Origin of the sequence: Phragmitibacter flavus, from assembly GCF_005780165.1 — a bacterium.
Taxonomy (GTDB): Bacteria; Verrucomicrobiota; Verrucomicrobiia; order Verrucomicrobiales; family Verrucomicrobiaceae; genus Phragmitibacter; species Phragmitibacter flavus.
Genome location: NZ_VAUV01000004.1, coordinates 173,014 through 288,356 on the forward strand (window position 1 = coordinate 173,014; position 115,343 = coordinate 288,356).

Consider the following 115,343-nt stretch of genomic DNA (forward strand, 5'->3'; position numbering starts at 1 on the left):
GAACGAAGGGGGAGCTCCTCGAATCGTTAGCGGCATTTCTATCGAATGATGCAGATACCGAGCTTCCTCCACACCTTCGGTTTATCAGCCTGAACCACCGATCGCTTGTTGGAGGGCGCACTGGTGACGGGCAGTGCGAATCGGATTTCATCAATGACTTGATAACTTCTCTTATCGGGGGCGATCAGGCAAAGGCAATATGGAATCCTTGTCTATCGTGCACAGCCTGGGATCGCTGCACCGCAGGACCGATGGCACACTCGCTGATGGACGGGAGCTCAGCACGAGGCTCTCGGATTCGGGAGCGCATCCACGAGGCACTCCAAGCAGTTCATCAGCGCGGGAATGTCCACATTACGGCACGCGAGCTTCGAGGAACGCTTAGCTACATTCTATTTGGAGTTCATTCGTGCGTTGAGCTACATGCGAATTTCCACACGAAGGATGGAAATGGAGCTTCAATTACCCGAATCGGTGACATGGCGTTCAATCCGGATTCTCCTTTTCGACAGGGGGATCTGCTCCGGGAATTGTCTGAGCTAGATCCCTCACTGGAGGCTCATAGCAACCTTGACCGACACCTCCTTGCGAAGACCCCGTTCCCTCACGGAGCGAAAAATGATGCAGCTCGTTCACACCTTGCGTCATTGCGGAGGTCAGCATTTTTCGAGGCAACAACCGACGATTTGGAAAAACTTGGTGGCAGCGCTGACGCCCTTGGTCTTGCCGGAGGGCGTTATCTTTCGGATTTTCGAAAAGCCAGCGACGGATCTTCCGCAGAGAATTCCATTCTCTGCGAAAAAATTGTTAGGGGGATTTCTCATCTAGAAGACCTGCCACTGTTAGCGCTCAGGAGGATCGGCAAGGTGGCGTTGCGCCTCCCCACCAGAACACCCACGGAAACCAAATTCTGGACACAACTGGATTTGGAACATTTTCGTCTGGAGCCGGAACTTCCTGCGAATTTAGACAAAGCGGTGCCACGACTGGCACGTCAAATCCGACTAATCTTTACCCGTCCCGACAACGCCGAAGGTGAGTCTCTGCTGATGGGCTACCAGTTGTTCTCGGTTCTTCTCCAGTTAGAGTCGGGAGAGCAATTAGCAGACGTTCGAAGCGACGATCTATTCGCCAATCTCCAAATTTTCACCCAACGTCTTGCTCAGGAAAGCAGTCGTGCTCTCTTCGCTTGGAATCCCAAAGAGGATGAAAAAATATTCTCACTTCAACTCGAAGCGCGGGAAGACTATCATGCACTCGCGATTACCTCCGACTCCACAATTTCATAAATATGAGCCAGCGACAAGCATTCATAGACGCCCTCGGGAAGGATATGGCAAATCTTCTTTGGACGGCTAATACGCTTCAGGTGTATCCCGCCACATTGCAGAATTTCTCTGTAGGTTCACTACTTCCTGCGGTCATCTATATGTTCCGTCGTGGCTTTCGTCGCGGGCAGGGAAGTTTTTCACAGGCATTTTCCTTTGGGGCAAACGTGCGTCCGACCATATGGTCTGTATCAGGTAAGCTCAGCGAACTTGGACAATTTGAGGGATTCGATTCCAATACCTCCAAAGATATACTTGGAGATTTGCTTCTTGCAGGTGCGTTGGAGAACAAGGGTGGCGCAGAGGGCCACACCAGCGAAGTGCAACGGGCGTTTCCCGCCCATTACTACTCGTCCTGGCTAGACCTGCCACAAGCTGTCGCTAACCTCAGATTTGTTCCTGAAATGTTGGTCGCGTTGCTCGCCAATCAGAAAGATGTCGAGAACGTTGGCATCTCAGATGCCGAAGACTTCACTGTCGGCAGGAATCCGGAACGAAACCCTCTTTTAAGAGTTTTTGAGAAGGGCGTAATATACGGAAACAATGCCGCGATATTGGCTGGCGGTGAGGCCGATAAAGTTGACGGATTGGCGGATTTCAGTTTAGAAGAATGGCTCATGATTCAGTTGGGCCGCACTTGTGGTCAAGCCCCTGAGAAGCTTCGGGCGTCTCCTTCAATCTCTGCGAATCAACCCATTGCAACCGGGTCGGCGGGAATTTTCAGACAGGACATGGAGTTTCTGCTTAGACATTATGGACTTACCATCCCACGACGGGGCCTAAGTCCGATGCTAGAGTGCCTGATAGGCATTGGTTTGTGGCAAACTTTTCTATCCTCACTTGGCGCTGTCATCTATTGGGAGCGCCACCACAAGCTGCCGGACCTGGAACATTGCCATTCATTTCATATGTTCGCAGACGCTTCGAGTGGTTCGGATCCCCGACTGAGGGATCTAGCAGAGGCTTCGGGCTTCGAACTGATCCGATTCATTCATGAAGCAACCAACGCATTGGCTGTTGTGAGAGTTTCAGATGCAGCAGCACGCGATAACCTAGACCTCGTAGACCACGTTCCGAATGTTCGCGGCTTAGCCGATTGGTTAAATTTGCTCGGACTGGTAAGAAGTGGGGGGCATTCTGCTTCAGCATTTTTCCGTCAAGATGTATTCGCAAAATGCAATCGTCTGCGCAACGGGTTAATTCAGCAGAATGAAGCTTCCGAAGCTGCTGAACTTTTGGCATCTCCTTTTGCCAGACTAAACCCCACTCGGGCTTTGGCTGAAGCATTAACATTGTCCATGGGAAGCAAAATGCTGCAAACAAAATATTTCATGTTTTTAGATTCCGCAGGCATGGTAAATGAACCTCACGGACTCCTCAAAAAGCGAAAAGTTTCAAGGAGGTTGGAATCAGGTAGAACACAGCGGGGTGACGCTCGATCAGTGATCCTCACAAACGCATTGCTGGACACGCTTGTGCATACGCAACTGGCGAAAATTGGCGGCAGCGTATCTTTCGAAGCCTTCCTTCATGCTCTTAAAGAAGACTATGGAATTCTGGTCGATGAAGCACCCAACGGTGTGGCGGCGGATCGTGAGGACTTGCTACGAAACCGCAGCATCCTAGAAAAACGACTGAGAGATCTAGGCCTACTTGTAGGAGTTAACGACGCTGAATCAATGAAACGCTTGCGAGCCCGCTACCGCACATCAGAAAATCAACCCACGTCATGACCGAACATTTGCTAATAGCTCTGACTGCACTGCTCGGTGCTCCCCAACAGGGGACTGTCGCCTATACTCGCTGTCTATCCGGGGATGAAATCGATGTCCTTCTCAAAAAAATAGAAGGTCATCTGAATGGTTGGCAAATTGTAGGAGTAGGAACCCGCCTGGATGCAGGATGGATCACGGGGGACAAGGCCGTGGAAATCAGGGAAGACAAGGGTGGAGCCTGCTGCATGTTGGTGTTGCCCTCCGAAGCGGGCGCTGGTATGGATGGAATTTACAATGCCGCACGTGAAATTTCCGAGCGCGCTTTGTTCACCCAAGCGGTTCAGAATGCCCGCAAAGGACTCGATAAGGACACTGCAGCCTTTAGTTCCGAAGCTATTAAGCGTGCGCAGCGAGTCGGTAGCAAGCGGCGTAAGATTACAGGGCGGCAGCAACTGGCTTTCTATGGGCAGCTAACATCATATGATGAACCCGGTGCTGCCCTTCCGGTCCTTGGTCTCTGGCCCGTGGCTGGCAGCGCTAACGAAGCTGGGCAGAAGCTGGCACACTCATCGGTCATGGTGGATCGACTATTCCAACCGGGGAACGTAGCGGAAACACCTGGTATGCGGGTTGCATCACTTTCATTGGGAGAAGAATGCGTGGATGAAACCAAACGTTTGGAAGAATCCCTGAGGCGTTGTGTCGGCAAATCTCTAGAAGAAGCTGTCAAAGAGGTTTCTGCAGATCAATCCTTGTGGCTAGGCAATCTGAAACCTGCTTTCCTCGAAGGTAAACTTGAAAAGTTGGACTTGGTGTCCTGGCGAAGCGCCGGAAATGGTAAACTGCAGAAATGGTCTGGCCTGACGCTCGGTTCTGGGGAAGGCGATGAGGAAAGTCTCCCGCAGTTCCGTATCAATGAGGAATGCAAGCTCACAGTAAAATGGAGGGTTTCTCCAGACACGCTGCCCCCCGGTGCCGCGACGTATGAGATCCAGATGTTAGTGGGTGAGGAGATCATCACGTCGGAAACCGTGGTTCACCGGGGGAAGGCGGAATTGAAGGTGGTTTTTGATAAGGATCACTTCGAGGAAGTGGAGGAGGGAACCCGACAGGAAGTGAAACTCAGAATATCCACACCCGGTGTGGAAGGGATCGCACAACTGGAGACCGAAGACTTCCTTCTCTGCCATGGCGAAGGTGAAACGTCGGATAGGACTTCCAGCGGTGAAGTCTTTCGCTGCGTCGCAGATGGGATGGTGCAGTCGGATTCTCGCGAAGCTGTCGAAGCTTTTCTTGAGGAGCGCCAGAAAGGCAGGCAGGGCATGCCAGACAAGCAAGCAAAGCCAAAGCCTGGAGCGGCCGCGTCTGGTCAAATGTTAGCTTTCCGCCCGCATGGCAACAAGCGGGGGTTTCGAGTCGAGCGTCCAGGGCTTTTGCGGGAAGTCGAAGAAGATTGGTCGCGCAAAGAAAGCTGTGTTGGCCGTTGGAGAATCCGATGTCGACCGGATGGTAACAGAGCAGGCGCTCTGGAGTTTGTTCCCTGTGGTGAATCGGGAGACCTCGAAATGACTAAACTCCTTGAGGCGACGCGGAAGTTTCGAGAGGACTGCCTCAAAAGTGGAGGTGTGATGTCGCGCCTGCACCTCCACAATCACTCGTCCTCTATCCCGGCTCAAAACTATTTGAAAGCTTGGATCGCCGCTCTCGAAAAATCTTCACCAGCACTGGCGTTGGCGTTCACCCTTGAGGTCACCACAATGTCTGGCAAGACGCTCGGGTTGGTTGTGTTGCCGCACCATCCGTTGCGAATGGCCTGGCAGTGTGGTTATGATTGTCTCGCACTTCAACTAAGTTTCGAAGAGAAGATCAAGGCTCAACGGATTAAAAAAAGCCTTGATTGGTTGGATAGCGCTAACGTTCCGTTTCTTCTGCCCGGCCTTCGAGAAGGATGGAGTTTCGTGTTCGCCGACACCTTGGGCTTCGCAGGAGTTCTGATGGTGCCAGAAAATGATCCAGAACCAAAGGCCACGGCCGCCCTGATGACCGCTTGTTACGCTGGCGACACTACGCGGCTTTCGCCATCTCTTTCTTTAGGGGCTGGCGATGCCATAGCCAGGGAAATTTCACACTATCTGGACACCCACCCCCATTGTGGCGTTCTGAATGTTCACGCCCTCAAGCCGGGAGATGGTTCCACTGTGGTGAAAGCTATCGGAAACGCACTTACCGCTCCATCGGACGAACCCCCATCTGCTGAGTCAGATCAGAGATACCGCCCCGTGGCAGTTCGCTTGGATATTCATCCATCGGAGGAGCAGTTAGCAGTGGCAGGTCGCTACTTGGCACGGCTCACTGAACGCCGCCGTAAGCGCGCCGCGGCACCTCCAGATGAAGACGCATGGTGCCTTGAGTCGATTCCACTGTCAGGAAACAGGAGTGTCCCCCGCTTACGTTGGGCGCGAAGAATTCCTGGCTCGCTGAACGAGCCAGCTCATCTTTCCATTGCGTTCGACATCCACCGAAGCAGCATCCAAGCTAGTCAGACGAACGAGAGCAAATTCCCGCTCCTTGCTTACGGGTTGGTAGCGCATCTGGTCCGCGATTTCTGTTTTGAGAACGGTCAACCCAGATGGCGGCTCAGTTTGCCAGAAGAACACGATGGTCTAAAGTTGACCGACCGCGTCATCACCGACCGTTTACTGAACCTCCAGCAGTTAGTTCTCCGTCAAACGGCCACAAACGCTGGCTTTCCAGGGAAATGGCCGGAGCTTTGCACTTCACCTCAGGTCAGCGATGTCGAATTGCTCGGAAAGCTCCATGAACTTTCCGACTGGGTTATCACCATGGATCGGAATGCCGGAATCGAATTTTACGACTCTCCACGCGAATCTGAATCCATATTCGATGCCTATGTGATTGATGCGGTTCCTGAGCGGGATGATCTTGGCTGCCATCAGGTCATCACCTCTACGCAAAAATTCGAAGAAGTTCGTGGCCTCTTGCACCATACGCTTAGTGCACTCGGGCTCAGTGGCTCTGCAAGAAATTGCGAGGTTCTCTTGGGGCATCTTAAGGGCCTAAGCGGAAGGTTGGCGATGCGTCTTGCTGCAGGTGCGCGCGATGCGGATCCAACGAGGATTAGCGCTGAACTTGTCGCCCTTGCGCTGGTTCGCGCGAAGTGCCACGCAGCACAACCCGATGACAGAAATTGGAATCCACTGACTCAGGGATTTTTTGTGCCTCTCGACGATGTTCGAGATCTGGTTCCGGAGAAAGACGAGTCTTCGGATGACGAGTATCCCGAAGAGAGTCGGCGAAGAGCGGATCTCGTTTATGTTGGCATACCAAAAAAGGGTAGGTTGAGTTTCACTTTTATCGAGGTCAAATACAGGCGTTATTTGTCTCAGGCGCGATCCACTCAGCTATTTGAACGTATCGAGGAACAAACTGCGGCAAACAGGGACCGATGGGAGACTGCATTCTTTTCGCAACGCTCATCGGCCATTGAACGCAATTTGCAAGGAACGCGGTTGGGAAGAGTGCTTAGATTCTATGCTGAGAAAGCTCGTCGTCATCACCTGTCAGAATCCGTGTATACACGGGCGATTGATGAGTTGACTTCTCTACTCAGGAATCCCGCAGATTACCAGCCCGCAGGCTTTTCATGCGGAAGTTATATTTTCTGTCCTGATTTTTCAGCTAACCAACCGGAACTACAATCCTGGGATGGAGATTGCGCGATTAAATTGTTCGGTCCTGATTCACTGCCTGACCAGACTAATCCTGTGCTGAGTGCTCCCGATAAGCTGTCCGAGTTGCCAAGAAGCGAGCTTGAAACTGGCAACGCACCAGAATTTGAAGACGGAGCTGAAACCGACCAAGAGTTTAGAATTCTAGACGTTGATTCAACGTCTGAGCTTCCCATCGACGCGCCGGAATGGGAAGGCGTCTGTCTTGGAGAAGCACCGTCCGGCGATTCCGTGTTTTGGAAAACAGCAATCAATACAAACCCGCACCTGATGATTGTTGGGCTGCCGGGCATGGGGAAAACGCACAGCCTAATCAACATCTGCGCACAATTGCAACGGCAGGGTATTTCTCCAATTGTGTTTTCCTATCACGACGACATCGACGAAAGCCTTGCGGCTGCCGTGCCCAAAGTCGTCGTGCATGATTGTTTGGCGCTCGGCTTCAACCCGATGGCCATCGCCCAGCCGAACGCTGTGGCTCACGTCGAAAGTGCCGGTCAACTCAGGGACATCTTTTACGCCGTATTCCCTGACCTCGGCGAATTGCAGCGCGAAAAGCTGCGAGAGTCCATAAAGAAAGGTTACGAAGAATGTGGCTGGGTAAATGGCAGTGCTGGTGACACACCGGACTTCCGCCGGTTCCTTGAAATCTTGAGAGATGGGGGGCACGCAGATAAATCCACGCAGACTCTGCTAATGCGATTAAACGAATTGGATGATTTTAACTTCTTCAGCCCTCCTGGCGAATCAAAATCGCTACTCGACGAAAATGAATCGCAGATCATTCGGATTCACTCAGTAGCCAATGAAGCAATGCAGCGTGCGAGTGCCGGATTCATTTTTTACCGGATATATCAAGACATGTTCCGCCGCGGACGAGCTTCGAAGCTGACGCATGCTGTGGTGTTTGATGAAGCACATCGTGCCGGTAAATTGAAATTGCTTCCAACGTTTGCAAAAGAATGCCGAAAATATGGGCTGGCTCTAATTGTAGCTTCTCAAGAAGCCAAGGATTTTGATCCTGGCCTATTCGCTGCAACTGGCAGCTATCTCGTTCTGAGAGTCACTGATCAAGACGCGAAAGTGATGGCAAAAAACGCCGCAGGTTCAGATCAGGAGCGCGCTTTGGCTGATCGCCTCAAGTTGATGCCCAAGTATGAGGCAATGTTCTTTTCGGAGTCATTGCGGAGACCCTCGCGAGTTAAACTATCTTCGTGATACGAGGAGATGGGAACATCAAAAGCAACGGCGTCGGACCGCAAAGCCACCTCCAAAGATGAAGCAAGCCTTGAGCGCCGAACTCGCAAAAGGCAAATTGCAGATTGCCCCGCGAAGCCTAGGACTGGCACACCTCCGATTTCGGCCGCGGCGACATGAGAGAAGCCACCATTGAATCTGAAAAAGTGCACGGAGGCGGAAAGCGACCTGCCCGTGCCACCCCAAAAGGATCCCGAGGCCAAAGCCGTCTTTCGCGTAACCCAGGCTGATCAATTGGGTATTGGCAATTCCCGCCAGAAGTTCGGTGCGCTCTGGGCGTGTGACGAAATGCGTTATGGCGTTCATACCGTCACGCACACGAATTAACCCTTCCGATATCGAAACTATTGCAAAAAGGACCTATAAAGCATTCTTGGCCAATCCAGATCAGTAATCTTCAGTAACCTTCCGAGACGCCCTAAGTTTGGGCGGATCTGAAAAGCCTAGAAACGCTTCGCCGGGCTTCCATTCACTCATCGCATAGGTGCGCTTGTCCCGCAGACCACCGATCCCTTCCGACCATGCGTTAAGCAGATGCTTGCCGAGTTCTCTGAATCCGGGGTGCTCATCCATGGCCTGCCGCACTAGGGGAGCAGTGTCGGAAATGGCATCGCTAATTTTCTCGACCAGCGTCGCCTGCTCTTTCGCGGAAATTCCAAACGTGCCCGTGAGAAATTTGCTGAGGTTTTTACCCGGTTGCCAGGTCTTCTTGCCCATGAATGAGATCCCCGGAGGACTGTTCTTGTGCTCAGCATAAATACTGGTGGTCAGCATGTCGTAGACAGGCGCGATTCTTACGTCTTCCCGGGAAGTGTAGAGCAAGGCGATGTTTTTCGAATGACAATCGGCATTCCGCAGCGCGTAGGTGAGCAGAATAGTAGCGGCCAGGTGGCGGAAAGTTTCGTGCTGGCGCGGCCCCGGGACATGATCTCGAACGGCCTTGCCGATCCGTTCCCAAGTAGTCTCGTATTTAGCCGACGGCCTCATGCCCAACAACGCACAGAAATCCTCCAACGCATATTTGGGCAAACCCTCCTCATCGACGTCAAAGCGATGGACCACGAGAGCCTGCCCATCTTGGGAAACCTCTGTGGGTGCAGAGGGGACGACTTTGGCGGCCACTTGCATACAAAGGTGCTCGTTCAATGCGATGTAAGGCAGGTGTTGGGATGAGCCTTTAACGATGTGCTTGCGCGTGAGGAGGGTGGCTTTGTTGTATTGTGAGAATCGAGGTTCTTGCTGAGCATCCAGGAATTTTGGCACGACTCCTGACACACCACTGGCCGCATACTTTCGCACCAGTGCCGAAAACGCCCGTTCAGAATTGTCGCCTTTCAACAACACGGCTACGTCCAATGGGGTCACCGACTCGTTCAAGTTGGCTCCGGGAGCTGCCACCTGCACGCGACCGATCATGTTTCGTCCTACAATCGACAACAAAGTGCTGGGACTCGCTCCGATATGGGGTCCGAATTTTTCTTCCAAAACATGCAGCAGATAGCCCTCAGGCAAATTCATGCGGAAGATCGGATGCAGCGGATCATCCCACACCCATGACTCCGTTCGCACCGGCATCGTCAAGGACACCAAATGGTCTGGATGAGCGCCGGCTTCGTAGGTCAATACACTTTTGAAATCTCCCACGCTCTCCAGCGTAGCAACCTGCGTGCCCAGGACGAAAACGCCGAGTTTCACAATCCGCGCTCCTTCCTTAGTTCATCCAGCGAACCAGACATTCCCTTTTCTGAAAACCGCAGTTCCATCCCCAAGACTGCTAGCACTGACAACAATTTGCGCGCGCCGAACTCGGTGAGCTTCCCTCGCTCAAAACGTGAGAGCGTCTCCGCCGTAATGCCTGTTTGCGTGGCAACCATCGCCTGCCGATACTTAAGCTCCTTCCGCCGCTGAGCTACCGCTTCACCAAGTTCCTGGAGTGTTTCCATATTGAAGTATATATCAATAAAATTTAAAAAATCCATACAAATTGATTTATTTATCAATCATTCGTATGCCATCTATGAACTGAGTAGGCTGCAGGTAAGTCTGGTAGCGAAGAGAGGAAGGCATGAATCTAAGCTAAGCGCCCCGGGTGTCGAAGCTGCTCCAGCACAAAAAGCAAGTGCTTTCCTGACTGGTTTGACGGTCTGTCCGACAGGGCGAGTTCGGGAGCTCGAGTGCGCATTCGATTGAACGACCATGTGCTCACGAGCAAACGCATTTTAGCCGTATGCGCGATTTGATTCTTTTGATTGAAGGCTGCGTGTTGGGCAGTAAGAAGGCAACCCTGGGAGATCTGGCCACTCCTCCGGAGGCTATCGTTCGGCACGTCACTGAATCCTGCCGAAATTTCCACGGTTCAGATGGAAATTCCATAAAGCCGCCAAGGTGCGACGGTAAGAGGAGAGCTCTTGGGAGAGGCAGGAACAAAGGGGGTATCCGAATGATCTGCTCTACACTGTGTCTCTTCTTCATGTCTCTTGCGTTTCATTTGAGCCGATCAAATCCCACTTCTCCATGTCCGATTATCGGGGGAGAATCATCTGCAACTTGATTCTGGTCTGTCTATGCTATTGTGAAGTGTGAATCGCAGATCAATCGTCTCCAAGGAATTGCCAGAACAGTTGAAGGTGGCAAAGCGTCTCACCTTGGATGACTACCAACGTCTCTCTGAGAAGACGGACATTACGAACCTGAGCGGCAAAGCGGGGGCCGAATACATATTTGGGACTTTTTGGCGAAGTTGGGAGTCTTTTGAGTGCGCTCAAGAAGAAGCAGCGAGATAAGGATGCATATCCCGATTATGAACGTGCAAAGAGAGAAGAGCTAGGGGCACTCTTGAAGATCAAGCGCAAGAGTAAAGCGCGTATTGATGAGGCAGAAGACGGTCAACGCGCTGGTTTTCTAGAAGAGGGCATCTCTGCACTAATCTTCCAGCACGCACAGGGGCTGAGGAATCTTGAGGGTTTAGAACGAGTGGACTATTCGCTACTCAAGCTAATTCCTGATCTCGTGAGAGGCTACGAGGTTGAAAAATGCGCATTATGGGAGTGGGAAGATGCCATCATCCAAGGGTTCAAGGTTTTCAGAAAGATGTTGGAAGTCAGACGCGGGCTTGTGGTTGCCGATCTTGAAGCGCGGACAATTAGTTTTGAGGAACTGAATCGCGAAGAATTTCCGGACTATGCCTCCGACGATGTAATTTGAGGCTTCAACGAGATTCAAGGTGCAACAATTTTTTGTCGCTGGCCGAGGTTACTGATAACGGATTGCTTTAAGGATTAGTTGCAAGGCGAGTGCCAAAGCTCCGTCATGCCCGTCATCTCTGCCGTGAAAGCATTACCTTCAAAGACACGCACTCGGGCACCGCCGCCAGATCAGCAGCAACAAATCACGGGCTAGCAGGGCGTTGCGCTGAGTTGGCAAACAGAGCGTGAGCCCTGTCCCAATCTTGATCGCTGGTTCAGGGCTTGACTGAAAAATTACGTATGGTAAGGTATTGTTACCGATCCTCAACTCATGAGCAGACTAAGCCGCCCCCAAATCGAACTCGCCCTTCAGGAATGCCTGAAGCACATCGCACGGGACACCTACCCCTCAGAGTGGAAACCGAGCGACAATGTCATCCGTAGCTGCGGATTGGACTCTCAGCACGGCATCGAACTGGCCTGCGATCTTGAATCGAGGCTGGGAATTGAGATTCCCCTGAAGGAGAACCCGCTGGTTCTCGACGATGACGGCGAAGGCCGGAAGCGTGCTCGGACCTTCGGAGAGGTTGTCGAATATCTCACTGCACTTGCCAGCTAGAACTCAATTAGAAATATGATCGACACGGAAGACACGATTTACCAACGCCTGCGGCTAGCAAGGGAGCAAGCGGGACTCTCTCAGGGTCAAATTGCCAAGCTGATAAACTATCATCGTCCAACCATCTCGGAAATCGAAGCTGGGCGAAGAAAAGTAACGTCTGAGGAGCTGGCTCTGTTTGCGAAGCACTACGGAGTTACGGCTGCATGGCTCCTCAATGAGTCAGAAAGCGATGATGATCCAGCCGTCGAACTGGCAGCTCGGGAACTGTCGAGTCTGAACAAGGAAGATCTCGACAAAATACTGCGGTTGCTCCGCTCCCTGAAAAAATCTTCGCCTTCAAAGGAATGACACGTCAAGAACTTGCTAGGACAGCACTTCGTGCTGCTATCGAATTGCGGAGGAAAGCCAAGGTTCTCTTGGAAGATCCGATTTGCGTCTATGATTTTGCGGACACTCTAGAGGTTGAAGTGAGGTTCGTGGGAGGCTCTAGCTTTGCCGGCATGTTCGCAAAGGGAATGGATGCACTGTTTGTTCCGTCCGAGCGACCAGCAGGACGCCGCGCGTTCACCTGTGCCCACGAATTGGCGCACTGGCGCTTTGGTCATGGTGAGAGAGTGGAAACCTTGGATTTTGATCGTGATGACCGTGATGTGCCCGAGGAGATTCTTGCCAATCACTTTGCGGGATTCTTGCTGATGCCAAATCGGGCGCTAATGGCTGAAGCAGGTGCTCGCGGATTTGATTTCAGATCTCTCACCGCTCATGAGGCATACCGACTGGCCAGCCAGCTTGGAGTGGGTTACGACACACTTATTAAGCACCTGCGTTGGTCGGAGCGTTTGATTGATCAGGAGCGCATGGATCAACTTCAACTGCGAACGCCAAAAGACCTTCGTCGTGAACTGCTCGGCCATGATGCGCGAGGGCATCTTGTAATTGCAGACGCGCAATGGAGGAAGGTCGCCATCGACCTTGAGGTAGGCGACCATGCGATTGTTCCTCATGGAGCCGCCATTAACGGAAATTCCGCCAGAATTGTCCGCGAAAGCCAACATGGCATGGTGATCGAAGCGGTCCGCCCAGGGATCAGCCAAGCATTGGGGAGCGGCGAATGGGCGCACATGGTCCGCGTGAGCCGCAAACAGTTCGTAGGCCGGGCAGCATTTAGACACTTGGAGGATGATGATGACGACACCACACTTGATAACTGAATCGAATCTCTCAACCGCATGGGCGCGTGCCTTTCTTCATGCTCATGATGGAGCAGAAGATGCTCTAGTCGTTGCCATTCGCGGTTTTGAGCAGGACATGCCCAATGAGGATGACGTGATTGCAAATGAACTTGATGCTCAATTGTCATGCCACGACATCCCTCGGATTGACCAAACAGCGCTGACCATCGTGCCATATGAGAAGTGGCTTCGGGAAGGCAAAATTAGCATTGAACAGCTAACGGAATGGTATCTGCAATCTATGCTGCCAAGACTCAAGGCTAGATGCAGCAAGAACAGTCATGGAACCTATTTCGAGCGATTCGTTGCTTTCTCAGGGACAAGACTCAACAAAAAGCGTTTAGAATACCGAACGATTAACCAGCTCAAATACGTCACTGATTTTTGGCGAAAAAAGGTTGCTGGTAAGAACCGTTCCCGACCACGTCAGTCTGCTCTACAGTTAGCATGTTTTGATCCGGCGAAAGATGATACCGGCTCAGCTCTCTGCGGTTTCCCATGCCTTCAACAAGTTAGCTTCACCTACCATGAGGCAGGTTCCTTGGAGGTGACTGCATATTACCCAACCCAGTATCTATTTGATCGTGCATACGGAAACTATTTGGGACTCTGTCAGCTTGGGCATGTAGTAGCGCACTCTCTTGGTGGGAAACTCACGCGGTTTACATGCTTCACTGCACGACCCGAAGTGGGAAAGAAGAAACCAGACCGGGCATTCATCAACATGCTCCGCAAGTATGTAGCCGAAAACTCTTTGGAGGCTGCACCATGACGCTAACAACCAAAGGCCAACTCTTTGTATTCGAAGGCGTTGATGCCGCAGGCAAGTCCTCGATTAGCGCTCGATTTGTTGATTGGCTTCGCAGCCAAGGCAAGACAGCTGAACCCTTTTCGTTTCCGGGCAATTTTCCCGGCACAATTGGTGACCTTGTATATCGGATTCATCACGATCGCGCAGCCTTTGGACTGGATCCCCTCACTGAGTCGAGTCTGCAGACGCTTCACATTGCCGCTCATCTTGATGCAATCGAGGCACGAATCATTCCAAGCCTAGAAGCTGGCAAAACTGTGATTCTAGACCGTTACTGGTGGTCAACAAGGGTCTATGGCGTGGTGGGAGGAGCGCGGGCGGAGGTGCTCGATAAACTCATTGAGGCAGAGCAAATCGCATGGGGGGATTGGCTTCCAACCGCGTTGTTTTGTATCGGAAGATCCACCCCATTGAGAGATGAACCTCTGGATCGCTGGTCTCGATGGAAGGACGGCTACGACGCGATGATTCGGAAAGAATCAGGCCGTTACCCGATCCATTCAATCCAGAACGAGAGCAGCATAGAAGAGTGCCTCTCTGAGATCACTAGCTGTTGCCCAATCTAGGCATGAAACGAAAACAGCAAGACAAAGCGTTTGATCAGCAGGAAATGCTGATCCTTCCGCCATCTCCGATTATCCCCACCCTAGAAGCGGGTGATTTTGGATTTTTGCGCCCCCTGAAGGTGTCCCGTGTATTCAGCTCCTACTGGCGCTTTGCAGCGGAGAGGCAACGGGTGTTCCTCCGGCGCATTCGTGGCGCGAGTCCCCCATGGAGTGATGATCCGGTTCTTCAGATTCACAAATTCACCAACGCTTACCGCGCTTCGGACAGAGTTAGCCAATACCTCATCCGCCGAGTTATTTACGATAAAGAGCACAATCTGCGAGATACTTTTTTCAGAATCCTCTTGTTTAAAATCTTCAACAGGATCGACACTTGGGAACTGTTGGAAGGTGAGTTCGGCAAAGTGTCACTCGATAATTATTCGTTCAAAAGTTATGATCGCGTGCTCTCGGAAGCGATGGCAAAAGGCGAGCGGCTATATTCTCCGGCCTATATTATGCCCTCTGGCGGCCGATCCTCCGAGTATGCCCGCAAGCATCAGATGCATCTTCGCCTACTGGAGCGTATGATTGAAGATGAGCTTCCAGAGCAGCTATCAGAAGCACCGACAATGGCCCGCAGCTTCGAATTGATCCGTGAATATCCATCGATTGGAGACTTCTTGGCATATCAATATGTAACGGATATCAACTACAGTCAGATTACGGATTTCCGAGAAACTGAATTCGTTGTTCCTGGGCCAGGGGCCCGTGACGGAATTAAGAAATGTTTCACTGACTTCGGTGGATTAACAGAACCCGAGATCATTAAGTTCATCGCGAAACGACAAGACGAGTGCTTCTCTGCCGTTGGTGTATCATTCCCGACACTCTGGGGGCGACGGCTTCAACTCATTGATTGCCAGAACTTGTTTTGTGAAGTGGACAAGTATGCCCGAGTTGCTCATCCCGAGATCTTAGGGATATCAGGCCGCACTCGGATCAAGCAAAAGCTGAAACCGACGTCTGAGCCACTCCAACTTTTTTATCCTCCAAAGTGGGGAATTAATAACCTACTAAACGCGGATCCTGAATATGTTCCAAACCCTAGAAGCTAGAACAGCAAACGATTTATGGAAGCAGGCCGCGGAATGGTTTCGGCAAGACGATAAATCCGTGAGGCAAGCCAGTCGCAATGGCCCGACACAAGAGGTGATGAATGTCGCACTCTCACTTCAATACCCTCGCCAGCGATGGATTGCGGCGCGAGTTCCGGCGATGAATCCTGCTTTTGCTATCGCCGAAGTGGTCTGGATTGTGTCCGGTCGAAACGATTCGGCGATGCTCAACTATTTCAATGCCGTCTTGCCTCGATACGCCGGTGAAGGAACAACTTACCATGGAGCTTATGGCCATCGGATACGCTCCAGTTTCGGAGTCGATCAGTTAGAGCGGGCATACCATGCGCTTTCAGCCAAATCGGATTCAAGGCAGGTGGTGCTTCAAATCTGGGATTCGCGGATAGACCTGCCAAGTGAGAACGGCTCCGAAGCAAGCAAAGATGTTCCGTGTAATGTTTGCTCGCTGCTCAAAGTTCGCGACGGGAAACTGGAATGGACTCAGATCATGCGAAGTAACGATCTTTTTCGTGGGTTCCCACATAATGTTATTCAATTTAGTTCGCTTCAGGAAATACTCGCCGGATGGCTGAAAGTGGAGGTTGGTGCCTATCATCATTATAGCGACAGTCTTCACCTGTATGATCAAGATGGGGATGTGGCGTCTCATTTCGAAGACATCAGCAGTCCCGACAATGAAGACACTTTGAGCTTGGTGAAGTCAGAATCAGACGCTGCTTTTCTCATGCTTGGACAGCTTTGTGACTTTTGTGCGAATACTGAGCGATCCTCTGATGAGGTATTTAATCATGTTTCCAACCTGCACCTACCAGCAGGACACGCAAATCTGGCACGAGTATTGGCTGCCGATGCTTTGAGACGCAGGAATGCATTTGGCCAAGCTCAAGAGGTCATGCAACAATGCACCAATCCGTGCCTGCGTTTTATGACGCAACGCTGGTTCTCCAAGCCGCGATGATTGCTCACACCAGTATGGACTCCTTAAATCTGATGGCACTTACTCTAATGCATATTCCAGGATTTAACCACGGAACCAAGTCGATATTTTTCCATCCGGTTCCAACGGTGGAAGCAGCGCACGCTTGAAGCCGCACTCGCAGTGGACCAAGACAGCTGTGTGTTTTGGCAAGTTGCACAGGATGTGCGGCTTAATTTTGTGCTCCTCCAATTCGGAAAGATTGGTCGATTGCCGCCCGCCCGAGCCGAGATCGAGATCGGCGTAGCCCAACGACAATGCCTTGCGAGACGCATCGCCACCCAAGCAGAGGTTCAACACGAGCAGCAAAGCTGGGCAGCCTTACGAAACAGCCGGCACTACGGCACCGACTGGCGCTTCACCACCAAGGACGCACGCATCAAACTCAAACGACTCTACCCATCATCTCTGCTGGATTGAACCAATAGATCGGGAGTCGTTAATCGCTGGGTCTCTTGACGAAGGCATCAATCGCGCCTTGGACGCGAGCGAATATCTGGTGGATTGCGTCTCCGTGAGCATTCCCGGCTCGCGATGGGTTACAGAGGAGATTGAACACTTTCTCAGCAAGGAAAACCGACCGCTCGAGCGGGTGTTGATCTGCCGGGGGGGTGCTAGCGCGGACAATGATCCAGAGGGGGACGAGCGGGCCTCCGTCTGGATCGCCGCAATAAACAAGCGTTTGGGCCGAAAACCGCGTGAGCATTTGACGCCGGATTTGCGTGAGGAGTTCGTTGAGGATGCCACTGCCTCCGCGCTCAGCTTGCTGGCTCCCTTGGTTGGAATGGCGGACAAAGATACGCTGCTTGACCGCCGTGCCAGGTTTCTCGCCCGTTCGTGGAGGATCGCGGCATGGTTAGTGGTTATGTTAGTGGCGTCTGGTGGCCTGTGGATCATGGTAAAGTTGATACACCATTGCTCCCAGTGTCCCAGGGGACATTCTAGGGAAGGATAAGAGCCGTGTATCCACACCGTGATTAACGAGCTCTTTTATATATTGACCACGCATTGTGGACTTGCCTGCCGCATCAACGCCCTCAAATACAATAAGTCGTGGAACCTCCATGGGGCATTCTAACTCGAACGCTAGCTTCGTATGAATACGCCAGGACCGGAGGAAAATGCTCCGGATTCTCATTTGCCAATATCAACTTTACTGTTCCAATACACAAAACCTTGCATTTTTTCGAGAAAAGCCTAGGAAGTATAGTCATGTCCACCGAATCGACCCGGCGTCATGTCTTTATAAGTCATCATCACAAGGATGATGCGACGGTAGACAAGATGACAAAGTTGCTTGAAAAGCATGGTTCCGACACTCGGAACAGTTCAATTCGGGCGAAGCCAGCGAACCAGGAACGACTTGATCGAGGGCTCGTTAAAGCGGCCACAATTCAGCGCCTCCTTCGCATGAAGATGTCTTGGGCGGGAGCAGTGGTTGTCATCATCGGTAAGGAGACGCACTTACGCCCATGGGTGAATTGGGAGATTCAAGAGGCAGAACGGCAGGGAAAGCGCATTGTCGGGGTATGGGAAGAGGGTGGCAAGGATTACCAACTCCCGACAAATTTGGATGCATACGCTGATGCGATCGTTGGATGGCAAGCCGATCAAATTATGGGAGCGATTGACGGGAAAATCAACAACTGGCGGAAGCCAGATGGCAGTTCGCCTCCTCCTAGGTCAATCAAACGGATAACTTGTCAATAGTGCTTTTCTTAATCATGAAATTATTTTCTTACGTAGTGGCACGAGACTTTGGCTTCGCTCCTAATCCTTTTTTTGGATTCTGCACGTTGGCCTGTTGCAAACCTGATATTCGGAGGACTGCAGAAGTCGGCGATTGGGTTGCAGGAATTGGCTCAATGAAAAAGGGCCTCGGCTACCAGCTTGTTTATGCAATGAAGATCTCTGAGATCATAACCTTTAATGATTATTGGCGCGATTCGCGCTTCTTTCTTAAGCGACCCAAGTTCGACAGCTCCATTAAGCATTCTTACGGCGACAATATCTACCACAAAGATGCCCGAACAAATCGATGGATTCAGGAGGACTCTCATCACAGTCTTGAACGAGGAGAAACAAATGAAGCTAACCTTGATCGAGATACCGGTAGCACCGACAAGGTGATTATTTCAAAAAGGTTCGCCTATTGGGGACGGTTTGGTCCAGTTGTTCCACCCCAGCTCGAGAATCTTGACGGTCAGTCGATCTTCATTCGAACCTCTGCACACAAGTGCAAATTCACTGATGAATTTGTGCGCTCCTTTGTCGATTGGTTCGAGTCTTTTGGAGACCAAGGAGCCTGCGCCCCTCCAGGTGATTGGCGTTTCAACCCCAAATAGTGGTGTCTGCTAAGACGTTCTTTTTTTCACAACCTTCATCGTTTCGACTTTAGATTCCAACACACATCATTTTTCTCCCACGGAAAAAGCGGTTCTAGAGTCACAAGTGCATAATCATCAAACGCGAATGCCCGTATTCATTTCTCACAGAACAATCGACGACGCCGAAGCCAAAAAAGTGTATGATCGCCTGTTGATCTGGAAGATTGGCTTGTCCAACCGGGCTGCGCAGCCCACTAAGATCATCCTCACCGTAGAGCCCCCGCCGTGAACACTTCTGAGCCAACGCCACAGCGCCGGTTCGCGGCGTTCATTTCCTACCGGCACCTCGACAACACCGACGAGGGTCGCCGATGGGCAGAGTGGCTGCACCATTGGATCGAAAGCTATCGTTTGCCACGCCGCTTATCGGCACCCTAGGCGAGTTCGGGGTGATCCCGCCGCGCGTGGCACCTGTATTTCGCGACGAATGGGAGCTGCGGGGCGGCGGCGATTTGAAAGCGCTGACTGAAGAAGGATTACGCGGCAGTGAATGCCTCATCGTGCAAATCGCATTATTCCCGTGTTGATTGAAGGCGAACCGGGCGCTGCCGAGGCCGCCCCCAGTGATCCGGTGCGCCGTGCGCGTGAATACTTGCCCGAGACTCTGCGGCTAGGCATTCGTGCAGCGGGTCCGCCCACTCCAGACGTTCTGCATCCTATCGATGAAACAGCGCCCTTTTGCGCTGACACCCTGCGACTTTCGCCCAAAGGGCACGCATGACATGGGTTATACCAATGCCGCTGCGTATCGGGAATAGCTGGAACGTTCAGGACTGTCTAAATCCCGGCTGCGCGACCTCGAAGAACGTTACGCCGATCGCCTCCGACTCGAAAGGTTGCGCATCATGTCGGGGCTGCTGGGCGTGAACCTCGACGAACTGAACCAACGCGATGCGGCGGAGTGCGCACGGCACTGGCGAAAGCTTTTCTTTCTCAGCGCCGCGGTAGTGGCGGTGATCGCGCTCCTTGGTGCAGCAACGTGGATGCAAAGTGATAGACGGCAGCATCTCCTCACCACCGCAAGCGAGCGCGATCACGCTGCGGCGGAGCAGGCGCTGGTGGAGGATGATTGGCCGCTGGCTGTCGCCTACCTGGATCGATCTTTGATCTATTGGCCCCAAAATCAGGATGCGGTCAGCCTGCTTTGGAGCTTACTGCGCTACAGACCGGCAGCGGACTCACTGGTGTCAAGGCAGCGCCATGAGTTGAATCAGCCAGTGCAAGGGCTGGCGTGGAGTCCGGATTCACAGCAATTGTTGGTGCGGCTTGCGGAAGGCGAATTGCGTGTGCTCAATGTAGCGGCGGGACAGTTCGTCGAGCCCGCGATCAACGTGGGGTAAACGCCGCAAATCTATGAGTGGACGCGCGATGGAAGCGCGCTGCATTTCATCACCACGGAAGGGGCTGGTGGCGCGCCAGTCCGACGGGGAGTATCACCAGTTCATATGGCCGCCGCCACGGCGCGAACCTAGGCCGGGGAGCCTTTTAGTCCTGATAGAAAGCAGATCATCGCGCGGGCGAATGACGGAGCGATCTTCATTCTAGACGCGGTCACTGGCGAACCGGTCGTCGCTCTCGCGATCCCGTCGGGACTCGATTCAAATGCCATTCCGCGTGCAGCTTGGCGACCAGATGGTCGAGCTGTGCTCATCGAAACGCCTGTCGATTTTAGCGGACGCATGGGCTTGTTCTTTTCTTCGTTTGAAGATGCGACCGCCGCCTTGATGATTTCAGGCCGACGGCCAATCTCGCCCAATCTGGATTGCGAAGTCATCAATGGCCCGCGCGGGATCATTGCGAAGGGAGCACGTCGCGGCCTTGCCATTCTTGCTGACGTTGTTGCGAGTGTAGTAGAGGTAAGGATTGAGGTCCCGGTCCTTCTTGCCGCCCGGTTTAGGTGTGAGGCGATGAACGCATTCTCCGCAGCGGATGATGCCCTTGAGCAGAGACCGATGGGTGTTGCGGTCTAGCAATGCCTGCTTGTGCTTCTGCCCTTTGCCGCTCAGCGCGTCATTGGCTTCCTGCCAGAGCTTTTCACTCACCAGCGCCTCATGCTCGCCGGAATAGTCCTCTCCGTTGTGGTAAACGACTCCCTTGTACAGAGGATTGGTGACGATGACCTTGATTTTGTTCGGGATGGACCGCTTGCCCCCTACAACCATTTCATTGCCCCGGCGACTCTTCACCGACCGTTCAGGGGTACGCAGCCCTTCTCGCTAAAAAGCTGGGACATCACGGACAGCCTTCATCCTTCATAATCGCCTCAACGACATGGTTTGAAGTCATAAGCTCCTCCACGATCGCAGAGTCGGGAAAGAGGCAATTGCGGAAACTGCATCTTTTGAACCAATCACTTCGAATCAACCCCCGAAAACGGCATGACTCGAACACGACGTTATCAAACATAACCTCGTTTTCTGGGCTTCGGAAATTCATCGTCCCAGAAGGCGAGGGATCAGTACAATGAGAGATTACTGAGTTTGAGAACGAGCACACTTCACCGCCTACCACGACGGCGGAACTAGGATTTGATTTACGAGAAGCAAATCTGACGGCCCCAAAATTTTTAATCTGCATCACTCCACCGTCGAATGTGCAATTGGTAAAATCGCAGTCGATCATGTTGGTGTCCAGAAATCCTCCGCCGGAGAAAGAACAATTCAAAAACTTCGCTGAGGAAACGGCCATGTTTGGTGCGCTTCCCCAGATGACATTGCCAAAATAAACGCGCTGGAATTCTACAGAATTCACCGAGCCAGACGCAAACGTCGTGTCCGACAAGGCATCATTCTGATAGACGCCCCCTTCCCATTTGCAGGACTTGAGAAACCATCGGCTTTTCCCGGGAACAGTGGATGCAGCAAGGATTTTGGCATTCAGCCTAACGTGCGTGTCCAATGCTTCGTTTTCGGCGTCCACGAGCAATTTACCCCTGAGTCTCTCGTCGCCCCTGAACTCTGTGCTTTTGGTGTGGAAAAATTCTTGGCCAAGCACTTTGCGCGCATTGCCTATGGTATTGAGGGTATTTTTCCGCGCCACCTCCCGAACAAATTCTGAAGTGAATGCCAGCAATCCTGAGGCAGCCAAGAGAAATCCACCAAACCCGGCACTCGCCGTTAGCCACTTTTTGCGAACAATTCGCCTACGCAGGACACGAAGTCGTTTATCGAGTGCGGCGTGGATTACGACTTCTCCCGCAACTTCCGGTACTTCGACGTATTGAGCTGCCGCGATCATGCCTGACAACGGCTCGGGAAGTGCGACTGGGCCGCCTTCATCCTTAAAGCGGATTGGAATGACCGGTCGTCCCGCCGAGTGCGCCAAGTAATATTCGGCATGGCACCAGGAGCTATGGGCGTATCCAGGCGTAATGAGAGCAACGACGAGATCGCATTTCCGAAGTGCCTCCATGATGACAGTTTTAAATTCTTCACCAGCCAATGTTTCCTCAGTATCCTGGAAAACGGTAAACCGTTCCCTCGATAGCTCGGACCTAAGTTGAGCGGCAACCCCGCAGCCGTCTGCGCGCGCATAGCTAAGAAATACCTTTGCCTTCATTTGCCGGTGGATGACGCGAATTATTTGTCTGGAGTGACTGGCAAATCGAGTCGGCTCAGTCCTAGCAGAACGATCTCGATGATCCGGCCCTGATCAATGGTTTCAAACAACTCAGTGTGTTCCTCTGTCGTAAGCAGCGGATTGATTCCCGACAGTCCTTTATCACGAATGAGGGCGACGATTTCTGGATAATCCAGCCATGGAACTCCGTGCTTTTGGTAAAGCGCTTTCATCTCGTCGGCGAAGGGGGCTCGCTTCTGATAGTCCCAGGTGGCTTCCTCCCTGTTTTCGCCCCGTAGCAGATCGATGACTAGCTTTGCGACTCCGCCAAACGCGCCGATCAGGAACACTGGCTGGCCCACTTGCACGGAAAGCACGATCTCCTCCAGAACGCCTGGGATGCGGCTCGCATACCATTGCTCCTTGCGTGTGCCATCTTCCAAGACCTTGACCGTAGGTCCAAAGGTGCCACCGACGACGATGCGAGCCACGACGCCACTTTGTGTGCGATCGGCCTGAAAGGCTCGCATCTCGGTCATGCCCCGAGCCCAGGCAAAACGATGCTCCGCCGATTTATCACCTGGGAAGAATTTTGGCTCTCGGGTAAAGTCGGAGTGTAAAGTTTCTTCCACTTCTGCTGGACGCGGCAGCTCCACGGTTTTCGACACTCGGTTGAGCGCAGAGAGATCTTTGACTGAAAGGCGCGGCAGCGGCCAGCCGCGGTGATTCACGATGCGTTCGAATGGCTGGACGCCCTCGACGCTATTATGCGTACGAACGAGCTCGAAGAGTTTCTGAGTGTAGCCTTCCGCGCCCAGGTGCCCGCCATAGGCGAGCGTCGCGCCTTTGATCAGCAAGTAGCGCGAGAGATCGAGCATACAGCTTTCGAGGTGCATAGCATCAAGACCGCATTCCGCGATGTCGGTGCTCTCGGACATGGAAAGCGAGACTGGCTGGCCGCGCAGCGACGGCGTGATAGCGAGCCGCTGAAAGGGCGTGGAGACCTTGATGCCAGCCTTTGCGAGCCGTTTCGCTTCGCTGACACCCACAGGCGGATCTGGATAGAGGATTTCAAGCTTCGGATCCCTTCCCACTAGTGTCGCAAGCTCCGGCGGACGAGCGAAGATAAAATCACCTGGCTGCTTGAATTGTCCAAGGCGCACAAGATCATACAGTTGCCGGAGAGTTTCTTTGAGCAGAAGGTCGATGCCCTTTTGTGGGTCGCCGTCCCAGCGCAGACGGGGCACATTGCCTAGGTATGGGAAGCTGCGCACCTCATGGCCCGACAGCGCATCGACTACTACCACGGGTCGTTGGTGCTCTTTGGCAAGCAAGACTTCCTCGCGACACCATTCGCGTGTGGCATAGGTGTCGGTGAGCACGGCAAGCAGGGAGGACCGCTGGACGCCCCGCTCGATGGACTCGGCAAATCTCGACCCGCTAGCGATGTCCCCCGAATCCACCCAAGCCTCGACCGGCTGATCAGCTTTCAGTGCGTCGATGAAGCATCGCGTTGCTTTAGGATCGCGGTCAATGTCTGCTTTTGCATGGCTGAGGAAAAGAGTGACCGGCACCTCGAACTCGCTGTTTTCCACCGCCTCCAGATTCGACAAGTAGCGGCACAGCTCGACCACAATCCGGCGCACGACGAAAGCGTCGCAGGCTTTTTTATCAGGTTGCAAGTGGGCTTTCGCGAAACTCAGGTCATTCAACCGCGGATCGAGGGGCCACGCGTCATGGGAAAGCTGGATGGGCACGAAACGCCAGGCGGGAGGCTGCGCCTGCGTGCACACGTCTGCCATGAACTGACACCATTCGTCGTCGATATTCAGTTGGTCATCCGCGAGCACGACCAGGAAATTGCGCTCCGCAAAATCGAGGTGCAATGACGGCGGGGGACGATTCCCTTTTTTGGTTGGACAAAAGACGGTCGGCACACGGAGTCCAGGGACAAGAATGTCGCCGTTTAGTTGCTGATGAATGTGGCAAGCCAGTTCGCAGGCGGATGTGGACTTGGGATGAAAGAGGAGATGGACGAGTAAGGGCTGGCGTTTCATGAGGGTTGTCTCCGAATCGATAATTTTTGTGGTTCAGTTCGATTACCTGGGCGCAGCCTGTCTATTCCTCACAATCCACCAGGCTGCGGTGTCGTGTCATGTTTCGGCAGCGGATATTGTTCTAGAATCATCTGGGCAGGCTTCTGTGCGGGGATGAGGTCTGTTTGACGGGATGGCGTCGCGGGTGGAGCAGGGGGGCCGACTTTCCAAATGAGCAGGCGCTCTGGCTTGTCTTCGGAGTTTACTTCGAAGGAAGCCGCAAGCCAGTGGCCGGCGTCGTCGGTATAGACGTGGTCAAGACGGGAGTCGGGGGCTGCTGCTGCCGGTGGCAATTCCACGCCGATTCGGAACACAGGTTTCGCTTTCCTGATGAGCACGACTTCGTAATCTGTGGCCGCCGCCAGAGTGAAGACGTCGTTCTGCGGAACCGGCGCTAAACTGGCCGCACGAACCCCACGCAATACGCCTACCGGAGGGCGGGCTGTAACGACGAAATCTGGGAAAAGGAGCGCCCGCAAATCGCCGCCATCCACACGATAGTATGCTTCGAAAGGTTGGTGAGCTGGAAGCGGCCACACCTTGGCAATCATAGACTCCATCAAAAGCGGCGGGCGGTAGCTCGCAGTATCGAGAGCCAGCCAGAATTCCCGGCCGGACCGCCTGGGCGTGCCGCCGAAAAAGTTAAACGTCGTGATTCTCAGGAAGATTTGTGCATCTCCGGGCGAGAGTTCGAAAGTTTCCAACTCAGGACTCGTCACCGGCCCGATTTCTGTCATGGGCAACTCAAACTGCCGCGCTGCTGGTTTGGGTTGGAGATTAAGTCCCCAAGTCACCACTCCGACTTTGTATTCGGTGAACCGGCGCCATACGGCGACGGCGAGAGTATCATCTCTGGTGCTGAGCCGGAAAATCGCCTCGCCAAAACGGTCGGTACCATCTGGCTCGGTTTCGGGTGTTGGCAGATCGACTGGCAGTTTCAACTCCGTGCGTGATTCGATATTCAGCGTCACGGGATCGAGTAGGAAAACTTGCGGCGGACGCTCCACCCCAGCAAGCACGCAGAGTCGTCCGGCCTTCCAGGCCATCTCCACCTGTGGCGGAAAACTTGCCAGTTGATAAGAGGTCAACTTCAAATCCACTTCACGGCGCGGCTCTCCATTGTGGGGGATGCGAGTGATTTTTCCCGCTGCGTGAACATAGATCGCGTCCGGGTGGAAAAGCACCCTCGGATTGAAATCGTCACCTGTAGGAACCGTCTTGCGCCAGCCGTGCTGATCAATGAGTGCAACAAGTCCGTTACTGGCCTCCGAATCATGCATACGATAGCCGACTACTCGCCATTCGCCCCCGGAAGAGCCCACCGCGTGCGTGCGCCAACCAGGCGGCAGCTTGATGTCCGCCGCTGGAGTGAGAAGCCGCTGATTTCTGGCCTGCTGCCACTTCGAGCGTAGCTCCTCCTTCCCCCAAGGCGCCAGCCTGGCCGCCTCCTGCCAAAGTTCTTCTGCCTCCATGAAACGCAAACTGGTTTCAGCTGATCGTGCGTTGCCTGCGATCGTAAGCCGTCGCTGCGCCACATCATGCGCCCACCAAGCCCCAATGCATGAGGTCAACAACAGGCAGCAAGCGGTGATGCCGGTCTGAATCATTCGCGTGCGCTGCCGCACCGCACTGAAGGCAGATCGGATTTCATCTACCGCATGCAGGCGATTGGGATTTCCCTCAACAGAGGCCAAAGCTTCGGTCCAAATCTGACTTGCCCGATATGACTCACGGCCAGTGATCGCTTCCAAAACATGAATCGAAGGACTGCCGGCCAGTTCTGCGCCGGGGAGTTCGAAAACGCCTTTGTGCTGGGCCAGCCGTTTCAGACGATTGGGCAAATTATTTGGTGTATTCGGTAGAAAGAAGATCGTTTGAATGCGTGGTTCCCGGCGGCGAGCAAAATGCCAATCGACTTCATCAAAGATCCACGGCGCTTCACGCTCGTTCACGGCCTTTGGAGTGATCACAACCAGATGCAGTTGGCAGCGACGAATTTCGCGCTGGATGCGCGCGCGAAATGCCTGGCCACCTTGGATGCTGGTGTGATCGAGAAAAACCAGGTACTTGTTTTCTAGTGCTCGGCAGAGTTCGTGGGCATAAGCTTCCCCGTCACGTCTTGTGTAGGTGATGAAGATATCGTAGCCGAACAGCCTCTGCCAGGCGGCTTCCAGAATTCTTCGAGCAACCCCAATGCCAATCATATCGCTGCACCACATAATTCTCCAGTCTATGTCTGTCAACCTGGCTGCGACGTATCGACCGTCAGTCGACGTCCGTTCTGCTGGAACTAGTCTAAGAGCCTGTTGAAAACAGAGCCGGGATCCGAACTGGCCGGAATATTGGTCCGCTAACTGGTAATACTTCGCTCTAGGGGATAGAGCGGGGCATAGCGGATTTTTCCGGCCCGCGCTGTCAGGCACGCTGGACAGCAGGTCGGCCAGGGCCTTGAAGCATAAACCAAAGAAAGGCCGCCGCCTGGCGCGGGGTGCCCACTCCCGTCGGTTTGCGCATGATCAGGCTGAGGTTGAACGCGCGAATTCCGCAGAGATACCGTTTGTTGATGTTGGCCTGTCCCCGGAGGGTGGTCCCCTCAGGCCCCCGCAGTCGAGGACATGAGCGAAGCTGCGCTCGATGTGCATGCCCCGTTTTTTGAGAAGGGCTTTTCCGGTTTTGCTCCGCGCCGCGCGGGCGGCATGGTGCACGGCTTTGCGGGCTTAAGGGGCCTAGGTTTTCAGGATTGCGCCGGGCGGCGCTTATTTTCGAGAGCACAGGAGGATGCACTCCGTGAATTAAGAGAATTGTGGATGACAGATACCAATATAAACTGGAATAGTAGCCTCACGCTCCAAGGTCCCAAAATCTGTTTTCAATTTTTGAATTTCCGGCAGTGCAATGGATGTAGAAATCATCGATTCAATATGATTACGGTCACTTCACCTAGCGGTAAAGTAGACGACTCGTCGAAGCGCTAAAATCATCACCCAGCGCTCTCAAGCGCTACGCGCCTCCCCACAAGTGACGTAGTCTCCTGACCGCATTTGCCCCATGAAACTCGCCACCCTCCGACTCACCAACTTCCAATGCTTCGGCCCCGAAACCCAGGAAATCTCCTTTGAAGACTCGACCACAATGATCATAGGGCCGAATGGATCGGGGAAAACCGCAATCCTTCAAGCACTCAGCCGCATGTTCGACGCGAACCCGGGACGACGAAGCGTTAAAGCTGATGATTTCCATGTGGGGATCGATGAAGAGGAGCCACCAGAAGAACGCAGCTTCACAATCGAAGCCGACTTCCTTCTGCCGGAGGCAGGAACCGACAGCGGCGCGAATGCGATTCCTCCATGCTTCAATCACATGAGGCTGGATGAGGCAGGAGAGGTTCTCAAAGTTCGCTTTCGATTGGCGGCGACGATGGGACCCAACGGAGACATCGCCGATTCTCTTTCTTACGTTGTCGGCAAGGAAGGCAATGGCGAGGACAAGATAAGGGGCGTCCCTCGTACTGACCGGAACAACATCGCGGTCTATTATCTGCCAGCTCGGCGCGATCCAAATGATCACATCCGCTCAAGCACCACTTCACTTCTGGGGCGCATCGTCCGGGCCGTAGATTGGCAGAAAGAGGCTGAGGATTACAAGGAATCCGTTTCCGAACTTCAGGCACTCATTGAGGCCAACCCTGCCGTGAAAGCCACCAGCAAAAGTATCTCGAAGAGCTGGGCGGCGCTTCACAAGGGAAGCCATTTCAAGGATGCCGCAATTACGTTCGGAGCGGACAGCCTCGAAAAGCTAATTCAGAACTTCTCCGTCCAGTTCAATCCGGCCCACGCTTCGAAGACCATCGACTATTCCCTCCTAAGCGACGGCCAGAAATCCTTGCTGTATCTGTCTCTCGTCTCGGCCTACATTGAGATTGGCCGCAAGGCTATGGCTCAGGAAACCGGTGAGGAACTGGGTATTGATCTGGACAAACTGAACCCCCCGGTTTTCTCGATCATTGCGGTTGAAGAGCCCGAGAACAGCTTGTCGCCCCACTACCTCGGGAGGATCAACAAGTTGCTCGCGAAAACCTGTTCGGCTACCGATGCCCAGGCTATCGTCACGACCCATGCTCCATCGATGCTCCGTAGAATAGAGCCGGAGCACATTCGCTTCGCCAGGCTCGGCACCGAGCGAACGGCTTCAGTGAAGCAGATTGAACTGCCTCCGGAGACTGAGATGGACGCCCACAAATTCGTCCGTGAGGGCCTCCTTTCCAACCCCGAAATCTACTTCGCCCGGATGGTGATTCTTGGCGAGGGAGCGAGCGAGGACATTGTGCTCCCCAAGCTCTTCGAAGCACGCAAGCTGCCGTTGGATGAAAACGGTATCGTGCTGGCTCAATTGGGCGGTCGCCACGTGAACTATCTCTGGAAAATTCTCTCGGATCTCAGAATTCCCCATGCGACGTTACTTGACCTAGACTTGGCCCGCTATCACGGAGGCTGGGGGCGCATCAAATACGCAAAGGATCAGTTGGCGAAGGTCGGAGTGGATGTCGGGAAGGCTACTTTGCCGAAATGGAATGCTTCAAGTCCACTTGGAAAAGATTCCGACTATGGACTGAAATGGTTGGGGTTCCTCGGAGATAAGGGGGTTTTCTTCTCACAGCCGCTAGACCTCGACTTTAGCATGAGTCAGGCATTCCCCGAATCATATGGACTGGACACCAGAGATCAAGAGCAACCGGATGACGTGACCATCAAGTCAGTTCTCGGGAACAGCCACGCCGACGATACTTGGTATTCCAAAACTCTAAAAAAGGGCTTCGATGATTATCACCGGCTGTTCAAGGTAGGCAGCAAACCGACAGCTCACATTGAGGCACTCTCAAACCTCGACCTTGATGAGATTGATGCGGATCTTCCCGAACAGTATCGCGAACTGATCGCCTATGTGTCAGAGAAACTGAAGGAGGTCTTTGAGTGATTCCTCCAGACTCATGGCGGCCCTCCAGTGGTCTGACGCTTGAGCCCAATGCACGCAGGGCAGTGATCTCCCAGGCGGGCTGCATTGCCCTTCTTGCTGGCCCCGGAGCTGGAAAGACCGAAACCTTGGCCCAGCGTGCCGACTTTCTGCTGCGGACAGGCGTTTGCCCTTACCCCAAGCGAATCCTTGCTATTTCATTCAAGAAGGACGCGAGCGAGAACCTCAAAGAGAGGGCAGCAAAGCGCTGCGGAAGGGAACTTGCTGCCCGTTTTGATAGCTACACTTTCCACGCTTTCGGGAAGCGGTTGATCGACATTTTCAGAACTGCGCTCAAGGGTCCGGATCAGTTGGATGAAGACTACACGGTGGGAGACCATCGGTTACCCCGAAGCCAGATCACATTCAAGGAAATGGTTCCGCTGGCAAATGAGGTATTGGACCAATGTGCTGCGGCCCGTAATGCGATCCGGTCAACCTACAGCGATGTGTTCCTCGATGAATTCCAAGATTGCACCGACGCCCAATACACTCTGGTATTGAATGCATTCCAAGGGAGCGGGGCAAGGATCATCGCTGTAGGCGACACCAAGCAGAAAATCATGGGCTGGGCGGGGGCGCTCGAAGGGATCTTTCTCAAATTCGAAGAGGACTTTCGGGCGACCCCACTCAATCTCTACCAGAACTTCCGTTCCCTTCACAGGATCCGGAGGGTTCACAACCGGATGGTTCGCGACATTGATCCGGAAGCGGCTGTCCCCGATGATCAGATCGCCCTCGACGAAGGCGAGGTTGCGTGGGAGTCATTCGACGACGACGAAGCGGAAGCGGAATGGGCTGCGGACTCGATCCTGCTGTGGAATGAGCAAGGTGTTCCTTTTTCCCAAATTGCGTTTCTATGTAACAACCAGCCTCATCTCTACGCCCTCAAGATCATGAGCGTGTTGAGTGAACACGGGATTCCATTCCGCAACGAGCAGGAGATTCAGGATCTTAGTGCGGAGCCTCTTTTTTGCCTCATTGTGGATTTTCTTCTCGTCCTCCTCGGGGATGCCGAGCCTGATGCCTGGGAAAGGCTGCAGGGGATTCTCGGCGATGAATCGGGGGAGGGCTCTTCAAAGTTGAGAGATTGGGACCGCTTTCTTCGCAGTGGAAGAAGTGAAATTCGGAAGACTCGTACATTTCGGAAGGGGTGGACTTTGATTGAGGCCATGCTCATGAAACTCGGGACTGAGGCTATCAGAAGTCTTTCGCATGACTATGAGAACGAGGCACGCAGGACTGAGATCCTCGGAAATATCAAAGCTCACATCGAGACAGGCTTCGACAACAATGCCGATCCCTTGGAATCCCTTAAATCCATCGGCGGGGTTGACGCGGTCAGAATTCTCACGATCCACAAGTGCAAGGGGTTGGAGTTTCATACGGTCATTGTGCAAGGGGTTGAAACACAGACTTTCTGGGGTGAGGAGGAGGCAGCAGGATGCGCGTTTTTTGTGGCCATTTCGAGAGCCAGAAAGCGTCTCGTGACGACGACCTCTGAGTTCCGGGAAAAGCTTCCGGGAGCCAACCGCTATTGGAGTCAACAGCGGACTCCGCACCAACGGTTCTTGGGATACGTGGAATCGGAGGCCGGAGGAACTCTTTGAATCAGCACGCCAGCAGGTTAAACTAGTTGCTAAATTTCTCTTTACTGCTCTACAACGGAATAAATAACCTTCCAAGTTTATGATAGAAGTCGGCAACTAGTCATGAGTGATCCAGCGCTGATATATACCGATATCTCGCAGCCTGCAGACAAGGCAGGGACCCATGTGCTCATCATCGGAGTGGGGGACTACCTATTCGGCAAGGGCAAGGCGGAAGTCACGTCGGTGGGTGATGATCTCCAGCAACTGAGTTCACCGCCCATCTCCGCGCGCGCCATGGCGGACTGGTTCATCAAACACTATCGCAACACCGCCAAGCCTCTAGCCAGCGTGGCGATGCTGCTGTCTGAGAGTCCGGATGCAGATTATCAAGTTCCCGGGCAGAGTGACTCCGGGCAGAGTGACTCTGCCCCCCCCGGCCTCGTGCGCGTGCCCCGGGCCAATCTGGCAAACGTGGTCGAGGCCACCAAGGCGTGGGTGGAGCAGCTGAAGAGTAACAGGGATCACATGGCCGTCTTCTATTTCTGCGGGCATGGTTTTTCCGCAGGGGATCACGCCTCACTGCTGCTGGAGGATTTCGGCAAGACAGGCGGCGAGTTGGAGGCTGCCATCGACCTCACCAAGTTGTGCGCCGTTATGAAAAACTCTCCGGCGATCCAGCAGGTTTTCCTTCTGGATTGCTGCCGAAGCGACGTCGACCGTAAGTATGAAGGCAATGTCCCCATCGGCTCGGGCATGGTGAGCATCCTCAAATTTGAGCGTGGTCACTCCTCCGCACCTCAACAGTTTGTACTGTTTCCGACAATCGATGGGGCGGAAGCTTTCGGAGTCAAAAACAAGGTCAGTGTCTTTAGCAAGTCGATACTGGACGCACTGAGCTTCGCCGCCGCCGATGCCAAGACAGGACCCTGGAAGACGACGACTGGCAATCTGCTGACTGAAGTGACCCGCTTGGTAAATTTGCGCCTGCCGCCTCAGTTTCTCGATCGAGGCAAGCCGAATGCGTTGGACGCCTCCTCTTTTGAGTTCAACGAGATCGACATTCCTATCGTGACCCGCTCCTTCGTCACACTGTCAGACCTCGGCGCGTGGAAAGCTGCCGAACTGCAATGCGCGCACGGAAAAGGCACCGAGCCTACCCAGAGCCAGCGTGGCTCGGACAGCGGTGTGGAGAACTGCTGCAAGTTCGATCTTTCCTCCGATACATGGCTGTTCAGCGGTACTCTGCCTCCAGATCAATCCCTAACTATTTCACCCCAGACGCGGTACCTGACTCCGCCGGTGGCCTATGTGACCTTGAAAGTGCAATGAAAACCCGCCTCGACATCCAAGTGCGGCAGCCCTTTGCCGAAGGCAGCATTCAGACGGCCGCCGTGGCGAAGGTCCGTCGATTGACCACTGAGAAAAGCAAGCCGGTCAAGCGCTGGTGGCAGAAGGAAAAACCGGTTGGTATCGAGGGCGGGGATTCGCAGGACGAGCGGTGGACAAGCTTTGACTTGCCCGGTGGCGGTTATTACCGCGTAACAATCATTCTACCCCGAGGTGAGGGGATTGAGCGGGAGTTTCTCGTTAAGAAGGGAAATATCCATCATGAGTCGATCAAGATGGATGTTTCACCGCACGAATACCTTGGTTGGCAACAGTTCGCTGGAATCGTGCGGGCCAAGCCGCATACGTCTCGCGTAGTAGCCGGCAGTATGGGTTTAGAGTCCACGCATGAGTCCACCTTGCTGGAAAAGGGAATGTTGCGCATGGCGCATCACCGCGAGAATATACCTCAAGGGCCTCCCTCCGTGTCTGGTGTATTCTTGTGGGAAGGCATAAATGCTTGGAGAGCCTGGGATAACTTGGGCCCTTATTTCCCGATGCATACTTTGGATTGGGCTGCGCAAAGCGATTCTGAGTACGTGACGTGGTCTCCTGACATGCCGACATATGAGCTGGGCGCGCATCTTGTGGATAACTTGCGTCATTGGCATTATCACCACCATTTGCCTAGGTCTTTTCATTTCCCACGCTGGGTGCTGTTTGAGATTGGCGGACAACGGACCTTGGCTTCGGTCCCTTGGGCGTGGTGGGGGAACAACCCGCGTGATAAAACCGAATCAATTCGGTTCGTGTATGACCGAACAAGACAGAGCCCCTTGGGCGAGGAACGGCCCGGTCACCTTACACTCAGTGTCCAGGATAAGCAATGGTTTGGACTGCTTGAGTTCCTGGGTTCAGGGCGCCTGAATCAGGCGGACGGGATGATCGACAAAGTTCTGAGTCGAGAGAACCCGGAATATGCTCTTTATGGCAAGGTCAAAGGTCCCCTAGTCGCAGTCGCGGGAGGCATTATTTCGATTGCCCGTTGTCAGAGTACCCAGCAGCAGACTTGGGACCCTTGGTTAGACAATCTGGCAAACTGGTTCCCCCGCATCCCCGATGGTCCCATCTTACTGGGGTGCCGCCGTGCGGCGAAGGCGCAGAATCTTGAGCAGTTGCAGGATGCCTTCCGACGAGTTGAGGAAGGCGTTTACCGCGGTATCCCCTTCTTTTCCGCTAGTATCGCCATGACGAACCGCGCCTTGGCCCAGATGAGTGACGTGATCCCTGAAGCCGAAAAACTGCGGCGTTTCATCGCACCTGTCACCGCCCGTATTGATCCTGGGCAACCCTTCACCGTGATTAGTCTCTCTTAGAACTCAACTCCGACTCCATGACTTTCCGACTGACCATGCTGCCTGCCAAAGATGGTGATTGTCTCCTGCTGACCTGGGGGCGGAGCACTGAATTGCACCATCTTATCGTCGACCTCGGCCGTGAGGGAACCTACCGTGCGGTAAAGGATCGATTGGTGGGACTGTCAAACATTGAGCTCTTTGTCATGTCGCATATTGACGCCGATCACATCGCAGGAGCTGTTCCGCTGGTGAAGGAAGCCGCTGCTCCCTTTGCTCCAGCCCGAGTGTGGTACAATGCGCGACCCCAGTTGCAGGCGGCTCATCACCGTCAGTCGGTCTTGGAGGCGTTTGGTGCCCGCCAGGGAGAGAAGCTCGCACGCGGCATTGTGAATTTTGGCTGGCCGTGGAATGCGGAGTTTGCCAGCGAAATCGTATCTGTTGACAGCCCTGAAGCCCAGGAACCCATCTCTTTGCCGGGCGGACTCACAATCCGCCTACTATCACCTCGCGATGAGGATTTGGTTGCCCTCATTCCGGTGTGGGATGGGGAGCTGGAGAAGGAGGGGCTCCGCAGTTTTGATCCGGACAGGGATGACGATCCGCTCAGTGATGAGTTCGAACCATTCGGAGGCGCTCCTGAAGTCGAGTCGCTGGCAGAGGCGTCTTATCAACGGGACAAGACTAAGCCCAACGGCACCTCTATTGCCTTCATCGCTGAGTTTGAGGGCAAGCGTGTTCTGCTGGCAGCAGATGCCCATTCGGAAGTGCTGGAGGCGGCACTCAGGCCGCTCGCGGAAGCAGAGGGCGGGACCTATCGAGTGGATTTGCTCAAAGTTAGTCATCACGGATCAAAGGCCAACACCTCCAAAGACTTTCCGCGGTTGATCGACTGCATCCGGTTTGCGATCTCGACCGATGGCTCACGCCACCATCATCCCGACGCTGCATTGATCTCGCGTTTCCTCGCCGCGGATCCTGCCCGCCCGAAGAAGTTCTACTTCAACTATCGGCAGGATAGCACCGACATCTGGGACAGCGCTGCCTTGAGAGGAGTATGGAACTACGAAGTGGAGTATCCGAGCGACGACGAAGACCATGCAATGAATGGAACGCTGACTATCGACTTATTCTCCTGAATATGCGTGCACCGCTTGGTTTATGAAGAAGGCCCGCAAAGACATGGACGTATTCATATAGCGTCGCGCAAAGGTTTCTCCAGTGGAGGTCAGGGCTGCAAAACTTTACCTCTCAAACGCAGACACTGAAAGTTCCTGCAACCGTCCGCGAATGCGTTGACAAATGCCTGATCGCTTCCCAAAAGGCTGAGGCATCCATGCGACGTTGCCATGACTTCCCGCCTCCCCTGAAAGCACAGTAGACTCGGGAGCAAATCGCTTGATACCTCAGGGGTTCGTTTCCAGATTTTTTCTATCGTGAATCTGCCGCCTTAGGAACTCCAGTACTGTATGGGAAAGACTTCCCAATTCCATCGTTCCACCAATCCCTGAGACGCATGAAACACACGTGCGGGACGGAGGGACCGGAGTTTCCGCCCAATGTCCCTAGTCTGCACCGCCCGACGCGGAACGATTCATTTCAACTGCTCAACCCATGCCGCTCGCAGTCCGCCCGCATCCGTTGGAACGCTTCCGCCCGTTCGGAGGCAGGAGACTGGGCGACGTCCATCAACTGGCGGACGCTGAAAGCCATGATGATTGCGGGGGCGGTGAGATCCGCGAGGTAGTCCTGTGCGTCCTTGGGCAGATGTAGTAGGTAGAACATCTGCGTCATTCGCGCCTTGCTAAGTCCCTCTTTTTCACCAATTTGCACTTTGGTCAGCACCTTATCTTCGTCCAGACGCCGCTGCCAGTCGAACACTCTCCGGATGGGATGCCGCGCCACTTCGTCATTCTCCTGCGCGGTGTCGTCCGAAGGCTAGCCCCGCGCCGTGGATTTGAGAGAACTTGATCGGGTCTACCACGAAAGGATGCAGATGGTGCCGATAGTAGGGGAGGCCCAAAACTAGCTGACCCAGAAGGAAGTTCGTAAAGTGTGCTCGCCCGCACCGCTGTTTGTTCCCAAATGGGAGCAAGTATTTAATTGAGTTGAATGACTCACCCGAGCCCGATTATCCTCCCCGTGGCTTCGTCCGTCAGATTGGCGTCGACTCAAATGGCTGATGAGCCGACAGGGTGTCAATCATCCCTAGGCACGTCTGTCGGTCCAGAAGAAGCCAAGGTTCTCAAAATCCATGATCATCTGGCGCACCTCTGCACCGACCATCTTGATACATCCGCAATCGCGATAACTGCCTTCGCATTTACTACAGGTGCTCTCCTTGATGATCGTGGACCTCGCTACTACCAGACCCTTTTCCTCAAGCAAAAGGATAGCCCGCTCAATCGAAGGGCAGCTTTCAGAATCCGAAATATCGTAATCACTCGATTCGAGGAATTTGCGGTCGATAGTCAGGAGGCCCGACAGCTTGATCATGTTCTCCATGGGTGGGACATCGGTGGCGTCAGGAAACTCAACGGCCAGCCAATTGCCAGCGGCGTCAGCCCACGTCCCCACAGCATCCAGCATCCACACTCTCCGGAAGCCGAGCGCATTTCGACTGCAGCCAAGCTTTCCCGCACATGAAGTTTGAATGTAAGGTCCGTATTTGCACAAGCTACTGTGGTTTTGCAGAAGCATCTGTTTGTGCGCTGCCAGAGCGACTGCAGCACTGGCGGACGAGGATGATGTCTGGTTCACAGCATTGGTGATTCGTGCAGTGAAAAAGCGATGACCAACCTGTAGGAGTAAAATTCATCTTCTAAATCATGGCGCGACGACTTCCGCTGCAGAGCTCTACCGGGAACCGCCGGTGCGGAGTTGGGTGACTCAGACAATACCGCGTTTGGAAGGTGCGAGGGATGCGTTTTTTTGCAAAAAAAGTTGTTCTCCATAAGGTTTAGGTGCTTTATGAGCTTATCATTATACATTGGTTTTGAGGTCACCAATTCAAACTCCGGCGATGTGACCTTAGCCGACCCCAACGATTTCGGTTTGCCATTGGATATACCCGTATTGGTATAACATTTCCTAGATCGTATCGAGGGATTTTCTCGTTCGCCATTCGCTTGCACCTTATACCTTGATGCGAATACCATCGTTAAAAAACCTATCAACGATCTGTTTTCTCTATTAAACAGATTTGACTTTGTTGCAGCCGCCGGTCCAGTTACTCAGGCTCCAATAGGGGAAAAAGATCCTATTCGAATGATTCCTTCGTGTTTTCCAGAATTCAACGCAGGTGTTTTATTATTTAAAAAGAATCAAAGAGTAGATCATCTGCTAAGGAGTTGGTATGAGTGCTATCTAAATAATAAAGATTCGTTATTTCGTCCCCATCTTAAAGGGGGGGATCAGGTTTCTCTAAGATACCTGTTGTGGTGCATGAAAGACCTCATTTTCGGCACTTTTTGTCATAAAAGCACCCCGAATCTTTATAACTTCAGATGCAATCCTCAGAGGACGTTTCATTTTGATGAAGAAATTGTCATCCAACACGGCCGATTCAATCAAAATAGTAAAAACAAATTTGAGGAATTAAATATTTCCACGGATCAATGTTTTCCAATTCATACAGGATTCGGCAGACGCATTATGAGAGAAGTGCGCTCGGTTATTAACAAGGACGTCAATTGGATGGACTATGGATCATGGAATCGTTCGCTTTGGGGCTACGGAATTCCTGAAAGTGCTCTTAAACATGTTAATAGCATTATTGGGCAATCTGTTATATACACGGATCTATTTTGTTTGCTTTCATTGAATCTAAGCTCCGTGCGGTATCTTGAAATTGGTGTGTCAGCAGGGAAAAATTTACTGACAATGTTGAATTTTCTTGGTTCGGCAAAAATTGTCGGTTTAGATGTAGAGGAAATGAGTGGCCGGTTGAGGGCTTTGTGTGAAGGAAGTTCCCTAGGCGTCCCTGAAGGGGAAGCTACGTCATTCAGAGATTGGAGAGGAAATGAGAACTCCATTTCATCGGGAAGAGAAGATTTCGCCACTGATTCTCGGGGGAATGAATTTTCCTATGTCAGAGGAGACAAACTCAAGCCAGGAACTTGGAACTTACTTGGGGGAATGAAATTTTCGCTAATTTTCTCAGATGCGTTGCATGTTCCCAAATCGATCATATCAGAGTTGGATTTTATAATTAAGAATGAAATGCTCTCTAATGAGCTAATTTATGTATGGGATGACGTGTCTATAGGGCAACTGGCCCCTTTAAGAAAATCGGCTGCTAAATTATTTGATCTCTACAAAGGGATGGACCCAGTATTGGTGTTCACTAACATTAGGGGCACGTATGGACCACCAAGAAGAATCGCAATTTTCTGTTCGGACAGGGCGTTGATGCCGACGCGGTTACAACTATAGATCTCGAGTAAAATGGATTTTCGGAACTGTGCACAATGTTTCCCGACAAGCTTAGTTCAACGAGAAAAGAATGCTTGTCCATTTCCCTTGTCCCTAAACCACTTGGTTATTACCGTCTTTTTCCCCGATACAATCTTGGTTCCCTCATGAATAGAGTAGGGATTCACTGATCCGTCTGATCGCAAGTTGTTCCAAGCGATCGCTGTTCCGACATCACATGGAATATTGATGTCTAATGCTGAAAAATAGGTGAATCCACCAGCGTTGGGTTTCGACAGGTAGATCATAAACGTCCATGTTCGTTGACCTTTCTCATTAGCATGCTGCTTAAACTCCTCTGTGCGGGGTTCAAAATAGTCCGTGTGCAGTTTAAATTGCTGTCCTTCTGAATACATTTGCCCTTGAATTGGCTCTGAGTAGTCCGAGTTTATTCCGAGGGAATGGGCAATCATGGCATCGACTTCACCTACTTGTTTGTCATCTGAAGAAGCCAGATGGCATGTCATGCTTGTGCGAAAATCTTTGTCAGACTCGGGCACTGTTAATGTAGATTGCTGACTCGCCGAAGAGATTTTCTCGGTTAGCAATTCACAACTTTCGTGTGAGAGGAAGTGAACTCCCAAGAACAATTGAAAATTGCCATTTCCCATGCGGACAAAATCTTCGACGCCTTCAGGGCGTGTAATTTTAGGAATTATCTGCGACGAATGGAAATAATCGTATGCTGCTTGGCTGGGGTGCAAGAGATACTGGTTGTTTGGTGGGTATGTGGTCGGCAACTTCAGACACATTGGACCGCTCGTGCGAATCGTGTGGCAAATATCTTTTAGATCACAACCCCGTTCAAGGTTTTCACGAGCCCATTGTAACCATTCAGCAGAATTTTGCGAATTTGCAAAGACCCGTTTCATAAAAACAAAATATTGAAATTTGACATTTTTTCAACCGGCCGCGCATATAGCCAATGAAATTTCTAGGAAGTTCGATTTGCTGTCAAGAATTTGGACTCAAGAATCTGACTTATTTTTTAATCGCATAGTCCTGAAGACTACTTTATTGACCACTGTAGCTCGTTCCAATTATATGATGTTTTTTACTGCAAATCTTCAGATCTCACGCGCTTCATGAGAACTTCAGTCGTCTCCAGTTTCCAACCTCTTTCCATAATGATTTCTAGTCGTTGCGAAGACGCCATCTCATTCAATGGGAGAATCAGCACTATGGCTGATGTCAGGATGGCGATCAAGCAGACCATTGAAGACATCAGACCCGCTGGCCATTCATTGTTCGACGTTTGGATCCACGAAGGCGAATCGCACACAGCTGGATCACAAAACACTTGGGATACGTGCATGAACAAAGCCCGGCAGGCCGATGTTTTTCTGGTCTTATACAATGGCAATGCCGGATGGTCTGGCTCATCAAAGATGCTAGGCGATCATGTCGGCATCTGTCACGCCGAGTTCGCTGAGGCCTTCAACACTGCTCATGGCAAAGTGCGCAGCATTCAGTTCCCGGCCATCCTGCCGCACCGAATTCTCCAGACGGAAAATTTCAGAGCTATTTCGCGAGTCAGAATGTGCCCGGATCCCAAGTGACCACAGGAGATAAAGCGGTGCAGGAAGCATCCAAATTGGCCGTTGCTACGTTGCTCGATCTTGCACGAGCGGGGGTGGGGGTTAGCTCTCTCGGCAGCTATTTTTCTGGGGAAGCTTTGCAGTGGACTCGTCTTGACTTCCAGCGTCGGCGGGAGGTCACGCGTCATGCGGTGGCAAAATTCCTGCGTGCGAGGTCTGGAGGTTATTCCGCCGAAGATACCTCCACGACAGTCATCCATTCCGTGTTCGAGCAGAAGATTGCCTTTGTTTGCGACTGTATTCCCGCCACCCTCAGCACCGCAGGAGCGAGGGAGTTGGTCGGTCAACCTTTTCTTCGTGATCACCTCATGGTGAAAGGTTTACCTGACGAAGTGGGTGGCCCTGTCCATGTGATTGCCTGCCAAAAGGGGGTTACCGAAAGCCAAGCCATTCGCCAACTCGGATTTCCTGATGCCGCCGTTGTCTCCGCTCCTTTTGGCGTTTATGTCGCCGACAGTGTGCAAAAAATTCAGATGGTGTTTCTGGCCAATTGCCGGGATGAAACCACTACGCGTCAACGAGTGCAGCGGTTCCTTCAATGGCTTGATGAACAAGGCGAGGACAAGCTATTGGCCGGTCGGGCAAGATCGAGAAGAAAGATCGCCGATCTGATTTCCAAGGAGGCCGACCTAGAGCTTGTAGACGCGACATTTTATGCGAGGTGAAACATTTGACCAAAAATCGGAAGCGTTCTTTTTGATTCGTTTGGAGACAATAACGTTCTACAAAAAGACCTTGGGCGAAGTCACCGCAACCTCGGCTCGCTACTGAGTAATATCTTCAAGTGTATTGGCCGGTAGGAAAGACACGCCGCGCGGAGCGCCTGTATTGCCTAGCGTTGCAGGCGGACATGGGGACCTTTGGGCCCGAGAGCATCCCGAGGTGGCCGGGGAGCATTACAATCTCTCCGAACTGCTTCACCCTCGCGGGAGACTCGAAGAGGCGGATTGAAGCTTCGGCGAAGCGGCCCGGTTCGCTGTGGTATCTGAGAATTCTTGTGTCGAACGCATCCTCCTTAAACTGCGGACCAAGAGGCACCGACCTTCGCGCCAGCTTTAGGCGGCGGTTATGCTGGGCCTTCTCTTGAATCTGAATGGGAGAGCGAAAACACTTCTTCAGGGGCCTCAGCCAAGAAGACATCCGTTTTTTTTCTGCTCCCGGATTTGGCTGACAAGGCTGCTTGGCTGACGTATCCTGCAATAGCTCGTCAAAAAATTCAATTTGCGCCCATGTTTGCCGCTTATCAGATAAAAGGTCTTGAAGACTTCAAAGAAGAAAATTTAAAGGGGTTAGCCGAAATCGGCGGGCACTCCGAGACATTGGCAAATGCTGCCGTCAGCAAGTCCATCGATCGGTTTGTCAAGCCAGACGGCTCCGTCGATGCCGCAGCTATGATGGACGATTGGTTTCCAAGCATACGAGCCGATGTTTTTATCTCACACTCCCGTGCGGATAGGGACTTGGCTCTCGTCCTGTCAGGTTGGCTCAAAAATGCGATTGGACTGAATCCGTTTATTGACTCTTGTGTATGGTCTCACGCCGATGGTCTCTTGAAAAAGATGGACAACACGTGGTGCTATCAGTGTGATTCCAATACCTATTCATACGAAAGACGGAATGTTTCGACTTCTCATGTCCACATGATGCTGGCCACAGCGCTTACCAAGATGATGGACAAGTGTGAATGTGTTTTCTTCCTGAATACGGAAAATTCGGTCAGTTCCACGAGTCCTGAGGAGATGATCAGTGGTGGAGAAAACGTCACCCGCTCGCCTTGGCTGTTTCACGAAATCTCCATGCTCAAGCTGTTGCGGCGAAGGCGGCTAGAAGAATATCGTGCCGAGATTGCTAATTTTTCCGAAGGCACAATACAAAAAAATGCAAATCTCGGGCTCCCAGTGTTCCAGTATCCTGCTGATCTTGAGGGGATTCCTATTGTGAATTGGGCGGACATGAAGAAGTGGTCCTTCAGAAAATTGATTGTCGAGGAGCTAAAAGATGAGTCGCACCCTCTCGACCTACTCTACGAATTCAAACCTCCCCATCCTTGAAACGACATCCGCTCATGAAGTTGTCTTCCTCCATACGGCCGGGCTACACAGCCTTTCTCAGCCACAGCCATAAGGACAGGGAGCAGGTCAAATGGCTTGCGGGCGTGCTGGAGGGATACTGGGTGCCGGGCAATTCGAGACGGAGGATTTTTCTTGATCGGAAGTCGTTGATCGCCGGGTCTCTGGACGTAGGCATCAAGCGTGCCTTGGACGCGAGCGAATATCTGGTGATTTGCGTCTCTGGGAGCGTTCCCGGATCGCGATGGGTTACGGATGAGATTGAACACTTTCTCGGCAAGGAAAACCGACCGCCGGAGCGGGTGTTGATTTGCCGGGTGGGTGGCCGCGCGGACAAGGATCCAGAGGGGGACGAGCGAGCTTCTGGCTGGATCGCCGCACTGGAAAAGCGACTGGACCGTAAACCGCTTGAGCATTTGACGCCGGATTTGCGTGAGGAGTCTGTGGAGGATGCCACTGCATCGGCGCTCAGCTTGCTGGCTCCCATGGTGGGAATGGCGGACAAAGATGCCCTGCTCGACCGTCGGGCTCGGTTTCTCGCCCGTTCGTGGAGGATCGCGTCATGGCTAGTGGTGGTGCTTTTTGCGTCGGGAGCGGGCGTCTGGTGGTGGTTGCGCACCCCAGATGGGGCGATGTGGCGTCACCAGCGCGCCTTGATCACGAAGGCTCCGGGACTCAAATTCGACCACACCGAATGGGTGGGTCCGGCGGTCCTGGCTTTGGCGCGCGCGGACGAACCCAAATCGGCCCGCGGTCTCGCCGCGATGGTGAAAGGGAGGTTCTTTTACGCGACGATGATGCTTGCCATAGAGGCCGGTGTTTCCGTTCCCGATCAGGAAAAGGTCCGCATGTTGGTGAAGGAAGCTGGAAGTGATTTGGGAGCCGGATTTCCACGAGCTGGCCTGCTGGGGGCACGCGTAGCGGGTGGGGAGGAGGAGCGGCAACAGGCCTGGAGCGCCATGCAAGGGAAGATCGGCGAGGAGGCGTGGATGCGTGCGCTTGCCGCCTCCGGCTGGTGGAGCGAAGCGATGGAGGCTTGGGAGCGTTGGCGACGGAGCCATCCCCAGGACGCCTCGGAGCATTTTCCGCTCTGGCTGGAACTACACCTGCTTGCAGAGAAGCCCCTAGATGCCAGCGTCGAGCGTGGGCTCCGTCAGGAGTGGTTGCAGCGACTGGAAGAGGATCGTTCGCTGTATCACATCCAGATCGTGCTCGTTGACGCGGCATTGCGGAGACGAGTGCGCGAGCCAGTGTGGAGGGAACTGCTGGCCGCAGTGGCAGCGCACGCAGAAAGGAAACTGTCCGCCGGTATCGATCCCGGCACCGCCGCGCAGCCTCTTGCCGCCATCGTGGCTCTGGCGGGGTTGCACGACAAGGCCTCCAACCTGCTGCGACGGACCGCCTACCTTGAGGAAGCGCCCTTGGACAACTCTCATGCCGAGCCACTGGCCTTCCGTGCGTTGGCTGAGTTTGCTATAGGCAACGAGTCTACGGCCGAACCTCTGTTTGTCTCGGCATTGGCGGCTGCGAATGCCCCCATTGAGTCTTCTCGCACCTGGCATGAGCATTTCGCCGTGGCGCAGGCATTGGTCTTAGCGGGTCAGTGGCGGCGGGCGACCGAACTGCCGGACATGATTGGAAATGAGATGACCCGCCGCACATTGGAACTGGAACTGATCGTCTGGTGGCATCTTCAAAAATCCTCGGCCCTGAGGTAAAAGTGCTTCAGATTCGACGGAGAATGGCAGTATCTTATCGCGTGCCTGAATCACGGCTATCACGAGAGAGATAGGGAAAGATCATGGTGTCCGCATGGTTTTCAGAATTCGCTGGATCATGTCTGCTTTGGAGACGTTTTTGCCCGGGCAGGTTGATTTGGAGTCAGGGGCTTCGCTATGAAGGCGCAGGTGCTCCTCGCCCAAACCAAGCTTCCGGTTCAGTATAGCGATTGCCGCGACGGTATTGTCGCGAATCTCGTCACTCAATGGATCGTGATTATAGTCCCCCACCATTTCGATGCCTATCGAAACTTTGTTCCAGGCACGGGCGTGGATTCCTGGTTCCGTGAGACGGTTGAGAACCCAGATTTTCTCCCTGTCTATGAACAGATGAGGTCCCCCGTTCCAATTCTTACTTTGAGTTATGAAATCATGGAATGACCGCAGTCCCCGCTCGGGAGATTTCTCCCATTTCTCCAACGGGCTGGCTGTATGATGCAGGACGACGAAGGATGGCTTCCAGTCATCAAAATGCAACTGTTCCACATAATTTTTAAACTGTTCTGGCGTGAATCCGGCCAGGACGAATTTGCCGGCCACTTCGCTCAGCTTCCTGTCTTCCGGTGTCGCATTGAGGTCTGAATCAACACGAGCTTTGAACTCGGTGATGCCCTGGACCGCCTGTTCCTGGGAAAGACCGCGTTTTTCTGAGACATCTTCCAGTTTCCTGTTCGGATGTTGCGATAGTTCAAGCAATATTTCCCGGGTTTTATCTCCCTCATGGTCCATTTTCCAGAAAAGCAGTGCGGCGGAGAATGAGATACTTATCACCACAATTGCTGCCAGTCGCCATGGAGCTTTTCTTTCGTCTTTGATCAGGCGTTTCCAGTGATCTTCACGCACAGCTAGCCGGAGAACTTTTTCCCTTAGTTCTTCCAGGCTGGAAAATTCATGCCACACGTCGTTACCCGCACGCAATCGAGCCTGGTGTGAACGTTGCAGGACTTTTTTCTCCTCCGGTTCTGAGAATGTGAATCCTGCTGGAAGGTTGGACGGTTCCTCATAAAATCTCTCGGTTGGGAAAAAGAGATAAATGGGTCTTTCGTGTTGTGTAGCAGCATCATACTCGAGCTGAGTGTAGGATCGCCGCGGATTCATTGGAGGTTGGGGTTCCGAACCATAAACCAGCCCGGCAATATGAATGACGGCTTGGCACTCCTGAATGGTCGAGTTTTCTCGAAGGCGGATATTTCCCGCGCTGACGGGGAAATGTTCCTGCACCACGGGATGACAGTGTGCATCAAGCAAGGCTTCGGACACAGTTTCACGCGCTTTGGCAAGATCGGCGCTCGTGGAGGAGATGAAGATATCGGGCCGGTTCCCCATAGGTTGTTAGGGTGCGATTTGGTGCTCCGTTTCCTTTTTCGTCGTCGATTTCAAGTTGCCGATGCCTGTCCAAATAAGCCTGCTGATGGTTCCGGAATTGCCCGCGCTGAGAAGGTCAAGATTCTCGTAGTGAGTGAGACCATTGCGGAAAATTTTCGCCAAATCACCATGTCCACTGACTTGATCAATATACCCCCTCAGTTTGTCGAAAGCGTCCTGTGGCGTCGGCATCTTAGGAAGGGTTGTAGGCAGTTTTTCCAACTCTAAGAATGTCTCCGCATATTTCTCACTATGCTGTTTATAATATTCAATAGTGAGTTCGGGAGGCTGTTTGGCAGGAGGATGGATCAACCATTTTGCCAGCAGGGCGGCGGCACCACCGTATTCGGAGATGAGGTAGATAGGCTTTTTTGCTCTGACGGCGTGTAGGAATTCCTCGAACAAACCGGGCATGATACCGGCGAAGCCCAGCAATTTTCCTCCGATGAGGATGTGCGCGTGGGTTTTCACGCGCTTTGTTCCCAAAGTGTCCGAAAGAGAATCTGGCAGAGAACAAACAAGGAGGGATTTGGAGTCGCAGACTTTACGACGCATTGCGGAGTAGGCACGGGCTTCGATGGCGCGCCTACGAACGTGATATTCATTTTTAGCGTCTTCATACTCCCGCTGTGTTTTCTGTCTTTCGGTGTAGGAAAGCGCGGCCAGTTCCTCGGGGTCGGGCGACGGCGGGGCTGGTTCCTGCAGAGATTTCAGTTCAATGCCGGTGTCCTCCGCCGTGACAGGGACGAAGCTGCAGATGTCAGTCCACTGGGCGATTGTTTTGGCTGAAATGGGCAGTTCGTGGCAGGGGGTGGGAATGTAGAGTCTGGGTTGTTCCTCGTGTTCGTTGATGGGTTGCCGCTCACCAGCTAGCAATCTGAGCATTGTGACGGTGAAGTTGATGCCTTTTTCCCAAGGTGGGGATGACTTAAGGTTTTTAGGCAAGGTTCCTCCGTAGAGAATCGATGCCTGGGCGTGCAGGAGCGGCCGCAGAAGCCGGACGAGGAGTTCCTGGATGTGCTCGTCCCACAGGCCTTTGGCCAGAATATCGCCGGGGTTGCCGACGGAGATTGCAATGACTTTTCCTTTGAGCTTGAGGCCTGCCCACCGATTGGAGGAGGAGCGGGAGAGAAAGGAGGTGAATTCACATTGAGGGAAAGCCGCTTTCAATCCTTCTCTGTCCATGCCGCTGAGTCCATACCCCGGGTGGACAAAGGAGCATGCTTGATTGCCTTTAAGAAACAAATTGGTGGCTTTGTTGGCTAGGATGCGGTTGATGAGAAAGGGATCTGGACTGCGATTGATGAAGATTTCGCGGCAATCTTTTTTTCGTTCGGCAATGCTTTCAGCCAGGAGGCGATGAAACAGGCTGAAGAGGATTTCTCGCAGCAGTGTGGTGACCACAAAGCGCGGTGTGGCAAAGTAGTCATCTGGAGTTTTGGTGGCCCAGCGGATACAAGGGGAGTAGCCCAGTTCGGGAATTGTGCGGGCGATTTGATGCCCCTTCATGGTTTGGACTACGATAACTGGGTGGATGAAATACTGGAGGCGTTGTTCTTTGCTAGAATTAGGGTAGGCGAAGGGCTGGAGGAAATCGCGGATTTCCTTCCGGCACCAAGGGCGGTCAGCGTAATTGTCACCCTGGATGACGACAAGACCAGCGGAGTCTTGGGTGATGGAGTTTTCCAGAATGCGGGCATAATCGTAACCGGAGGCGATGTCGGTCTCGTCGAAAAAGGCTTCGCACTGGGTTTCTCGCTGGATGTATTCTTTGAGGGCGATGGCTTCCTTGGTGTCATCTGCCTTGGCGTGACTGAGAAAGATTTTGATCTTGTCGGGCGGTGACAGGGGCTGCTTGATTCGATTGCTGGCTTTTTTCTGGAACATGCGGGCGCGGAGGTCGCGACAGATGACTTCTGTCAACCGTGCTATAAGTGTTTCATCGTCGACGGGCTGATCATCTTTGGCGATGTGACGGATGAAGTTGAGCCGCCGCATGGATTCCGGCATGTTATAAGCGAGCGGCTCCATGGCGACGGGGAGGAGGACGCATTCCGCAGCTGCTGGGGGGGATTTCTTTGCTTTGGTTTTAGCGCTGCCAGTGGCTGGTGATGTGGGCAGCATTCCACCGACAAACGCGCTGACATAGCGTCGCCAATCTGGGCTGGCCACCATGTTTGCATCGATCAGCGGGATGATGTAATTCAGAATACCGGGGTCATCATATAAGGGTGGAGGGACTGAGTCGCCGTAGGCGACTGCGCTGCGGAAGTAAACGGGAATGCCCTCCATATTTTCCAAGCGGAACCAGTGATAGAGGCGGCGGGCGAGCAGAAGGCCGCGTTGATTCTGGGTGGCAGGCTTGCTTTCTGGACCCGTTTCGCCGGATTTGACGTCCGTCACTTCGACCGATTCATCCAAGCCTGGATGCCAAAGGATATAGATACGAACGGGAGAAAGGCTGGAAATGGAGGCTGTGGGCATGGCTTTGAATGGCTGATAATTTTGCAACGGATCAGGCGAGTGTCCCGGTTTCAAGAAGAGTGAACATTATATGCGCTGTTGTTTCGAGCGTCCGCAGGTGTTCCTGATAGCTACGATAGGAGGAGGTGGGTTCTTCACGGAGCCAAAGGTGGTCGGTGGCGGGACATTGGCCGATGTCTATGCCAAGTAGCTGGGTGCTGACATGGATGCGGCCATAACGGGCATCGCTGTCCCAATAGGAAGCGAAGAGGGCTGGGCCGTCAAAGAAATGGAAGACGGCTTTTTTAATCATGTCCCGGTGGGTCTGGAAAAGGGCTTTCAAGGACTCCAGTTGCTGATCACGTTCCCTTTTTAGGCGTGCAAGATCCCATTTTTCTTCGGAGGGATTATCGTAACGTTCGACTTGTTCCAGCAGTTTATTGGAGGCGAAGAAGACGTCGATGCGGTCCCATGGGCGGCCTTTGCGGAGCGGGAGAGCGGTCTTGAAGGCATCGGTGAGCCATTTGTTGGTGGAGCCGACGAAGCTGATGCGGTGGTGGGCGGCAAGCAAGACGATGGGCGGGTATTTGGTAATGCCATCCGGGCCAAGCAGGGTGGCGCGGAGGGTGGGCAGCATGTCTTCGGTGAACTGCCAGTCACTTTGGGCGTTGATCCAGTCCGGTGGGGGAATTCGCTGGCGATATTTGAGGTGCCATGCTTTGAAGCGGGCGCGGAAGCGGTAGTCCTTTTCCTCCCGGATGGCGAGGGCGAAAACGGAGGGCATTTGCAGAAAAGTAAGGCTATTCAGTTCAGTTTTGCGATTGCCTCTGAGCTGCTTTACCGCCTGTTCGATTTCGGATGCGTTGGCGAGTTGCAGTGCGCTTATGCCAGGCAGTTTTTCCTGAAGGATCGGCAGCACCATCGCTTCAAAATCGTCCTTTAATTCTGTCGCTTTATCAGGGAGAATCTCCATCGATGTCACATCGGGTAGTCCTTCGATGGCTTTATCGGCAGCGATGCCGAGCATGAGGCGCAGGAACATCAACCGCAGTTCCGCTGGCGGGTAGGGATGGCTCTCGGTGAGCCGGCGGTTGAGCGACTGACGCCCCATGTAACGCCAGAGCGCATGGGTGAAGGCTTCGCCCGCGATGGCGGCAGCGGCGGCATCCGCGACGATCTCACGCATCCAGGCTTTCCAGAAACCGAAGTTGGGCTTGGCGGCGTCATTCTTGCCCAGCTCTTCCAGAATGGAGACGCTTACGCCCAGCGCGTCATCCACCGCATGGCCAACTTCGTGAGCGAGCAGGACAAGGTATTCCGGCAGGCCAGTGAGATCGGCGGGAAGGCAAATCACCGGGAATGGCGGCAGGGAGCCGAGCGAGCCGTTGCGATCACGCACCGTGATGGACTCGGTGAAAAGCGAGGGGATTTTAAGCGCCGCCGTTTCCTTCCAAATGGCCGGACTGCGTTGAGAATCGATGGCGACGATGGGGCCAACGGGGAGGCGCTTCGCATCTTGCCCGCTTCGCTTCAGAAGCTCCTGGAAGGCATCCACGCAATACCAGTCCGCCGCTTCCAGAACCCGCGCGGAATCGGCGCTGCGGCGCGGCTTGAGGAAGGCTTCCACGACAAAACGAACGGCGGAGTCCAGATCGAAACGATAGCTGGTCAAAAGGTGAATTGCGGGATTTGTGGGCGGATTGGCGTGCGGAGGGATTTCCTCATCGGGCTGGGGTGGCAGATTGGCGACCTGATCCCGCCACTCCACCAGTTTCGCCCGATGCGCGGAGAGGTATTGGTGGAGTTCCTTCGCATGTCTTGAAAACATGGAGAAATCCGCTGCGCCACCGCCATTCTGGTTGGCAAGGTCGTTCAAAGTCATCTCCGAGAGAACGAGCGTCTCATCGGCTTCGCTTAACGCGGCGCTACGAATGGTGGGCATGGCGCATCTGTTTAAAGGTGACATTCCTCTACCTTGTCAGCGCCTTTCTCAATGCGGTAGAGTTTTCCGAAGCCGGTTTTGTCATCATCGCTCAGGGCGAACTGCAGCGTGCCGTGGCCATTTAGCGGGTAGTGCATGACGGATTGGCTGTCCCATTCGGTAAGCTCCTCCGCTCCCAGGCCGCCGCTCACCCATTTTTCCATGCGCTTTTTCTCCGCCGCAGTCATCCCCTCCTGGGCTTTGGGATGGATTTGTTCGTGGCGGAATCCCAGCACATGCCCCAGCTCATGCCGGATGATGCCGACCCGGTCGTAGAGGAGGTCAAGAGCGAAAGTGCCGGGGCCGATGAACACGATGCGGTCTTTCTTTGCGGCGTTGGGGAAGAAGGCCAGCGCGAGCAAGTTAGGATCACTCGGAAAGGGATGGTAGGCAAAAGTGAAAGCGGCTTTCTTCCCGGGTTCTGCGGGAGCAAAGCGGATCATATCCAGAACACCCTCGTCTTTTGCAGCCCTGTTCCAATCGTCGGCGGCTTGGGCGCAAATTGTTTTCGCGGTTTGAAACCAGGCTTTGTGTTCGCCAAAGGAAACCTCATCAATCGTCCAGCTAAGCACTGTGCCGGGCGCCCAACGGAGTTTTTTGTCATTCAAAGTGGCGACGATGAGACGGTCCACCGTGGCGGCGTCACGCTTCTCGTTAGAAAGCAAGGCGAGAGTTTCCCTCGCATAATTTTGAAGCTGGCTTGCAGGAATCACCAAATCGTTTTCGACGATGTAGCCGGTTTCATTGCCCGCCTGAATGGTCCGGGCGGTCTTTATGATGTGTTCAGTCAGTTCGTTGGCATTCATAAGCGTGTCGTAATTTGAGTGATAGGTTGGAATGGAGATGACGGAGCTTAAACGTATTTCTTGATGATCGGGATATAGCTGTCCCGGATGGCGTGATCCTTCACACTGAAGCCGGGGATGCGGAAGGCTTGGATCTGGGCGTCCGTTGGCGGCAGGTAGAGTGCATTAGGATCGGTGGGTTCGGCCAATTCCTCGTCGAGCTGTTGCTGTAAAGCCTTGAATTGCGCTTGGTTTAGCTCGTCCCCGGTTTCGCCGCTTTCGGGGGAAAGCGTGGCGGCAAGTCCGGCCAACGCTGGGTTTTTCAGTTCGCCTTTACGATCGAACCAATATAACTCACCGAAGTGGGAAAAGTTCGGGGGAACGCGGGTGACGATGTCATCATTGTTTCGGAATCTGAAGTAACGTCCGCCATGTTTCTGCTGGTAAAAATCCTCAATGGCGCTGCGCCCGAGCTTAGGCTGGCCATAGGTATAGAAACAGAACTTCGCGCCTGGGAATTTTGCGACCAGCTCCGCGCCCGCGATGATGGCCAGCGCGCCGCCGAGACTGTGGCCGGTGACATGAATGACTTTGCTGGCGGCTGCGGCGGATTTCAGGTGAGCGAGTATCTGATCCTCGACCACCTTGTATGCCTCGTAGAAACCTTTGTGGACTTTCCCATACTGCCCTGCCCCGGTGTCATGGGAGGTGATGGTGAGATTGCGCAGCCAGTCGGCGACTTTCTTCTCCGACCCACGGAAGCTAAGAAGAACCGCATGGTCATCCCATGCGACGAATCCCTGGGTCCCGGCTTTCTCGAAATGCTGGTAGCCTTTAAAACCCCAGCGCCCTAGGGCGAGGGATTTCGTCGCCGGTTTGTCACTGCTATAGGCTTCGTCGCTGGCGAGGGCGAGGGAGAGAGCATTCTGCCATGAGAAGGCGGTCTCCCGCAGCGTTTCACGGTCAAAGCCAGGCAGTTCCAAGGCCGATGTGCGGGCGGCCACCGCATCTTCGGAAGCGAAGTGGAGGGCGAGTCCCTGGCCGAGTTTTCGGTCGCTGATTTCTGCGGGATCCACGGAAAGCCCGCTGAGCGAACTCCCCGGCTGGGTCGTGGAAACCGCCCCTGTGAGATCATCTTTGCCGATGGACTTGAGCGTGAGCGCCTCTCCCTTTGCCAGCTTCATGACAGCGTCGATCACGGAAGGCTCGTTCACCAGCGTGCCATGCTCGCCAGTGACGAGATAGGCCTTGAGACCGGGAACCAGCGAGGAAAGATTCAACGCCGCGCCATCACCTTCTTTGCTGAGGTGATCCATGTCCCTGTCGGTATGATCCGCGTTCCACGGCATGGCGGCAGTGGTGTCGATACCTTGGGAGACCAGATGCGTTGCGGAGGCAAAGATCGGACTGGCGAGAATGGTGTACTTCAACTCGCGGCTGGCATCCAAAAGGCGCTGCGAGGGCTTGATCTCACCCGGCCAGCCAGCCTGCGTGTAAAGATCAGCAGCCTCCGGGAACACCTGCGGATGGGGCAGCATGTCCACCAGCCCCGCGAAGCTAGCGGCCATTCGCTGAAAATCCTCCAGGCTCTCAAAGATGGAAAAACGATCCAGCTTATGGAACGAAGGCGCAAGCCCAAGAATGGTGACGGGCACGCTGTAAGAACCGCTGAGCGGCGAACCGACGAACACCGCGTGCTCCACCAGCGACTGCCAATCCGGGTGCCGCGCGGCGAAGGCGGCAGCCACCAACCCGCCCATGGAATGGCACACAAGCACCGCTTTCCGCCCCTGCTTCACCGAGTCCAGAGCGCGCAACTGCGCCGCGAGATCATCCGCCGCCGCCGTGACACTGCGCCGCCAGTCATAGCAGAACACGCGGTTCCTGAAGCGGGCGGTTGTCCAGGCATCGAGAGCCTTGTTGTATTTTTTCTCGACATGGCCATCCGTCCGCATAGTAACGCCCGGCGCATCGCTGACACCGTCACTTTGCAGCGTGAGCCGTTTGGAATATCGGCCTTTGACCAGTTCAAAGAGATCCAGCCAGATGCGGTTGCGCCGTTTAGCGACATCCGCCAGGTGGCAGTCCGTGATGCCATGCACAAGGACGATCTCCGGCAGATCAGGATCAGGTGGCAAAGTAAGCCCCGCCGGAGCCGCCTCAAAGGGAGCTTCCGGCGAATGCGCCGCGACAAGCGCCGCCGCCTTATCTTCACCAATTAACGGAATCAAAACTGCCCGCGTGGCCGTGTCCGCATTAAGGATCAATTGTGCGAGGTCCGCGTCGTCGAAGCATGAGATGAGGTCGGTGAGTGTGTTCATGGTGGTGGTTGGAAGGATTGGATTGGTGAGGCAATGGTTCGGAATAAGATTTAGGGCTGGCAGTGTTTTATACTCGGATGGAGCAGGGAAATGTGAGGAGTGTTATTTGGCAGTCGTGGGAACCGGTGTGGTGATTTCGGTAGCTTTGATCTCCAACTCCAAAGCAGTCATCACCTCCTTGAGCGTGATCCGACGCACCGGAGCACTGAGATCGATGTCTTTCATACGGCAAGTGGCTTGTTCGCTCTTTACAAGATCGACAAATTTCCAGAGGTTGCCGTCGAATTTTTGACCTATTTGTTTCTCCAGCGATTCCAAAACAAGAAATTGCAAAGTTCCTACGCAGAAAGGGCTTTTGAGGAGGTTAGCCAATGAAGGGATGTCGAGGGATTGGCATGCGTGCTGAACTGCGAGATACTCGGGCGGCAGCGGATCACGACACTTTCCAGAAGAGTCCATAGAGGACGGGATTGCGTCTGGCAGAAGTTGCTGGAGTAACAATTCTCGACAGATAGATAGGGTAGAGTCGCTGGGAAACGTTTTCATGAACACTAGCTGTGACAGACCTAAGGAAAACCTAGTTCTCTTGAAAAGGGCAAGAACCGTTCTGCTCGTTAAGTTGCGACAGAGGACTGAATTCAGCCTGTTTGCAAGACAGGCCAACGCCTCAGCCAAGACGAAAGGACGATTCAGATACCCCTGATCCGGTTCTTCGATGGCTCGAATCAAACTGTGTGCAAGCGGTGCTGTCGTGTCGTGGGTCAAATTATCCGAAAGTTTGATCAATGATTTGACAAGGTGACGAGAATTCGTCCCGTCAGACTTTATAAGAGCATCAACCAACTGTCGAGCCAGCGGAGCCGCTTCCTTCGCCGTTAGATTTTCCGATGACTCAGTAAGGCTAGAAAGACTATCCGCATTCTTTTCATGGGGCCTTATTACGGGGGGGGCGACCAAAAGTGGTGCCAGCCAAGCTGCCATCTCCGGCGTCAGTTTTTCAGCCAGCTTCGTCAATGATTTAATCAAAATGGAAACCCGTTCATCATTTCTTCCTTTCCACCGTTCGAGGTATGAACCCAACACTCCGGCAAGCCGTTCTGCCATTTCTGGATTGAGATAATCCACTAGTAGGGCCAAGGACTCCCCCAGCGAGGAAAGGCTATCACTTGGCCAGATTTTTGGATATTCTAGGGCTGACACGGAGCTTTCAGTTAGCCACGCCACCATTTCCGGTGTCAGCTTGGAAGCCAATTTTTTCGATGATTTAGTAAGAAGGCAAATCTGTTCAACACCTTTATCTTCCGAGTCTTCAAGAGATGAACCCAAAATTATCGCAAGTGGCTCGGCCATCTTTGGTGGCAGATGAGCCACAAGCTTGGCAAAGGACTCGGCGAAAGCGGAAAGACGAGCAGTATTCTTCTCATTAGTATTTCCGAGCGCTGAAGCGAGTTCCTTAGCTAGCGATGCTGCTATATCCGGCGTCAGCCTGTGTGTAAGTTTGTTCAACGACTCGGCCAGAGCGGTAATGCGTTCGCGTTCCCACACTTTCGGATTTTCGAGGGCTGAAACCAAGCGGCTGGCAAGTTGTGCCGCCCTGTCTGGCGTCAGCTTTCCTTCGAGCTTGCTCAACGACTCAGGCAGGCGGGAAAGGTAATCCCTTTTCCACTCCTCCGGATTTTCGAGGCCAGAAATTAGGAGCTTGGTGTATGGATCTGCTTCGTCCGTCGTCAGCCTGGCGGCAAGTTTGACTATAGGTTCGGCCAAGGCGGGGAACCCTCCCGGATACTCCTTTCCCATTTTCTCGAGTGCATCAGCCAGGAGCTTCACCAAATGGGCCGCATTTACTGGGGTTAGCTTGTCCGCGAGCTTGCTCAATAACTCTGAACATAGTTTTCGTCGATCGTAAAACTGCGGATTCGTTTCCTCAAGGACTGAAACTAAGCGCCTTGCAAGACTCGCGGTCATCTCCGGCGTCAATTTGTCTGAAAGCTTCTTCAACGAATCGGAAAGATGAATAATATAGTCGGGATTGTTATCCTCCTTCTTGATGGCTGAAAGCAGGCGATGCGCGAACTGTTTCGCCATGTCCGGTGTCAGTTTATCTGCTAGTTTATCCAGTGAAGAAGATAAGTTGGAAAGACGATCACTATTCCGATCATTCCCATTTTCGAGTGCTAAAGTGATGCTTTTTGCAAGAGTCTCCGCTTCATTCGACGTTAGTTTGCCAATCAGATTGTCCAGTGACTTCGACAGGACGGAAAGACGATCTGGATTTTGCTCTTCCGGCTTTACCTGGGCGGCAATCAGGCTTCGCGCAAGCGGGAACGCCTTATTTGGCGCCAGCTTGTTCGTGAGCGTGCCCAGCGGCTCGGCTAGGCGGGAAAGACGAAAAGAGTCCTCCTCCCCCCTCTGTTCGATGATTGAAACCAGGCTTCGAGCGAGATGTGCCGCCGTATCCGAAGTCACCTTGTCCGCGAGATTGGCCAGTGCTTCGGTTAGAGGGAAAAGGCGTCCGCGGTCCGACATCTGCGGATTCTCGATGGCTGAAACCAGTCGATCAGCGAGATGCGCCGCATCATCAGGCTCTAATCTTACGACGAATCTCATCATCAACTCTGCAAAAATAGAAAGCCGAGTAGAATCCGCATCCACTGGCTCTTCGATGGTTGAAATCAACTTTTCTGCCCAAATAAAGGCATCGACACGATTCCGATTTAAGCCAACCGTCGCATGCAGGCCGACCGCCTGGTTCTTGAAGGCGGGCAGAGGGTCGCCAACCAGCCACACTCCCAATAATTTTTCACGAACTGCCTCATTCTTATCATTCAGTTCCGCAAGTTCCCACAGGGTGTTCACCTCAATAGACGATAGAGATGTCGATTGGCCGATGATACGCGAAAAGGTGTTAGTCAGTGCGGTCTGAGCAGCTTGTTTTTCTTTCCATGACGCCCAACCGAACCAGGCTGCCAGTGCTGCGAGTGCGACAACCGCGATTAGCCAGTTTCTCAGGGTTCCGGCTTTTGCTTTCTCCCGCTCCAGTTGGGCGATTTTATCCCATTTGGCCAAATCTCCGACATCTTTATCCAAAATTCCTGCAATGATGCGCAGAAGCTTTCCGTGCAAGTCCGTATTAAATGCCTCGACTTTCTTCGAAATGCCGCTTTCCCCTGCTGCTTTGAGGGCCTCTCGGTAAGCCGCAGGTGACGTCCAGCTTTGTGTGTTGTCTGGGAGGCGGAAGTCAGCAAAGTCGATCTCGGCTTCAATGTCCGATATTTTTTGATCTTCTCCCAACTTATACGAAAGAGATTTGGGATAACAGGGTTTTTCATCATCAGGGAGCTTTCCATCTCCTTTGTTTCGATGTGGATCTCCTTGGATAATGATTGGCAGGAGACAGTAATCCTCCTTTTTGCCTTTTTCTATGTTTTGCTTTTTGAATTCAAGGATTTCATCGCACATCCATGGACTTTCTGGAGCCTCGGGAGTGCAGAGGACGATCATGTAACGGGAGCGCCTGACTCTGGCACGTATTTCATCGGAGAGACTGGACCCATAAGGAAGCTGTTTTTCATCACGAAAGACGGGATAGAGTCTTTCAGCAATCGTTTCTCCCCGTTTGTTTTTCGTGCCAACGAGTTCGGGCGGTATTTCGTAGGCTTGCAAAGCCTCTTGCAGCCAACTGCCCCATTGTCTTCCGGGTTCCCGGTTGTTGATGTGGCGGTAGCTGATGAAGCACCAGAACTCGCGTTCGGCATGGTTTTCAGGCGCTCCTTTGGGATTCATTGAGCGGCTGTTTCCTATTTTGGTTCCCCTTCGATCAAAATCACGGCATCCGAGATTCTGCCGGATTTGGGGAATCTTGTGCCGAGTTTTGCTTTCATGGCTTCGATGATGTCGATGACGCGCTGGCGGCTGTCTGTAAAGTTGATTTTGGAATTGGCGTCTTTCAGACCATCAGTGGGATTGAGGCAGCCGATGCTGCTGAGGTAATTCTCGCCGGGGTGGATGAGGATGGCGGTGCGTTCTTCGGTTTTCTGCAGGAGGAGGCCGGGCCTGGGCCGGTCTTTCCCGCTGGTATAGCCGTAGGTCTTGTAATTGGTGCCGTCCTGGATGGCGAGAGTGTAGGTTCCAGCGGCGATGCGGCGGTCTTGGTTGTCGCCGATGGCGGTGGTGTTATCGCCGGGGCCACCGCGTTCGACGATCTGGCCCCTGAGGTTTTTGATGGCGACGCCGTTCCAGTAACAGGTGTATTCACCGATAGTGCGGGCGTAGGCGATGCCGCTACGTTTCTCTTGGCGGATGCGTTTCAGATGGATGCAGAAGCCCTGTGCGGCGATGGCGGCGGGGCCGTGCAAACCGGCGGCCTGTGGTTGCGTGGAGGCCCGAGCGGCGGGGAGGTTGTTTTTCCACTGGTTCAGGAATGGCGTGGGATCGATGATGTCGCGACGGCGGAGGTAGGGAACGCCTGCGGCGGTGCGGGCGCCGACGGATGCGCCGACGCTGAGGGGGCCGGAGGCGGTTTTGTCATAGAGTTCCAGATGGAGCATGTCGCTGGGGACGGTGATGCCGACGAGGTGGCCGACTTCGGCGATGGCTTGCCCGGCTCTGACGCGGTCTCCCTGCCTGACTTCGGCGTTGGCGGCGATCTCTCCATAACGGGCGATGAAGGTGCCGTGGTCGATCTCAAGCGCGTAAGTCCGGGCATAGAAGTCATAGGGACCGCGAATGACGACGCCGTCGGTGATCGCATGGATGACGGTTCCGGCGGGGAAATAGAGGTCGCACCCGGCATGGGCGCGGCTGCCGCTGGCGCGGCGCGCGCCGAAGGAACGCGGGGCGCTTGTCCAGTTGGCGGAGGGGAGCGTGGAGAAGGGGAAGTAGTGAGCAGGCGCTGCGAGTGCCGGTTCCTCTACGGAGTCGGTCAGCGGGCCGGTCTCGATGATGCGGAGCATTTCGCGCCAGGTTTTACCTTCCGGCTCAATGAGGCCGTCCGGCCGGGTGAGGAAGCGGCTCTGGAAGACTTTGATGGCTTTGACGGTGCTCGGCTTGGCCTCGTTGGAGGCGATCTTGCCGTCGTTGCCGAGGGGGTCGCAGGCGGGATTTGGCAGGATGATGGAGATTTGCAGAAGCATTTCCTGAACGGTTTTCACGTCTGCTTCGGTGTTCTGAGCGCCTTTTGCCGGGTCGCCGACAGAGCCTTTGATAACCCAGGAAGTGGTGATGCCGTCGAGGCTAACATTGACGCTTTGGTCGTCCGTGCCGTTGCGGCGGATGCCGGGTTCCAGCAGTTCCAAAGTGGCGTTGAACTCGGACACGGGGACTTTGAAGCCACCGCCGATTTCATAGGCGGCCATGGCGGAGAATAAGTTGCGCAGCTGGCCGACATTGCCGATGGCCTGGGTGGTGGGATCGAAGATTTCGAGCCGTGTGTTCGGCCCGACGCCGACTCTGGCGATGACAAAGGCGGTGTATTGCGCAGGGGAGTTGGGCGGCGCGCCCGGGAGGGAGCCGATGGTGTCGCTGGAGGGTGCCCAACGGGAGAGGATTTCGGCAATAGTTCTGCGGTTGTGCCGGAAGAAGTAGGATTTGAGCTGGAGGATGCCGGCACGGATGCCGTAAACGGCATCCTGAAAGACGGCGTGCCCTCTGGTATCGGTGCTGGAGTTTCTTCCATTGGCATCGAGCCAAGGAGACCGACCGTTTTTGACGTTGAGGTAATTCTTGTTTCGGATTCCTGTGGGTGTCGGCATGGCGTTCGAGTAGGTTAATGTTCGGTTTACGGGCGAAGGGCTCTGTCAGAGATAGAAGTTGGGCTTAATCGGGAGAAGAAAACTGCCATCGGAAATTAAGCGTTTGATCCTTCATCCAACGATTTCAATTCGTTTCGTCCACATGACTCAGACGTTGAATGGTCGTCGGTTGATTGTTTTTCCATTTGGATTCGACGACTCGTTGAAAAAATTGTGCCCATTCACCAGCTAGGCGTGGTTCGTTATTTCCAAGTGCGGCGATAATGGCGTTCCGGTCTCCCATCAGTGGGGTGAAAAAAGTTTCACCAGTTTTTGGATGGTATTCCCCAAGCCATTTTTTTGAGCCTTTTTTCCACCATCCAAGCCCGGCGTGGTAAAAGTTTTTTACTCGAACACCCTTGGTATCCAGGTCCTCGACTTGCTCAGGATTAAGGAGATCCCAGAGTCCACCGTAATGATCCTGGTCATTGTGAGAACAAATCATCGCTTCCAGTTCGATCTGGTCGACTGCATAGTCATGGAAGAATTTCCAGTCTACAAAATCGGCTGCATTTTTTCCGGCATCCTGACTGGTCCTGGGCCAGCCCCCGTCGATGAGGATGTGCTGAAAGTCTGGGGTCTTTATGAGCAATCCGTCGCCTTGTCCTACATCAATGTAATAAAACTCCATTAAAGACTTTCCGCCCAAACTTTCATTCTTCACCCAACCGACACGATCCCGACCTCTACTTCGCACCTTTGTCCGATCGACTCCCGGCTCTAGAATTTTTACGCCGTCTCCCCAGAGAAGATGAATACGCACAGGATCTTTTCCATCGCTAGATGGCTTGTCATTCCAGTAGAGTTCGGCCGTGTCCGTGCTGATGTGGTCATCGAATGGAGTGTTCATTAATATGGCTGTGTTATGAGCTTTAGAACGTGGGGCTTCCCGGTTCTCCTTGGAGAATCTATTGGCAATGGAATACTCCCTGTTACCCTTGGAATCGAAAAATATTACGCGATCAACGGAAAAATATCTATCGGGCTTTGTTGCCATACCATGAATCGTGGGGGAGCACGATGATCTGAAAATTGCTCGAATGAACAAACGAACCCACTTTACAACTTTGTGAGATCGATTTAGCTTGATCCCGCACATGGAAACATGTGCCGAGGTTTAGAAGCCTCGCACACAGCGGCCCGGTGTTGGCCGCAAACGACACCCTAGCTCAGCAATGAGCCAGGGGCCATACGTGAATGTCCAGCCCTTTGGTTCGCCAGAGGGTAAAGACGTATGGAATCGTCTGTGTGCGATTCTTCTAACCTCTGGCTCACCCAGCCTGAGGATCAGCGGTGAGCAAGAACGCTCACTCTGCACTTTATGATTTTAGAAGAATCTCCGATCATTTCCTTCCTTTGGATTCAGCATCTAAGGCGATCAAAGGCGGCCAGCCTGTATCGCCAGAATTTTGGAGATGACGTCTCCGGGTTTGAACAGCAGATCCATAATTATTGAGATCATTATGCTGGTTTATCTATCCATTGGCGATCGCCAGGAAGGGCCTTACAGTGTTGAGGAACTTCGGCAAAAAGTGCAGGAGGGAGAAATCGTTGCGGCAGAAACGCTGGCATGGCACGAAGGACTGCCCTCGTGGTGCCCTCTCCAATCGGTGCTTCCCAAAGCGCAGGTTGATTCAAGATCACAGTCAAACCCGAGCTTTTTGGGACGAATCACCGATCACGTCACCACGGCGGCAGGATCTGAAAAAATTGAGGGTTTCAGCTTGGGAAACTTCTTCTCGGAGGTGTTTTCCAAACACGACGAAGATAAAATTGAAGCGAGCTTCGCAGTAGGCACCCAGGAAACGACGCCTCCGCTTGAACTTGTGGATGCCAACTGGCCCAAGCCTTGGCTGTTCTTTCGATGCCTTTGTGCCGCAGTTATTGTCTATGCAATTTTGCTTTGGGGATATCGAAAGTTTGAAAACCCCAATTTGCTTCCTGGCATCATGCTGGTGGGATCGTTTGGCGTGCCGATCGCCACGCTCGTGTTGTTTTTTGAAGTCAATGTGCTGAAAAATCTCTCCGTTTACCGGGTGATCAAAGGATTCATGCTTGGTGGGGTTCTCGCCCTTATTGGCTGCCTTTTCCTGTTCGAGATTCTTTCGGGATGGAATGAGCTGTTAGGGGCTTCGGTGGCAGGGCTCACCGAGGAGCCTGCCAAATTGCTCGCGGCCATCTGGCTGGTGAGACAAAAAAATATCAGCAACCCTTTGAATGGTCTGCTCCTCGGTGCGGCTGTTGGAGCGGGTTTCGCTGCATTCGAATCCGCGGGTTACGCCTTTAATATTGTGTTTGATTCACACAATCAAAACATAGCGCTTCTTTTGGATGGTGCGACTAGCGGGTTTACCAATCCTGTGCAGGCTATGATTGCCAACATCGAAACCAGGGGACTTCTGTCACCCTTGGCTCACATCGTTTGGACTGCTATTTCTATGGCGGCATTTGTGCATGCTAAAGGGATTCGACCAATTTCCATGGAGGTGTTCAAGGACTTCCGCTTCTGGCGCGTTTTCGGCATAGCGATTCTTCTTCACATGGCATGGAACAGCCAATGGCTGCACCAGTTCACCGGATACTTTGGATGGCTTGGACTCGGTCTGATCGCATGGATCATCATGATCAGCCAAATGCAAAGGGGCCTCAAAGAGATCAAGCACGAGCAGTCTCTCGCGACCCACAACCTCCAGCCATCGCCAGTCCCATGAACAATTCGAACAGCAAATGGTATTACCTGCATAATGGAGAGCCGGCGGGGCCGATTTCTCACGAAACCGTTCAGAGCAAACTGATCCGTGGAGAACTGCATTCTGATGACCTCGTTTGTGCTGAGGGGGATGAAGACTGGCGCAGCCTGGGAGAATCTCTGCCTGAACTGGTAGCAGCCACCGGCAAAGCTCCTATTCTTCCTCCAGTCTCTCCCCGAGGTTTGCCAACGAAGCGAACCAAAGTGCCAAAATCTGTTTTATGGGTGGCAGTGGCTTTAGCGCTTGCTTCGGGAGCCGCCTATTTTTGGAAGCAAGCTAATGACAGAGAGAAAACCCGCCAGATCACCATCTCTAATCTAGAACTCCAGTTGAGATATGCTTATCAATCGGGATCAAAAGGCTCTGTCCCGGCCTTGATCAAAGAGCTTCATGCAATGGCTCCGAAAAGCGAAGCCCTGATATCGGTGTGCATGCAGATGGCCATGGATTCGCTGGGTAGGGGACTTGATTATAGTGGCGATGACGCTGCTCGATATCTGGTGATCGCCGCAAACGCGGGAATCTCTGAAGCTCAATACATGTTGTCCCGGCTGGTTATGAGTGGTAAAACGCATTTGGAGACTCCGCAACAAGCACTGGCGAGATGTCAAAGTGCGGCGGAGGCAGGTTTGCTAGAAGCACAGTTCCAGTGGGGGCTGATATTGCTTCGCAGGGATGGTGAGCAGTCAGATCCGAATGAGGCGGTTAAATGGCTAAAACTTGCTGCTGGCCGTGGGCACACCGAAGCGAGATATCAGCTGGCGACAGTGCTGCTGAAGCAAAACGAAGAAGATGCCGAAGCTCCAAAGTGGTTGAAGGAAGCAGCAGAGGATGAACATCCTGATGCAAAGCTGATGATGGGGCTTTTGCATTTGACCGGTCAAAATGTAGTGGCGGACAATAGTCTGGCCTTCCATTGGATCAAAAGCGCTGTCGCTGCAGGATGTAGTGAAGCTACCCTCCATTTGGGTCGCTTATATGAACACGGCATCGGAACCACTGCAAACGTTGACCTGGCAGTTGAGAATTACCGAAAAGCCGGTGCCGCAGGAATTGTCGAGGCATCATTGGCCCTCGACAAACTTTTAGCCGAGTCGGAATCGAGCACGGCGGAGCTTCGATTGCCGGATTCCGTCACCACTTATCTACGACATGGCGAAATCGGATCGCCAGTTCAATAGCAGGCCGATCATCATCGCCCCGATGTCTATTTCATCAGCGTTTCTCCCATGAAAATCATTATCGTTTCCTTCTCTCTTTTGCTCTTCCTTTGTCGGATTGCGGTTGCGGAAGTGGCTGGACTTGCTGTCGTTCACACGGGTTCCAATGCCGACTCTTTTGCGAAGGTTTACGAATTCATTCAACTTGAACGTTTTAAGCTGAGTGCGCAAGGAAGTTTCAAGCTGACGCTGACCAATGGTCAGCCGATGGCTGGTTTGGCTGCTCATCTGCGCCAAGTCATTGAGTATCCCTCACCACACAACGATCTAACGGATGCAGCGGTCGCGACTGCCTTCCTGCAAAGCAAGATTGAGGAGATGGAAAAGGCACACAAAAAGTTCGAATACTCTCGCCCTTATCTTGTCCCTAGAATCAAGCAGGCCCGGGAAATGCTGACTCAGGCAAAAGCAGGGCGAGTGCTTATCAACGGCAATTGGATGGAGCAGTCGGCTTATGCGGCGTTGGTCGCTAAAAGAAGAAGCGAAGAAATTCCAGAGATGACAATCGATGAGCAGGCCTTGAAGCAAGTTAAGCTCAGGGGGGTCACTGACAGAACGCTCATCGTGGAACACAGTAATGGCATGTCGCGGTTATCGATGGAGAAGCTGAGCTATGGGCAGCTCAAAGAGTTTTTCCGCATTAGCGAACTGGCGAAAACCAGCGCTGAACTGAAATCGCTGCACGAGCAATTTCATCCGGAGATTATCCTCAATGGCACCAAAAGACTGGGAGTGCGCGTGGTTGAGATCAAAGAAGACGAGATCATCATCACCAGCGAGGACGGACCAGTAGTCCTCTCTATAAAAAACACAGAACGCAAAACGCTTGAAATACTCTCCTCCCGGTCGGCGACTCTAAATGAGCATCTCCAAGGACCGGCCAAACACTACCAGAACGGGCTATTGGCAGAGCAGGCCAAAAACTGGGGAGCTGCCTACGCAGCCTACCAACTGGCAGCGGATGGCGAACATTTGGAAGGCATGGTGAACTATGCAACATTAATTGCCGAGGGGAAAGGGGGAGACCTGGACGCATCGAAGGCACAAGATTTATTTCAACGCGCTTCAAAGCAAGGCGACGCAATCGCCGCATTCAATCTGGGTTTGTTGTTATTTAGGTCTACGACGAAGGGGCAATCGAATGTGTCTTTGGTAACGGCGCTGGAACAGGCTGCGGCAAATGGAATTCACCAAGCTAGCCTGCTCTTGGGAGTGGTGCACCTTTCAGGGCGTGGAGCACCTGTCGATTTTGCAAAAGCGCGCAAGTTCGTGGATGAGGCCATTCGTCACTCCGTGTCCGGGGCGCAAGACGTCTTGCGAGAACTGGAAAACAAGACTGCACCGCTTGAGGAACCACCAGTGGATCATGCAAGCATTGGGACGCAATCCATCAAAGCATTAATTGAGAGGACGTCGGGCGCTGATGCTCATAACCGGGCAACCGACTACTCTAGTTTTAGAGCGCGATTCCCCGTCCAAGACCGCTGAACCTGAAGTTGAGAATTTTAAATGCGCGTTCTCCACACTCTTATGGGCGTCCGATTTCTAGGTTTGGTAGAGTCTATTCTCTTCTTGTTGCTTGTAGCCATTTGCCTCCCTGGCTGCTCGCCATCTCCGGGTGATGCGATCACAGACGTGCTCAACCAATGTGCAGCGATTGGTTCTGCAAGCGCGCAGTATGAACAAGACCAAGGGATTCAAGCGAGGTTCATCGCCACAGAGTTTCAGAGGGTTGACGTCTCTGCATGCCCGGGAGATTTTCGAATGGCCTTTCAGGTTCATGTTTTTGCATGGCAAAATGCAGAAGAATATCTCGCGAAAAACACGCTCGGCACAGCATTTTTGGAAGGCTTTTTAGCAGGCCTCACTGACAACCCCGCATGGATTGGGAAGACAAGTAGCGATGTGGCCGTAGCAAATCAGCAGATCAATGAAACCTACTTCACGCTGACTCAGGTCGCGGCAGCACATGGCGCTCGCATTCCGAGATCCGTTGCAGGTGAATGACTCTCGGGGTCTTTTCCGAAGTCACTTGTTACGTGCCGTTGAAAAAAATGCGGGGCAAAGCGGTTTTTCCCGAGATGTCGGTGCTAGAGCGTTTTGTTTTCTAGCCGAATCGGGAGGAGGCTCGCATCAGCTCAAGGCGAGTTTAATGCCTCTATTTCCCAATAATTTCTCATTTAAAGTGAGACGAGGTATCTGTCGGACCTGATTGTCACAATTCGCTTCACTTGGAGAGTATAGTGTGATTTTCCAAGATTACCGTTTTTCGGATCACGGACACCGGTACCAAGCTTTTTATAAAGTTCTATGGCTCAAAACTTTATAATTATAAACTTATGAATCTTCAATCGTTTTAGTGTTATTTCATACTAATCCCCTCAATATGAATGTTATAGAGATTTAGTCGTTATAAAGTTTCGCGAAAAATAAAAGTATACAAGTTATAATTTCTGGTTGTAAAAGGTTGATCATCAACAACTTACAAAATGCTGTTGAGGAACGCGTTTGCGCATAAATAATCCCCTCATGAAGCCGATGCGCCTCCCTGGGTAATCACTAAGTAATTCCCTGATGAATCCCACCCTGAGTTGATGACGATTGCCCATTTATAAGGATAAAAGAGCCAAGATGTCGTCAAATCGTTGATGCGGGCCATTTGGAGATCCGTAAACAACGTGCCTGTGCTTTAGCGATAAAACCATTCTTCATCCAAAACTACTTCGGAAAAGACGCGCAAATGGCAATTTCGGCAATTTACCCGTTTCAAGCCCTAACTCCGCATTAAGCCAACGCTTTTGACGTTTGATGCGCCGACAACACAATGGCTGCGGAACGCATGAGTGAATGCTCACAAGCATCTGTTAAACGCGCATGGTCGCTTTTGGTGGAAAAATGCGTAATTAGCCGATTTGTCACCAATTACGGCGCTAACAGCGTTCAGTTGCTAAACAATGCATATCGACGACAAAAGTGCACAAAAAAACGTCGAAACCAGGAAATCTCGCGATTTGCCACCTTATGGCGTACAGTTCATTCGTGATTGGGAATATCTCGTTTTTAACTATCGCATCTCTTTGTATTGAAACTCCGATCATGTCGGGCGGCAAATTCACTAATGACGCTTTAGCGCTGCATATTGATGAATTGCCAATCTGAGTGCTCGAAAGTTACAAATAGCAGCTTTCGCTCACATTTTCAAGATAGCATCAAAATTGCGATCTAACATGTTAGTGCTGAAACATTGACACGTATCTGGATGGTTGACCGCAACGGTGACGTGATCAGCGCCCAGAGTTCGGACCGGGTTAAGTGTTAGTCGGTTATTTTTGCGGAGGCCGTGCCAACAATCTGCTTACTGAGCAGGCAGAGAAGACTCGGACGCGATTTCGGGGCCAACCTTAAAAAGACTGAATCGAGTGCAGCCTACAAATTCGTGCCATGCGGGACAATTTCGCATTGTGAGTGAAGTATGGCCTCCTTTTCAGGCAGCAGTTTTAAGGAGGGAGCGCGGTTTGGAATCTTTGATTTTCTTCTGCAACCACTCTTCCGCAAATTTAGCGGTATCGACGTTATTTGCGGACAAGTGCGTACGATGCAGCACCCACCACGCTTCAACCTGCTCAGGCTCCAGTCTTCTTAAATAGCCGAACAAACCAATAAATGGTGCATCAGGCGTCAAAACTTTCAGAGGGATACCTTTGAGTGTCCACTCCAAGAAATCCAACGTGTCTTCGTCGAACACCCCGTTTTTACGTAAACGGAACCAGTCGTACACAATTTTCCGGGACCACACGAGACTTGGGAACAAAGCACTAAACCTGTGCGCCAGTGGATCTTGTAGGATTCCGCCACTGAACCTGCTATTCAAACCTTTAGCACGTGCAATCCAGTCGTAGATGCTGTCGTCCTGCAACGCCAAAGTGACATCCGCACCGGTGGGAGCGTAACCGGGAACGTAGCCTTGATGTTCTTTTTCTTCTGGAGCTGCATTTTTACCGGGAATAGTGCCTTCGTCTCTTTTATAGACAGCTTCTAGATTGCGATCTTCGTCAAAGACATACACGCATACTGGTCGAGGATCCTTGTAACGCTTCGCGGTGCCCGGGAATAGTGGCAGCATGCGCTCTCCTGTTCCTACGATATGAGCTTCTTCCAAGCCAATTATGCTTTCTTGCTTCCGCATCCCAGCCAGAAGACCATGCGTCCCTACAACAGGCAGCCTCTTGGGCTTCGCCCGACCTGCTGCTGTGCCAGGACCCTCCGGGGAGAGCTGCTCCTCTATAACGGCCTCTTCTAGCAGCGCCTGAGGCGAAGCCTGTTCTGCTGCGCCTGCCTCAGCCGCGACTGCTCTGCTGGAAGAAATTTCCGAATCCCTCTTTAGAGGGCAAGGGGTGCTAGAAGTACTTGTACTTCTTATCTTATTATGTAGGTCCCTATCGGGCTCAGGTTCTGCTTCCTCGAAATGAAGCGTTTCACTAGGTAGATCGCTACTCCCGGTGACGTCAGAAACGTTAAGAATTCGGGTCGACTTTTTCCTCTTGGCGTCAGACTCTGGATCGATTTCCCACTTGTGCGGCTTCTCCAGATGTTCAACCAACGTGCCCTTCTCAACGTCAACTTCCAGCCAGCAAAGACCCGCTGCGCGCAAAATACCGTTCAAGTCGACGAATTTGCTATCAAACTCTTTGGCGACACACAATGTGTTGCCTTTGCCGTCCGTAACCCAAATGCGCGTCAAAGTCTGCTCGTCGACACGCTTGTATGCAATTTCGATTCCGATGTGCGGAAACAACGTGCGCAGCTGCTCTTTGCATCCTTCCAACAATCCGTTGGGCGCTTCTTCAACATACAATCCCATTGCGCCGCCAAGATAAGAGCTTCCCCACATCGACGGTGACGCAATGCAGCGAAATGCCATCGTTAGCGCCAAGTAGCCCCAATAGGGTGTAAATTGACGCCCATACAGCGGAAGGTCTTTAAGTTGCACTTTGACCTTCTTTCCCGGAGTTCGTTTGTCGACGTTGGTTTTCAGCAATCGCATGGTGTCGACGCCGTCATTAACGAGCAAACGGCTAATCGAGCCTTCTGACTCTAAAAATGCCAACGCACGTTTAATTGCGGTTTCACCGCGTTCCGACATGCGCCCGAGCGCTTTGTTGTCCGCCCAGCACACATCGAGCACATTTGAGCAAAGAGAGCTGATTGTTGAAAATAGCTCGATAGCGGACCACTTGCGTTTGCGAGTGCGCTTAATCAAATAATTCCGCGTTCCTTGGCCTTTACGGTAGTACACCGGAGCATGCTTCGTTAGGAGGCGAATGCTCCTCTTGCTGAACTGTCGGTAGGTTTTGATCTCATCCAACTCCTTCAGCGTCTTGTCGCTGTTTTCAACTGCCGTGAGAATATCTTCCGGGTAGTCAGCGGCGATTACCCGGTCGAACTGTTTGCCCAATCTGTTCAACGGCCTCGTGGGGTTGCTGTAGCGTGAGTAACTGTGATTGTTCCCTACAGTATTAGGCGGAATTTTTTGACTAATGATGTTTACCATTTAAATTGGAGTGTGTTGGGATTTGCTTATTAGAATTTGCGAGGTGCCCAAGGGAGGAAGCAATGGACACCTCGCCACTACAATTTAATTCGAGGCCACTCTAAATTTCTCGAGAGCTTCTGAAACAAGCGCTTTATCAAAACGGACGGTGCGACCAATTTTGGTATAGGGCACGACCCTTCGTGCCATCCAATTGTCGATCGTCCTCACGGAAACACCATACTGGCGCGCGATCTGGGATTTCCCAAGCAAAGGTCGGAACTCTTCGCTTCTATAGTCATCAAGTTGATGGGTCGGTTTCTTCACGACACTAACTACTGGATTTTCTTGTAGTGGCAAGCATAAATTCACAAAATATTGCATTCTCATGAATTGTTGCGTAATGCTAAATCGCATGCGCACACGATTTTCAGCAGCCCTACAAGACGTTCTACAAAATTTAAATATGACTCAAAGCCATTTCGCTCGGGAGGTGGGCCTTAGTCATACCATGATTGGGAAGCTCATTAAAGGCGAGCCGGGAAAAATTGAGACCTACCGGAAGATTCTGGGATATTTTGACGAAGACCTGCGGGAGCTTAGAGAAACGCCGAATCGGAAGTATGGTGTCGCGCTATTGGATGCTTATTTCATGGACACACTGGACGCACTTCAGCTTCCAACCGAAGAGGAAGGATTATGGCGGGTTACCTCGAAGATTCGAACTATCTCGGAAGATACGATAGGCAATCTTTTTTGCAATTTCAGCCGAGAAGTCCTGCTTGCACTTGAAGTCATTGGTTCTGCTACCAATACAGAGCATGGCTTCAACTTGTTGATGACGATGGCAGAATCGCTCAATAATGGCAAAAGACCTCCCAAGGGGTTCTTTGCTCAGTTTATACGGAAGCCTAAGGAACGAGTCCGGCTAACCGGCAGCCTTTCTGCATGGAGTGCTAAACTTGATCTCTAACGCTTCTCCTGCACAAGGCGCTCAGGAGAGGGAAAGATACTGAAATATTCGTCTCCGAGGTCGAACTGAACCGCTGCCTGATAGTGGCGCTTCACCACTGCGGGAGAATTTCCCATTATCTCCGATACCGTTCCAATGTCCCGGGTTCTGGCCATCTCATAAGTCCCGAAACTGTGCCTCGTAGCGTCATGTGGCCATTCCACCAATTTGGCTTTCTGCTTGGCTCGATCAAGAAGCGTTCGCAGGTTCGATGGTGCAATCAAGCCTTGTGTATCCTTGTATGGTTCCAGCCACGCCTGGAGGTTGGAACTGAGTGGCACCAGTCGCTCCCTACCCCCCTTTGCAACAGTAGCTCTAATCCTAATATGCTTCGTATGGAAATTCACGTCCTTCCATGCAAGCCGCTTCAGCTCGGCATCTCGGAGACCGCCGAAAAACGCAATGCTAAGATAAGGAACAGCGGCCACGTCGGCGGCCTGCAAAATTTTACGCACGCTTTCCACGCTGAGAATTCCCGGTGGCTCTGCTTTTACATTTCTAGGATCGATTCGTGTGATAATGTTGCCTTGCGCCCACTGTTGATCGTGGGCAAAGGACCACAATACATTAAGGAGGCGTCTGTAATTGTTATACGTTACGGGCTCTACATTTAAAGATTCAAGCCACTCTTCAACTTCTGACTTTTCAATTTCAGCAATTTCCCTTCCAGCAAAACTGGTTTGAAATCGTGTCAGCCGATTTTGCAGATCCTCTTGATAGCGTTTGCTCACCTTTTTCTTCTGCTTTTTTATTAGTAGTGCATCTACGACATCCTCAATCATCCGCGAAGAATGCTTTGCACGCAGATGCTCAAGATAGAATCGAACTGCATCGCAAACAGTTTTCCCAAACGGTGCCAGCGAATTTTTGTGCTCCAGAAAACGTCTTTGCTCACTTTCCGAAACGGATGCTGCAACCTCAGCACCCAAATTCCCTGCTCCAATAGCCCACTTCTCTCCCAAAGCCTTCCCTTCTGCCTGAGTTCCGCAATATTTTTGCTCCAAGATTGCGCCATCTCTACGGATCACAGCGATTGCTTCATATCCAGGCTTTTTACAGCGTTGGACGGATATCGTCACACCACCGAATCGCTTTCTATAAATGGGTTTTCGAGAATGTTGACTACTTCGAGGCATCCGATTATGAATAGAAACGAAAGATAATGAAATCAAACGAAATAAGCGGATTTTAAGAGGATGCAAAGCTTTCTTCCCACTCAACTCAACAAACGCAACGGACTTAAAATCCGTTGATGAGCGATCATCGTGTGGGTTCGAGTCCCACCAGCGGTATTTGAGCTGGTTGAAAACCAGGATGATTTAACTTCTCTTCTTCGCGGAGAATTCGACGCACGCAAAACATGGCGCACCAAAAGAGACACACACGGACGGTTATATACGGACAAGTTTTGGCTTGCATCGCCCTTCTCTCCGCCTGCGATTCCCGCGACTCCAATGACCGACCTCGAAGCGGTTCAAAGCCCAAGGTCATTGCCGAGAACATTGATCAGGAAGAGGCGCTTGAAGCCCTTCGCCTCCAGCCCGTCACTGATCCCGTTGCGGAGAAGGTCGAAGCCTATCGCAAGAAATTGGCCGAACACTTCTACGCTCAGAAGTTCGATGAGTTGGAAAAGGAAGCTTCCGCCGCCCGCGCCAGCAAGGAAGTCTTTGGCAATGGCTCATGGAAAATCGCTCAGTTCTATCGGGCCTTCGAGCGAAAGAACCGGGACGCCCAGGGAATCTGGAACGTCACTGAGGACACGCTCAACGCCTGGCTCAAGGCATTTCCGAACTCTCTCACCGCCCGCATCGCCTATGCCGATTTCCTCACCGACTACGCCTGGCATGCACGCGGCACTGGGTATGCCGACACCGTGACCCCTGAGGGCTGGAGACTGATGGGGCAACGTCTCTCGAAAGCCGATGAGGTCCTTGCCGAAGCGCGCCAGCTGGCGGTGCCAGAGAAAGAAAAAGATCCTGTCCTACACCTTGTCGCTCTGCGTGTGGCACTTGGCAAAGGTCCCGATAAACCCGCCTGGGATAAAATTGTCGTTGAGGGCCGAGCGGCGGAGCCCACCTTCTGGGACTACGATGTCGCCCGTGCTTATTCACTGCTGCCTCGCTGGTATGGGGAGCCAGGGGAGTGGGAAGCCTTTGCTTCCGAAGCCGCTGAGCGCCCGGATGGTCCCGGCGTCGAGGTCTATGCCCGCATCGTGATGCACATGCTGGACTTCCATAAAAACGTGTTTAAAAACTCCAAAGCCTCCTGGCCCAAGACCAAGGAAGGGCTCGACATCCTGCTCAAAAAATACCCCGATTCCTTGGAACTCCTCAGTTACGCCGCGATGCTGGCCACCAATGCCTACGACAATGCCTCTGCCAAAGTCTACTTTGGTGAACTCGGCGACCGCTATCTGGAAAAAAGCACCGTCTGGCCCTCCAAGGAAAGTTTCGTGCACTACCGTAAATGGGCCCGCACCGGTAAGTGGTAGGGCTGGATCCGATCTTCCATCTGCCCTGTGGATGCCGTTCAGTGACTAAGCCCAGAGTTCTCGAACCTTGGGTCAGCCGACCCCCCCAACCCACCACGCCAACGGAGTTCGTCATCGAGCCCCGCGTTTCCCTCCACACTCCAAACACCCCTCTGCCGAAGCCAGAGGCTTCACAGCCCGTAGCCGGTGGTTAGCTCGCCCCGAGCGACACCACCGGAACCCCGTCCCCCCCGACCCCGCATCCCGACAGGGATGCCACCGCAGCCACCAACACTTAAACCCCCCTCTATCACCCCTGCCGGGGTGAAATTTTTTCTTTGTCTCACATCGGGTGGTGTCGCTACGCTCAACCACATCAACTTCACGCCAACAGCGGGTTCCAAACTTTTTGAAATCCCCAGCCCTGAAAGTCCTTCACGTTCGACGTGGCAAAATGTGTCACACCGCTCTGGCGCAGCGTGAGCGCAAGCCGCGCATCGAAAACCCGGCGACGGGCAAAGTCCCTGGCTCCGGCCAGCTTCCATACTTGATCCATCACATTGGCATTCTCGATTCTCATCACGTTTGGGATGTCCCAATAAGCGGTCACCAAATCTCGCGCCGACTTGGCACTGAGCGGTTGCGACATCAGCGCCGGGTTTCGAAGCAAGACATACAGTTCGACGAGAACATAATCTGTGAGCACAACACGCTTGGCCGGATCGCCGAAATGTTGCTGCAGAAATTCAACGGCGGAGCTGTGCCATGAAGAGGCGGGATTCAGGGAATACAACAACAGATTGGTATCGATGCTAATCATGCTTCACTCACTTTCTCTGAGCTCATCGCTTTCGGCCAGTGCCTTGAAATCGATTTGATCAAAGTCTGGCCGAAATTGCCCCTCCTTCAACATCGGCAGTTGCCACGCCTTGCTGGCTGGCCTGACAGGATACGCCAGCGCCATGTGTTCAATGCCACGACGCACCACCTCCGCCAACGACCACTCCCGCTGCTCAGCAATTGCTTTCGCAGTATGATAGAGCTCATCCGGAAGCTGCACTTGCGTTTTGATCATGATGGCATTTTACCCTCTGTGGCGTTTTAGTCAATATTCATATGCTTTGGGCGAATACCCATTGATAGCCTTCTCAGCTCACCAACCTCTGGTCCAAAGCCCATTGTTGGCTAAAACTAAATCGCTTCAAATCCCCATCCCACCCACCAACCTTTTGGGATTGTCATCGTGAACAACTTTCCCTAGTCTGAACAGGAAACCTCCGGCGTTTCCGCCCATCGACGCACCCTCCTCTATCTCCCATGTCACGCCACTTATCCAACTCCCAGGCACGAAGCCTCGGCGGCGCACTCCTGCTGCTGATCCTCCTCCATCTCGCCCCCAACATCCACGCCCAAACCGCCACTTGGAACGGCCTTGGCCCAACCGACAACTGGTCCGAATCCACCAACTGGACCGGCACCCCGCCCACAGCATCCAGCAGCCTCGCCTACACCTTTGGCGGCACCACCCGCCTCACCCCTTTCAACGACCTCGCCAGCCTCACCGCCAATGGCATCACCTTCAGCGCCGGTGCCGGAGCCTTCACCCTCAGCGGCACCGCCATCACCCTTGCCGGCAACATCACCAACAGCAGCAGCAACCTGCAAACCATCGACCTCAACCTCGCTTTCTCCGACGCCACCCAGCGCACCGTCAACAGCGGCAGCACCACCGCCAACCTCACCATCAGCGGCGACATCAGCGGCACCGGAGGCATCATCAAAACCGGCGCAGGCACCCTCACCCTGTCCGGCAACAACACCTTCGACGGCAACCTCAACATCAACGCCGGCATCCTCAGAGCCACCAGCAACACCGCCTTCGGCAGCACCATCGGCACCACCACCGTCGCCAATGGCACCCGTATCGACCTCGACACCACCGCGGGCGACCTCACCATCACCGGAGAAACCCTTTCCCTCACCGGCAATGGCGGCGACAACAACGGTGCCCTGCGCGCCAGCGGCGGCAACACCGCCACCTGGACCGGAGCCGTCAGCATCTCCTCCGGCAACGGCGCCAACCGCCTCGGTGCCATCGGCAACAACTCCACCCTCAACATCAGCGGCACCATCACCGGCACCGGCGACCTCGCCATCCGCACCGACGGCAACAGCGGCAAAGTCATCCTCTCCGGCACCAACAACTCCTGGGGCAACACCTACGCCGTGGTCGGCACCGTCCAGCTCTCCGGCGGCAACAACCGCCTCCCCGCCACCACCGTCCTCGAAATCGGCAACGGCACCAACGTCGCCTTCGCCGCCGTCGACCTCAACGGCACCAGCCAGACCCTCGGCGGCCTGCGCACCGCCGGCACCACCATGGGCCAGACCCTCACCAACACCGACCTCGTCAACCTCTCCACCCTCACCCTCAACAACAACACCGACTACACCTTCGGCTCCAACGCCGCCAGCGGCACCGGCCTCATCAACGGCAACCTCGAATTCATCAAAACCGGCACCGGCACCTTCACCATGCAGGGCACCAGCAGCAACACCTACACCGGCCAGACCCTCATCAACGGCGGCACCCTCGTCCTCAACAAAGCCACCGCCGGCACCCTCGCCATCAACGGACCCATCACCATCGGCGACGGCACCGGACAAGACATCCTCCGCCTCGGCCAAAGCCAGCAAATCGCCGACACCTCCCTCATCACCCTCAACGGCACCGGCCCCAACGCTGGCATCTTCCAGCTCAACAGCTTCGCCGAAACCATCGGCGGACTCGACGGCACCGGCATCATCGAAAACAACAACGTCGGCACCGGCACGCTCACCCTCCGCTTCACCGTCCCAGCCGTCCCCGACATCACCCAAACCTACGCCGGCATCCTGCGCGATGGCGACGGCATCGGCGACGACGGCACCCTCGCCCTCACCCTCGCCAAAACCGGCGCTGGCAGCGGCCTCGGCACCCTCGTCCTCACCAACACCAACACCTACTCCGGCCAAACCAACGTCGGTGCCAACACCGTTCTGCGCATCACCAACGCCGACGCCCTCGGCACCGGCGGCACCACCGCCAACGGCACCATCGTCGCCGACACCGGACGCGTCGAACTCACCGGCGGCATCACCGTCGCCAGCGAAACCATCACCATCAATGGCTCAGGCGGCAACCCCAGCAGCATGGGAGCCCTCCGTTCCATCGGCGGCGGCAACCAGATCAACACCTGGGCTGGCAACATCATCCTCGGCTCCGGCAACGGCGGCGGCACCAACGGCACCCGCGTCGGCGCCACCAACAGCACCACCCTCCTCCTCCTCGGCCAGATCTCCGACCTCGGCAACAACTTCGACCTCGGCATCCGCAGCGAAGGCCTCAGCGGCATTGTCGCCATCGGCGGCAGCGCCACCAACACCTGGCGCAACACCTTCATCGTCGTCGGCACCACCCGCCTCGAAGACAACCACGACCGCCTCCCCACCAACACCATCGTCACCCTCGGCAACAGCTCCAATGCCGCTGCCACCGAGCTCAACCTCAACGGCTACCATCAAACCATCGCAGGCCTCTCCGACGCCGGCACCGGCACCAGCATGAGCAACGTCGTCACCAACCGCGACACCACCACCGCCTCCACCCTCACCCTCAACAACAGCACCGACCAAACCTACGGGGCCACCTCCAACAACAGCCTCATCACCGGCAACCTCGCCCTCATCAAAACCGGCACCGCCCGCCAAACCCTCGGCAGCGCCAACACCTACACCGGTGCCACCACCGTCAACAACGGCATCCTCGAAGTCGGCACCGGCGGCACCGCCAGCGCCCGCGACAACGGTCGAACCGGCAACAACCTCGCCACCAACCTCCTCACCGTCATCGACAGCGGCCTGCTCATCGGCACCGGCACCATCGCCGGCACCGCCACCACCACCCACCTCGTCGGACCCGGCGGCACCATCGCCCCCGGCGACTACCTCAGCTCCGCCAGCGCCGACCCCACCAGCATCGGCACCCTCGACATCAACGGCAACCTCAACGCCATCGGCGGAGCCATCAACCTTCAAATTGGCGGCACCCTCATCACCGACAACACCCTCGCCGCCCTCACCCCCGGCACTCTTGACTACCAAAACCACATCACCGCCAACATTACCACTTGGGAAAACTCCACCAACGGCACCACCCGCGGCGAACACGATCTCCTCAACATCTCCGGTCAGCTCAGCCTCAGCGGAGACTCCCTCGTCACCGTCTCCCTCTTCGGCGACGGCTACTCCCCCCAAGCCGGCGACATCTTCGACGTCCTCGACTGGACCAACACCCTCGGCGGCAGCGGCTTCAACGTCGGCACCAACCTCCGCAGCGGCGGCACCGGCGGCGGCGACCTCCTCCTCGCCAACCTCAACGGCGGCCTGCTTTGGGACGTCTCCCAATTCAGCACCCACGGCATTCTCATCGTCGTCGTCGTCCCCGAACCCACCCGCGCCCTGCTGCTCACCCTCTCCCTAAGCGCCCTGCTTTCCCGCCGCCGTCGTTGATTCTGGTTTCCAACTGATCAACCAAAAACGCAAGCCCTCACGGCTTCCGCGGAACTTTCACGTTCCGATTCGCCCCAACCTTCAAGCCATCTTCCACAGGGACCGCGAAGTTTCACTTCGCTTCAGTCAACCACCCCTCCCCCAACGGACCACTCCACCAGCCAAGCCTCAGGCTCCGAGTCCCTAATTTTACTTGCCCTACATCGAGAAACCAAGGTATCAATAGAAGCTTGCCCCCACGCGCTTCATCGATCCCCACTTGAGAATGCCCGGCAACACGTTCTCCTCCCCCAATTTTGCCTTCCTGGGCCAGCAGAACGCCCATCTTCTTCGACTCGCCTCTCAAGCCGAAGCCTTCTGCTTCAAGGAACCCGATCTCGAACTCAGCGGCCTCGCCAGCCGCGAAAACACCACGGCCTTCCACCTCGTGCGAAAGTCGGCGAACGCCGCCGTCCGCAGCGGTGAAGCTACCCAAAGCCAGGCCCTCCAATCCCTCAAGCTCACCCGCGCCATCGCCATTTGGTTCCATCGGCTCAAACATCCCACCTTCCAACCGGGCCCCTTCACCGCGCCCCTAACCCCCGTCGACGCCAGAGAAGCCCTCACCGCCCTCACCAAATCCGGCATTCGATGAACTGGCGGCGATCATTGGCCTCGATTAAAGGATGCGAGTAGCGACGCCGAACATCAAAGTGATGGCGCACTACACTAGCGGGAGCCAACGTTGATCGCGGGGTTATCGTTGACATTACGCGGAAGCATAGAGAACAGAGGGGCTAGTAGGTGTTGCCTTGCACGGGTTGTTCGGAGTCTTCGATTTCGGTGTCTCCTTCGGGTTCAGTCCAGCATCTCCAGACCGCCTCTAGTTCTTCGTCGCCACGGTCAGCATAGCGAGTCCGTATCAGGTCGAGGAAGCTGACGATAGCTCGATGCTGCTCCTGGGTGTAGCGTCGAGGAACATCCCACCCCCCACCACTGAGGAGAAGCTCTATCACAGCGTCGGTGTAAGCCGACTTGGGTTGCCGGATGCCAAGCCTCATCCACCCTGGGAGAAAATAATGTCGAGCCTCGGGCGTAAAGAAGGTCATGTCCCACGAGGGAATCGCATCCTGTCTGTTGACAACTCATCTGGATCTCTCTCCGCGAAGTCATCCCGAATCTCAAGGCATTCTCCACACGTGCAATTCGTAATGGATTCCTTCGCTGGTCTAGGGACGTTTGCGAAGGCTGCGTTGATCAAGGTGATGACTTGTTCTTCATCCATTTTCTTCCGAACGTCAAGGTATGGCGCGGCGCTAGCCCTCGCCACCACTGCCTTGTTCGTCCCTGTTGGAGATTGAGTAGACTGTTGTGATGATATCTCGATTTCTCGGATTCCGATATTCTTTTTCTAGGGTCATCCCTGCTTTTTCGGCTGTCCTCCTCGATTGATGGTGATCCTTAGCCATGTAGCTGTAGAGTTTCTCGAGTTTTAGTTTCTCAAATCCATATTGGATCATCGCACGCGCTGCCTCTGGCGCAAAACCCCGGCCCCAACATTCTTTTCGGATTCTGAATCCGACTTCTAATTCTTCTTCGCCGTCGATTATCTGGAGCGTGATTCCACAGTCTCCCACATAGCTGCCAGTCTCTTTCTCGATCACCGAAAACAGACCATATCCTGAGTCTTTGAATGTTCGGATGTTCTTGGAAACTATCTTCGCAACCTCATCTCTCGTGTAAGGCTTTGCGTAAAAGGACATTGTCTCAGAGTCGCCCACGATGCTGAATTCGTCGTCGATATCCTCCCAAGAGAAAGGGCGCAGAATTAGTCTCTCGGTTTCGATTTTCATTCTTTTGACGAACGTAGAGCACACACACCACTAGTAGCGGCGGCGCGTGTCACTCACGAGGTTGGGGTTGTAGTTACGGAAAATCATCTCAACAGAACGGCTACTAGTGGTCGCTTGGCGCGGCTTGTTCTCTCCTCTTTTTCAGGGGGAAGCGCTTCAAATCCGCAACTTGACCTCCGTCATAGGAAGAAAGGGTAAGCTCGTCAATTGTGCCGCTGATCTCATGCCCTTTGCGGTTCCATTCGGTAGCTAGCTCGTAAAGCTCTTCACGATCCTTGCTCGTGGCAACTCCGATGTGGGGCACATAAGGAATGTCCAATCTCAGCTTGGGACGCATGAAATCGCCATAAAGCCGATCGTGTAAAAGGCTTATTCCCGAAAATCCTTCATCAGGCACAAGGAAAATGTAGTAGTCATCGCATCCGTCATCGTCATACACCAAAGCGTAACGGCAGGTGAAATCCACGGCTGCACTGTCTTCGGCGACGGCTTGAATGTGACGCTCCAAGTCGTTTTGAGAGATTCCTTCCGACGAGCCCGGAAAGATCATCGTCCAATGTGCATCAACTACGTCCACATATTTCTTGTCGTGTTCACGCCGGAAGCTGCTGATCAGTTTGGTGTCGGCTTCAGAAAGCCGGGGATATGCGAGGCAGAGTAGCATCTTGGAATTTCTTCCGAACGTCTAGCTCATCCACGGCGGGAAGGGAAGCCCGAATTCAAACTGGAGCGTTGCCCGCCGTTGAATCGAGCGTCTTGTTCTCTGTCTTGTGAGATGTATCAAGGATGACTTCGCCATCCGGAATTGCTCGATATGGAAGATCATTCTCACGGTAGTAATCCACGACAGTCTCCATGCTTTCTGATTCAAAGTGGTCACATCGGTAGTGAGGCACAATATAGTAATCAATGATACCAAGTCCTTCCCATATTGTGGGGTGCTCATATCCGTTGGATTGAGATTCCGGTTCATCAGCCAGATGAATGCCTCTCAGTGAAGGGGAAAGAACACAAATACCAGCGCTGTAGCCGCCGTAGAGGAAGTCCTCGTCGTCAACCTTACCATGGAGCAATCGGTCGAGTCCGCTGAGATGCATCGCCTTACGTAGCAAGAAGGTGTTCCCCCCGACCACCCACAACATACCAGCTGCATCGAGCTTCTCAGATAGGATGTCTTGGGAAGTGAAATAGTCCCGGAGATCCAAGGTCTCTGCAGGAATTCCGAGGTCAGCCAGCAGGCCAATCTCTCGCTCCATTTTGAGCCTGAGATGCTCGGAATTATTCGAGGAATCAAGCGCGTTAGAAACCAACAGAGCCGTCTTCCCTCGGGCGAGCTCCGCGAGCTTGTGGCCTTGATCGCCGATAAGAAAAGATGAGAGGTAGAGATGCATTTTTCAGAGAACGATAGAGTGGTGGCACCGGCGGTGGGAAGCTCGAATTCAAATTGGGACCTTATCGCCGGTTGCCACGCACGTCTCGCCTTGTTGGGTTTCGAGGGGTGGCATCATTATCCGAAAAACCTACGACACTGTCTGGAAATATCGTCCAAGGCTCCGGCTTCAGTAAAAACTGGCACTTGAACGTCCCAGCCTTCAAATCCGCCTGTATCTCGAACACGAACTCTAATCGTCACTTGCCCTGTTCGTGAAGAGAAAACCTCCAAGCGGAGGTCACCTTCAATGGACTCCCAACATCGCTCATCAGTCCATCCAGTCCAATCCTTAGCGCAAGACTCGAAAAGATCTGCAACGCCCGAAGAGTCCGTGTAGGCCCAAATCCCCTTGGTGACTTGAGGTCCGTCGCCCTCAACGGTCACGCGAAAATAATCGCCATCAATGTCGTGGAATCGCAGATGCCTTCTGCCGACGCTGGATTTGATGACTGCTTCCAAGGGTTCTTTTATTGGCGAACGTTAAATGTGGTGCCACGGCGCGGGAGCCGCGCTCCTACGAAGGGAGGGAAGCATGAAGCGTCCCCACGACTCCGTGACGAAGCGGTTAGCGCCGTTGCTCACCCACGTCTTGTTAGCCTCTTTCATTATCTGCCGGAGGGGGTGGGCCCATCTTGATGATTGCCTCAAATATCGATTGAACCTTGCCGTGGAGGAAACGCCGTCTCTTGAACTCGTTGAAATCGACTTCCACCCAAGAACTCTTCGGCGGATTGCGAGCGATGGCCTTAAAGAGATCCGCTGGACCATCAAAGCCTGGACCGGATCTATCCTTATCGAGCTTGGGCGGTTCCTTCGTCTCGTAGTGCTTGCACACAATCGTCCTCTCAAACGGAAGATGAAACTCCTGCTTCGACTTTGGGGGGACGACGGGACAGCTATCGGGGGACATGATGAACGAGTAGGAATACTTCGGGATGCCATGGTGAATCCGAACCTCATGAATATGGAGGGGAACGTCTTTCGTCTTGTTGATCAGCGTCAAGATGACGGTCGGCGGCAACTGTCCTACATGTGCTTGGATGATGAATGGAGTGCGAACCTGCATAAAACCCCAAACCGCCTTCAAGGGTGAAGACAATGAAGACAACCACGAAATTGAAGGTGTGGGCAGCATTGCGGGATTTTTTCTGGCTAACGTCTCGGATCAGGCGACGGAGAGCGCCAGACGTTGCTGACACGACAGATAGCCTTCAAGCCGTTGCCTGCATCCGTTTTGTTCGCCTTTGTGTGGTGGTGATGAGTGGTCATGGCTTCAGTCCAAGCAGCTTGAGTGATGCCGCGATGTGTTCCGAATCAGGGTGGCCCGCAAGACCTGCCCGCAGAAGGTCTCGTCCTGCATCCTGTAATGGAGAATCGGCGGTCAGTAGTCGGTTCGGGTCACGATACACAGCAAACCAGGGATCACCCTGCTCAGTCACGAAGCGAAAAAGGTCGTCAATACACCGTTCAAACATGTGCCCGCTCTTGGCGTTGAAGCTGTGATGATAGTGGCCCTCTCTCGTGCGGGTGGGATCACTCATCGGGCCGTTCAGTGCGACCGCCGCATGAGTGTCATTGAGCACTCGAATGGCGAAGTGAACTCTGAAGGCGACCCTGAAGTTGATTGGGCCTCCGTAACTGCTGCCGCGACGATGGAGATGAATGACATCGACCGTGTGCTCATGCCTGCGAGTCCACAACATCTTCTTCGACCTCGCATATCCCAACGTGGCTACTCGGGCCGAAAACTCGCGACAGGCGGCCTCCTGTCTGTCTCGGACAATCTTGGTGGTATCCGGTCCGGCGAGCATGGCGCGTGGTGTTGGGCGAACGTCGAGGTGTGGAACCGGCTACCGGGAGCGCCACTCCGCAACAGGGTTGAGGGTTGTAGTAAAGAGGGTCATTTCGACTCGGGGCGGGTAGCCGGTTGTCCACCACCGTCTTGTTCGCCTTTGGGTTGCTCCTCGTAGAGCCGCCGAAGCTTCAAGAACAGATCAAGTGCCTCCCGATCAGATGAGGTGTTCTCCTCAATGAAGGTTGTCCATCCATATCCGCCATATGGAAACTTATGGCCGTAATACTCTGTGACGAACTCGTGGAATCGTGGTGGGATAATCTGATCCAGTTGGGCTCGTGCCTCCTCGCCGAGCATCTCGCTGCGAGCACACTGATAGCCCGAGAGGAATGCGACAAAACTGTGAAAATGGTTGTCGCTATCGCCCCAATACATCGCAGGGCGTTTGAAGATGCTCTCCAAAACGTTGCCATCTTGCTTGTGATCGGTGTCGGTCATGGAGCGGATTTTTGAGGCGAACGTCTAGGCCATACGCGGCGGGGTGGAAAGCCTGAATTCAAACTGGAGCGCTTCCCGCCGTCGTATGAGCCGGCTTGTTCTGTCATTGTTTGGTGAGACGTCGTTGAAGGTCGGTAATCTCGGCGATCCAGGCATCCAGCAGCTCAGTCTCCTCCCAACTGCTTCGCAACCATGAGCTGTTCATCACGCGGTTAAGAGCTCGTGCTGCATCACGCCGTAGAAATGGAGAAATTGAGATCCAAGGCAATCCCTTCAGTTCATCATGCGGAACTTCAGGTGGGATGCCACAGAGATACGAGACCACCTCTCCAGCTGCAATCGCGCCTTCAGGATCGGAGTCTGCACTATCGCACGGATCGGAAAGCGTCGCGGTAATGAATCTCTCGGAAGGTGCATCACGAAAGCCATCGAGCCAGTCCATGGCTTGATCATTCTCGAAGGATCTTGTGCCCCAGGCTCCCATATTTTTGACAGAACTACGAGATAGTCTGCGTTTCTGCAGGAATATCAACAACTCTATAGTCTGCGTTTCTGCAGACTAATCCCGGATTTCCAATAGGGGGGATGCAGGGTTTCGCTCCTATTGCGGTGTTAGTCTGCAAAAACGCGGAAATATCCCGGAATATGAGGGTTTACCTGCATGAAGGAATCGCTCAACCAAACCCTCTAAGAAAAGGCCGGATCGGTTCACACTCCTTAGAGATCATCACCGGCGCGCTCCCAACATCTCCCAAAAGCGCCGCCCCGGTCCTCCGAAAAACTCTCCGACATCCCGCCGGGGCTGCCCCGGCATCATTTCCGGCTCCCAAAAATACCGCCGGGGCTCCCCCGGCACCTCATCGCTCTCCGCCACCGCATGCCGGGGCTCCCCCGGCATCCCTCCACACTCCGCCAACACCCGCCGGGGCCACCCCGGCACTCCTTCGCGCTCTCCGCTGAACTGCCGGGGCCGCCCCGCCAACTCCCCCGACTCCCAAAAACCCTGCCGGGGCTGCCCCGGCACCCTTTCCCGCTCCCCAAAATACTGCCGGAACCGTCCCGCCAATTCATTTGCATTCTTTTCCACCTAATGCTTAAACAAAAAATGACGCTGGAACATTCCTTCCACCGCCACCTAACAACCCCCGAAACCCTCCTCAATACCGCCCACTTTGTCTGGTGATGCGGCCATGCGTGGAAAGGCCCAGGGGGCACCCACAAAAAAATACCATGGCCTCCAACGAAATTCCCGATTCCTACAACGACCTCGTCTCCCTCGCCGAAGATGCCGCCGACGGTGCCCAAACTCACGGCGTTGCCATCGGTCTCTCCCAAAACACCGAAGCGAAAATCCGCACCGACCTCATCACCCTCATCGGCGACCCCACCGCCGTCCCGCCCGTTCCCGGCAAACAAGGCATCTTTACCGCCGCCAAATCCGCGAAACCCGCCAAAACCCTCCTCAAAAACCAGGCTGAACGCAACGCCCGCGCCTTCGCCACTACTGCTGTCAACATCCTCAAACCCCACCTCGGCACCCAATGGAACAGCCAGTGGCAGGCCGCCGGATTCGTCAGCGGCTCCCTAGCCATTCCCGACAACCCGCTGCCCCTCCTCGGCCAATTGCGCGACTACTTCACCGCCCATCCCGCCCAGGAAAACGCCCCGCTCAACATCACCGCCGCCCTCGCCCAAGCCCAAATCACCGCCCTCTCCAACGCCCGCAGCGCCGCCAACGACAGCAACACCGCCATGGGCATCGCCAAAGCTGAACGCGACTCCGCCCAAAGAGCCTTGTATAAACGCATGAGCGGCCTCCTTGCCGAACTCTCCCAACTCCTCACCCCCGACGATCCGCTCTGGTATGCCTTCGGTTTCGACCGCCCCGCCGACGGACAACAACCCGGCCCCATCGACGACCTCGTCCTCACTCCCGGCAGCGCCGGCATGGTTTACGCCGACTGGGAAGACGCCCGCCGCGCCGCCCGCTACCGCGTTTTCAAACAAATCTCCGGCACCGATCCCGCCCCCGTGCAGGTCGCCAACGCCGTGATTGAAAGCGAATACACCCTCACCGCCCTCCCCAGCGGCGCAACCGTGCAGATCACCATCGTCGCCGTCAACGATGCCGGTGAAGGCGTGCTGCCTGCGACGGCTACCATGGTGGTGCCCTGACGGAACCGAAGGTGGCCTTGGATTCGCCTCACCCAGTGAAGCCAACCGGTGTTTTCTCCCTGCATAAAGGTTGAAAGCACCGGTTTCTTCCGCTGAGAAGAGCCAAAACGCACAACGTCACTGCTTCGGCTGGACCTTTTTCTGCCGATTCGCCCCCGCCTCCCGCCCATCGGGTTTCGACTCATCATACCCGGGATTCTTCGCGGGCATTAGCCCACCCACTTCTTTTATCCACTCATCAAGCTTCGCTTTCAACTCCTTCACCCGATCCGGTTGCGCCCCCGCCAGGTCATTCGTCTCACTCAAATCATCCTTCAAATTAAACAGCTCCATCCGACCATCCTCCAACCACTCGATCAATTTCCAGTCCCCCAATCGCACCGCCGAAGCGGGCGCACTTCCTTGATTCCCATAATGCGGATAATGCCAGAAGAGCGGACGGGAGGTTAATGATTCGCCTTTGAAGAGCGGCACCAGACTGACGCCGTCCAGCACCGGGTTCGTATCCAATGTGGCGCCAGAAGCCTCCATCAAAGTCGCGAAAAAATCGGGGCTCGACACCGGCGTGTCATTCACCTCACCCGCTTTGATCACGCCCGGCCAGCGAATCAACAACGGCTCACGAATGCCGCCCTCATACATCCAACCCTTGCCACCACGAAGCGGCACATTGGACGTTGGCGAACCTTCGCTGGTCGAAAGACCTCCATTGTCCGAGGTGAAAATCACCAGCGTGTTGTCGCTCAAACCGAGCTCATCCAATTTGTCCAAGACCTTGCCCACCGCCTGATCCATGGCCTCCACCATGCCGGCATAAATCGCATGTTCTTGAACCAACCGCACCTCCCTCGGGCCTTCTTTGCCCCACTCGGCCTGCAACCCCATCTGTTCTTTTTTCTTCTTATACTTCTCCACCAAATCCTCCCTCGCGATCAAGGGAGTGTGCACGGAGTAGAACGAAAAATAAGCAAAGAACGGTTGTCCCTTCTTCTTGCTGGCTTCGATGAACTGGTTGGTTTCCTCCGCCAGCCGATCCGGCAGATGCTCGCCGTCGGGACCGTCCTCAAGCCGGGGATTGCCATACGGCGAGAAATATTTCTTTCCGCCATATGGGCCGCCCTTGTCGATCCCCCCCTTGTTTACATCAAACCCCTGATCCTCCGGCCAGAAACCCTCTGGTCCAAGGTGCCACTTGCCCGCAAACATCGTCGCATAACCTTTCGACTTCAGCATGTCCGCAAGTGTCACTTCATTCAGGGCAAGCCGGTCGCGGTAAGGAGCCGGAAGCAGTTTGGTGTTGCGTTTCCACTGATCTGGAGCCGGTGCACCAATGTAGTCAGTGATGCCTGTTCGTTGGGGATATTTTCCCGTTATGATGCTTGCCCGCGTCGGTGAACAAACCGGACAGGCCGCATAGGCATCGGTGAATTTCATGCCCTGTTTTGCCAGCCTGTCCAGATTCGGAGTTTCATAAAAAGTGCTGCCATACACCGCAAGATCACGCTGACCCAGATCATCCACCAAAAAGAACACGATGTTCGGCGGAGCCGCAGCCATCAGCGATGGTGCGAAAAGCAAAAGGGAAAAAAGGAAGCGGATCATAATGGGCAAGAGGCGATGAGAAACGACGCCCGCCGGGCAACCTTTCAGAGACTATCCCCCTCATGGCTGCGGTTTGTTCTCACTGATGATCTTGTCGCGCTCATACACCCGTTGATTGTAAATGGTGCCATCGGCGTTCCATTCGATATTCCGACCATGGCGTTCGCCGCCCTTGAACTCGGTCTCTGATTTCGGCGTGCCATCAGGATACCACTCTCGCACGTTGCCATGAAACAACCCATCTTTCATCGGGAACTCCGCCGTCACCGTGCCCTTCTTGTCAGTCTGCTTTGCCAGTCCGGTGAATCCTTTGCCCGTCTCAGGATCTTTGAAGAATGCCAGCGCACCCCGGCTCTCATAATCGAGCTGGTCATAGGCCGCCTCTTTTGGCTTGCCACAGGAAACCAAGGCGAACCCCATCATTGAAAGCAAAAAGAACAGATACGTGTGACGCATAAGTCCATCCTTGCACAGAGTGGGATCATCTGGCAACCGCGAGCCGCGCATTCTCTGGCGGTGTCTCCCGCAATCCCCCAGCCGCAAAAAGCCCGCAATCCTGAGCCGCCTGGGTGATCCAGTCACGCAGACGCGATTCCGCAGAACCCGACATCCAAGGTCTTCTCAAAGCCACTCTCGTCAATCGTTGCTGGGATTCGTGATACTCCGTTACTGTCGTCAACCACCAACGCTGACCGCCCACCGTCACCTGCAAATCCCAAAAACTGTCGTCGCCCGTCGAAGTGATCTCCAAACCCCAGGGTTCAGCCAGATGAACCAGTCGCGCCAACAGTTCCTCACGTCCCCTTCCGTCGGCACTCCACCACACCATCTGCAAATCCCGATCCGTGCGCGGCCCCGGTTGCCGCAGCCGCCAGGGCATCGCTGGCCATGCAAGCTTGCCCTTCGGCCACGCCGACAGCTTCACCATGGTCTTCAGTCGCGCCCAATCCCGCGCCACCGGCTGGGCGAGACACAGGAACCACAACAAGCCTTGCTGCCATCGGGTTGGACGCTTCAACACATCATCAAAGCGGCTCGCCCGACGCTGCGCCGCAATCAGTCCCAGAGCCAGAAAGACACCGCAAAAAATCGGCGACCCCAACACCCCGGCCCCCACAACCAGCGCCAGCCAAGGCAGTCCACGCCACCACGACCAGAAACCCGTGTCCCAACCCGCATAAACACACTGAAAAGGGGCCGAACCATACTCACCGAAATGAATGCGCTGCTGATCCAGCCGACCCAATTCACCTGCTCCATCGCCATAGATTGCCCCACGCCAACGCGCTCCGCCAAACCATGCAAAACGCTCTGCAAAACGCTTGATCAACATCGCCTCCGCCCGCCCGTAGCCACTTTGCTGATGCAAATAAGCACTGACCGTAAAACGTCGGTGATGCCATACCACGGCAGCCGGCACAAAGCGCATCCTCCCCCCCGCTTCCTGCAAGCGCCAGCACACATCCACGTCATCTCCTGCCGTCATGAACTCCTCGCGAAATCCCCCAATCGCTTCCAGCGCCGGCTTGCGAATCGCCAGATTGCATCCCGGCAAATGTTCCGCCTCCACATCATTCACCAACACATGCGAAGGTGCTCCAGGCGCCGCAGCAACACACGCCTCCGTCACGGTGCGCGGTGGCGGCGACAGGTTGGGGCCACCTGCGCCGATCCATTGCTGATCTTCAAAGGCCAGGCTCAGATGCCACACCCAGTCTTCATCGGGAAAACAATCGTCATCCGTATAAGCGATCACATCCCCCGTCGCCATCTTCATGCCCAGGTTGCGAGCGGCACTCAGTCCCGCATGCTCCTGTCGATGATACCCAAACTCCGCAAATTGCCGCGCGATGTTCGGCACGTCATCGGTGGAGCCATCGTCAATGATAAGCACCTCATGTGGGGCATGGCGCTGACGCCGCAATGCCTCCAAACATTCCCTCAAAGTGTTCGCCCCATTGCGGGTGCATACCACCACCGAGATCCGGCTTTTGCCAAGTGCCACTTCCACGGGAGCCACCACACATCCGAGCTTCTCCCGCCGCTGCCGTGTCACCAACCCAAACTCCCAACCCGTGACCTCCTCGCCGCCGCGATGCCATTCATCCGTGAACGAAAACCAAAACCTTCCCGCTACCCCCGCACGCCAAACCTCTTCCTCCAACCACTGCCGCGCCTCCGCCTGAAATGCCTCTCCGTGATGTTTGGTATCAATGCCAAACTCCGTGATCACCAGAGGTCGACCCGCCGCAATGTTCTGCAAATGCTGTAAATAGCCCGCCAGCTTGCCTCGTTCTTCCAGGAACACATTAAACGCCACAAAATCCGCATTGCGCGGCATCAGATACTCCGTCGATGGATAACTCGCATACGACACCGGCTTCAGCGGTGCCTCGCTTTGCACGATTGCCACCAGACCCTCCAGGAAATCCCTCACCCGATCCGGCCCCATCCATCGCACCAACGTTTTCTCAATCTCATTTCCCACAATGAAGCCCATCACCGCCGGCTCATTAGCAAACCGTCGTGCCACCTCGCGCACCCGCTCCCGCGCCTCACGCGCCACCTGCATCTCCCTCTCCGCAAAAAAGTCCACATGCTGGGTCCATGCGATCCCCACCAACACCCCCAAGCCTTCACGACGACACGCTTCCAGCAATGCCTCATTCGGCAGCTCATACACCCGCACCACATCAAACCCCAGACTGCGCACATGCCGCATGTCTGCCGCGATCTGCCCGACCTCCGGCCATGGCCCATCCAGCCCCGGTGCAAAAGGTCCGTAGGTCACCCCATTCAACACCTTCTTCTGCCCATCATCATCACAGAACATCTTCCCTCTCACGCGCCAAACGGGAACCGCCGGGGGTGGAGAGGGGGAGATGCGTGAACTCATGCTGGAAGCATTTTAGACGCAAGCCCCCCCAATTGCATTCGCAAAAATGTTCACGGATTCCCACGCCACAACTCATCTGCCTCGTGCCATGCCTGTAACAGCTGCTTTTGAGGCAGCTGTCATCTAGCATTGGCGCGACCAAACAGATGGGGGCCTAAGCCAGCTTGTAGCAGTCGGCCCACTCACCTCGTGGTGGCGCGCCTGACAGCAAGGCGTTGGCGGCATCGTTACCGACAAAGCGCTTCGTTGTCGGGTCGAACGTCAAATCCACGTTCAAGTATTCGGCGATCATCCCCAGGTTCAACACCTGCGTCAACTCGCCCGCTATGCTGAAGGGAGACTCGGTGCTGCCGTTGCCCATGCAGGCTTGCACAAAGCTTTCGAAATGGTCGAGCTTCGGCTTGTGAAGCGCCATGGCCTCCTTGAACTCCACCATCTTCGTGCGCGGATAAACCAGTGAATGGCTGTCATGCGAGGCACGTTGGACCAGGTAGTCACCCTGCTTGCGATGCAGCAAGGTGCCATTTTTGCTGGGCTTGGGGACGACGATTTTACCATCCTTGTCAGCATCGCCGAATTTCTCGGCAATCTCGATTTGAAAATCCCCTGCTTTCCAGTGCAACTCCACGGCAGGGAGTTTTTCGCCGCGTTCAGCAAACTCGAAACGAATGTCGGAACTCAGCGGGAAGCTCACCTGATTGTGATCGGCAAGCGCCACCGGTGTGATGCGGGTGGGCAGACCGAGCTTGAGATGATGATGGGCGAAATCAATGATGTGCGCCCCCCAATCGCCAAACATGCCTCCGCCGTAGACATGGAATCCACGCCAGTTGAACGGATGATACATTTTGCTATACGGCTTCATCTCGCAAGGACCACACCACAAATCCCAGCTCTTCAACGATTCTGGCATCGGCTCCTCTTTCGGAAACCCGGGAATGCGTTCCGCCGCATTCATGAACCACAGCGAGGGCGACTTCCATGCTTCAATCTTCACGATGTCGTCGACAACGCCCGCCGCGAGCATCTGCTTGAACTGGTCCGCTCCTGCCGAAGTGTGCCCCTGGTTGCCCATCTGGGTGACCACCTTGAACTTCTTCTCCGCACGCATGAGGATCTCCGCCTCTTCAAAGGTGTGCGTCAGCGGTTTTTCCACATACACATGCTTGCCCAAAGCCATGGCATGAATCGCGGCGGTGAAGTGCGTGTGATCGGGCGTCACGACGCTGACGGCATCAATATCTTTGCCCATCTCATCCAGCATCACCCGGAAATCGTTGTAGCGTTTCACATCAGGAAACGCCTGCAGGTTTTTCTCAACGCCTTTGGCAGTCACAAAATCCACGTCGCAAAACGCGATGGGCGCAGCCGAACCTGCGGCAGACAAACCGGGAATGACGCTGCCAGCCCGGCCACCGACACCGATGCAGCCCAAGTTGATCCGCCGACTGGGTGGAAGCTGGGGATTGTCCGCTGCGCGTGCGCTGGTGAGATAAGCAGGCAAAAACGTGAAGCCGAATCCTGCGGACACCGATTGTTTAACGAAGCGGCGGCGGGATGGATTTTTTTGAGAGGTGTCGGATGATTTCATGATGGGAAGGCAGCGGGCAACTGATGATGGCCGTTTCATGAAACGATGCAAAAGCCCCTCCGCTTTCGCGGATATTCACCATGCCCCTTTTAAATCGTCCATTGACGTCCACGCTTCCGACTGGCACATCCATTGACAATTCCTCCCATGAAACTCGTCTCCTGGAACGTCAACGGTGTCCGCGCTTGTCTGGACAAGGGTCTGCGCGAATACCTTCATAGCACCAACGCCGATGTCGTCTGCCTCCAAGAAGTGAAAGCCGAGCAACATCAGGCCGACCTCACCTGGCTTGAAGGCTACCAAGTTCTGTGGAATCCAGCGGTCAAAAAAGGCTACAGCGGCACCGCCGTCCTCACCCGCAACAACTTCGCCGCCCACGCGCTTGGCATGGGTTTGGTCGAACACGACAACGAAGGTCGTGTCATCTCAGTGGAGTTTCCCGATTTCCATCTCGTCAACGTCTACACCCCCAACGCCCAAAACGAACTTGCACGACTGCCCTACCGTTTGAAGTGGGACGAAGCCTTTCGTCTTTATGTCAAACGGCTCGAAACCACCAAACCCGTGCTTGCCTGCGGCGATTTCAACGTGGCCCACAAGGAAATCGACATCGCCCGGCCCAAGGAAAACCGCTTCAGTCCCGGCTTCAGCGACGAGGAGCGCGCCAGTTTCACCACCCTGCTCGACAGCGGCTTCATCGACACCTTCCGGCACTTCGACCAGCGTCCACAACAATACTCCTGGTGGAGCTACCGCGCCGGTGCGCGTGGCAAAAACGTCGGCTGGCGCATCGACTACTGGCTCGCCTCCGAAGCCCTCAAACCACGCCTCAAAGCCGCCCGTATCCGTCAGGAAATTCACGGCTCCGACCACTGTCCGGTCGAGTTGGAAATCGCATAGACGACTAAATTACCACGGGTTCGACCACCGTGGTCTGCCCTTGGGGAGCGCGTAGTTTCAAGGCCAGCACCAGCGTCACCAGCATCAGTGCCGCCGCCACCCAAAACGGCGTGCGGCCGTAGTGGTCAAGTCCGCGATCCATGCCCAACAGCCAGCCGCCCATCCAGGCACCAATCGCCCGGCCAAGACTGGCAAACGATTGCAGCAGTCCCAATGCCCGACCCTGCCAGGCCGCATCCACACTTCGTGAAGCCAGTCCGTTGAGAGTCGGCTGAACCAAACTGTTGCCGGCCGCCACCAGGCAGCACACGATCACAAGTGAAGTTACACTGCCAACCAACGGCAGGAGCACAAAACCGATCAACAGGAAAAGCATCCCTGACCTTGCCAGAGGCACTTCTCCATACTTCGGGAGCAATCGACGGATCAAACCGCCCTGAATCAGCACCCCCACCACCCCGATGGTCGCCAGGATGTAGCCAATGTGAGTCTGGTCTAGGTCGAAGCGTTTTTCACCAAACAAGGCAAACGTCATCGTCATGATCGCAAACGCCGCCAGCGACAGAAAATATCCGACCGCCACCGTGAAAAAAAGCGGGGCATCACTGTGTTTGGGAAGTGCACTCAGCGGCAGTTGCGGACCATGCTGTTTGCGGCGTTCCGCCGTGTGGGTCTCCGGCAGCGACGTGGCCACCAACAGCGCATTGATCAAACACAACACCCCAACAAAAATGAAGGGTGCTTGTGCGGAGATCTGTTCGGAGAGGATGCCCCCCAACGCAGGCCCGATAATAAACCCAAGTCCAAACGCCGCCCCGATCAACCCCATCGCCTTCGACCGCTCTTCCGGGGTGGTGATGTCCGCGATGTAAGCCTGGGCAGCCGCCACATTGCCGCCAGATGCACCGTCAATGATCCGGGCCACAAAAAGCATCGCGAGCGTGTTGGCAGATCCCATCAAAAAATAGCCCGCCGCAGACCCCAGCACGCTGAACAACAACACCGGTCGACGCCCATAGCGGTCGGAAAGTTTCCCCCACAGTGGAGCCGTGAAAAACACCAGCAAAGAGAACACCCCTATAAGAAGGCCGTTCTGGGTCTCGGTGGCATTGAACTTCTCTGCATAAAGCGGCAGCACCGGTATGCAAACCCCAAAGCCAATGGTGCTCAGCAGAATGGTGAGGAAGATGACGAAGAATTGAGATTTGCGGGATGCTTGCACGAGATCGATACACTGAGCGGGGAAGCCTCATTGCGCAAGTTCTGCATCATCTTGAAACATCGCCATCGTCAACTCCAAGATGAACCTTTGCGAATCGTTTCCAATGCTTATGCATCAGATTCACTAATGCAAATACCACAAGCTCAACTACTTAAAGACGGCTTAGGATAAAAAATACGCAATTCTACTTATAGATTTTTTAAAAAAATGATGAAGGGTGGCTTCATGAGCACCGTGCAACACACGCACCCATCGATTGCCGGACTCCCCGACAGCCTCGTGGTCCAGGATATCATCCGTGCGTCAGGACTAAAACTGGTCATCCTGCCTCCCAGCGTTCAGGCGCTCAAAAAGAACGCTGGAGTGTGGGTGCATGAAAGCTCCTTGATGGAAATCCGCCGCTTCCGCGGTTCGATGTGCCTGTCCAATGGTCTTGTGCCACCTGAGGCGGTTGATGCCACGGGGTGCCATTTTCTCGCCTGCGATTCCGTCAACCATCACCTCATGATGGTGCAATCCAACGGGCGTCTCGCCGCCTGTCTGCGGGTGCGAATGCATCCTGTCGGCACCACAGCCTCAGGACTGCGCATGTTCGAGTCCATCCGCCGCTTTCCACCTTCCTCCCACGGCAGCAGTGTCATCAACGACCTGATTTTGCAGGCGCGGCAGCAGCAATTGGGCGTGGCAGAATTAGGTGGCTGGGTCATGTCCCCAGAACGCCGTGATTGCAAGGGTGCCGCACTTCTTCCCATCATTGCTTGGGCCTTGGTTCAGCAACTTGGAGGCGCGTTGATGCTGGAGCACGCCGATGCCTCCGGCGAAACTCCCGCCATACTGCGGGGTTTGGGCCAGCCGCTGTCCTACCTTGGCCAGCGCATCGCCCCCGTCCCAAATACTCACTACGGCCGCCCGATGGAAGTGCTTGGCGCCTTCTCCAACCAGCCGCCCGATCCTCTTCAGCGCATCCTGGACAGCCTGACTGAACTCATAAGCTCAGCCACTTGAGCTTTTAGCGATTCATTAATTGCCGTCGTGCGAGAGGGGTAACGGAGAGGTTCGACTACCTCAAGGCAGTTCCTTGAGCTGAATGTGACGATACTCCATCTGACCGCGATCCCCTTCAAGGCCGATGGGTCCGGTGGCGGGAAGTGCCAGCGCAGCTTCAAGAACCTCACCGTTGCATTCGCAATGCGCGACATTGTCTTTCACCGTCACCGTGATCTGATTCCATTCCTGCGGTTGGTAGTTTTTCAGCTCAGTATACGGTCCGGCAACAAGGTAATCACGGCATTGCAGCTGCGGTTTACGAACAAAGACCCCGCTGTCCGCATTGGGCGAGGCGCGGAACTCGAGCTTCAAAATGAAATCCTTCGGAAACTCGGCCACCGTGTAAATCTGAGCGATAAGACGTTCCGCCCCCTTCGGAAAGTTCACGGTGAGGATGCCGTCCTTGGCGCTGTAACGGCCATCATCGGATGAGGCAGTCTTGCCTTCAAAATTGGCGATGATCTCTCCGGCTTGAGTCGCCTTCTTGTCCGTCTTGGCGCGGAAACACCAGCCGCTGAGATCCTTGCCGTTGAACAGGGAAACAAATCCCGGTTCAGGTTTCCATTCCTCCGCGTTGGAACTGGCGGTGCTGATGATGCTGACGATGGACAGAACGGTGAGAGCAAGGAAACGATGCATGCTTGGAAGTGGCTGGATGTTTTAGACCGATTGAGATTGAGCCGGGTATAACGTGATCGAACTGGCAAACCTCACACCGATTTACGATCAGCCGATCGCGCATTTGCTCGCAACGGAGCAGTCAATGCTTTGCCCTCAGCACTCCCGTTTTAAAAAATTCCATTGACCGCGCCTCCAAAACAGTGAAGATGAATTCACATTCATAAACATGAACACCGCTTCCGCTTCTCCACCCCGACGTCTGCGCGAACGCCAGCGTAAACTTGAGAATTTGTTGGATGCCGCTGGTGAGGTTTTTGCGAAGAAGGGATTTCACAACACCTCCATGGAAGACATCGCTGCGGCTGCGGAGTATGCGACGGGAACGCTCTATCGGTATTTCCCCAGCAAAGAAGCTTTGTATGTGGGACTGCTGGAAAGCCGATATGCTGCGGTTATTGCCGAGGTCAAATCGCGCGTCGCCCAAACGGACAATCCTCTCGACGGACTGCGGGCCGTGATCTCCGCCCAAGTGGATTCCATGCGCCGCGACCTGTCCATTCTGCAAATTTTCTTCGGTGAACGGATGGAGGCGGGCAGCAAGTCGGACAGGTGGGCTCACATCGAATCGTTGCATCAAGAGTTCCACGAATGGCTGGCGGAAGGATTTGCCAGGGGACAACTGGCAGGCGTATTCTTACCCGGTGATCCCAAGCTCTACGTCATGGCCATCCAGGGCATGCTTTCAGCGCTGTTGCGTGATTGGGTCAAAAGTTCGGGACCGACGGCGGACATCGAGCAACAAAAGAATTTCCTCATTGAGTTTTCTCTTCGTGCCATCTGCGTCAATCCAACCCAAACTTCATGAACTTCATCCAACCCACGCTGCTCAGCGCGCTGGCCATCCCGACCACTTTGTTGTTGATGACCTCCTGCGGAGAAAAACCTTCCCAAGCCCCTCCGGCTCGACCTCCCCAGGCAGTCATTGTTGCCACCGTTGAACAAAAAACGGTGCCGATCTACGTGGAAAACGTCGCGCAAACCGAAGCAAACGCCACCGTTGAGATCCGCGCACGCGTTCAGGGTTTTCTCATGGACGCCCCGTTTAAGGAGGGCGGTTACGTCAAAAAAGGCGACCTGCTGTTCCAGATTGATCCGAAGCCGTATCAGGCCGCCGTTGACCAGGCTCAGGCGAATGTCACCAAAGCCGATGCCACCCTTGGCCGCGCCAATGCGGACGTGGACCGCATCAAACCGCTGGTCGAGCAACGTGCCATCTCCCAGCAGGAACTGGACAACGCCATCGCCACGGCCAAGGTTGCCGAGGCGGATCTCCTCGCTGCCAGGGCCGGACTGACGACCGCCCAACTTGAACTGGGCTACACCACCATGCGCGCGCCGTTTGATGGATTGATCGGAGCCCGACAAGTTGATGTGGGAAATTTCGTTGGCAACACGGCGGACACCACCCTGCTCGCCACCATTTCCACCACCGATCCCATGCGCGCCACCTTCCACGTGGCCGAAGCGAACTATCTGCGCTACCAACGCCGGTTCATGGGTGATGAAGCGGCGGCGGAGGAACACAGTGCGGCCATGGCTTTCGATCTGATCCTCAGCGACGGCAGCACCTACGCCCACAAGGGCAAATTTGACTTTGCCGAACGCGCCCTGGATGCGCGAGCCGGGACCTTGAAACTGGTGGTTACCTTCCCCAATCCGGAACTGCTGCTGCGACCCGGACAATTTGCAAGAGTTCGCGCCATGCCCGAAGAACGGCCCGACGCAATCCTCGTTCCGCAGCGCGCCGTGATCACCACCCAAAGTGCGCAGTCCGTCATGGTCGTTGGCGAAGGCAACAAGGTGGAGGTCCGCCCCATCAAAACTTCCACCCGGTTTCAAGATCAGTGGATCGTCACCACCGGCCTCAAGGCAGGCGAGAAAGTGATCATTGAAGGTCTGCAAAAAGCCGCCCCCGGCATCGTGGTGAACCCCATGGACCCTCCGCCCGATGAAGCCCCGGCAGCCGAACCGGCCAAGCCATCCGCCACCCCAGCAGCGGAAGAAGCGCCATCCGCCAAGTAACCCACCCAGCCGGAGACCTTCCCTTCCCATGGCCCAATTTTTTATCCAACGCCGCGTTTTTGCGATGGTGCTTTCCATCCTGATCGTGCTGGTCGGATGGCTCGGACTCAACTCCCTGCCCATCGCCCGCTACCCCAACATGACCCCGCCAACCATCCAGGTCACGGCGGTCTACCCGGGTGCCAGCTCCCAAGTGGTCGAGGAAACCGTCACGACTCCGCTCGAACTCGAAATCAGCGGGGCTGAAGACATGCTCTACATGTCCAGCGGCAGCACCAGTGATGGCCAAAGCTCCATCAAAGTCACTTTCAAGGTCGGCAAAAACATTGATGACGCCGCGGTCGATGTGCAGAACCGCGTCGCCCGTGCCCAGGCGAAACTGCCGACCGATGTGGTCCGCAATGGCATCACCGTGACCAAACAATCGCCGGACATGCTGCTGGTGTTTGCCCTGAGTTCACCGGACGGGACCTATGACGATTTGTTCCTCAACAACTACGCGTTCCTCAACCTGCAATCTGAACTCGCCCGCGTTCCCGGTGTCGGCGCAGTGAACATCTTCACCCAAAAAGATTATTCCATGCGGGTCTGGTTGCAGCCGGACAAACTCGCCAAGCTCGGCCTTACTGCCAGCGACGTCTCCAATGCCCTCGCCGAACAAAACGTGCAGGCAGCCGCCGGTCAGATCGGGGCACCACCGGCCGAAAGCGGCGTGGAGTTTCAATTTTCCGTCAACGTCAAAGGCCGCCTCGTTCAGCCCGAGGAATTTGGAGAAATCGTCATCACCACCCTTGCCGATGGCACCGTGGTCAGATTACGTGACGTCGCCCGCACCGAGCTCGGTGGCAAGGACTACGCCAGCTTCGGTCGTATCAATGGGTCGCCCGCCGCACTGATCGGCATATTCCAGCTGCCCACCGCGAATGCGCTTTCCACCGCCCAGGCGGCCCAGGAAAAGATGGATGAACTCTCCAAGGCCTTTCCTGTCGGCATGGAGGCCAAGGTGAGCTTCGACACCACCCGCGTCGTCACCGCCTCCATGGAACAGGTCATGCACACCCTGGTCGAGGCATTTATTCTTGTGCTTGTCGTGGTCTTTGTGTTCCTCGGCAACTGGCGCGCCACCTTCATCCCCATGCTGGCGGTGCCCGTGTCTTTGATCGGCACGTTCGCGGTGTTTGGTCCGCTCGGATTCACCATCAACACGCTGACCCTCTTTGCTCTTGTGCTGGCGATTGGCATTGTGGTGGATGACGCCATCGTTGTTGTCGAAGCCGTGGAGCATCATATTGAAAACGGGCTCAGTCCGCTCGATGCCACCAAGCAGGCCATGCATGAAGTCTCTGGACCCGTCATCGCCATCGCGCTGGTGTTGTGCTCGGTCTTCATCCCCGTCTCGTTCATGGGAGGGATCACCGGCCAGCTCTACCAGCAGTTTGCCATCACGCTGTCCGTGTCCGTCATCATCTCCGCCATCGTCGCGCTTTCGCTCACCCCCGCGTTGTGCGTTATGCTGCTGCGCCCGCGCAAGCCCTCCAAAGGACCCGTGGCCCGTGCGCTTGGTGCCTTCAACCGCTTTTTCAACCGCATCACCAACGGTTATGTCAACGCCTGCAAATGGTTGATCCGCTACGCCGTCATCGCGCTCGTGTTGCTCCTTGGCATCTACACCGGCATCATCGGATTGCTCAACCGGCTCCCCACCTCCTTCCTGCCGGACGAAGATCTCGGATACCTGTTTGTCATCACCACCCTGCCCGATGGAGCCTCACAGGAACGGACCGACAAGGTGTTGCGCAAAGTCGAAGGGCTGCTTCAGGAAACCCCGGGTGTCAGTGACGTGATCACCATTGGCGGACTCAACCTCCTCAGTGGCGCGCGCAGTTCCAGCGCCGGTGTTTGCATCGTCTCCCTCAAGGACTGGAAGGAACGCACCGATCCCGATTCCCAGGTGGCGAACATTGTGCCAGCCATCTTTGCCAAGGTCAGCCAGATCCCCGAGGCGATGATCATCCCCACTGCCCCGCCGCCGATTCAAGGGCTCGGCAATGCCGGTGGCGTGCAGTTTGAATTGCAGGACCGCAGCGGCGGAACGCCCGAAGAGTTGCAGGCCGTCACCAATCAGTTCATCGGTGCCGCCAACCAGCATCCCGATCTGGCCCGTGTCTTCACCTTTTTCAGCACCAAGGTTCCCCAAACCTTCGTGGATCTGGATCGCGACAAAATCAAAACGCTCGGCATCCCGCTCGACAGCGTCTTCGGTGCCCTGCAGACTTATCTTGGCGGACTCTATGTCAACGACCTCACCCTGTTTGGTCGCAGCTTCCAGGTCAAAGTTCAGGCGGAGCCCGAGTATCGCATGCAGCCCGAAGACATTTATAACATCTACACCCGCAGTGCCGATGGCACCATGGTTCCGTTCAGCACCTTTGCGAAGGTCGAAACCACCACCGGGGCCGACCTGCTCCCGCACTACAACACTTATCGCACGGCAGAGATCTCCGCCACCGGCGCGCCCGGCATCAGCTCCGGTCAGGTCATTGCAGCGATGGAAGACCTCGCCAAAGATCACGTGCCCGCTGGTTATGCCTATGAATGGACCGGCACCGCGCTTCAGGAAAAGGAAGCCGGAGGCCAGCAATCGGTGATTCTCGGCCTTGCCCTGCTGTTCGTTTTCCTGGTGCTCGCCGCCCAGTATGAGAGCTGGACCGTCCCGTTCGCCGTGTTGTTTGGACTTCCCATCGGCGTCTTCGGAGCGTTCTTTGGTGCCTGGATGCGCGGCCTCACCAACGATGTCTACGTGCAGATTGGACTCGTCATGTTGATCGGTCTGGCCGCCAAAAACGCCATCCTCATCGTCGAATTCGCCAAGACCCGTCGCGAGAGCGGCATGGGCATCCAGGAGGCTGCATTGGAAGGTGCTCGACTTCGACTGAGGCCCATCATCATGACTTCGCTCGCCTTCATCCTCGGGGTGCTGCCGCTGGTCATCTCCACCGGTGCGGGTTCCGCCAGTCGGCAGAGCTTGGGAACCGCCGTGTTTTTCGGCATGAGCGCGGCCACCCTCATCGGCGTGTTTTTTATCCCCTGGTTGTATGCGGTCGTTCAAGGCATCTCCGAAAAAATCACCGGTCCCCCCGAATTCAAGAAACCACCGGCGGTCGGTGAAAACGCCTCGCCAGCCGCGCATTCTTGATCCATCAATTCCCCCAATATCGGCTTCACTTCGACGTTGCACCTGCTTCGATTGTTTCAACACCCACTCGCCCCATCAAATGAAATGAAATGTCCCGCCTGCGCTGCAGACGAACTGCAAGAACTCAGCCCCACCTGCCCCAGCTGTGGTTTTCATCTCGCATCGTTGGATCGAATGATGGGCATCCCGCCCAAGTTGCGGTCCGGCATCACGGATCTGGTGGGCTTCCTCAGCAAACGACAGGTCGCCAAACTCACCAGCCATCTTCACGAACTCACTTTGCAGTTCCCCCAATGCCGGTTTGCCGCCGTGCTGGTGGAAGCTCCGGCCAAGGTGCCCTTTCCGGTTTATGTGTTCTGGTTGTTCAATAAAGGAGGCATTGCTGCACCGATGGAAAAAGGGGGCGATTGCCGCGTCGTGCTGCTGGTGATCGACACCAACACCGCCAGCTGCGCCTGCATGGTCGGTTACGGACTGGAGCCCTTCTTCACCGGCGAACGTCTGCAGCGCATCACCGACTCAGCACTGCCCTACCTGCTATGCCGCGAATTCTCCGACGCTTTTCATGCCTCTCTTGATGTCGTTCAGCAACAGCTGCATGAAATGTCACAGGACATTCCACGCCTGTATGGAATCCGCGAACAGGGCCAGGGTCAGATCCAGGATCAAGCCGGTGAGTCTTTCGCCTACTGATCAATAGTCGCGCGCCAGCAGGTAATCCACCAGGTCACGCAGACGCTTCCCATACGGCCCAAAAACCTCCAGTGCCGCATGTGCCTGTGCCGTCAGCCGCTGCGCTTCCGCACGCGAAGCCTCAATGCCCATCAACGCCGGGTAAGTGCTTTTCTGCGACGCCACATCCTTTCCGGCACTCTTGCCCAGCTTTTCGCTCGGTTGGGTGACATCAAGAATGTCATCAATGATCTGAAACGCCAGACCCGTCGCCGCGCCGAACTCACGCAAACCCTGCAACTGCTCCTTCGTCGCATCCGCCGCCATGCCGCCCAAAACCACCGAAGCCGTCAGCAACGCCGCCGTTTTGCTTTCGTGGATGTAACGCAAGTCTTCCAACGCCAGCTCTTTCCCTTCGCCCTCCACATCAGCCACCTGTCCACCCACCAGATGCAAACTCCCCGAAGCGCGCGCCAGTTCCGTCACCATGTCACCATGGGAATGATGCACCCCCTGCTGGGTCTTCGCCAACAATTCAAATGACAGCGCCTGAAGCGCATCTCCCGCCAGCAGCGCCACCGCTTCCCCATAAACCTTGTGACAGGTCGGCCGACCACGACGCAAATCATCGTCATCCATGCACGGCAGATCATCATGAATCAGCGTGTAAGTATGCAAACATTCCACCGCGCAGGCCGCGAATGAAGCCGCCTCTTTCGTGCCCCCACAAGCCTCTGCCGCCGCCATGCACAACACCGGACGCAAACGTTTTCCGCCGGCCAGCACGCTGTGCCGCATGGCCTGATGCAGCGAGGCCGGACGGGTCTCCGCTGCAGGCAGCCACTGGTCCAGCAGCACATCAATGAATTGCGCACGTTCCGAAAGATAAGTTTTGAAATCAGCCATGAAAAATGAGGGCAAGGAAGGAGGGAAGCAACCGCTTCGAATTTAGTTCCTTGCACCTTGAACCCCAGACTTGGCAAGCGCAATGTTCGCACGATCCATGACGCCCGATCCCCTCAGCCAACGCCGCATCGCCACCGCTCTCGCCGGACAACCCATTGGGCATGACGTGCAGGTCTTTGATGAGCTCGCTTCCACCAGCGACCATGTCAAGGACCTCGGCCTTGCCGGTTTTCCCCACGGTCTCGTCGTTTTTGCCGAGCAACAAACACAAGGCCGCGGTCGACGTGACAACCGCTGGCAATCCGAACCCTACGAGGACCTGATGCTTTCGATTCTCCTGCGACCTACCATCCCCCTCGAATTCTGGCCCCGTCTCACCGGAATCGCCGCCCTCGCGCTGTGCCGGACCATCGAATCCACCACCCCTCTGAAGCCCCTCATCAAATGGCCCAACGACGTCTTTGTCGACGGCAAAAAAGTGGCGGGCATTCTCGCCGAGACTTTCACCTCCAATCAAGGCCCCTTCATGGTTCTGGGCATCGGACTGAACATCAACCGCTCCTCATTTCCCGAAGAACTGACTCCCATCGCCACCTCTCTCCGACTCAGCCTCGGTCCATCGCAACCGCAACCCCGCGAACGCATCGCCATCACCCTCTTGAAGCAACTCAATCAGCTCACCCCCTTCTGGCAGGACTCCCACGAGGTGATCATCCAGGGCATTCGCGAGCGGAGCCTGCTCATCGGTCGTGCCATCCGCGCCAAACTCGATGACCACGAGATCTCCGGTCAAGCCATCGCCCTCAACGACGAAGGCCACCTCATCGTCGCCCCCGCCAGCGGCCCGACTTTCACCCTCACCAGCGCCGAACAAGTGCGTTGGAGCTAGAGCTGGCCGCAAGAGCCGCAACGCATCACATCGTTGCCCCCTCGAACCAAGCGCCCGCTCAGCAACCCCAGCACTACCACCCATTCCCCGCCCAGCATCCAATTCAACAAAAGCATCACCTTCCAACCCTTCCCAAGACGTCCCTGCTCTACATATTGGATCAAACCTCCGACCTCCGACCTCCGACCTCCGACCTCCGACCTCCGACCTCCGACCTCCGACCTCCGACCTCCGACCTCCGACCTCCGACCTCCGACTTCCGCCTTCCTGCTAAGAACAAAGAACCAAAACCCAAGAACTCTTCCCTGCAAAACAAAGCAAACCGTCACAGAAATATTCCTTGACCCCAGGCCGTTTTCTAGATTCAATTCAGGGTTAATCCTAATTGCCCCCTTCTCCAATATGCAATCGCGAGCTTCCAACCACCAAGCCCTGGGCACATCGGGTGTCAGAAAATCCATATTTGGAGCTCCAAGCTGCGGGAAATTTCGAAAAAACCTCGTTCTCGCGGCCACCTTTGCGGGACTGGGGATGGCTGCCTTCTCTCAGACGCAAGAAGTGGCCACTGATCCGGTAGGATTTGTCAAGCTCACTGTCCCTGGTCAATCAGATGCAGTGCTAGCCGTTCCTTTTTACCGAGCTTCGGTTCACAAAGGAATGATTCAGTCGATCAATGGCTCTGAAATAGTTTTGTCTGGATCAACCGGTTGGGCAGTCAATCAACTTGTATTCTCAGCTGGAGTCCAAAACAATTCGTATGCTGTTCTGATTTCAAGCGGTGTTAAGGAGGGAATGATTGCGAAAATCACAGCGAATAGCACAAACTCAATTACGGTGCAGCCGAAAGTCGGAGATGATTTATCTCAGATTCTCACAATTGCTGCGAATGGCCCTCAATCGGGCGATCTGGTCGATATCGTTCCTTTCTGGACCCCTACTTCTCTGATCACAGGGGTCCCAAATGTAGGAACTCAAATCTTAATTAAACCCACTGACAGTCCGGGCATTAACTTGTCGTCTCAAACGACTTTGGTATACAACGGAACTTCCTGGATCCAAAGTGCCTCAAATGCCAATCATTATCCTCTTGAGTTCGGCCAGTCATTCGTCCTCAGGAATAATGCAACGTCGCCGCTAGTTTTGGCGATGTCGGGAGGTGTTCCAATGAATAAATTTAGAACTCTCATCCGCACTTTTACGGCAGCCAACCGACAGGATGTTTGGTTCGGATACAGTAGTCCAATTCCGGAGGCAGTCGGAAACTTGGGTCTTGGGTTTTCTCCCGGTGACCAACTCGTTGTGTATGACAATGCGACCGTTGGAAAAAACAAGTCTGCGTCACAAACATTGGTATACAATGGAACCGCGTGGCTTCTGGGAGGCTCCAACGTCAATACCACATTTTTCCTGCAACCAGGTAACGGTTATGTGTTCCGTAAAAACAATGCTGCCCTTACCAACCAAATTATAACATGGGAGAGTCTTCCTTCCTATCTTGATTAAATTTCCCTCTGCCTCAAATATGAAATTTTTCGTTTTCTTTGCAGTTTTAGTGTGCGCCCAGGGTTTATTTAACGTTCCAAAGTTAAACGCGGCGGCTACATTGCAGATGAGCCTGCCCTTTGTAAATGGTGTCGCTTCAAATTTTGCGAATAGTGCAGGTGTGGCCACAAACGGAATGCTTTATGGGGTATTGGTTAGCACCAATGGTTCTACATTTCAACCTGGCGCCTATGATGAAATGTCTCCAGCTACACTGTTGAACGGGGGCTTTATGACTATCGGTGGGATCGTCACCGATATTTATTTTCATCCTGGTGGAAATCCCGCTCAGCCTGGGTCAGGGCTTACGTATGATGGCACAGGACTCCTCGAAGGGGATCTTGTAACAACTGGGTCGCTCGGGACTATAGAAAACGTTTCTCTTGTTCCGATTAACCCTGATCAGCCTACGAGCCCTATCAGTGCTCTAGACAAATTCGCTTTGATTTGGTTCTCAACAAATACGGCCTCTGCCGGTGACTACTATGGGCTTTTCAGTCACGCCAGTTTCGTGATGCCTGCACTCGGGGATGTGGATTTTAGCAGTGCGTTTCTCGGCACTGACGTAATTCGTTCAGCCAATCAGCAGTTCCAAGCGATTCCTGAACCGAGTAGGATGCTTTTGATTGGCATGGGAATCGGGGGTTTTTTACTGCGTCGTCGCAGACACAATGAATAAACACTTGATCGTCTGCCTACGGTCGCGGTGGTCATTTCGCTAGAGGTCTGGGTTCTTGTCTCGCTGGGTTAGTCTACACGCGTTGAAGCATAGTGAAATGACTCGCCGTCACCCACTCAGGCCAGTTTTGATTTGAGGTAGGATACCCGACTGAGGACACCCTCAACCTTTCATTCACTCAGCCGAGAAAAGTTTGGAGGCGAACATGTTGTGCGCGGTTTGAGTCTTTTTTGCAATGTCGCTGTGGCGTTTTGCTGAACTGCTTTCAAAGCCTGGTTTCAACCCAACTGCTCCAACGCCTCCTGCACCACTTCGGCGGTGCGGTCCAGGTCGTCTTGAGTGTGGGCGAGACTGATGAAACCGGTTTCGAATTGGGAGGGGGCGAAGTAGACGCCGTGGTTGAGGCAGTAATGGAAGAAGCTGCGGAAGGCGTTTAGGTCGCTGGTCTTGGCGTCGGTGAGATTTTTGACGGGGGTTTCGGTGAAGAACAGGCAAAACATGCTGCCGGCGCGATACCACTGATAGTTTCGACCGGTTTTTTTAAGGGTCTCCAATACGGCGGTTTCCATGGTTTGACCGAGTTCTTCGAGACGCTGCCAGCCCTGATTTTTCTCCATTTCGCGAAGCTGGGCGAGTCCGGCGGCCATGGCGAGAGGGTTGCCCGAGAGGGTGCCGGCTTGGTAGACGGGGCCGTCGGGAGCAAGCATGTCCATGATGTCGGCACGTCCGCCGAAAGCTCCGACGGGAAGGCCGCCGCCGATGACTTTGCCGAGGGCAGTGAGGTCGGGGGTGATGTTTTCTTTTTCCTGAACCCCCCCTTTGCCGATGCGAAAGCCGGTCATGACTTCATCAAAAATGAGCAGGGCACCGTGTTTCTGGGTGATGTCGCGCAGCTTTTGCAGATAACCAGGCTGGGGAAGGATGAGTCCAGCATTGGCGGGATAACTTTCGACAATGATGGCGGCAATCTCATCACCCAGAGTGGCGAAGCAGTTTTCGAGGGCTTCGACGTCGTTGTAGGGAAGAACGGTGGTGAGGGCGGCGTAGCTGGCGGGGATGCCGGCGCTGTCGGGCTGGCCATGGGTGAGGGCTCCACTGCCGGCGGCGACCAGGAGGGCGTCGACATGACCATGGTAACAGCCGTCGAACTTGACGATGCGGTCGCGTTTGGTGAAACCACGGGCGAGCCGCACGCAGCTCATGGTGGCTTCGGTGCCGCTGTTGCACATGCGCACCTTTTCAATGCTGGGCACCCATTCGACGATGAGTTTGGCCATGTCGACTTCGAGCGGATTGGGAATTCCGAAGCTGACGCCGTTTTTGGCGGCATTCTGCACCGCGTTGACGACGGCCTGGGGGGCATGTCCGAGGATGGCGGGTCCCCAGGTGCCGACGTAGTCGATGTAGTCCTTGCCGTCGACATCCCAAACGCGGCAGCCTTTGGCGCGCTGGGCAAAAAAGGGTTCGCCGCCCACGTTGCGGAACGCTCGCACGGGGGAATTGACGCCGCCGGGGATGTATTGTTTGGCGGTGGCGAAGAGTTTGGAAGACAACGAGGACTCGGACATGGCGGGGTCAACATGGGCAGTTTTGAGGCTGGCGTCGATTGATTTTCGGGGGTTGGGACGAAAGAAAAGCGCACCGTGGCTTGTTATCCTCTTCCCGCCGGTTCGCGCTTGTAGTAGCCTTTTCGGGCGGATCGTTTCCTTAATCAGCTTATGAAGAAGTCACTCCTAGCCCTAAGCCTTTTTGCTGCCTTTCAGGCGCAGGCAGCCACAGCCACAGCCACCAGCAAGTTTGTTGAAGCCGAATCCTTTGGCGAACATGGAGGATGGGTGCTGGACACACAATTCATTGAGATCATGGGTTCGCCGTATTTGATGGCTCATGGTTTGGGCAAGCCGGTGGAGGATGCGAGTGCGACGGTGAAATCGCCGGGTGCCGGAGAATTTAAAGTCTGGGTGCGCACGAAAAACTGGGTGGGCCCTTGGGATGCACCGGGGGCGCCTGGACGTTTTCAGGTTTCGGTGAACGGAGAAAAGCTGGCGAAGGAGTTTGGGGCCGAGGGCAAGGACTGGCTTTGGGAAGATGGCGGCACGGTGACGCTGAAGGACGGCGATTTGAAGCTGGCGTTGCATGACCTGACCGGGTTCAACGGTCGGGTGGATGCGATTTATCTGACCAGTGATTTGAATGCAGCCCCTCCAGTGGAGAAAGCGGCGCTGGCAAAGTTTCGTCATGAACAACTCGGGCTACCTGCGGAGCCGCCGGTGACGAAGGAGTATGATTTGGTGGTGGTCGGCGGTGGTTATGGGGGTTTGGGTGCGGCGATCAGTGCGGCGCGTCAGGGATTGAAGGTGGCGTTGATCCAGAATCGCGGCGTGCTCGGCGGTAACGGTTCGAGTGAAGTGCAAGTGTGGGCGATGGGCGGCACACGTCGTGGGTTGTATCCGCATCTGGGCGAAATCGTGGAAGAGTTTGCCGATCGCGCCAGCAACAGCCCTGGTCGTATTGAGGAATACGGCGATGAATTGAAGGAGAAGGTCGTTCGTGCGGAAAAGAACATTGATTTGTTTTTGTTCCACCACGTCTGGAAGGTCGAGATGAAGGAGGAGAAGGGCGCCAAAAAGATTGCGGCAGTGATTGCGCTGGATGTGAAGAACAGCACGGAGAAAAAGATTCCGGGCAAATTTTTCTCTGACTGCACCGGTCACGGCACCCTTGGCGCGATGGCGGAGGCGAGCTACACGATGGCGCTGAAAGGCCACCTGGGCATGAGCAACATGTGGGTGATTCACAAGAAAGAGGCTTCTCAAGAGTGGCCAGAAACGCCTTGGGCGTTGCAGTTGACCCCGGAAGATTTTCCTGAACCCCACGCGATGAAGCCGCAGAAGGCTTCCGGCAATCAACGAAACATGGAAGGCTACCAGACCGTGGACCTGAGCAAGCTTGACCATGAAAATTTCCTCAAGGGCGAATGGTTCTGGGAGTCGGGTTTTGACAAACATCCCATCGAAGAACTCGAGCTGGTGCGCGATTGGAACCTTCGTGCGGTCTTTGGGGCCTTCAGCACGATGCGCAAAACGAACCCGGAGAAATACAAAAACTACTCCTTCGACTGGCTGGCCTACATCGGCGGCACCCGTGAGTCACGTTTGATCCAGGGGGATCTGGTGCTGACGGAGAAAGACGTGATTGCAGGCAAACAATTCCCTGATGGCTGCGTGCCAACCACCTGGGACCTTGACCTGCATTATCCTCGCGAACAGTTCATGAAGACGTATCCGGAAAATCCATTCATCTCACGCGCGGTGTTTGGTGAGGGCATCGACCGTCGCGTCGGTTATCCCGTGCCGTATCGCTGTTTCTATTCGAAGGACATCGAAAACATGTTCATGGCGGGTCGGCAGATTTCCGTGGATCGCGGCGCTCTGGGTTCAACCCGCGTGATGCGCACGATCGGCATGATGGGCGAGGTGGTCGGCAAGGCTGCTTATCTCAGTGTTCGTCATGAAACGACGCCACGGGGTGTTTATGAGCAGTATCTGGACAATTTGAAGGAGCTGATGAGCCAGCCTGGTGCCATGCGTCGCGACGGCATTGAGTCGCCTCTGTATCTGCCAGAGGGCGCGGTGAAACTGCCTCCGGTGGTGATGGATTTCATTCCTTTGGACAAGCTGGAAGGTCTGGTGATTGATGATTCCGAAGCCGAACTGACTGGCACCTGGACGCACGGCGAAGGTTTGAAGCCTTATGTTCACAAAGGGTATCACTACGGCAGGGAAAAGGGCGCGCGGGCCAAATACATCTTCAGCGTGAAGGAGAGCGGCAAATATGAAGTGCGCGTGAACTGGCAGCCTCATGAGAACCGCGGCACGTCGGTGCCGGTGAGTGTGCAAAGCGCAGAAGGAGCCAAAACCGCAACCTTGAATCAGAAGGAAAAAGCGGGGTTGGACAAAGGTTTCCATTCGCTCGGCACCTTCACTTTCAATGCCGGCGAAGAAGCTTCGGTGATCATCGGAACCGAAAACTCCGGTGGCAATGTGCATCTGGATGCCGTGCAGATTCTGCCGGCGAAGTAGGCGTTGACTCTGACTTCCCCAAATTTGATCATCCATCTCTCTGGAAGGAGGGATGGATTTTTAATTGGCTGCCTCAATGGGGCTGGAGGTTGCAAGTGATCAAGCGGTTGAGGCACTCATCAAGGCTTCCAGACGTTTGGGGCTAACGGGCTGGGCGGTGCCGAGTTCTTGGGCGAAGACTTGCACGCGGTATTCTTCGAGCATCCAGCGGAAGGTTTCACGATTGGCCTCGGAGACGTGGTTTTGCCAATCGTGAAAGTCGCTGATGAGCCACGCTTTGTCTTCGTCTTTAGCGGGGTTGATGGAGGCGCGTTCGGCGCGAATTTGCACCGCGCGAAGGTAACGAACGATGTGGGCGAGTTGACGATGGGGGGTGGTGCGCAAGAGATCGGCGGGAACGAGGCGTTCAAGATCGGCTTCGAATTCAGGGTAACGATGGGCGCTTTGTTTGATCTTGGATTTCAGTGCGTGGATTTCTTTAAAGAGCTCGCGCGTGCGATGGGTAATGACGGGGAGATCTTTGCGGGCTTTTTCGCAGAGGGCGAGGAACCGCTTTTCAGTGAGGGGATGAAGGGGGGTGAGTTGCAGGACGTGGTCGAGAATGTGATCGAACGCCATTTGTGGAAGGTCGTTGGAGACAGCGACGACACTTGAGGTTTTTGATGGGGCCTGCCAGTTGGAAAGAGCGTCTTGGAGGCTGGCGGGTTTTTTGGCAATTGGGGAACTGCCGATGGAAAGGTTTTTGAGCTCTTTGGCGAGCCAGGCGAGATCGCGTCCGATTTGGGTTTCGCCAAGTTTGCGGATGGCGGGTGGCGTGGCGGCGGTGGCGAGGGCGAGCGTGCGGAAAAGCCGGAGGTGAACTTCGCCATTGATCAAGGCGAGACCGGGATAGCCGGTGAGCGTGACATCGCCGACTTGTTCGACGATGACTTTTTCAGGAAGGTCGCCGAAGGACCAGGTGGTGAGGGCAGGTCGCTCGAATTGGCGGACGGCTTTTTCCCAGGCACCGGTGGGAATGGCGGTGGTTTTGACCTTGGCGCGGATGGCGCTGAGGTCGCGGTCGGTGATGAGGGTTTTGTTTTGTTTGTCGAGGACTTCGATGCGCGGCTGAAGATGCGCAGGCAGACTGTTGGGAGGCCAGTCGCTGGCGCTGACGGTGACAGGATAATGTCGGGTGAGATGTTGGGCAAGCGAGCTGAAGAAGTCGCCGCTACCGGGCTCAAAGCTGCGGGCGATTTCAGCCACTTTCGGATCGATGGGCATCAAGGCTCGGCGGGCGACTTTGGGCAGGGCACGGAGCAGGACGGAGATGAGTTCCTCACGCAAACCCGGAACCATCCACTGTAGCTGGGCATCGCTGAGTTGATGGGCTTGATGAAGCGGGACCTGGATGGTGACGCCGTCGTCTTCCTGGCCGGGTTTGTAGGCGTAGGTGAGGGGAAGGACGGTGTTGGTGTTGCTGAGGCCGACCTGATCCGGGAACAGGGCGAGATCGCAGTCGATGTCGTGTCCGTGAGTGAGGTCGTATTCGGTGGCGTGGAGGAAATGGGGGTTGGTGCGCGACTGGGCGGTGATGACGCGGTTGAGGTCGTGAATGGACGAAACCGGGGTGGTCTTGAAGTGCTTTTCGTAGTAGTCGAACAGGGCGTCTTCGAGGGCGTAGACGCGGTTGTTGCGAATGCGCGTGAGACTGGTTTCGATTTTCTCGCGCAGCTTCTGATTATGGGAGTGAAAGGCGTGGGGAATGGGCGTTTCATTCTGGATCAGCGCGTGGCGGATGAAAAGCTGGGTGGCGCCTTGGGGGTCGACTTTGCCGAAGTCGATTTGTTGCCGGGAGATTTCCAGTCCGTGGAGAAGATTGCGTTGCCAGACGAGGACTCGACCGGTTTTTTCCTGGAAATGAGGCTCGCTGTATTTGTGCTGGAGGAGATGGGCGGCGAGTTCGTTGATCCAGGTGTTTTCGATCTTGGCAACGGAGCGGGCGAAGAGCTGGGAGGTCTGGACAATTTCGCCGGCAACGATCCAGGCGGGTTGTTTGAGTTTCTCGGCGAGGGCGGCGTCCTTGGGGTTTTTCTCGCGGCGTTGGTAGAGATTGGAGCCAGGGAAGAGGGTGACCTGACGGTTGCCGGCGGCTTTGTAGGTGTTGCGGTCCTCGCGCATCGCGATGTGCCCGAGATGGCCGGTGAGGATACAACGATGGATGGCGGTGTCAGTGGCCTGGGCGCGGTCGGGAGGGGGCGTTTTGTGATCAAGAGCGTCGCCGAGCTGCCGCCAGACGTCGCGCCACTCGCGCATGCGGGTGAGGGAGAGGTAGTTCTTTTTGCAGAACTTGCGCAATTGATTGAGGGTGCCGGAGGGACCTTGGGCATCGGGCGCAGCCTGCCAGAGACGCAGCAGGGAAAGGAAATCGGAGTCGGGGCACCAGAACTGTTTGTGGGCGGCGGCGGCTTGTTCTTTGGCTTCCTCGGGTCGCTCGCGGGGATCGGGAATGCTGAGTCCGGCGGCGATGACGAGAAGCTCGGGCAGGGCGTCTTCTTTGCGGGCTTGAAGCAGCATGCGACCGAGAGTCGGGTCGACGGGCAGACGCGCGAGTTCGCGTCCGAGTGGACTCATTTCATGGGTGTCGTCGAGGGCACCGAGTTCGTGGAGCAGTTCGTAGCCGCTGGTGATGGAGGCCTGGACGGGCGGGTTGATGAACGGGAAGGTTTCGATGTCGCCCAGTTTGAAGGCTTTCATGCGCAGAATAACCTCGGCGAGGTTGGCGCGCTGGATTTCGGGCTGGGTAAATTTGGGGCGCTTGTCGAAGTCCTCCTGGTCGTAAAGGCGGATGCAGACGCCGTCCTGCACACGACCGGCGCGACCGGCACGTTGGTTGGCGGAGCTTTGCGAGACGGGTTCGACGGGGAGTCGTTTGGTGCGGGTGCGCGGATTGTATCGACTCATCCGGGCTAGGCCGGTGTCGACGACATAACGAATGCGGGGGATGGTGATGGATGTTTCGGCGACGTTGGTGGCGATGACGACGCGGCGTTTGGCACCGGGGCTGAAGATGCGTTGTTGTTCGGCGGAGGCCATGCGACCGAACAGGGCGAGAACTTCGAAGCCGGAGCCGAGTCGACCATCGAGCAGGTCGCGCGTTTCGCGGATGTCGCGCTCGGTGGGCATGAATACGAGCACGTCGCCATCGTGGGTTTCGATGAGGGCGTCTTCAACCGCGCTGGCGGCGACTTCGATGTGATTTTGATCGTCGAAGCTGGCGGTGGGCTGGTAGCGGATGTCGACTGGGTAGAGTCGGCCGGAAACTTCGATGATGGGGGCGTTGTCGAAGTGTTTGGAGAAGGCTTCGGTGTCGATGGTTGCCGAGGTGACCAGCAGCTTGAGGTCGGGACGTTTTTTGAGGAGGCCTTGCAGGTAGCCGAGGAGGAAGTCGATGTTGAGCGAGCGTTCGTGCGCTTCATCGAGAATGAGCATGCTATAGGCGCGCAGCATCGGATCGCCCTGAATCTCGGCGAGCAGGATGCCGTCGGTCATGAACTTGATGCGGGTGTCGCGACCGGTGTCGTCGTTGAAGCGCATTTTGCAGCCGACTTCGCGGCCCCAAGTGACTTGCAGTTCTTCGGCGACACGTTTGGAGACGCTCATGGCCGCAACTCGACGGGGCTGGGTGCAGCCGATTTTGCCGCGGATGTCGGGTCCGGCGGCTTCGAGGCACATTTTGGGCAACTGGGTGGTTTTGCCGGAACCGGTTTCTCCGGCGAGGATGACGACCTGATTCTGCCGGATGGCCGCGACGATTTCCTCGCGTCGTGCGCTGATGGGAAGATCGGGGGGATATTGAATGACAGCGGCCATGTGAGAACGAGGGCGGACACGATACACGCAGATGCTTGATGAGGAAAGTAGAAGGCCCGTCCCGGGCCTTGTGATCGACTGAAAGGCTCGAGACGGGCCTTCGGGCCTCCTACTTTAACGTTGCGAGGTGACGCGGGTGCGGGTAAGCAGCGGGCGTGTATACCGAAGTTGGATTCATTTTTGATTGGGACGGGGTGGTGATCGATTCTCACGCGCAGCATGAGGAAAGCTGGAGGTTGTTGTTTGAAGAATTGGGCAGAGCGATGCCGGGGGAGTTTTTCAAGCTGACGTTCGGGATGCGCAATCAGCAGATCATCCCGGCGTGGTTTGATTTTGTGGATGCGGAGGACAAGGCAGAAATTCAGCGGCTGGGGGATCGCAAGGAGGAACTTTATCGCGAGATCATCAAGCGCGATGGGATTGAGCCGTTGGTGGGGGTGGTGAATTTGTTGAAGGAATTGCAGGCACTGGGCATCCCGGCGGCGGTGGGTTCGTCGACGCCGAGGAAAAATCTGGACACGATCATGAGTGTGATCGGCGTGGACGGGTATTTTCAGCAAATCGTCAGCGCAGAAGACGTCAATTTTGGCAAACCGGCACCGGATGTGTTTTTGAAAGCGGCTCAGAAGATTGGTCGCGATCCGGCGAATTGTGTGGTGATCGAGGATGCGCAAGTCGGCATTGAAGCCGGCAAACGTGCGGGCATGCGAGTGGTGGCGGTGGCGACCACGCACCCGATCGAGACATTGGAAGGCTCGGATTTGCGCTTGCCGAATCTTGCCGGGGCGACGGTGGCGGGGCTTTTACCGACGACGGCGAATCTGGGTTAATCCGACGAGACCCAAAAGACAGAGAAGGGCTTGGGTGGGTTCAGGAACGACGGAGACGGTGACGGCCTGGATGCCGACATGGGAGTTGGTGCCGGTGGTGTCGGTGGTCATCACATAGCTGAGATTTAGCAGGTCACCAACCACGTCGGGACGGAAGGTGAAGGTGAACAGGGTGGGCTGTTTCGAGTTGCTGTATTCCTGACTCTGCAATGTCACTGCGGTTGCACCGTTTAAGGTGGCGGTCATGGTTCCTTGTGCGTTGAAACCGGTTGCCCAGACGCTGACGAGATATTCCTGAGCAGGGTCGCCACTAAGCGACAGCTGCACTCCACGGTTGAGGCCACCGGCGTCGAGGGAGCTATTAAATACAAGTGATTGTGGCAGATTCGTGAGGCTGGTCGGACTGTTGCCATCGGAATAACTGAAGTTTTTTAAACCGATGGATGACCCGCCACTTCCCCGCAGTGATCCCCCTCCCACGGTCGAAATGACCGAGATGTTGGCGGTGCCACCAGCTTTTCCATTGGTGGCGGCCACCGTGGTTGGAAACGGCGCGGAAACCTGAGTGAAATCCCAGATTGCCCAATCAACGGAACCGGTCGCGGTGAGATCGACCGCCGAGACGCCCGGATTGGTGAAGACCTGCCCCGCCAAAACGGCGGCGTTCAGCTGGGGTGCAAGGTGCAGGGTTATCCCAAAAGCCGCCACCATGGGCAGCAATCGCACTGACGTGATCATGGGGAATTTTTAAACATTCGCGTCCACATGGCAATCCTTCATTTCAAGGATGCCCGTGCGCGTGAAAGTGCCAGCCCATCCCGTTTGACCGGGATAGGGCATGCAGACCTCATCAGTCCTTCTTCTCCGGGTCAACGACGACCGGAGTGAAGTCTTTTTTGTTATCGAGGACCTTGTCGACAAGGCCGTAGGCAGCGGCCTGTTCGCCGGTCATGTAGTTGTCGCGGTCAGCGTCCTTGTCGACTTCCTCGGGCGATTTGCCGGTGTGGTGGGCGATAATTTTGTTGAGGCGACGCTTCAAATTATACATGAACTCGACAGTGCGCTCGACGTCGCTGGCGGTGCCTTGGGCACCACCGCTGACCTGATGGATCATGATGTGTGAGTTGGGCAGGGCGTAGCGTTTGCCTTTGGTGCCGGCGGTGAGCAACACGGCACCCATGCTCGCGGCGATGCCGATGCAGTAGGTGTTCACGTCACAGGTGACGAACTGCATGGTGTCATAAATCGCGAGACCGGCGGTGACGGAGCCGCCAGGGGAGTTGATGTAGATGTTGATGTCCTTCTTCGGATCCTGCATTTGAAGGAACAGAAGCTGGGCGATGACGATGTTGGCGACCTGGTCGTCAATGGGGGTGCCGATGAAGATGATGCGGTCCTTGAGCAGACGGCTGTAGATGTCATAAGCGCGCTCCATGCGGCCTTCGCTCTCGATCACCGTTGGGATGATGTAGTTGGAAGGACCGCTGGGCATGATGCTGGTGGGAAAGTGGTTGGTCATATGGGGAATGGTGGAGGGGGCGGTGGGGTTGTCAATGCGATCCAGCAGAAGCGTGAGGAAAGCTTGTGCGAAATTACGGATGATGATACGTTGCGATGTGACTTAGCGACGCAGGCTGGTGCCGACGAAACTCCTCTACCGGCACTCGTATCCCTAAATTCCAGCTTTGACCGTATTGGACGACATCACCGTAGAAGAATACCTCGAAGGCGAGGCATTGAGCGAGGTGCGCCATGAATACTTCGATGGCAAGGTGTTCGCGATGGCTGGTGCCAGTGCGGAGCATGAGGGAGTTTCAGGAAATTTGTTCGCCTCTCTTCATGCCCACCTAAAGGGCAAACTCTACAAGGTTTTCAAAGACGGAATGAAACTGCGACTTGAGGTTCGTGGGAAAGATCTCTTCTATTACCCCGACATCTTGGTGACGTGCCAGCCGACCGACAACAACCGGTTCTTCCGCAACAGCCCGAAACTCATCATTGAGGTGCTCTCCAAGGATGAAAACAAGGATCTGGTGGAGAAATTTTTTGCTTACCAGCGAATCGAAAGCCTGGAGGAATACGTGGTGGTGCGTCCGGACCCGAAGAATCGCGAGGCCTTTGTTTTTCGTAAAGGAACCGACTGGGATCGTCCGCTAGTGCTGACCGAAGGTTCATTGGATCTGGTTTCGGTGGGATTGACGCTGTCGATGGATGACATCTTTGACGGGGTGGGCTGAGGTAAAGCAGTTGACGATCCACCCAGAGAACGGACATCTTGAAAAATGGCCAAGGTGACTGAATCGGTGGAGGAACAAATCGGGCAACGCATCCGCGCTTTGCGCTCGGAACGGAATGTGACGCTGGATCAACTGGCCGTGGAGGTGAAACTGACCAAGGGGCAGCTTTCGAAAATCGAGAACGGCAAGGTGAGCAGTCCGGTGTCGACGTTGACACGGATTGCATCGGCGTTGGGGGCGCAGGTGGGAACCTTGTTCAACTTCAGCGATCAGGAATCACGGGCAGTGATGGTGCGCAAAGAGGATCGCAAGGAAATTGCCGGGCGCGGCTCCAAGCTGGGGCACAGCTATGAATCGCTGGCGTTTGGGCTGCCGTTTGAGAAGGACTTTGAAACGTATTTGATGACGATTGAGGAAAAGAAGATCAATCCTGCCAAAAACATTTTCAAACACCCGGGTCACGAATTTCTTTATCTGCTCGAGGGAAACATGGTCTACCGGCATGGCAGCAAGTCGTTCTCCATGAGGCCGGGGGACTCACTATTCTTTGATGGCACCATTGAGCATGGGCCGGTTTCGGTGACCGGAACTCCGGTGCGGTTTTTAAGCATCATCAGCAACCCGCGGAATTAACTCAGGCACTGCTCCCCTCGGTCAACATCAATAGTGATGGTAGTGACCGTGGCCGTAGTGGGGACGATGGTAGCTGCGGCGATAATAAACTCTT

93 protein-coding genes (2 of these 93 only partly in view) are annotated in these 115,343 nt (G+C 54.6%); 49 read left to right on the forward strand and 44 right to left on the reverse strand.

Annotation, left to right across the window (positions count from 1 at the left end; translation table 11 throughout):
- The 3 genes in view from FEM03_RS05905 to FEM03_RS05915 are tightly spaced (at most 2 nt apart) and all read left to right on the forward strand, a layout consistent with a single transcriptional unit that may run on beyond the window.
- On the forward strand, window positions 1-1,289 hold the final stretch of the coding sequence (locus FEM03_RS05905) for a protein kinase domain-containing protein (protein WP_138085266.1). The gene continues 2,710 nt to the left of window position 1, outside the view; 1,289 of the gene's 3,999 nt are visible here — the last part of the coding sequence; its start codon lies beyond the left edge, outside the window; it ends in the stop codon at window positions 1,287-1,289.
- Window positions 1,290-1,291: 2 nt separating this feature from the next.
- Entirely contained in the window at window positions 1,292-3,061 is a 1,770-nt protein-coding gene (locus FEM03_RS05910) for a methylation-associated defense system protein MAD7 family protein (RefSeq protein ID WP_138085267.1), read from the forward strand.
- The gene (locus FEM03_RS05915; RefSeq protein WP_138085268.1) at window positions 3,058-8,010 is read left to right on the forward strand and encodes an ATP-binding protein; all 4,953 of its coding nucleotides are present in this window, start codon (window positions 3,058-3,060) and stop codon (window positions 8,008-8,010) included. The genes FEM03_RS05910 and FEM03_RS05915 overlap by 4 nt, the downstream gene beginning before the upstream one ends.
- 426 nt (window positions 8,011-8,436) lie before the next feature.
- Here FEM03_RS05915 and FEM03_RS05920 read toward each other — a convergent pair whose 3' ends face one another.
- Window positions 8,437-9,744, reverse strand: coding sequence for a type II toxin-antitoxin system HipA family toxin (locus tag FEM03_RS05920; RefSeq protein ID WP_138085269.1), 1,308 nt, complete (start codon window positions 9,742-9,744; stop codon window positions 8,437-8,439).
- Window positions 9,741-10,028 carry an XRE family transcriptional regulator gene (locus tag FEM03_RS05925; protein ID WP_138085270.1) on the reverse strand — a complete coding sequence of 96 codons (288 nt, stop codon included), beginning with the start codon at window positions 10,026-10,028 and terminating at the stop codon, window positions 9,741-9,743. The genes FEM03_RS05920 and FEM03_RS05925 overlap by 4 nt, the downstream gene beginning before the upstream one ends.
- Before the next feature lie 772 nt (window positions 10,029-10,800).
- Here FEM03_RS05925 and FEM03_RS05930 point away from each other — a divergent pair.
- The 13 genes from FEM03_RS05930 (at window position 10,801) to FEM03_RS05985 (ending at window position 20,286) form a co-directional block, all read left to right on the forward strand.
- Window positions 10,801-11,253: a hypothetical protein gene (locus FEM03_RS05930; RefSeq protein ID WP_138085271.1), complete on the forward strand. Its 453-nt coding sequence runs from the start codon at window positions 10,801-10,803 to the stop codon at window positions 11,251-11,253.
- Between the two features lie 312 nt (window positions 11,254-11,565).
- Window positions 11,566-11,853 (forward strand): hypothetical protein, encoded by a 288-nt coding sequence (locus FEM03_RS05935; protein ID WP_138085272.1) that lies wholly within the window; start codon window positions 11,566-11,568, stop codon window positions 11,851-11,853.
- A 15-nt stretch (window positions 11,854-11,868) separates the two neighbouring features.
- Complete coding sequence (locus FEM03_RS05940; RefSeq protein ID WP_138085273.1) at window positions 11,869-12,204, forward strand: helix-turn-helix domain-containing protein; 336 nt, start codon at window positions 11,869-11,871, stop codon at window positions 12,202-12,204.
- Window positions 12,201-13,067 carry an ImmA/IrrE family metallo-endopeptidase gene (locus tag FEM03_RS05945; protein WP_138085274.1) on the forward strand — a complete coding sequence of 289 codons (867 nt, stop codon included), beginning with the start codon at window positions 12,201-12,203 and terminating at the stop codon, window positions 13,065-13,067. The genes FEM03_RS05940 and FEM03_RS05945 overlap by 4 nt, the downstream gene beginning before the upstream one ends.
- On the forward strand, window positions 13,036-13,860 hold the full coding sequence (locus FEM03_RS05950) for a thymidylate synthase (RefSeq protein ID WP_138085275.1): 825 nt from the start codon (window positions 13,036-13,038) through the stop codon (window positions 13,858-13,860). Before FEM03_RS05945 ends, FEM03_RS05950 begins: the two co-directional genes overlap by 32 nt.
- Window positions 13,857-14,465, forward strand: a complete 609-nt coding sequence (locus FEM03_RS05955; RefSeq protein WP_166442655.1) for a dTMP kinase — start codon at window positions 13,857-13,859, stop codon at window positions 14,463-14,465. Before FEM03_RS05950 ends, FEM03_RS05955 begins: the two co-directional genes overlap by 4 nt.
- A gap of 2 nt (window positions 14,466-14,467) precedes the next feature.
- Entirely contained in the window at window positions 14,468-15,562 is a 1,095-nt protein-coding gene (locus FEM03_RS05960) for a nucleotide kinase domain-containing protein (RefSeq protein ID WP_206170891.1), read from the forward strand.
- Window positions 15,540-16,541 carry a thymidylate synthase gene (locus tag FEM03_RS05965; RefSeq protein WP_138085277.1) on the forward strand — a complete coding sequence of 334 codons (1,002 nt, stop codon included), beginning with the start codon at window positions 15,540-15,542 and terminating at the stop codon, window positions 16,539-16,541. The genes FEM03_RS05960 and FEM03_RS05965 overlap by 23 nt, the downstream gene beginning before the upstream one ends.
- Before the next feature lie 198 nt (window positions 16,542-16,739).
- Window positions 16,740-16,979, forward strand: a complete 240-nt coding sequence (locus tag FEM03_RS05970; protein ID WP_138085278.1) for a hypothetical protein — start codon at window positions 16,740-16,742, stop codon at window positions 16,977-16,979.
- A gap of 792 nt (window positions 16,980-17,771) precedes the next feature.
- Window positions 17,772-18,269 carry a TIR domain-containing protein gene (locus FEM03_RS05975; protein WP_138085279.1) on the forward strand — a complete coding sequence of 166 codons (498 nt, stop codon included), beginning with the start codon at window positions 17,772-17,774 and terminating at the stop codon, window positions 18,267-18,269.
- Between the two features lie 14 nt (window positions 18,270-18,283).
- Window positions 18,284-18,904, forward strand: coding sequence for an Nmad2 family putative nucleotide modification protein (locus tag FEM03_RS05980; RefSeq protein ID WP_138085280.1), 621 nt, complete (start codon window positions 18,284-18,286; stop codon window positions 18,902-18,904).
- Between the two features lie 267 nt (window positions 18,905-19,171).
- A complete protein-coding gene (locus tag FEM03_RS24310; protein ID WP_166442656.1) occupies window positions 19,172-19,324 on the forward strand; it encodes a hypothetical protein in 153 nt (50 codons plus the stop codon).
- Window positions 19,325-19,791: 467 nt separating this feature from the next.
- Window positions 19,792-20,286 (forward strand): WD40 domain-containing protein, encoded by a 495-nt coding sequence (locus tag FEM03_RS05985; RefSeq protein WP_138085281.1) that lies wholly within the window; start codon window positions 19,792-19,794, stop codon window positions 20,284-20,286.
- A 390-nt stretch (window positions 20,287-20,676) separates the two neighbouring features.
- Here the strand turns inward: FEM03_RS05985 and FEM03_RS05990 are convergent, their stop codons facing one another.
- The 4 genes from FEM03_RS05990 to FEM03_RS06005 all read right to left on the reverse strand — a co-directional run bounded on the left by FEM03_RS05990 (window position 20,677) and on the right by FEM03_RS06005 (window position 26,804).
- Window positions 20,677-21,132 carry a recombinase zinc beta ribbon domain-containing protein gene (locus FEM03_RS05990; protein ID WP_138085282.1) on the reverse strand — a complete coding sequence of 152 codons (456 nt, stop codon included), beginning with the start codon at window positions 21,130-21,132 and terminating at the stop codon, window positions 20,677-20,679.
- 46 nt (window positions 21,133-21,178) lie between these two features.
- Window positions 21,179-22,504 carry a TIR domain-containing protein gene (locus FEM03_RS05995; protein ID WP_138085283.1) on the reverse strand — a complete coding sequence of 442 codons (1,326 nt, stop codon included), beginning with the start codon at window positions 22,502-22,504 and terminating at the stop codon, window positions 21,179-21,181.
- Window positions 22,505-22,524: 20 nt separating this feature from the next.
- Complete coding sequence (locus FEM03_RS06000) at window positions 22,525-24,561, reverse strand: TIR domain-containing protein (protein WP_138085284.1); 2,037 nt, start codon at window positions 24,559-24,561, stop codon at window positions 22,525-22,527.
- 68 nt (window positions 24,562-24,629) lie between these two features.
- Window positions 24,630-26,804, reverse strand: a complete 2,175-nt coding sequence (locus FEM03_RS06005; RefSeq protein WP_206170892.1) for a toll/interleukin-1 receptor domain-containing protein — start codon at window positions 26,802-26,804, stop codon at window positions 24,630-24,632.
- A 411-nt stretch (window positions 26,805-27,215) separates the two neighbouring features.
- Here FEM03_RS06005 and FEM03_RS06010 point away from each other — a divergent pair, with 411 nt between their 5' ends.
- The 6 genes from FEM03_RS06010 to FEM03_RS06035 all read left to right on the forward strand — a co-directional run bounded on the left by FEM03_RS06010 (window position 27,216) and on the right by FEM03_RS06035 (window position 35,022).
- The gene (locus FEM03_RS06010; RefSeq protein WP_138085286.1) at window positions 27,216-27,575 is read left to right on the forward strand and encodes a hypothetical protein; all 360 of its coding nucleotides are present in this window, start codon (window positions 27,216-27,218) and stop codon (window positions 27,573-27,575) included.
- 73 nt (window positions 27,576-27,648) lie between these two features.
- Complete coding sequence (locus tag FEM03_RS06015) at window positions 27,649-29,574, forward strand: ATP-dependent nuclease (protein ID WP_138085287.1); 1,926 nt, start codon at window positions 27,649-27,651, stop codon at window positions 29,572-29,574.
- Entirely contained in the window at window positions 29,571-31,220 is a 1,650-nt protein-coding gene (locus FEM03_RS06020; protein ID WP_138085288.1) for a UvrD-helicase domain-containing protein, read from the forward strand. Before FEM03_RS06015 ends, FEM03_RS06020 begins: the two co-directional genes overlap by 4 nt.
- A 102-nt stretch (window positions 31,221-31,322) precedes the next feature.
- Window positions 31,323-32,531, forward strand: coding sequence for a caspase family protein (locus FEM03_RS06025; protein WP_138085289.1), 1,209 nt, complete (start codon window positions 31,323-31,325; stop codon window positions 32,529-32,531).
- A complete protein-coding gene (locus FEM03_RS06030; RefSeq protein WP_138085290.1) occupies window positions 32,528-33,904 on the forward strand; it encodes a hypothetical protein in 1,377 nt (458 codons plus the stop codon). Before FEM03_RS06025 ends, FEM03_RS06030 begins: the two co-directional genes overlap by 4 nt.
- A gap of 35 nt (window positions 33,905-33,939) precedes the next feature.
- A complete protein-coding gene (locus tag FEM03_RS06035) occupies window positions 33,940-35,022 on the forward strand; it encodes a ComEC/Rec2 family competence protein (protein ID WP_138085291.1) in 1,083 nt (360 codons plus the stop codon).
- 460 nt (window positions 35,023-35,482) lie between these two features.
- Here FEM03_RS06035 and FEM03_RS06040 read toward each other — a convergent pair whose 3' ends face one another.
- Both FEM03_RS06040 and FEM03_RS06045 read right to left on the reverse strand, forming a co-directional pair.
- On the reverse strand, window positions 35,483-35,764 hold the full coding sequence (locus FEM03_RS06040; protein ID WP_166442657.1) for a hypothetical protein: 282 nt from the start codon (window positions 35,762-35,764) through the stop codon (window positions 35,483-35,485).
- Between the two features lie 327 nt (window positions 35,765-36,091).
- A complete protein-coding gene (locus FEM03_RS06045) occupies window positions 36,092-36,472 on the reverse strand; it encodes a hypothetical protein (protein ID WP_138085293.1) in 381 nt (126 codons plus the stop codon).
- A gap of 855 nt (window positions 36,473-37,327) precedes the next feature.
- Here FEM03_RS06045 and FEM03_RS06050 point away from each other — a divergent pair.
- Window positions 37,328-38,317: a hypothetical protein gene (locus FEM03_RS06050; RefSeq protein WP_138085294.1), complete on the forward strand. Its 990-nt coding sequence runs from the start codon at window positions 37,328-37,330 to the stop codon at window positions 38,315-38,317.
- A 56-nt stretch (window positions 38,318-38,373) separates the two neighbouring features.
- On the opposite strand, the gene FEM03_RS06055 is transcribed toward FEM03_RS06050, so the two are convergent.
- Window positions 38,374-39,228 carry a 2OG-Fe(II) oxygenase gene (locus FEM03_RS06055; RefSeq protein WP_138085295.1) on the reverse strand — a complete coding sequence of 285 codons (855 nt, stop codon included), beginning with the start codon at window positions 39,226-39,228 and terminating at the stop codon, window positions 38,374-38,376.
- A gap of 255 nt (window positions 39,229-39,483) precedes the next feature.
- Between FEM03_RS06055 and FEM03_RS06060 the strand changes: the two genes are divergently transcribed.
- From FEM03_RS06060 to FEM03_RS06075, 4 genes are all read left to right on the forward strand, one after another.
- Window positions 39,484-39,915, forward strand: coding sequence for a DUF4062 domain-containing protein (locus FEM03_RS06060; protein ID WP_166442659.1), 432 nt, complete (start codon window positions 39,484-39,486; stop codon window positions 39,913-39,915).
- 170 nt (window positions 39,916-40,085) lie between these two features.
- Window positions 40,086-40,619 (forward strand): hypothetical protein, encoded by a 534-nt coding sequence (locus tag FEM03_RS06065; protein WP_138085297.1) that lies wholly within the window; start codon window positions 40,086-40,088, stop codon window positions 40,617-40,619.
- Window positions 40,620-41,117: 498 nt separating this feature from the next.
- On the forward strand, window positions 41,118-42,005 hold the full coding sequence (locus FEM03_RS06070; protein ID WP_206170893.1) for a toll/interleukin-1 receptor domain-containing protein: 888 nt from the start codon (window positions 41,118-41,120) through the stop codon (window positions 42,003-42,005).
- 14 nt (window positions 42,006-42,019) lie between these two features.
- On the forward strand, window positions 42,020-43,741 hold the full coding sequence (locus tag FEM03_RS06075; RefSeq protein ID WP_138085298.1) for a toll/interleukin-1 receptor domain-containing protein: 1,722 nt from the start codon (window positions 42,020-42,022) through the stop codon (window positions 43,739-43,741).
- Window positions 43,742-43,822: 81 nt separating this feature from the next.
- Here the strand turns inward: FEM03_RS06075 and FEM03_RS06080 are convergent, their stop codons facing one another.
- From FEM03_RS06080 to FEM03_RS06115, 8 genes are all read right to left on the reverse strand, one after another.
- On the reverse strand, window positions 43,823-45,127 hold the full coding sequence (locus tag FEM03_RS06080) for a DUF4062 domain-containing protein (RefSeq protein ID WP_138085299.1): 1,305 nt from the start codon (window positions 45,125-45,127) through the stop codon (window positions 43,823-43,825).
- 6 nt (window positions 45,128-45,133) lie between these two features.
- Complete coding sequence (locus FEM03_RS06085) at window positions 45,134-47,650, reverse strand: TIR domain-containing protein (RefSeq protein WP_138085300.1); 2,517 nt, start codon at window positions 47,648-47,650, stop codon at window positions 45,134-45,136.
- A gap of 31 nt (window positions 47,651-47,681) precedes the next feature.
- Window positions 47,682-49,571 carry a hypothetical protein gene (locus FEM03_RS06090; protein WP_138085301.1) on the reverse strand — a complete coding sequence of 630 codons (1,890 nt, stop codon included), beginning with the start codon at window positions 49,569-49,571 and terminating at the stop codon, window positions 47,682-47,684.
- A gap of 11 nt (window positions 49,572-49,582) precedes the next feature.
- Window positions 49,583-50,416 carry a M12 family metallopeptidase gene (locus FEM03_RS06095; protein ID WP_138085302.1) on the reverse strand — a complete coding sequence of 278 codons (834 nt, stop codon included), beginning with the start codon at window positions 50,414-50,416 and terminating at the stop codon, window positions 49,583-49,585.
- Window positions 50,417-50,463: 47 nt separating this feature from the next.
- Window positions 50,464-52,716, reverse strand: coding sequence for an alpha/beta fold hydrolase (locus FEM03_RS06100; protein ID WP_138085303.1), 2,253 nt, complete (start codon window positions 52,714-52,716; stop codon window positions 50,464-50,466).
- A gap of 102 nt (window positions 52,717-52,818) precedes the next feature.
- The gene (locus tag FEM03_RS06105) at window positions 52,819-56,499 is read right to left on the reverse strand and encodes a toll/interleukin-1 receptor domain-containing protein (protein ID WP_138085304.1); all 3,681 of its coding nucleotides are present in this window, start codon (window positions 56,497-56,499) and stop codon (window positions 52,819-52,821) included.
- Window positions 56,500-56,513: 14 nt separating this feature from the next.
- Complete coding sequence (locus FEM03_RS06110; protein WP_138085305.1) at window positions 56,514-58,466, reverse strand: DUF5675 family protein; 1,953 nt, start codon at window positions 58,464-58,466, stop codon at window positions 56,514-56,516.
- Window positions 58,467-58,590: 124 nt separating this feature from the next.
- Complete coding sequence (locus tag FEM03_RS06115) at window positions 58,591-59,355, reverse strand: ComEC/Rec2 family competence protein (RefSeq protein ID WP_138085306.1); 765 nt, start codon at window positions 59,353-59,355, stop codon at window positions 58,591-58,593.
- Window positions 59,356-59,968: 613 nt separating this feature from the next.
- On the opposite strand from FEM03_RS06115, the gene FEM03_RS06120 reads away from it, so the two are divergent.
- Genes FEM03_RS06120 through FEM03_RS06135 form a run of 4 tightly spaced genes read left to right on the forward strand, consistent with a single transcriptional unit; the run spans window position 59,969 to window position 64,482 of the window.
- The gene (locus FEM03_RS06120; protein WP_166442660.1) at window positions 59,969-61,216 is read left to right on the forward strand and encodes a PrsW family glutamic-type intramembrane protease; all 1,248 of its coding nucleotides are present in this window, start codon (window positions 59,969-59,971) and stop codon (window positions 61,214-61,216) included.
- Entirely contained in the window at window positions 61,213-62,436 is a 1,224-nt protein-coding gene (locus tag FEM03_RS06125; RefSeq protein ID WP_166442661.1) for a GYF domain-containing protein, read from the forward strand. The genes FEM03_RS06120 and FEM03_RS06125 overlap by 4 nt, the downstream gene beginning before the upstream one ends.
- Window positions 62,437-62,484: 48 nt before the next feature.
- The gene (locus FEM03_RS06130) at window positions 62,485-63,963 is read left to right on the forward strand and encodes a tetratricopeptide repeat protein (RefSeq protein WP_138085309.1); all 1,479 of its coding nucleotides are present in this window, start codon (window positions 62,485-62,487) and stop codon (window positions 63,961-63,963) included.
- Between the two features lie 42 nt (window positions 63,964-64,005).
- Window positions 64,006-64,482 carry a hypothetical protein gene (locus FEM03_RS06135; RefSeq protein ID WP_166442662.1) on the forward strand — a complete coding sequence of 159 codons (477 nt, stop codon included), beginning with the start codon at window positions 64,006-64,008 and terminating at the stop codon, window positions 64,480-64,482.
- A gap of 1,477 nt (window positions 64,483-65,959) precedes the next feature.
- Here the strand turns inward: FEM03_RS06135 and FEM03_RS06140 are convergent.
- Window positions 65,960-68,026, reverse strand: coding sequence for a hypothetical protein (locus FEM03_RS06140; protein ID WP_138085311.1), 2,067 nt, complete (start codon window positions 68,024-68,026; stop codon window positions 65,960-65,962).
- Between the two features lie 84 nt (window positions 68,027-68,110).
- A complete protein-coding gene (locus tag FEM03_RS25890; protein ID WP_138085312.1) occupies window positions 68,111-68,422 on the reverse strand; it encodes a helix-turn-helix domain-containing protein in 312 nt (103 codons plus the stop codon).
- Here FEM03_RS25890 and FEM03_RS06150 point away from each other — a divergent pair.
- Complete coding sequence (locus FEM03_RS06150) at window positions 68,421-68,978, forward strand: helix-turn-helix domain-containing protein (protein ID WP_138085313.1); 558 nt, start codon at window positions 68,421-68,423, stop codon at window positions 68,976-68,978. The genes FEM03_RS25890 and FEM03_RS06150 overlap by 2 nt on opposite strands.
- Here the strand turns inward: FEM03_RS06150 and FEM03_RS06155 are convergent.
- Window positions 68,975-70,237: a tyrosine-type recombinase/integrase gene (locus FEM03_RS06155; RefSeq protein WP_138085314.1), complete on the reverse strand. Its 1,263-nt coding sequence runs from the start codon at window positions 70,235-70,237 to the stop codon at window positions 68,975-68,977. The two genes, FEM03_RS06150 and FEM03_RS06155, sit on opposite strands and share 4 nt — an antisense overlap.
- Before the next feature lie 188 nt (window positions 70,238-70,425).
- On the opposite strand from FEM03_RS06155, the gene FEM03_RS06160 reads away from it, so the two are divergent.
- A complete protein-coding gene (locus FEM03_RS06160) occupies window positions 70,426-71,508 on the forward strand; it encodes a DUF4034 domain-containing protein (RefSeq protein ID WP_166442665.1) in 1,083 nt (360 codons plus the stop codon).
- A 361-nt stretch (window positions 71,509-71,869) separates the two neighbouring features.
- Here the strand turns inward: FEM03_RS06160 and FEM03_RS24705 are convergent, their stop codons facing one another.
- On the reverse strand, window positions 71,870-72,307 hold the full coding sequence (locus FEM03_RS24705; RefSeq protein ID WP_206170894.1) for a PIN domain-containing protein: 438 nt from the start codon (window positions 72,305-72,307) through the stop codon (window positions 71,870-71,872).
- A 3-nt stretch (window positions 72,308-72,310) separates the two neighbouring features.
- Entirely contained in the window at window positions 72,311-72,562 is a 252-nt protein-coding gene (locus tag FEM03_RS06170) for an antitoxin (RefSeq protein WP_138085316.1), read from the reverse strand.
- 242 nt (window positions 72,563-72,804) lie between these two features.
- Here FEM03_RS06170 and FEM03_RS06175 point away from each other — a divergent pair, with 242 nt between their 5' ends.
- Both FEM03_RS06175 and FEM03_RS06180 read left to right on the forward strand, forming a co-directional pair.
- Window positions 72,805-76,038, forward strand: coding sequence for a beta strand repeat-containing protein (locus tag FEM03_RS06175; protein ID WP_138085317.1), 3,234 nt, complete (start codon window positions 72,805-72,807; stop codon window positions 76,036-76,038).
- Between the two features lie 265 nt (window positions 76,039-76,303).
- Entirely contained in the window at window positions 76,304-76,672 is a 369-nt protein-coding gene (locus tag FEM03_RS06180; RefSeq protein WP_138085318.1) for a hypothetical protein, read from the forward strand.
- 142 nt (window positions 76,673-76,814) lie between these two features.
- Here FEM03_RS06180 and FEM03_RS06185 read toward each other — a convergent pair whose 3' ends face one another.
- The 10 genes from FEM03_RS06185 to FEM03_RS06225 form a co-directional block, all read right to left on the reverse strand.
- Window positions 76,815-77,126: a DUF6714 family protein gene (locus FEM03_RS06185; RefSeq protein ID WP_138085319.1), complete on the reverse strand. Its 312-nt coding sequence runs from the start codon at window positions 77,124-77,126 to the stop codon at window positions 76,815-76,817.
- Window positions 77,127-77,333: 207 nt separating this feature from the next.
- A complete protein-coding gene (locus FEM03_RS06190) occupies window positions 77,334-77,870 on the reverse strand; it encodes a GNAT family N-acetyltransferase (RefSeq protein ID WP_138085320.1) in 537 nt (178 codons plus the stop codon).
- Window positions 77,871-77,973: 103 nt separating this feature from the next.
- The gene (locus tag FEM03_RS06195; RefSeq protein ID WP_138085321.1) at window positions 77,974-78,534 is read right to left on the reverse strand and encodes a 2'-5' RNA ligase family protein; all 561 of its coding nucleotides are present in this window, start codon (window positions 78,532-78,534) and stop codon (window positions 77,974-77,976) included.
- A 55-nt stretch (window positions 78,535-78,589) separates the two neighbouring features.
- Entirely contained in the window at window positions 78,590-79,261 is a 672-nt protein-coding gene (locus FEM03_RS06200; protein ID WP_138085322.1) for a Type 1 glutamine amidotransferase-like domain-containing protein, read from the reverse strand.
- A 116-nt stretch (window positions 79,262-79,377) separates the two neighbouring features.
- On the reverse strand, window positions 79,378-79,761 hold the full coding sequence (locus tag FEM03_RS25895; protein ID WP_425501941.1) for a DUF6228 family protein: 384 nt from the start codon (window positions 79,759-79,761) through the stop codon (window positions 79,378-79,380).
- 133 nt (window positions 79,762-79,894) lie between these two features.
- Window positions 79,895-80,389 carry a hypothetical protein gene (locus FEM03_RS06205; RefSeq protein ID WP_138085323.1) on the reverse strand — a complete coding sequence of 165 codons (495 nt, stop codon included), beginning with the start codon at window positions 80,387-80,389 and terminating at the stop codon, window positions 79,895-79,897.
- 178 nt (window positions 80,390-80,567) lie between these two features.
- Window positions 80,568-81,113: a hypothetical protein gene (locus FEM03_RS06210; RefSeq protein ID WP_138085324.1), complete on the reverse strand. Its 546-nt coding sequence runs from the start codon at window positions 81,111-81,113 to the stop codon at window positions 80,568-80,570.
- Between the two features lie 89 nt (window positions 81,114-81,202).
- Complete coding sequence (locus tag FEM03_RS06215; RefSeq protein WP_138085325.1) at window positions 81,203-81,595, reverse strand: hypothetical protein; 393 nt, start codon at window positions 81,593-81,595, stop codon at window positions 81,203-81,205.
- A 103-nt stretch (window positions 81,596-81,698) separates the two neighbouring features.
- Window positions 81,699-82,079 carry a DUF4259 domain-containing protein gene (locus FEM03_RS06220; RefSeq protein ID WP_138085326.1) on the reverse strand — a complete coding sequence of 127 codons (381 nt, stop codon included), beginning with the start codon at window positions 82,077-82,079 and terminating at the stop codon, window positions 81,699-81,701.
- A gap of 243 nt (window positions 82,080-82,322) precedes the next feature.
- Window positions 82,323-82,661 (reverse strand): hypothetical protein, encoded by a 339-nt coding sequence (locus FEM03_RS06225; RefSeq protein ID WP_206170895.1) that lies wholly within the window; start codon window positions 82,659-82,661, stop codon window positions 82,323-82,325.
- A gap of 164 nt (window positions 82,662-82,825) precedes the next feature.
- On the opposite strand from FEM03_RS06225, the gene FEM03_RS06230 reads away from it, so the two are divergent.
- A complete protein-coding gene (locus FEM03_RS06230) occupies window positions 82,826-83,770 on the forward strand; it encodes a fibronectin type III domain-containing protein (RefSeq protein ID WP_138085328.1) in 945 nt (314 codons plus the stop codon).
- A gap of 117 nt (window positions 83,771-83,887) precedes the next feature.
- Here FEM03_RS06230 and FEM03_RS06235 read toward each other — a convergent pair whose 3' ends face one another.
- From FEM03_RS06235 to FEM03_RS06250, 4 genes are all read right to left on the reverse strand, one after another.
- Complete coding sequence (locus tag FEM03_RS06235) at window positions 83,888-85,327, reverse strand: sulfatase (protein WP_425501945.1); 1,440 nt, start codon at window positions 85,325-85,327, stop codon at window positions 83,888-83,890.
- 105 nt (window positions 85,328-85,432) lie between these two features.
- Entirely contained in the window at window positions 85,433-85,795 is a 363-nt protein-coding gene (locus FEM03_RS06240) for a toxin-antitoxin system YwqK family antitoxin (RefSeq protein ID WP_138085330.1), read from the reverse strand.
- A gap of 58 nt (window positions 85,796-85,853) precedes the next feature.
- The gene (locus FEM03_RS06245) at window positions 85,854-88,268 is read right to left on the reverse strand and encodes a glycosyltransferase (protein WP_138085331.1); all 2,415 of its coding nucleotides are present in this window, start codon (window positions 88,266-88,268) and stop codon (window positions 85,854-85,856) included.
- A gap of 154 nt (window positions 88,269-88,422) precedes the next feature.
- The gene (locus tag FEM03_RS06250) at window positions 88,423-89,859 is read right to left on the reverse strand and encodes a Gfo/Idh/MocA family protein (RefSeq protein ID WP_166442668.1); all 1,437 of its coding nucleotides are present in this window, start codon (window positions 89,857-89,859) and stop codon (window positions 88,423-88,425) included.
- A gap of 147 nt (window positions 89,860-90,006) precedes the next feature.
- On the opposite strand from FEM03_RS06250, the gene FEM03_RS06255 reads away from it, so the two are divergent.
- Window positions 90,007-90,759: an exodeoxyribonuclease III gene (locus FEM03_RS06255; RefSeq protein ID WP_138085333.1), complete on the forward strand. Its 753-nt coding sequence runs from the start codon at window positions 90,007-90,009 to the stop codon at window positions 90,757-90,759.
- A gap of 4 nt (window positions 90,760-90,763) precedes the next feature.
- Here the strand turns inward: FEM03_RS06255 and FEM03_RS06260 are convergent, their stop codons facing one another.
- Window positions 90,764-91,981 (reverse strand): MFS transporter, encoded by a 1,218-nt coding sequence (locus FEM03_RS06260; protein ID WP_166442669.1) that lies wholly within the window; start codon window positions 91,979-91,981, stop codon window positions 90,764-90,766.
- A 225-nt stretch (window positions 91,982-92,206) separates the two neighbouring features.
- On the opposite strand from FEM03_RS06260, the gene FEM03_RS06265 reads away from it, so the two are divergent.
- The gene (locus tag FEM03_RS06265) at window positions 92,207-92,986 is read left to right on the forward strand and encodes a hypothetical protein (protein WP_138085335.1); all 780 of its coding nucleotides are present in this window, start codon (window positions 92,207-92,209) and stop codon (window positions 92,984-92,986) included.
- A 60-nt stretch (window positions 92,987-93,046) separates the two neighbouring features.
- Here FEM03_RS06265 and FEM03_RS06270 read toward each other — a convergent pair whose 3' ends face one another.
- Complete coding sequence (locus FEM03_RS06270) at window positions 93,047-93,667, reverse strand: 3-keto-disaccharide hydrolase (RefSeq protein ID WP_138085336.1); 621 nt, start codon at window positions 93,665-93,667, stop codon at window positions 93,047-93,049.
- Window positions 93,668-93,875: 208 nt separating this feature from the next.
- Between FEM03_RS06270 and FEM03_RS06275 the strand changes: the two genes are divergently transcribed.
- From FEM03_RS06275 to FEM03_RS06290, 4 genes are all read left to right on the forward strand, one after another.
- Window positions 93,876-94,514, forward strand: a complete 639-nt coding sequence (locus FEM03_RS06275) for a TetR/AcrR family transcriptional regulator (RefSeq protein ID WP_138085337.1) — start codon at window positions 93,876-93,878, stop codon at window positions 94,512-94,514.
- Window positions 94,511-95,731 (forward strand): efflux RND transporter periplasmic adaptor subunit, encoded by a 1,221-nt coding sequence (locus FEM03_RS06280; RefSeq protein ID WP_138085338.1) that lies wholly within the window; start codon window positions 94,511-94,513, stop codon window positions 95,729-95,731. The genes FEM03_RS06275 and FEM03_RS06280 overlap by 4 nt, the downstream gene beginning before the upstream one ends.
- 28 nt (window positions 95,732-95,759) lie before the next feature.
- A complete protein-coding gene (locus tag FEM03_RS06285; RefSeq protein ID WP_138085339.1) occupies window positions 95,760-98,927 on the forward strand; it encodes an efflux RND transporter permease subunit in 3,168 nt (1,055 codons plus the stop codon).
- A gap of 84 nt (window positions 98,928-99,011) precedes the next feature.
- Window positions 99,012-99,620, forward strand: a complete 609-nt coding sequence (locus FEM03_RS06290) for a TPM domain-containing protein (RefSeq protein WP_138085340.1) — start codon at window positions 99,012-99,014, stop codon at window positions 99,618-99,620.
- Here the strand turns inward: FEM03_RS06290 and FEM03_RS06295 are convergent, their stop codons facing one another.
- On the reverse strand, window positions 99,621-100,505 hold the full coding sequence (locus FEM03_RS06295) for a polyprenyl synthetase family protein (protein ID WP_138085341.1): 885 nt from the start codon (window positions 100,503-100,505) through the stop codon (window positions 99,621-99,623). It lies immediately after the preceding gene.
- A gap of 97 nt (window positions 100,506-100,602) precedes the next feature.
- On the opposite strand from FEM03_RS06295, the gene FEM03_RS06300 reads away from it, so the two are divergent.
- From FEM03_RS06300 to FEM03_RS06315, 3 genes are all read left to right on the forward strand, one after another.
- Window positions 100,603-101,394, forward strand: a complete 792-nt coding sequence (locus FEM03_RS06300) for a biotin--[acetyl-CoA-carboxylase] ligase (RefSeq protein WP_166442670.1) — start codon at window positions 100,603-100,605, stop codon at window positions 101,392-101,394.
- Window positions 101,395-101,925: 531 nt separating this feature from the next.
- Window positions 101,926-102,897 carry a TIGR02597 family protein gene (locus FEM03_RS06310; RefSeq protein WP_166442671.1) on the forward strand — a complete coding sequence of 324 codons (972 nt, stop codon included), beginning with the start codon at window positions 101,926-101,928 and terminating at the stop codon, window positions 102,895-102,897.
- Window positions 102,890-103,615, forward strand: coding sequence for a PEP-CTERM sorting domain-containing protein (locus FEM03_RS06315; RefSeq protein ID WP_166442672.1), 726 nt, complete (start codon window positions 102,890-102,892; stop codon window positions 103,613-103,615). Before FEM03_RS06310 ends, FEM03_RS06315 begins: the two co-directional genes overlap by 8 nt.
- Before the next feature lie 278 nt (window positions 103,616-103,893).
- Here the strand turns inward: FEM03_RS06315 and hemL are convergent, their stop codons facing one another.
- The gene (gene hemL / locus FEM03_RS06320; protein WP_138085345.1) at window positions 103,894-105,183 is read right to left on the reverse strand and encodes a glutamate-1-semialdehyde 2,1-aminomutase; all 1,290 of its coding nucleotides are present in this window, start codon (window positions 105,181-105,183) and stop codon (window positions 103,894-103,896) included.
- A 150-nt stretch (window positions 105,184-105,333) separates the two neighbouring features.
- Here hemL and FEM03_RS06325 point away from each other — a divergent pair, with 150 nt between their 5' ends.
- A complete protein-coding gene (locus tag FEM03_RS06325) occupies window positions 105,334-107,697 on the forward strand; it encodes an FAD-dependent oxidoreductase (protein WP_138085346.1) in 2,364 nt (787 codons plus the stop codon).
- A 99-nt stretch (window positions 107,698-107,796) separates the two neighbouring features.
- Here the strand turns inward: FEM03_RS06325 and hrpA are convergent, their stop codons facing one another.
- Window positions 107,797-111,576 carry an ATP-dependent RNA helicase HrpA gene (gene hrpA, locus FEM03_RS06330; protein ID WP_276609646.1) on the reverse strand — a complete coding sequence of 1,260 codons (3,780 nt, stop codon included), beginning with the start codon at window positions 111,574-111,576 and terminating at the stop codon, window positions 107,797-107,799.
- Between the two features lie 128 nt (window positions 111,577-111,704).
- Here hrpA and FEM03_RS06335 point away from each other — a divergent pair, with 128 nt between their 5' ends.
- Window positions 111,705-112,379 carry an HAD family hydrolase gene (locus FEM03_RS06335; protein WP_138085348.1) on the forward strand — a complete coding sequence of 225 codons (675 nt, stop codon included), beginning with the start codon at window positions 111,705-111,707 and terminating at the stop codon, window positions 112,377-112,379.
- Here FEM03_RS06335 and FEM03_RS06340 read toward each other — a convergent pair.
- On the reverse strand, window positions 112,353-113,117 hold the full coding sequence (locus FEM03_RS06340) for a hypothetical protein (protein ID WP_138085349.1): 765 nt from the start codon (window positions 113,115-113,117) through the stop codon (window positions 112,353-112,355). The genes FEM03_RS06335 and FEM03_RS06340 overlap by 27 nt on opposite strands.
- A gap of 112 nt (window positions 113,118-113,229) precedes the next feature.
- Entirely contained in the window at window positions 113,230-113,898 is a 669-nt protein-coding gene (locus FEM03_RS06345) for an ATP-dependent Clp protease proteolytic subunit (protein WP_206170897.1), read from the reverse strand.
- A 166-nt stretch (window positions 113,899-114,064) separates the two neighbouring features.
- Between FEM03_RS06345 and FEM03_RS06350 the strand changes: the two genes are divergently transcribed.
- Window positions 114,065-114,616 (forward strand): Uma2 family endonuclease, encoded by a 552-nt coding sequence (locus tag FEM03_RS06350; RefSeq protein WP_166442673.1) that lies wholly within the window; start codon window positions 114,065-114,067, stop codon window positions 114,614-114,616.
- A 45-nt stretch (window positions 114,617-114,661) separates the two neighbouring features.
- Window positions 114,662-115,249 (forward strand): helix-turn-helix domain-containing protein, encoded by a 588-nt coding sequence (locus tag FEM03_RS06355; RefSeq protein ID WP_138085351.1) that lies wholly within the window; start codon window positions 114,662-114,664, stop codon window positions 115,247-115,249.
- A gap of 27 nt (window positions 115,250-115,276) precedes the next feature.
- On the opposite strand, the gene FEM03_RS06360 is transcribed toward FEM03_RS06355, so the two are convergent.
- Window positions 115,277-115,343, reverse strand: partial view of a glycine zipper domain-containing protein gene (locus tag FEM03_RS06360; protein ID WP_138085352.1) — the 3' end only. 332 nt of this gene lie beyond the right edge of the window; 67 of the gene's 399 nt are visible here — the last part of the coding sequence; its start codon lies off the right edge, out of view; it ends in the stop codon at window positions 115,277-115,279.

What these genes read in the sequence shown, in the direction of transcription:
- FEM03_RS06250 (WP_166442668.1), bottom strand. Translation starts at nt 89,859, where the DNA reads ATGAAATCATCCGACACCTCTCAAAAAAATCCATCCCGCCGCCGCTTC.
- FEM03_RS06035 (WP_138085291.1), top strand. Translation starts at nt 33,940, where the DNA reads ATGCTGCCTGCCAAAGATGGTGATTGTCTCCTGCTGACCTGGGGGCGG.
- FEM03_RS06175 (WP_138085317.1), top strand. Translation starts at nt 72,805, where the DNA reads ATGTCACGCCACTTATCCAACTCCCAGGCACGAAGCCTCGGCGGCGCA.
- FEM03_RS06090 (WP_138085301.1), bottom strand. Translation starts at nt 49,571, where the DNA reads ATGCCCACCATTCGTAGCGCCGCGTTAAGCGAAGCCGATGAGACGCTC.
- FEM03_RS05915 (WP_138085268.1), top strand. Translation starts at nt 3,058, where the DNA reads ATGACCGAACATTTGCTAATAGCTCTGACTGCACTGCTCGGTGCTCCC.
- FEM03_RS05935 (WP_138085272.1), top strand. Translation starts at nt 11,566, where the DNA reads ATGAGCAGACTAAGCCGCCCCCAAATCGAACTCGCCCTTCAGGAATGC.
- FEM03_RS06310 (WP_166442671.1), top strand. Translation starts at nt 101,926, where the DNA reads ATGGCTGCCTTCTCTCAGACGCAAGAAGTGGCCACTGATCCGGTAGGA.
- FEM03_RS05925 (WP_138085270.1), bottom strand. Translation starts at nt 10,028, where the DNA reads ATGGATTTTTTAAATTTTATTGATATATACTTCAATATGGAAACACTC.
- FEM03_RS06015 (WP_138085287.1), top strand. Translation starts at nt 27,649, where the DNA reads ATGAAACTCGCCACCCTCCGACTCACCAACTTCCAATGCTTCGGCCCC.
- FEM03_RS05995 (WP_138085283.1), bottom strand. Translation starts at nt 22,504, where the DNA reads ATGAAGGCAAAGGTATTTCTTAGCTATGCGCGCGCAGACGGCTGCGGG.
- FEM03_RS05980 (WP_138085280.1), top strand. Translation starts at nt 18,284, where the DNA reads ATGAAATTATTTTCTTACGTAGTGGCACGAGACTTTGGCTTCGCTCCT.
- FEM03_RS05940 (WP_138085273.1), top strand. Translation starts at nt 11,869, where the DNA reads ATGATCGACACGGAAGACACGATTTACCAACGCCTGCGGCTAGCAAGG.
- hemL (WP_138085345.1), bottom strand. Translation starts at nt 105,183, where the DNA reads ATGTCCGAGTCCTCGTTGTCTTCCAAACTCTTCGCCACCGCCAAACAA.
- FEM03_RS06180 (WP_138085318.1), top strand. Translation starts at nt 76,304, where the DNA reads ATGCCCGGCAACACGTTCTCCTCCCCCAATTTTGCCTTCCTGGGCCAG.
- FEM03_RS06340 (WP_138085349.1), bottom strand. Translation starts at nt 113,117, where the DNA reads ATGATCACGTCAGTGCGATTGCTGCCCATGGTGGCGGCTTTTGGGATA.
- FEM03_RS06170 (WP_138085316.1), bottom strand. Translation starts at nt 72,562, where the DNA reads ATGATCAAAACGCAAGTGCAGCTTCCGGATGAGCTCTATCATACTGCG.
- FEM03_RS06060 (WP_166442659.1), top strand. Translation starts at nt 39,484, where the DNA reads ATGATTTCTAGTCGTTGCGAAGACGCCATCTCATTCAATGGGAGAATC.
- FEM03_RS06055 (WP_138085295.1), bottom strand. Translation starts at nt 39,228, where the DNA reads ATGAAACGGGTCTTTGCAAATTCGCAAAATTCTGCTGAATGGTTACAA.
- FEM03_RS06135 (WP_166442662.1), top strand. Translation starts at nt 64,006, where the DNA reads ATGGGCGTCCGATTTCTAGGTTTGGTAGAGTCTATTCTCTTCTTGTTG.
- FEM03_RS06120 (WP_166442660.1), top strand. Translation starts at nt 59,969, where the DNA reads ATGCTGGTTTATCTATCCATTGGCGATCGCCAGGAAGGGCCTTACAGT.
- FEM03_RS06095 (WP_138085302.1), bottom strand. Translation starts at nt 50,416, where the DNA reads ATGAATGCCAACGAACTGACTGAACACATCATAAAGACCGCCCGGACC.
- FEM03_RS06220 (WP_138085326.1), bottom strand. Translation starts at nt 82,079, where the DNA reads ATGGGAGCCTGGGGCACAAGATCCTTCGAGAATGATCAAGCCATGGAC.
- FEM03_RS06290 (WP_138085340.1), top strand. Translation starts at nt 99,012, where the DNA reads ATGAAATGTCCCGCCTGCGCTGCAGACGAACTGCAAGAACTCAGCCCC.
- FEM03_RS24705 (WP_206170894.1), bottom strand. Translation starts at nt 72,307, where the DNA reads ATGATTAGCATCGATACCAATCTGTTGTTGTATTCCCTGAATCCCGCC.
- FEM03_RS06130 (WP_138085309.1), top strand. Translation starts at nt 62,485, where the DNA reads ATGAAAATCATTATCGTTTCCTTCTCTCTTTTGCTCTTCCTTTGTCGG.
- FEM03_RS06010 (WP_138085286.1), top strand. Translation starts at nt 27,216, where the DNA reads ATGAGCGAAGCTGCGCTCGATGTGCATGCCCCGTTTTTTGAGAAGGGC.
- FEM03_RS05975 (WP_138085279.1), top strand. Translation starts at nt 17,772, where the DNA reads ATGTCCACCGAATCGACCCGGCGTCATGTCTTTATAAGTCATCATCAC.
- FEM03_RS06045 (WP_138085293.1), bottom strand. Translation starts at nt 36,472, where the DNA reads ATGCTGGATGCTGTGGGGACGTGGGCTGACGCCGCTGGCAATTGGCTG.
- FEM03_RS06230 (WP_138085328.1), top strand. Translation starts at nt 82,826, where the DNA reads ATGGCCTCCAACGAAATTCCCGATTCCTACAACGACCTCGTCTCCCTC.
- FEM03_RS06270 (WP_138085336.1), bottom strand. Translation starts at nt 93,667, where the DNA reads ATGCATCGTTTCCTTGCTCTCACCGTTCTGTCCATCGTCAGCATCATC.
- FEM03_RS25890 (WP_138085312.1), bottom strand. Translation starts at nt 68,422, where the DNA reads ATGCGATTTAGCATTACGCAACAATTCATGAGAATGCAATATTTTGTG.
- FEM03_RS05950 (WP_138085275.1), top strand. Translation starts at nt 13,036, where the DNA reads ATGATGATGACGACACCACACTTGATAACTGAATCGAATCTCTCAACC.
- FEM03_RS06235 (WP_425501945.1), bottom strand. Translation starts at nt 85,327, where the DNA reads ATGGCTGCGGCTCCGCCGAACATCGTGTTCTTTTTGGTGGATGATCTG.
- FEM03_RS06240 (WP_138085330.1), bottom strand. Translation starts at nt 85,795, where the DNA reads ATGATGGGGTTCGCCTTGGTTTCCTGTGGCAAGCCAAAAGAGGCGGCC.
- FEM03_RS05960 (WP_206170891.1), top strand. Translation starts at nt 14,468, where the DNA reads ATGAAACGAAAACAGCAAGACAAAGCGTTTGATCAGCAGGAAATGCTG.
- FEM03_RS06140 (WP_138085311.1), bottom strand. Translation starts at nt 68,026, where the DNA reads ATGGTAAACATCATTAGTCAAAAAATTCCGCCTAATACTGTAGGGAAC.
- FEM03_RS06210 (WP_138085324.1), bottom strand. Translation starts at nt 81,113, where the DNA reads ATGCTCGCCGGACCGGATACCACCAAGATTGTCCGAGACAGACAGGAG.
- FEM03_RS06265 (WP_138085335.1), top strand. Translation starts at nt 92,207, where the DNA reads ATGAGCACCGTGCAACACACGCACCCATCGATTGCCGGACTCCCCGAC.
- FEM03_RS06085 (WP_138085300.1), bottom strand. Translation starts at nt 47,650, where the DNA reads ATGCCCACAGCCTCCATTTCCAGCCTTTCTCCCGTTCGTATCTATATC.
- FEM03_RS06245 (WP_138085331.1), bottom strand. Translation starts at nt 88,268, where the DNA reads ATGAGTTCACGCATCTCCCCCTCTCCACCCCCGGCGGTTCCCGTTTGG.
- FEM03_RS06080 (WP_138085299.1), bottom strand. Translation starts at nt 45,127, where the DNA reads ATGGGGAACCGGCCCGATATCTTCATCTCCTCCACGAGCGCCGATCTT.
- FEM03_RS06190 (WP_138085320.1), bottom strand. Translation starts at nt 77,870, where the DNA reads ATGAAAATCGAAACCGAGAGACTAATTCTGCGCCCTTTCTCTTGGGAG.
- FEM03_RS06200 (WP_138085322.1), bottom strand. Translation starts at nt 79,261, where the DNA reads ATGCATCTCTACCTCTCATCTTTTCTTATCGGCGATCAAGGCCACAAG.
- FEM03_RS06100 (WP_138085303.1), bottom strand. Translation starts at nt 52,716, where the DNA reads ATGAACACACTCACCGACCTCATCTCATGCTTCGACGACGCGGACCTC.
- FEM03_RS06150 (WP_138085313.1), top strand. Translation starts at nt 68,421, where the DNA reads ATGCGCACACGATTTTCAGCAGCCCTACAAGACGTTCTACAAAATTTA.
- FEM03_RS06280 (WP_138085338.1), top strand. Translation starts at nt 94,511, where the DNA reads ATGAACTTCATCCAACCCACGCTGCTCAGCGCGCTGGCCATCCCGACC.
- FEM03_RS05910 (WP_138085267.1), top strand. Translation starts at nt 1,292, where the DNA reads ATGAGCCAGCGACAAGCATTCATAGACGCCCTCGGGAAGGATATGGCA.
- FEM03_RS06215 (WP_138085325.1), bottom strand. Translation starts at nt 81,595, where the DNA reads ATGACCGACACCGATCACAAGCAAGATGGCAACGTTTTGGAGAGCATC.
- FEM03_RS06195 (WP_138085321.1), bottom strand. Translation starts at nt 78,534, where the DNA reads ATGCTACTCTGCCTCGCATATCCCCGGCTTTCTGAAGCCGACACCAAA.
- FEM03_RS05945 (WP_138085274.1), top strand. Translation starts at nt 12,201, where the DNA reads ATGACACGTCAAGAACTTGCTAGGACAGCACTTCGTGCTGCTATCGAA.
- FEM03_RS06000 (WP_138085284.1), bottom strand. Translation starts at nt 24,561, where the DNA reads ATGAAACGCCAGCCCTTACTCGTCCATCTCCTCTTTCATCCCAAGTCC.
- FEM03_RS06185 (WP_138085319.1), bottom strand. Translation starts at nt 77,126, where the DNA reads ATGACCTTCTTTACGCCCGAGGCTCGACATTATTTTCTCCCAGGGTGG.
- FEM03_RS06115 (WP_138085306.1), bottom strand. Translation starts at nt 59,355, where the DNA reads ATGAACACTCCATTCGATGACCACATCAGCACGGACACGGCCGAACTC.
- FEM03_RS06275 (WP_138085337.1), top strand. Translation starts at nt 93,876, where the DNA reads ATGAACACCGCTTCCGCTTCTCCACCCCGACGTCTGCGCGAACGCCAG.
- FEM03_RS06255 (WP_138085333.1), top strand. Translation starts at nt 90,007, where the DNA reads ATGAAACTCGTCTCCTGGAACGTCAACGGTGTCCGCGCTTGTCTGGAC.
- FEM03_RS06345 (WP_206170897.1), bottom strand. Translation starts at nt 113,898, where the DNA reads ATGACCAACCACTTTCCCACCAGCATCATGCCCAGCGGTCCTTCCAAC.
- FEM03_RS06005 (WP_206170892.1), bottom strand. Translation starts at nt 26,804, where the DNA reads ATGATTGGCATTGGGGTTGCTCGAAGAATTCTGGAAGCCGCCTGGCAG.
- FEM03_RS06025 (WP_138085289.1), top strand. Translation starts at nt 31,323, where the DNA reads ATGAGTGATCCAGCGCTGATATATACCGATATCTCGCAGCCTGCAGAC.
- FEM03_RS06325 (WP_138085346.1), top strand. Translation starts at nt 105,334, where the DNA reads ATGAAGAAGTCACTCCTAGCCCTAAGCCTTTTTGCTGCCTTTCAGGCG.
- FEM03_RS06355 (WP_138085351.1), top strand. Translation starts at nt 114,662, where the DNA reads ATGGCCAAGGTGACTGAATCGGTGGAGGAACAAATCGGGCAACGCATC.
- FEM03_RS06030 (WP_138085290.1), top strand. Translation starts at nt 32,528, where the DNA reads ATGAAAACCCGCCTCGACATCCAAGTGCGGCAGCCCTTTGCCGAAGGC.
- FEM03_RS06105 (WP_138085304.1), bottom strand. Translation starts at nt 56,499, where the DNA reads ATGAATCCCAAAGGAGCGCCTGAAAACCATGCCGAACGCGAGTTCTGG.
- FEM03_RS06295 (WP_138085341.1), bottom strand. Translation starts at nt 100,505, where the DNA reads ATGGCTGATTTCAAAACTTATCTTTCGGAACGTGCGCAATTCATTGAT.
- FEM03_RS05965 (WP_138085277.1), top strand. Translation starts at nt 15,540, where the DNA reads ATGTTCCAAACCCTAGAAGCTAGAACAGCAAACGATTTATGGAAGCAG.
- FEM03_RS05985 (WP_138085281.1), top strand. Translation starts at nt 19,792, where the DNA reads ATGTCGGGGCTGCTGGGCGTGAACCTCGACGAACTGAACCAACGCGAT.
- FEM03_RS06300 (WP_166442670.1), top strand. Translation starts at nt 100,603, where the DNA reads ATGACGCCCGATCCCCTCAGCCAACGCCGCATCGCCACCGCTCTCGCC.
- FEM03_RS06050 (WP_138085294.1), top strand. Translation starts at nt 37,328, where the DNA reads ATGAAAGACCTCATTTTCGGCACTTTTTGTCATAAAAGCACCCCGAAT.
- FEM03_RS05955 (WP_166442655.1), top strand. Translation starts at nt 13,857, where the DNA reads ATGACGCTAACAACCAAAGGCCAACTCTTTGTATTCGAAGGCGTTGAT.
- FEM03_RS06110 (WP_138085305.1), bottom strand. Translation starts at nt 58,466, where the DNA reads ATGCCGACACCCACAGGAATCCGAAACAAGAATTACCTCAACGTCAAA.
- FEM03_RS06075 (WP_138085298.1), top strand. Translation starts at nt 42,020, where the DNA reads ATGAAGTTGTCTTCCTCCATACGGCCGGGCTACACAGCCTTTCTCAGC.
- FEM03_RS06285 (WP_138085339.1), top strand. Translation starts at nt 95,760, where the DNA reads ATGGCCCAATTTTTTATCCAACGCCGCGTTTTTGCGATGGTGCTTTCC.
- FEM03_RS06125 (WP_166442661.1), top strand. Translation starts at nt 61,213, where the DNA reads ATGAACAATTCGAACAGCAAATGGTATTACCTGCATAATGGAGAGCCG.